General features: G+C 69.8%; 101 protein-coding genes and 1 pseudogene (1 of these 102 only partly in view). 47 read left to right on the top strand and 55 right to left on the bottom strand.

Translation table 11 applies throughout. From position 1 onward, the window contains the following. The 3 genes from ACIBH4_RS27125 to ACIBH4_RS27115 all read right to left on the bottom strand — a co-directional run. A protein-coding gene (locus ACIBH4_RS27125) for a deoxyguanosinetriphosphate triphosphohydrolase (RefSeq protein WP_362501572.1) crosses the window boundary here: on the bottom strand, positions 1 to 726 show its 5' portion. The gene continues 507 nt to the left of window position 1, outside the view; only the first 726 of its 1233 coding nucleotides appear in the window; its start codon is at positions 724 to 726; its stop codon lies beyond the left edge, outside the window. 310 nt (positions 727 to 1036) lie between these two features. Continuing rightward, positions 1037 to 3679 (bottom strand): pyruvate, phosphate dikinase, encoded by a 2643-nt coding sequence (gene ppdK / locus ACIBH4_RS27120; protein ID WP_362501570.1) that lies wholly within the window; start codon positions 3677 to 3679, stop codon positions 1037 to 1039. Positions 3680 to 3925: 246 nt separating this feature from the next. After that, entirely contained in the window at positions 3926 to 4075 is a 150-nt protein-coding gene (locus tag ACIBH4_RS27115; protein WP_362501568.1) for a hypothetical protein, read from the bottom strand. A gap of 26 nt (positions 4076 to 4101) precedes the next feature. Between ACIBH4_RS27115 and tnpA the strand changes: the two are divergent. Further along, positions 4102 to 4362: pseudogene (gene tnpA, locus ACIBH4_RS27110) on the top strand (IS200/IS605 family transposase); the annotation flags it as partial. A gap of 126 nt (positions 4363 to 4488) precedes the next feature. Here tnpA and ACIBH4_RS27105 read toward each other — a convergent pair. The 5 genes from ACIBH4_RS27105 to ACIBH4_RS27085 all read right to left on the bottom strand — a co-directional run bounded on the left by ACIBH4_RS27105 (position 4489) and on the right by ACIBH4_RS27085 (position 8139). Continuing rightward, positions 4489 to 5163 (bottom strand): response regulator transcription factor, encoded by a 675-nt coding sequence (locus ACIBH4_RS27105; protein WP_362768238.1) that lies wholly within the window; start codon positions 5161 to 5163, stop codon positions 4489 to 4491. A 147-nt stretch (positions 5164 to 5310) separates the two neighbouring features. After that, positions 5311 to 5706 carry a hypothetical protein gene (locus ACIBH4_RS27100; RefSeq protein WP_362501564.1) on the bottom strand — a complete coding sequence of 132 codons (396 nt, stop codon included), beginning with the start codon at positions 5704 to 5706 and terminating at the stop codon, positions 5311 to 5313. Further along, positions 5707 to 5835: a hypothetical protein gene (locus ACIBH4_RS27095; protein WP_362501562.1), complete on the bottom strand. Its 129-nt coding sequence runs from the start codon at positions 5833 to 5835 to the stop codon at positions 5707 to 5709. It abuts the gene before it with no gap. A gap of 497 nt (positions 5836 to 6332) precedes the next feature. Then, on the bottom strand, positions 6333 to 7718 hold the full coding sequence (locus tag ACIBH4_RS27090; protein ID WP_362501558.1) for a glycine--tRNA ligase: 1386 nt from the start codon (positions 7716 to 7718) through the stop codon (positions 6333 to 6335). A 142-nt stretch (positions 7719 to 7860) separates the two neighbouring features. Further along, entirely contained in the window at positions 7861 to 8139 is a 279-nt protein-coding gene (locus ACIBH4_RS27085; protein WP_350944492.1) for an antibiotic biosynthesis monooxygenase family protein, read from the bottom strand. Positions 8140 to 8397: 258 nt separating this feature from the next. Here ACIBH4_RS27085 and ACIBH4_RS27080 point away from each other — a divergent pair, with 258 nt between their 5' ends. From ACIBH4_RS27080 to ACIBH4_RS27055, 6 genes are all read left to right on the top strand, one after another. Next, positions 8398 to 8787 (top strand): DUF6703 family protein, encoded by a 390-nt coding sequence (locus ACIBH4_RS27080; protein WP_362501556.1) that lies wholly within the window; start codon positions 8398 to 8400, stop codon positions 8785 to 8787. Positions 8788 to 9321: 534 nt separating this feature from the next. Then, the gene (locus ACIBH4_RS27075; protein ID WP_362501554.1) at positions 9322 to 10128 is read left to right on the top strand and encodes a metal ABC transporter substrate-binding protein; all 807 of its coding nucleotides are present in this window, start codon (positions 9322 to 9324) and stop codon (positions 10126 to 10128) included. A gap of 36 nt (positions 10129 to 10164) precedes the next feature. Then, positions 10165 to 10917: a metal ABC transporter ATP-binding protein gene (locus ACIBH4_RS27070; RefSeq protein ID WP_362502223.1), complete on the top strand. Its 753-nt coding sequence runs from the start codon at positions 10165 to 10167 to the stop codon at positions 10915 to 10917. Then, the gene (locus ACIBH4_RS27065) at positions 10914 to 11747 is read left to right on the top strand and encodes a metal ABC transporter permease (protein WP_362501552.1); all 834 of its coding nucleotides are present in this window, start codon (positions 10914 to 10916) and stop codon (positions 11745 to 11747) included. The genes ACIBH4_RS27070 and ACIBH4_RS27065 overlap by 4 nt, the downstream gene beginning before the upstream one ends. Continuing rightward, complete coding sequence (locus ACIBH4_RS27060; protein WP_362501550.1) at positions 11744 to 12151, top strand: transcriptional repressor; 408 nt, start codon at positions 11744 to 11746, stop codon at positions 12149 to 12151. Before ACIBH4_RS27065 ends, ACIBH4_RS27060 begins: the two co-directional genes overlap by 4 nt. Positions 12152 to 12376: 225 nt before the next feature. Continuing rightward, positions 12377 to 12925, top strand: coding sequence for a CGNR zinc finger domain-containing protein (locus ACIBH4_RS27055; protein WP_362501548.1), 549 nt, complete (start codon positions 12377 to 12379; stop codon positions 12923 to 12925). 91 nt (positions 12926 to 13016) lie between these two features. Here the strand turns inward: ACIBH4_RS27055 and ACIBH4_RS27050 are convergent, their stop codons facing one another. After that, positions 13017 to 13808, bottom strand: coding sequence for an isoprenyl transferase (locus ACIBH4_RS27050; RefSeq protein ID WP_362501546.1), 792 nt, complete (start codon positions 13806 to 13808; stop codon positions 13017 to 13019). Further along, positions 13805 to 14542, bottom strand: a complete 738-nt coding sequence (gene recO, locus ACIBH4_RS27045) for a DNA repair protein RecO (RefSeq protein WP_350944506.1) — start codon at positions 14540 to 14542, stop codon at positions 13805 to 13807. Before recO ends, ACIBH4_RS27050 begins: the two co-directional genes overlap by 4 nt. Before the next feature lie 169 nt (positions 14543 to 14711). Here recO and ACIBH4_RS27040 point away from each other — a divergent pair, with 169 nt between their 5' ends. From ACIBH4_RS27040 to rocD, 5 genes are all read left to right on the top strand, one after another. Further along, positions 14712 to 16286 carry a CDP-alcohol phosphatidyltransferase family protein gene (locus ACIBH4_RS27040; protein WP_362501544.1) on the top strand — a complete coding sequence of 525 codons (1575 nt, stop codon included), beginning with the start codon at positions 14712 to 14714 and terminating at the stop codon, positions 16284 to 16286. Further along, a complete protein-coding gene (locus ACIBH4_RS27035; protein WP_362501542.1) occupies positions 16283 to 16993 on the top strand; it encodes a DUF5941 domain-containing protein in 711 nt (236 codons plus the stop codon). Before ACIBH4_RS27040 ends, ACIBH4_RS27035 begins: the two co-directional genes overlap by 4 nt. Positions 16994 to 17170: 177 nt before the next feature. Beyond that, entirely contained in the window at positions 17171 to 17668 is a 498-nt protein-coding gene (locus ACIBH4_RS27030; protein ID WP_362501540.1) for an Lrp/AsnC family transcriptional regulator, read from the top strand. A 136-nt stretch (positions 17669 to 17804) separates the two neighbouring features. After that, the gene (gene ddaH / locus ACIBH4_RS27025) at positions 17805 to 18611 is read left to right on the top strand and encodes a dimethylargininase (protein WP_362501538.1); all 807 of its coding nucleotides are present in this window, start codon (positions 17805 to 17807) and stop codon (positions 18609 to 18611) included. 59 nt (positions 18612 to 18670) lie between these two features. After that, positions 18671 to 19882, top strand: a complete 1212-nt coding sequence (gene rocD / locus ACIBH4_RS27020; RefSeq protein WP_362502221.1) for an ornithine--oxo-acid transaminase — start codon at positions 18671 to 18673, stop codon at positions 19880 to 19882. Between the two features lie 128 nt (positions 19883 to 20010). Here the strand turns inward: rocD and ACIBH4_RS27015 are convergent, their stop codons facing one another. The 4 genes from ACIBH4_RS27015 to ACIBH4_RS27000 all read right to left on the bottom strand — a co-directional run bounded on the left by ACIBH4_RS27015 (position 20011) and on the right by ACIBH4_RS27000 (position 32898). Then, positions 20011 to 20442 carry a hypothetical protein gene (locus ACIBH4_RS27015; RefSeq protein WP_362501536.1) on the bottom strand — a complete coding sequence of 144 codons (432 nt, stop codon included), beginning with the start codon at positions 20440 to 20442 and terminating at the stop codon, positions 20011 to 20013. Continuing rightward, a complete protein-coding gene (locus tag ACIBH4_RS27010; RefSeq protein WP_362764013.1) occupies positions 20435 to 26716 on the bottom strand; it encodes an RHS repeat-associated core domain-containing protein in 6282 nt (2093 codons plus the stop codon). The genes ACIBH4_RS27015 and ACIBH4_RS27010 overlap by 8 nt, the downstream gene beginning before the upstream one ends. Positions 26717 to 26831: 115 nt before the next feature. After that, positions 26832 to 30917: a LamG-like jellyroll fold domain-containing protein gene (locus tag ACIBH4_RS27005; RefSeq protein WP_362764010.1), complete on the bottom strand. Its 4086-nt coding sequence runs from the start codon at positions 30915 to 30917 to the stop codon at positions 26832 to 26834. Positions 30918 to 31338: 421 nt separating this feature from the next. Continuing rightward, entirely contained in the window at positions 31339 to 32898 is a 1560-nt protein-coding gene (locus ACIBH4_RS27000; protein WP_362501530.1) for an alkaline phosphatase D family protein, read from the bottom strand. Positions 32899 to 33153: 255 nt separating this feature from the next. Here ACIBH4_RS27000 and ACIBH4_RS26995 point away from each other — a divergent pair, with 255 nt between their 5' ends. Further along, positions 33154 to 34446, top strand: a complete 1293-nt coding sequence (locus ACIBH4_RS26995; protein WP_362501528.1) for a Glu/Leu/Phe/Val dehydrogenase — start codon at positions 33154 to 33156, stop codon at positions 34444 to 34446. 190 nt (positions 34447 to 34636) lie between these two features. Here ACIBH4_RS26995 and ACIBH4_RS26990 read toward each other — a convergent pair whose 3' ends face one another. Continuing rightward, entirely contained in the window at positions 34637 to 35581 is a 945-nt protein-coding gene (locus tag ACIBH4_RS26990) for an NAD-dependent epimerase/dehydratase family protein (RefSeq protein ID WP_362501526.1), read from the bottom strand. Positions 35582 to 35702: 121 nt separating this feature from the next. On the opposite strand from ACIBH4_RS26990, the gene ACIBH4_RS26985 reads away from it, so the two are divergent. Then, positions 35703 to 36404, top strand: coding sequence for a TetR/AcrR family transcriptional regulator (locus ACIBH4_RS26985; RefSeq protein WP_362501524.1), 702 nt, complete (start codon positions 35703 to 35705; stop codon positions 36402 to 36404). Between the two features lie 242 nt (positions 36405 to 36646). Here ACIBH4_RS26985 and ACIBH4_RS26980 read toward each other — a convergent pair whose 3' ends face one another. From ACIBH4_RS26980 to leuA, 5 genes are all read right to left on the bottom strand, one after another. Then, positions 36647 to 37198, bottom strand: a complete 552-nt coding sequence (locus ACIBH4_RS26980; RefSeq protein WP_362501522.1) for a hypothetical protein — start codon at positions 37196 to 37198, stop codon at positions 36647 to 36649. 148 nt (positions 37199 to 37346) lie between these two features. Then, the gene (locus ACIBH4_RS26975; RefSeq protein WP_362764007.1) at positions 37347 to 38618 is read right to left on the bottom strand and encodes an FAD-binding protein; all 1272 of its coding nucleotides are present in this window, start codon (positions 38616 to 38618) and stop codon (positions 37347 to 37349) included. 238 nt (positions 38619 to 38856) lie between these two features. Beyond that, positions 38857 to 39243 carry a TraR/DksA C4-type zinc finger protein gene (locus tag ACIBH4_RS26970; RefSeq protein WP_362501518.1) on the bottom strand — a complete coding sequence of 129 codons (387 nt, stop codon included), beginning with the start codon at positions 39241 to 39243 and terminating at the stop codon, positions 38857 to 38859. A 296-nt stretch (positions 39244 to 39539) separates the two neighbouring features. Beyond that, positions 39540 to 40154 carry an SSI family serine proteinase inhibitor gene (locus ACIBH4_RS26965; RefSeq protein ID WP_362501516.1) on the bottom strand — a complete coding sequence of 205 codons (615 nt, stop codon included), beginning with the start codon at positions 40152 to 40154 and terminating at the stop codon, positions 39540 to 39542. A gap of 467 nt (positions 40155 to 40621) precedes the next feature. Next, positions 40622 to 42334 carry a 2-isopropylmalate synthase gene (leuA, locus tag ACIBH4_RS26960; RefSeq protein ID WP_362764004.1) on the bottom strand — a complete coding sequence of 571 codons (1713 nt, stop codon included), beginning with the start codon at positions 42332 to 42334 and terminating at the stop codon, positions 40622 to 40624. 321 nt (positions 42335 to 42655) lie between these two features. Between leuA and ACIBH4_RS26955 the strand changes: the two genes are divergently transcribed. Further along, positions 42656 to 42901, top strand: a complete 246-nt coding sequence (locus tag ACIBH4_RS26955) for a DUF2630 family protein (RefSeq protein WP_362501512.1) — start codon at positions 42656 to 42658, stop codon at positions 42899 to 42901. A 97-nt stretch (positions 42902 to 42998) separates the two neighbouring features. On the opposite strand, the gene ACIBH4_RS26950 is transcribed toward ACIBH4_RS26955, so the two are convergent. The 7 genes from ACIBH4_RS26950 to urtA form a co-directional block, all read right to left on the bottom strand. Then, positions 42999 to 44141 (bottom strand): hypothetical protein, encoded by a 1143-nt coding sequence (locus tag ACIBH4_RS26950; RefSeq protein WP_362501510.1) that lies wholly within the window; start codon positions 44139 to 44141, stop codon positions 42999 to 43001. After that, entirely contained in the window at positions 44138 to 45679 is a 1542-nt protein-coding gene (locus ACIBH4_RS26945; RefSeq protein ID WP_362501508.1) for a transporter substrate-binding domain-containing protein, read from the bottom strand. The genes ACIBH4_RS26950 and ACIBH4_RS26945 overlap by 4 nt, the downstream gene beginning before the upstream one ends. Positions 45680 to 45806: 127 nt before the next feature. Then, positions 45807 to 46496 (bottom strand): urea ABC transporter ATP-binding subunit UrtE, encoded by a 690-nt coding sequence (gene urtE / locus ACIBH4_RS26940; RefSeq protein ID WP_350944538.1) that lies wholly within the window; start codon positions 46494 to 46496, stop codon positions 45807 to 45809. After that, positions 46474 to 47232, bottom strand: coding sequence for an urea ABC transporter ATP-binding protein UrtD (gene urtD / locus ACIBH4_RS26935; protein WP_399173040.1), 759 nt, complete (start codon positions 47230 to 47232; stop codon positions 46474 to 46476). Before urtD ends, urtE begins: the two co-directional genes overlap by 23 nt. Further along, positions 47229 to 48335 (bottom strand): urea ABC transporter permease subunit UrtC, encoded by a 1107-nt coding sequence (gene urtC / locus ACIBH4_RS26930; protein WP_362501506.1) that lies wholly within the window; start codon positions 48333 to 48335, stop codon positions 47229 to 47231. Before urtC ends, urtD begins: the two co-directional genes overlap by 4 nt. Continuing rightward, a complete protein-coding gene (gene urtB, locus ACIBH4_RS26925) occupies positions 48332 to 49198 on the bottom strand; it encodes an urea ABC transporter permease subunit UrtB (RefSeq protein WP_362501504.1) in 867 nt (288 codons plus the stop codon). Before urtB ends, urtC begins: the two co-directional genes overlap by 4 nt. Positions 49199 to 49314: 116 nt before the next feature. After that, a complete protein-coding gene (urtA, locus tag ACIBH4_RS26920) occupies positions 49315 to 50508 on the bottom strand; it encodes an urea ABC transporter substrate-binding protein (RefSeq protein ID WP_362502217.1) in 1194 nt (397 codons plus the stop codon). Positions 50509 to 50887: 379 nt separating this feature from the next. On the opposite strand from urtA, the gene ACIBH4_RS26915 reads away from it, so the two are divergent. The 6 genes from ACIBH4_RS26915 to ACIBH4_RS26890 all read left to right on the top strand — a co-directional run bounded on the left by ACIBH4_RS26915 (position 50888) and on the right by ACIBH4_RS26890 (position 55821). Beyond that, positions 50888 to 51190, top strand: a complete 303-nt coding sequence (locus ACIBH4_RS26915) for an urease subunit gamma (protein WP_350944544.1) — start codon at positions 50888 to 50890, stop codon at positions 51188 to 51190. A 70-nt stretch (positions 51191 to 51260) separates the two neighbouring features. Beyond that, positions 51261 to 51587, top strand: coding sequence for an urease subunit beta (locus ACIBH4_RS26910; protein ID WP_362501366.1), 327 nt, complete (start codon positions 51261 to 51263; stop codon positions 51585 to 51587). Further along, positions 51577 to 53292: an urease subunit alpha gene (locus ACIBH4_RS26905; RefSeq protein WP_362501364.1), complete on the top strand. Its 1716-nt coding sequence runs from the start codon at positions 51577 to 51579 to the stop codon at positions 53290 to 53292. Before ACIBH4_RS26910 ends, ACIBH4_RS26905 begins: the two co-directional genes overlap by 11 nt. A gap of 59 nt (positions 53293 to 53351) precedes the next feature. Then, a complete protein-coding gene (locus ACIBH4_RS26900) occupies positions 53352 to 54278 on the top strand; it encodes an urease accessory UreF family protein (protein ID WP_362501362.1) in 927 nt (308 codons plus the stop codon). 27 nt (positions 54279 to 54305) lie between these two features. Continuing rightward, a complete protein-coding gene (gene ureG, locus ACIBH4_RS26895; RefSeq protein WP_350944549.1) occupies positions 54306 to 54974 on the top strand; it encodes an urease accessory protein UreG in 669 nt (222 codons plus the stop codon). Positions 54975 to 55083: 109 nt separating this feature from the next. Then, positions 55084 to 55821 (top strand): urease accessory protein UreD, encoded by a 738-nt coding sequence (locus ACIBH4_RS26890; protein WP_362501360.1) that lies wholly within the window; start codon positions 55084 to 55086, stop codon positions 55819 to 55821. 46 nt (positions 55822 to 55867) lie between these two features. Here ACIBH4_RS26890 and era read toward each other — a convergent pair whose 3' ends face one another. The 7 genes from era to ACIBH4_RS26855 all read right to left on the bottom strand — a co-directional run bounded on the left by era (position 55868) and on the right by ACIBH4_RS26855 (position 61694). Then, positions 55868 to 56788 carry a GTPase Era gene (era, locus tag ACIBH4_RS26885; RefSeq protein ID WP_362501358.1) on the bottom strand — a complete coding sequence of 307 codons (921 nt, stop codon included), beginning with the start codon at positions 56786 to 56788 and terminating at the stop codon, positions 55868 to 55870. A 17-nt stretch (positions 56789 to 56805) separates the two neighbouring features. After that, positions 56806 to 57159 (bottom strand): cytidine deaminase, encoded by a 354-nt coding sequence (locus tag ACIBH4_RS26880; RefSeq protein WP_362501356.1) that lies wholly within the window; start codon positions 57157 to 57159, stop codon positions 56806 to 56808. 95 nt (positions 57160 to 57254) lie between these two features. Beyond that, positions 57255 to 57824 carry a hypothetical protein gene (locus ACIBH4_RS26875; RefSeq protein ID WP_362501354.1) on the bottom strand — a complete coding sequence of 190 codons (570 nt, stop codon included), beginning with the start codon at positions 57822 to 57824 and terminating at the stop codon, positions 57255 to 57257. 472 nt (positions 57825 to 58296) lie between these two features. Beyond that, positions 58297 to 59598, bottom strand: a complete 1302-nt coding sequence (locus ACIBH4_RS26870; protein WP_362501352.1) for a hemolysin family protein — start codon at positions 59596 to 59598, stop codon at positions 58297 to 58299. Further along, the gene (ybeY, locus tag ACIBH4_RS26865) at positions 59595 to 60077 is read right to left on the bottom strand and encodes an rRNA maturation RNase YbeY (RefSeq protein WP_344742683.1); all 483 of its coding nucleotides are present in this window, start codon (positions 60075 to 60077) and stop codon (positions 59595 to 59597) included. The genes ACIBH4_RS26870 and ybeY overlap by 4 nt, the downstream gene beginning before the upstream one ends. Positions 60078 to 60186: 109 nt before the next feature. Continuing rightward, positions 60187 to 61251, bottom strand: coding sequence for a PhoH family protein (locus ACIBH4_RS26860; RefSeq protein WP_362501349.1), 1065 nt, complete (start codon positions 61249 to 61251; stop codon positions 60187 to 60189). 92 nt (positions 61252 to 61343) lie between these two features. Continuing rightward, complete coding sequence (locus ACIBH4_RS26855; protein ID WP_350944844.1) at positions 61344 to 61694, bottom strand: histidine triad nucleotide-binding protein; 351 nt, start codon at positions 61692 to 61694, stop codon at positions 61344 to 61346. 284 nt (positions 61695 to 61978) lie between these two features. Between ACIBH4_RS26855 and ACIBH4_RS26850 the strand changes: the two genes are divergently transcribed. Further along, positions 61979 to 62458: a SigE family RNA polymerase sigma factor gene (locus tag ACIBH4_RS26850; protein ID WP_043655278.1), complete on the top strand. Its 480-nt coding sequence runs from the start codon at positions 61979 to 61981 to the stop codon at positions 62456 to 62458. Next, positions 62455 to 63156, top strand: a complete 702-nt coding sequence (locus tag ACIBH4_RS26845) for a hypothetical protein (protein WP_362501347.1) — start codon at positions 62455 to 62457, stop codon at positions 63154 to 63156. The genes ACIBH4_RS26850 and ACIBH4_RS26845 overlap by 4 nt, the downstream gene beginning before the upstream one ends. A 123-nt stretch (positions 63157 to 63279) precedes the next feature. Here ACIBH4_RS26845 and ACIBH4_RS26840 read toward each other — a convergent pair whose 3' ends face one another. From ACIBH4_RS26840 to hrcA, 3 genes are all read right to left on the bottom strand, one after another. Then, positions 63280 to 64011 carry a 16S rRNA (uracil(1498)-N(3))-methyltransferase gene (locus tag ACIBH4_RS26840; RefSeq protein ID WP_362501345.1) on the bottom strand — a complete coding sequence of 244 codons (732 nt, stop codon included), beginning with the start codon at positions 64009 to 64011 and terminating at the stop codon, positions 63280 to 63282. A 177-nt stretch (positions 64012 to 64188) separates the two neighbouring features. Further along, the gene (gene dnaJ / locus ACIBH4_RS26835; protein ID WP_350944566.1) at positions 64189 to 65331 is read right to left on the bottom strand and encodes a molecular chaperone DnaJ; all 1143 of its coding nucleotides are present in this window, start codon (positions 65329 to 65331) and stop codon (positions 64189 to 64191) included. A 14-nt stretch (positions 65332 to 65345) separates the two neighbouring features. Further along, positions 65346 to 66359: a heat-inducible transcriptional repressor HrcA gene (gene hrcA / locus ACIBH4_RS26830; RefSeq protein ID WP_362502214.1), complete on the bottom strand. Its 1014-nt coding sequence runs from the start codon at positions 66357 to 66359 to the stop codon at positions 65346 to 65348. A 182-nt stretch (positions 66360 to 66541) separates the two neighbouring features. On the opposite strand from hrcA, the gene ACIBH4_RS26825 reads away from it, so the two are divergent. The 3 genes from ACIBH4_RS26825 to ACIBH4_RS26815 are packed head-to-tail and all read left to right on the top strand — an operon-like array spanning position 66542 to position 68917. Beyond that, positions 66542 to 67351 carry a hypothetical protein gene (locus tag ACIBH4_RS26825; RefSeq protein ID WP_362501343.1) on the top strand — a complete coding sequence of 270 codons (810 nt, stop codon included), beginning with the start codon at positions 66542 to 66544 and terminating at the stop codon, positions 67349 to 67351. A 57-nt stretch (positions 67352 to 67408) separates the two neighbouring features. After that, positions 67409 to 68224, top strand: a complete 816-nt coding sequence (locus ACIBH4_RS26820; RefSeq protein ID WP_362501341.1) for a DUF3097 domain-containing protein — start codon at positions 67409 to 67411, stop codon at positions 68222 to 68224. Between the two features lie 24 nt (positions 68225 to 68248). Further along, on the top strand, positions 68249 to 68917 hold the full coding sequence (locus ACIBH4_RS26815) for a DUF4870 domain-containing protein (protein WP_362501339.1): 669 nt from the start codon (positions 68249 to 68251) through the stop codon (positions 68915 to 68917). A 34-nt stretch (positions 68918 to 68951) separates the two neighbouring features. Here the strand turns inward: ACIBH4_RS26815 and hemW are convergent, their stop codons facing one another. After that, positions 68952 to 70163 carry a radical SAM family heme chaperone HemW gene (gene hemW / locus ACIBH4_RS26810; RefSeq protein ID WP_362501337.1) on the bottom strand — a complete coding sequence of 404 codons (1212 nt, stop codon included), beginning with the start codon at positions 70161 to 70163 and terminating at the stop codon, positions 68952 to 68954. Between the two features lie 646 nt (positions 70164 to 70809). Between hemW and ACIBH4_RS26805 the strand changes: the two genes are divergently transcribed. Then, entirely contained in the window at positions 70810 to 72096 is a 1287-nt protein-coding gene (locus ACIBH4_RS26805) for a glycoside hydrolase family 18 protein (RefSeq protein ID WP_362501335.1), read from the top strand. A gap of 68 nt (positions 72097 to 72164) precedes the next feature. Here ACIBH4_RS26805 and lepA read toward each other — a convergent pair whose 3' ends face one another. After that, entirely contained in the window at positions 72165 to 74036 is a 1872-nt protein-coding gene (gene lepA / locus ACIBH4_RS26800) for a translation elongation factor 4 (protein WP_362501333.1), read from the bottom strand. 41 nt (positions 74037 to 74077) lie between these two features. Between lepA and ACIBH4_RS26795 the strand changes: the two genes are divergently transcribed. Together ACIBH4_RS26795 and rpsT are read left to right on the top strand one after the other, a co-directional pair. Beyond that, positions 74078 to 75079, top strand: coding sequence for a hypothetical protein (locus ACIBH4_RS26795; RefSeq protein ID WP_362501331.1), 1002 nt, complete (start codon positions 74078 to 74080; stop codon positions 75077 to 75079). A 168-nt stretch (positions 75080 to 75247) separates the two neighbouring features. After that, a complete protein-coding gene (rpsT, locus tag ACIBH4_RS26790; RefSeq protein ID WP_362501329.1) occupies positions 75248 to 75520 on the top strand; it encodes a 30S ribosomal protein S20 in 273 nt (90 codons plus the stop codon). 132 nt (positions 75521 to 75652) lie between these two features. Here rpsT and holA read toward each other — a convergent pair whose 3' ends face one another. From holA to hutI, 5 genes are all read right to left on the bottom strand, one after another. After that, on the bottom strand, positions 75653 to 76624 hold the full coding sequence (gene holA, locus ACIBH4_RS26785; protein ID WP_362501327.1) for a DNA polymerase III subunit delta: 972 nt from the start codon (positions 76622 to 76624) through the stop codon (positions 75653 to 75655). A gap of 178 nt (positions 76625 to 76802) precedes the next feature. Continuing rightward, entirely contained in the window at positions 76803 to 79265 is a 2463-nt protein-coding gene (locus tag ACIBH4_RS26780) for a ComEC/Rec2 family competence protein (RefSeq protein ID WP_362501324.1), read from the bottom strand. Between the two features lie 262 nt (positions 79266 to 79527). Continuing rightward, positions 79528 to 80409, bottom strand: coding sequence for a ComEA family DNA-binding protein (locus ACIBH4_RS26775; protein ID WP_362501322.1), 882 nt, complete (start codon positions 80407 to 80409; stop codon positions 79528 to 79530). 295 nt (positions 80410 to 80704) lie between these two features. Beyond that, the gene (locus ACIBH4_RS26770) at positions 80705 to 81565 is read right to left on the bottom strand and encodes a DegV family protein (RefSeq protein ID WP_362501320.1); all 861 of its coding nucleotides are present in this window, start codon (positions 81563 to 81565) and stop codon (positions 80705 to 80707) included. Positions 81566 to 81673: 108 nt separating this feature from the next. Then, a complete protein-coding gene (gene hutI / locus ACIBH4_RS26765; RefSeq protein ID WP_362501318.1) occupies positions 81674 to 82882 on the bottom strand; it encodes an imidazolonepropionase in 1209 nt (402 codons plus the stop codon). 873 nt (positions 82883 to 83755) lie between these two features. Between hutI and ACIBH4_RS26760 the strand changes: the two genes are divergently transcribed. Genes ACIBH4_RS26760 through ACIBH4_RS26735 form a run of 6 tightly spaced genes read left to right on the top strand, consistent with a single transcriptional unit; the run spans position 83756 to position 89671 of the window. Continuing rightward, positions 83756 to 84631, top strand: a complete 876-nt coding sequence (locus tag ACIBH4_RS26760; RefSeq protein ID WP_362501316.1) for an STAS domain-containing protein — start codon at positions 83756 to 83758, stop codon at positions 84629 to 84631. Next, a complete protein-coding gene (locus ACIBH4_RS26755; protein ID WP_362501314.1) occupies positions 84631 to 85011 on the top strand; it encodes an STAS domain-containing protein in 381 nt (126 codons plus the stop codon). The genes ACIBH4_RS26760 and ACIBH4_RS26755 overlap by 1 nt, the downstream gene beginning before the upstream one ends. Continuing rightward, a complete protein-coding gene (locus ACIBH4_RS26750; protein WP_362501312.1) occupies positions 85008 to 85409 on the top strand; it encodes an anti-sigma regulatory factor in 402 nt (133 codons plus the stop codon). Before ACIBH4_RS26755 ends, ACIBH4_RS26750 begins: the two co-directional genes overlap by 4 nt. Next, positions 85397 to 86407 (top strand): ATP-binding protein, encoded by a 1011-nt coding sequence (locus ACIBH4_RS26745; protein WP_362501310.1) that lies wholly within the window; start codon positions 85397 to 85399, stop codon positions 86405 to 86407. The genes ACIBH4_RS26750 and ACIBH4_RS26745 overlap by 13 nt, the downstream gene beginning before the upstream one ends. Continuing rightward, positions 86404 to 88086, top strand: a complete 1683-nt coding sequence (locus tag ACIBH4_RS26740; protein WP_362501308.1) for an ATP-binding protein — start codon at positions 86404 to 86406, stop codon at positions 88084 to 88086. The genes ACIBH4_RS26745 and ACIBH4_RS26740 overlap by 4 nt, the downstream gene beginning before the upstream one ends. Further along, on the top strand, positions 88079 to 89671 hold the full coding sequence (locus ACIBH4_RS26735) for a SpoIIE family protein phosphatase (protein WP_362501306.1): 1593 nt from the start codon (positions 88079 to 88081) through the stop codon (positions 89669 to 89671). The genes ACIBH4_RS26740 and ACIBH4_RS26735 overlap by 8 nt, the downstream gene beginning before the upstream one ends. Positions 89672 to 89749: 78 nt before the next feature. Here the strand turns inward: ACIBH4_RS26735 and hflX are convergent, their stop codons facing one another. Together hflX and ACIBH4_RS26725 are read right to left on the bottom strand one after the other, a co-directional pair. Then, on the bottom strand, positions 89750 to 91120 hold the full coding sequence (gene hflX, locus ACIBH4_RS26730) for a GTPase HflX (protein ID WP_362502212.1): 1371 nt from the start codon (positions 91118 to 91120) through the stop codon (positions 89750 to 89752). A gap of 251 nt (positions 91121 to 91371) precedes the next feature. After that, the gene (locus ACIBH4_RS26725) at positions 91372 to 92052 is read right to left on the bottom strand and encodes a DUF4097 family beta strand repeat-containing protein (protein ID WP_362764001.1); all 681 of its coding nucleotides are present in this window, start codon (positions 92050 to 92052) and stop codon (positions 91372 to 91374) included. A gap of 272 nt (positions 92053 to 92324) precedes the next feature. Between ACIBH4_RS26725 and aceB the strand changes: the two genes are divergently transcribed. The 6 genes from aceB to ACIBH4_RS26695 all read left to right on the top strand — a co-directional run bounded on the left by aceB (position 92325) and on the right by ACIBH4_RS26695 (position 99662). Beyond that, complete coding sequence (gene aceB / locus ACIBH4_RS26720) at positions 92325 to 93911, top strand: malate synthase A (protein ID WP_362763998.1); 1587 nt, start codon at positions 92325 to 92327, stop codon at positions 93909 to 93911. Positions 93912 to 94020: 109 nt separating this feature from the next. Further along, positions 94021 to 94650 carry a DUF1016 N-terminal domain-containing protein gene (locus ACIBH4_RS26715; RefSeq protein ID WP_362501300.1) on the top strand — a complete coding sequence of 210 codons (630 nt, stop codon included), beginning with the start codon at positions 94021 to 94023 and terminating at the stop codon, positions 94648 to 94650. Positions 94651 to 94750: 100 nt separating this feature from the next. Beyond that, the gene (locus tag ACIBH4_RS26710) at positions 94751 to 96208 is read left to right on the top strand and encodes an FAD-linked oxidase C-terminal domain-containing protein (protein WP_362501298.1); all 1458 of its coding nucleotides are present in this window, start codon (positions 94751 to 94753) and stop codon (positions 96206 to 96208) included. A gap of 23 nt (positions 96209 to 96231) precedes the next feature. Further along, complete coding sequence (locus ACIBH4_RS26705) at positions 96232 to 97560, top strand: FAD-binding oxidoreductase (RefSeq protein WP_362763995.1); 1329 nt, start codon at positions 96232 to 96234, stop codon at positions 97558 to 97560. 1 nt (position 97561) lies between these two features. Further along, positions 97562 to 98809: a heterodisulfide reductase-related iron-sulfur binding cluster gene (locus ACIBH4_RS26700; protein WP_362763992.1), complete on the top strand. Its 1248-nt coding sequence runs from the start codon at positions 97562 to 97564 to the stop codon at positions 98807 to 98809. Positions 98810 to 98891: 82 nt separating this feature from the next. Beyond that, positions 98892 to 99662 carry an IclR family transcriptional regulator gene (locus ACIBH4_RS26695; protein WP_362501292.1) on the top strand — a complete coding sequence of 257 codons (771 nt, stop codon included), beginning with the start codon at positions 98892 to 98894 and terminating at the stop codon, positions 99660 to 99662. 162 nt (positions 99663 to 99824) lie between these two features. On the opposite strand, the gene ACIBH4_RS26690 is transcribed toward ACIBH4_RS26695, so the two are convergent. Both ACIBH4_RS26690 and ACIBH4_RS26685 read right to left on the bottom strand, forming a co-directional pair. Next, on the bottom strand, positions 99825 to 100754 hold the full coding sequence (locus ACIBH4_RS26690; protein WP_362501290.1) for a hypothetical protein: 930 nt from the start codon (positions 100752 to 100754) through the stop codon (positions 99825 to 99827). A 141-nt stretch (positions 100755 to 100895) separates the two neighbouring features. Continuing rightward, entirely contained in the window at positions 100896 to 101426 is a 531-nt protein-coding gene (locus ACIBH4_RS26685) for a hypothetical protein (protein ID WP_362501288.1), read from the bottom strand. 94 nt (positions 101427 to 101520) lie between these two features. Here ACIBH4_RS26685 and ACIBH4_RS26680 point away from each other — a divergent pair, with 94 nt between their 5' ends. The 5 genes from ACIBH4_RS26680 (at position 101521) to ACIBH4_RS26660 (ending at position 106448) form a co-directional block, all read left to right on the top strand. Further along, complete coding sequence (locus tag ACIBH4_RS26680) at positions 101521 to 102204, top strand: response regulator transcription factor (RefSeq protein ID WP_362501286.1); 684 nt, start codon at positions 101521 to 101523, stop codon at positions 102202 to 102204. Then, entirely contained in the window at positions 102201 to 103460 is a 1260-nt protein-coding gene (locus tag ACIBH4_RS26675; protein ID WP_362763989.1) for a HAMP domain-containing sensor histidine kinase, read from the top strand. The genes ACIBH4_RS26680 and ACIBH4_RS26675 overlap by 4 nt, the downstream gene beginning before the upstream one ends. 182 nt (positions 103461 to 103642) lie before the next feature. Continuing rightward, positions 103643 to 104257: a TetR family transcriptional regulator gene (locus tag ACIBH4_RS26670; protein WP_362501282.1), complete on the top strand. Its 615-nt coding sequence runs from the start codon at positions 103643 to 103645 to the stop codon at positions 104255 to 104257. A 110-nt stretch (positions 104258 to 104367) separates the two neighbouring features. Then, positions 104368 to 105945, top strand: a complete 1578-nt coding sequence (locus tag ACIBH4_RS26665; RefSeq protein WP_362501280.1) for an MFS transporter — start codon at positions 104368 to 104370, stop codon at positions 105943 to 105945. Positions 105946 to 106061: 116 nt separating this feature from the next. Next, entirely contained in the window at positions 106062 to 106448 is a 387-nt protein-coding gene (locus ACIBH4_RS26660) for a PepSY domain-containing protein (RefSeq protein WP_362763986.1), read from the top strand. Here the strand turns inward: ACIBH4_RS26660 and ACIBH4_RS26655 are convergent, their stop codons facing one another. The 5 genes from ACIBH4_RS26655 to miaA all read right to left on the bottom strand — a co-directional run bounded on the left by ACIBH4_RS26655 (position 106449) and on the right by miaA (position 112787). Beyond that, entirely contained in the window at positions 106449 to 107138 is a 690-nt protein-coding gene (locus ACIBH4_RS26655; RefSeq protein ID WP_362501276.1) for an HNH endonuclease family protein, read from the bottom strand. A gap of 190 nt (positions 107139 to 107328) precedes the next feature. Continuing rightward, entirely contained in the window at positions 107329 to 108087 is a 759-nt protein-coding gene (locus ACIBH4_RS26650) for an SDR family oxidoreductase (RefSeq protein ID WP_362501274.1), read from the bottom strand. 249 nt (positions 108088 to 108336) lie between these two features. After that, complete coding sequence (locus tag ACIBH4_RS26645) at positions 108337 to 110613, bottom strand: tetratricopeptide repeat protein (protein ID WP_362501272.1); 2277 nt, start codon at positions 110611 to 110613, stop codon at positions 108337 to 108339. Positions 110614 to 110962: 349 nt separating this feature from the next. After that, positions 110963 to 111769 carry a diaminopimelate epimerase gene (gene dapF / locus ACIBH4_RS26640; protein WP_362501270.1) on the bottom strand — a complete coding sequence of 269 codons (807 nt, stop codon included), beginning with the start codon at positions 111767 to 111769 and terminating at the stop codon, positions 110963 to 110965. Between the two features lie 112 nt (positions 111770 to 111881). After that, positions 111882 to 112787: a tRNA (adenosine(37)-N6)-dimethylallyltransferase MiaA gene (gene miaA / locus ACIBH4_RS26635; protein WP_362501268.1), complete on the bottom strand. Its 906-nt coding sequence runs from the start codon at positions 112785 to 112787 to the stop codon at positions 111882 to 111884. 73 nt (positions 112788 to 112860) lie between these two features. Between miaA and ACIBH4_RS26630 the strand changes: the two genes are divergently transcribed. Continuing rightward, positions 112861 to 113163 carry an antitoxin gene (locus ACIBH4_RS26630; protein ID WP_362501266.1) on the top strand — a complete coding sequence of 101 codons (303 nt, stop codon included), beginning with the start codon at positions 112861 to 112863 and terminating at the stop codon, positions 113161 to 113163. A 53-nt stretch (positions 113164 to 113216) separates the two neighbouring features. Here ACIBH4_RS26630 and ACIBH4_RS26625 read toward each other — a convergent pair whose 3' ends face one another. After that, the gene (locus ACIBH4_RS26625; RefSeq protein WP_362763983.1) at positions 113217 to 113744 is read right to left on the bottom strand and encodes a methylated-DNA--[protein]-cysteine S-methyltransferase; all 528 of its coding nucleotides are present in this window, start codon (positions 113742 to 113744) and stop codon (positions 113217 to 113219) included. A gap of 88 nt (positions 113745 to 113832) precedes the next feature. Further along, positions 113833 to 114501, bottom strand: coding sequence for a hypothetical protein (locus tag ACIBH4_RS26620; RefSeq protein WP_362501262.1), 669 nt, complete (start codon positions 114499 to 114501; stop codon positions 113833 to 113835). Between the last annotated feature and the right edge of the window lie 136 nt (positions 114502 to 114637).

Raw genomic sequence — 114637 nt, 5'->3', positions numbered from 1 at the left:
CTCGCGGGTGGTCGCGCAGACCTCGCGGCGCTCCGCCGGATCGCGCATCGCCTCCAGCACCACGCCGCCGGAGTGAAGGGCGTCCTCCAGGTCGTGCACGGAGTAGGCGACGTCGTCGGCCCAGTCCATGATCTGCGCCTCGAAACTCACCCGCCCCTCCGGAGCACCCTCCCTGATCCACTCGAAGACCGGCATGTCGTCTTCGTAGGCGCAGTACTTGGCGCTTTTCTCGCGGGTCCACGGGTATTTGACGGCGGCGTCCAGGGAGGCCCTGGTGAGGTTGAGCCCGGCGCTGCGGCCGTCCTCGGTGACGACCTTCGCCTCCAGCCGGGTCAGCAGGCGAAGGCTCTGCGCGTTGCCCTCGAAGCCGCCGCACCCGGCGGCGAGGTCGTTGAGCGCCGTCTCCCCGTTGTGGCCGAACGGCGGGTGGCCGAGGTCGTGGGCGAGGCACGCGGTCTCCACCAGGTCCGGGTCGCGGCCAAGGGTCTCCCCCATCTCACGGCCGATCTGCGCGCACTCCAGGGAGTGGGTAAGCCGGGTGCGGGGGATGTGCTGGCCGCTGCCGAAAGTCTCTCCCGGACCGACGACCTGGGTCTTGGCGGCCAGCCGCCGGAGCCCGGCGCTGTGCAGCACCCGCGCCCGATCGCGCTCGAACGGGCTTCTTTCCGGGTTGCCGGGTGGTTCCGGCACCCACCTGACCTGATCGTGCTCGTCATAACCATGCATAAGTGCACTGATTTTATCCGCGAAAGGCCCCTGCTATGCAGAACGGCGAGAAAACACCAGGTTATCGGGTATGCGCCGCCGTTCCCCGCCCGTTCGCACGCTCCTTCAGGAGCGCTCCCGAAGGAGCGCGACCCGCGTACCGGCACGCGGCCACCGTTCCCGCCCGCCGGGAGCGCGGGCGTGAGGTGTACCGGTCCCCGCGGCCGCCCCGGGTGAGGGTGGGACGGGCCGCGGGGACCGGCTCCGCGGAGAGTCGCCCCGGCGGCGCCGGAGGCGACTTCCCGCGAAGTCAGGGTGCCGACCGCGAGGGTCAGCGGGTGTCGGAGCCCTCGCACACCAGGGTGGCGCGGGCGGCCTCCAGGCGGGCGACCGGGATGCGGAACGGCGAGCAGGACACGTAGTCGAGACCGGCCTGGTGGCAGAAGTGGATCGAGTCCGGGTCGCCGCCGTGCTCGCCGCAGATGCCCAGCTTCAGGTCGGGACGGGTCGCGCGGCCCTGCTCGACGGCGATCTCCACGAGCCTGCCGACGCCGTCGCAGTCCAGGGTCTCGAACGGGGAGACCCCGAAGACGCCCAGCTCCAGATACTTGGAGAAGAAGGCCGCCTCGACGTCGTCCCGGGAGAAGCCCCAGGTCATCTGGGTCAGGTCGTTGGTGCCGAAGGAGAAGAACTCGGCGGCCTCGGCGATCTGCCCGGCGGTGAGCGCCGCGCGGGGCACCTCGATCATCGTGCCGATCAGCGCCTCGACCCCGGCCTCCGCGAGGATCCGCCGCGCCTCGTCCCTCACGTGCTCCAGCTCCTGAACGGCGGCCACCAGCGGGATCATGATCTCCGGGCGGCTGCCCGGCACGGCCTTGGCCGCCGCCGCGATCGCCCGGACCTGCATGGCGAACACGCCGGGGATGACCAGGCCGAGCCGCACGCCGCGCAGGCCCAGCATCGGGTTCTCCTCGTGGAGCCGCTTGAGCGCGGCGAGGAGCTTGCGGTCCTTCTCCTCCACCGCGTCACCGGCGAGGGCGACCCGCACCGACAGTTCGGTGTAGTCGGGCAGGAACTCGTGCAGCGGCGGGTCGATCAGGCGGATCGTGACGGGCATGCCCTCCATCGCCTGGAAGATCTCCGTGAAGTCCGCCCTCTGCAGCGGCTCCAGCGCGGCCAGCGCCCGCTCGCGCTCCTCGTCGGAGACGGCCAGCACCAGGTCCTCGACCAGGGCGCGACGGTCGCCGAGGAACATGTGCTCGGTGCGGCAGAGGCCGATGCCCTGGGCACCGAACCTGCGCGCTCTCGCGGAGTCCTCGCCGGTGTCGGCGTTGGCGCGTACGGCCATCCTGCGTACCTCGTCGGCGTGGGACATGATCCGGTGCACGGCGCGGACGAGCTCGTCGTCCTGGTCACCCGAGCCCTCGAAGTACTCCACGACCGGGGAGGGGACCACGGGCACCTCGCCGAGGTAGACGGCCCCGCTGGTGCCGTCAATGGAGATCACCTCTCCCTCGGAGACCACGAGGCCGGAGGCCGTGGTGAACGCGCGGTCCCTGGCGGAGACCTCCAGCTCCTCGGCGCCGCAGACGCAGGTCCTGCCCATGCCCCTCGCGACCACGGCGGCGTGCGAGGTCTTGCCCCCGCGGCTCGTCAGCACGCCCTGGGCGGCGATCATCCCGGCGAGGTCGTCGGGGTTGGTCTCGCGGCGGACCAGGATGACGGCCTCTCCGCGCCCGGCGAGCTCGACGGCCCTGGCCGTGGAGAAGACGGCCTTGCCGACCGCCGCGCCCGGCGAGGCGTTCATCCCCCTCGCGATCATCTTGGTGCCGGCGTCGTCGGCGAAGCGGGGGAACATGAGCTGGGCGAGCTGCTCGCCGGTCACGCGGGTCACGGCCTCGTCCAGGTCGATGACGCCCTGGTCGACGAGCTGGACGGCGATGCGGAACGCGGCGCCCGGGGTCCGCTTGCCCACGCGGGTCTGGAGCATCCACAGCTTGCCGCGCTCGACCGTGAACTCGATGTCGCACAGGTCGCGGTAGTGGTTCTCCAGCGTCTCCATCGTCCGCATGAGCTCGTCGTAGACGGGCTTGTCGAGGCTCTCCAGCTCCTGCAGCCGCATGGTGTTGCGGATGCCCGCGACCACGTCCTCGCCCTGGGCGTTCTGCAGGTAGTCGCCGTACACGCCCTGCTGGCCGCTGCCGGGGTCGCGGGTGAAGGCCACCCCGGTGCCCGAGTCCATGCCGCAGTTGCCGAAGACCATCGAGCAGACGCTGACCGCCGTTCCCAGGTCGGCGGGGATGCGTTCCTGGCGGCGGTACAGGACCGCGCGGGGGGCGTTCCACGACGCGAACACGGCCTCCACCGCCATGCGCATCTGCAGGTGGGGGTCGGCGGGGAAGTCCTCACCGGTCTTGGCGTAGACGATCTCCTTGTACGTCGCGACCAGGCGCCTGAAGTCGGCCGCCTCCAGCTCCAGGTCGTCGCGGCCGTCCTTGAGCTCTTCCAGGGCGCTGTCGAAGAGTTCGCCGTCGATGCCCTGGACGGTCTTGCCGAACATCTGGATGAGGCGCCGGTAGGAGTCCCAGGCGAAGCGCTCGTTGCCGCCCGCCTGCTTGACCAGTCCGTGAACCGAGTCGTCGTTGAGCCCGATGTTGAGAACGGTCTCCATCATGCCGGGCATGGAGAAGGCGGCCCCCGAACGCACGCTCACCAGGAGCGGGTCGTCGGCCTGGCCGAGGCGGCGGCCCATCGCGGCCTCCAGGGCGGCCAGGTGCGCGGAGACCTCCTCCTGCATCCCTTCGGGAAGGGTCCCGTTCGCGAGGAAGCTCCGGCACGCCTCGGTGGTGATGGTGAAGCCGGGGGGAACCGGCAGCCCGAGGTTGGTCATCTCGGCGAGGTTCGCTCCCTTACCGCCGAGTAGATCCCTGAGATCTTTGTTGCCCTCGGTGAAGTCGTAAACGTACTTCGGCACGGTTGCTCCTTCTGCGACTTCAGAACGATGTCTGGTTCCGCCTCCATCCGGACTCTACCGACGAACAAGGCAACGAAACGGCACCCACCATGTGAAACAGCATTATCGCAGCTCAGAGCACGTGCACCGGTCTAATCCAATTCAAATCACGGCCAAATACGTAAGGATATCGATCACTCGGAGAATTGGTTTATACCAATTGGTATAAACCAATTTTTCCGGCATTCAACCCCGTTCACGATCGGTTCAGCGACCCGTCAGGCCCACTTCCGCGAGAGGGTTCAGGTCGGGGACATCGCCTTCCGCGGGGCCCTCTCCCGACGGGAGCCACAGCACGAACACGCTCCCCTCGCCCAGCCGGGAGAACAGCCGCACGTGCCCGCCGTGCGACTCCACGATCTGGCGGACGATCGCCAGGCCCAGCCCGCTGTAAGGAGTTCAACGGCGGGGGCGATCACGTGCACCTCCTGGTGCACTACCCGCCCAAGGTGCAGCTGTCGAAGCTGGTCAGCAGCCTCAAGGGCGTCTCGGCCCGACTCCTGCGCAAGGAGTACGAGGCGCACGTCCGCCGATACCTGTGGGGCGGACGCTTCTGGTCTGGCTCCTGCTTCGCCGGGTCAGTGGGCGACGCACCGATCAGCGTCCTGCACCATTACATCGAACAGCAGAACCGTCCGGCTTAGAGCACGCTCGGGCCTTGGAAGCCCTCCCGCGCGGGCCTTCACCCCAGGCCTGAAGGCCGGAGCACTGGCCCGCATTTCGGTGGAGCACGGTGAGCCGGAAGCGGATCGTCTGCACGAAGGAGAACCTCACGTGTCCTCCCTCAGCCGGTAGCCCTTGCTGACCACGGTCTCGATCACGGCGTCGGCTCCGAGCTTGCGCCGCAGGTTTCCCACCGTCACCCGTACGGTGTTGGTGAACGGGTCGATGTGCTCGTCCCAGACATGTTCCAAGAGCTCCTCGGCGGAGACGACGTGCCCGGGACGGGTCATCAGATAGTGCAAGACGCCGAACTCCTTGGGGGTGAGTCCCAGCTCGCGTCCGGCCGAGTGAGCCTCCACCCGGGAGGTGTCCAGCCGCAGGGAGCCCACCTGCAGGATCGCCGTCCCGCCGCCGCCGGGCTCCCCACGCAGCAGCGCGCGGACCCGGGCCAGGAGTTCGGGGAAGGCGAACGGCTTGACCAGGTAGTCGTCGGCGCCCTCGCCCAGCCCCCTGCCCCGGTCGTCCAGCCGGTCCCGCGCGGTCACCATGATGATCCGCACGGCCTGGCCCTGGTCGGTGCCGCGCAGCGCCCTGCACACCTCAAAACCGTCCCCTCCGGGCAGGTTGAGGTCGAGAAGGACCAGGTCGTACGAGTTGACCTGGAGCTTCTCCCGCGCCTGGGCCACGTCGCAGGCGACGTCGACCGCGTATCCGGCCCGGACGAGCCCCACCCGCAGGGCGTCGACCAGATCTTCCTCATCTTCGACAACGAGCAGTCGCATGGTACGAACCTAGGTCGTGCGCGGCCGGAAACGCGGATGCCACCGCCATACCGCGCTTCTCTTCCCTCGCATTTCCTTCCTTCCGCTTTCGTCCACCTTTGCTCACCCCGTCACCCCCGGATGATCCGCTCGGCGACCGGTGCCGCATCAGGCCGCCTCTCCCTGCCCGGGGGCGATCCTGGGCATCGGGATCGCCATGACCACCCGGTCCACGATCCGGCGCGGGGGGACGTCGTCGGCCAGCGCGTCGAACGACGGCACCAGCCGATGCGCGATCACGTCGCCGGCCAGGCCCGCGACGTCCTCGGGCAGGACGTAGTCACGCCCGCGCAGCAGCGCCAGCGCGCGGGCCGCGGCCACCAGGCCGAGCGTCGCCCGAGGGCTCGCGCCGTAGGCCAGCAGCGGTGCGACGTCCGCCAGCCCGAACCGCGCTGGCTCCCGGGTCGCGTACACCAGCCGGACCGCGTACTCGGCGAGGGCGTGGTGGACGAAGACGTCGTCCACGGCCTTCTGGAGCTCAAGCAGCCGCTCTGAATCGAGCACCTACCGGGAGACCGGCCGGCCGATGCTCACCTGGCGCTCGGCCATCACCTCGAGCAACGCCCGTCCGAGCACGGTGCTCTCCGACGCCCTGTCCGCTCCGCCGTCCATACCGGACGGGATCTCCCTCACGTGCTCCGCGTACCCGGTCACGGGGCGGTCGCGGAGGTCGAGGCGGGGCAGTCGTCGACGAGCAGCCGCAACTCGACCGCGTCGTGTGTGGGCCGCGGGTCGGCGTGAGCGGCACTTCCGTGAGCAGGAAGACGACCCCGGCGAGGGCCACGACCCCGGGAACGGCTTTCCAGGGTGATGCGTGCGCCATCGTTCTCCCCCTTCATTGAACGAACGATCACCCTGATGTCATCAAAAGGACCCGAAAACCGCCGTAAGCCCGCTTTTTATCTCGTCTTTCGCCCGGCTCACCCTGGGGGAAAGTTCTGCCGGGAGCCGCCGGGGGCGGAGGCGAGCGGGGCGGGGTCGGGCCGTTCGGAGACGAGTGGGAGGAGAAGGGCAGCCGGAGAGCCCTACCGGGAAGCCGCGCGGGGAAAACCGCCCCGCGTGGGAACGACAACGGCCGGCGACCCCGCGGTGGGGGTCGCCGGCCGTGACCGGTCGGGCAGGGCGGACCCTTAGTCGTTGAGGTGCTGACGGAGGTAGGAGTCGACCTGGTCGAGAGCCACGCGCTCCTGGGCCATCGAGTCGCGCTCGCGGATGGTCACCGCCTGGTCGTCGAGGGTGTCGAAGTCGACGGTGATGCAGAACGGCGTGCCGATCTCGTCCTGGCGGCGGTAACGGCGGCCGATCGCGCCCGCGTCGTCGAACTCGACGTTCCACCGGCGGCGGAGCTGGGCCGCCAGGTCCTTGGCCTTGGGCGACAGGTCGGCGTTACGCGACAGCGGAAGCACCGCGACCTTGACCGGCGCGAGCCGGTGGTCGAGGCGCATGACCGTGCGCTTCTCCATGACGCCCTTGGCGTTGGGCGCCTCGTCCTCGGTGTAGGCGTCGATCAGGAAGGTGAGCGTGGCGCGGTCGACACCGGCGGCCGGCTCGATCACGTACGGGACGTAGCGCTCACCGGTGTCCTGCTCGAAGAAGCTCAGGTCGGTGCCGGAGGCCTTGCTGTGCGCGGTCAGGTCGAAGTCGGTGCGGTTGGCGACGCCCTCGAGCTCACCCCACTCGGTGCCGGTGAAGTTGAAGCGATACTCGATGTCGACGGTCCGCTTGGAGTAGTGGGAGAGCTTCTCCTGCGGGTGCTCGTAGATGCGCAGGTTGTCCTTGTTGATACCCAGATCGGTGTACCAGCGGAAGCGCTCGTCGATCCAGTACTGGTGCCACTCCTCGTCGCTGCCCGGCTTGACGAAGAACTCCATCTCCATCTGCTCGAACTCGCGGGTGCGGAAGATGAAGTTGCCCGGGGTGATCTCGTTGCGGAACGACTTGCCGATCTGGCCGATGCCGAACGGGATCTTCCTGCGCGCCGACTGCTGCACGTTGAGGTAGTTGATGAAGATGCCCTGGGCGGTCTCGGGACGCAGGTAGGCGAGGCCCGACTCGTCCTCGACCGCGCCGAGGTAGGTCTTCAGCAGGCCGCTGAACTGCTTCGGCGAGGTGAAGGCGCCCTTGGTACCGCAGTTGGGGCAGGCGATGTCGGCCAGGCCGCCTGCCGGCTGCTTACCGTGCTTCTCGGTGTACGCCTCTTCGAGGTGGTCGGCCCGATAGCGCTTGTGACACGACTGGCACTCGGTCAACGGATCCGTGAAGGTCTCCACGTGACCACTGGCCTGCCACACCTCTCGGGCGAGGATCACCGAGGAGTCGAGGCCGACCACGTCGTCACGCCCCTGCACCACGGTCTTCCACCACTGCCGCTTCACGTTGTTCTTGAGCTCCACGCCCAGCGGACCGTAGTCCCACGACGCGCGCAGGCCGCCGTAGATCTCGCTGGAGGGATACACAAGACCACGTCGTTTGGCGAGGCTGACGATGGTGTCCATGATGTCGGTGCGGCGTGCCATAAGGGAAAATCTCCATCCGGCTGGAGGTCGGCGAGGAATTGATTGAGCCTCCAGCTTAGGGGAGACGGGCTAGCGGGACGTGCGGATAAACCACGCCGCCCGCTTCGAGGCGGCAAAGCCCCCCTGGACGCCGGGCGAAAGGTCAGGGACGCTCGACGTCCTCGAACGCGCTCGGCTCGTTGATCATGAGTGTCATCAGCGGATACATCGCCATCCGCGCCGCACCCAGCGCCCTGCGGTAGAAGCCCGCGCCCTCCCACTCGCTGACCAGCGCCCACAGCTCCGGCTCGTCCACCGACCTCGACACCCGGCCGCTCACGTAGCCCGGCTGCCCGGCCAGGGTGTCGACGATCTCGTGGGCCCGGAGCGTGAACTCCTCGGTCTGGCCAGGCGGCACCGAGTAGCGGATGAGAGCAAGCATCCGCCCAGCATGCCAGAGCCGGTCTCCGGCACGACGGACGCTTCCGGGGGCCGACACGACGAACGGCTCCGAAATCCGAGGTCCGGAGACGGTGGGCGGGTCCGGGGGCCGGGGCGGCCTCGCCGTACTTCCGGTGATCGGGTCCGGGGTCCCGGCATGGCGAGCGGGTCCGGGGTCCGGGCATGCCGGGCGGCTCCGAGGGTTGGGATCCGGGATCCGGGCATGTCGTGGCGGACGTGGTGGCGTTAGGCTCGGCTCGTGGCAGAAAAGCGTGAGGAACGCCCCGCACACCCGCTGGCACAGCCTCGCCCCAGGCAGGGCAGGCGCCCGCTGCCCCCGGGTGAGCAGTTCTTCACGCCGGGGGCGACCGGGCTACGACGGGAGGTCGAGCGGCACAGCGCGGCCCCGCTCGTCTTCCTGTTCCAGCTCCCCCGGTGGATCGTCCCCGTGGTCCTGGTGGCCCTTCTCCTGGCCGGTTTCGCGGTGCCGTCCTTCTGGGGCGGCCTCGCCGTGCTTCCGGTGATCGGGTTCGTCGGCTGGCTCGCCTACATGTCGTGGCCGTCCCTGGGGGCCGGGGGGCGTCTCCTGCGCGTCGCGCTGCTCACCTTCCTGATCCTGCTCGCCGCCGACCGCTTCGGCGTCTTCTGACACCGCCTTCGCTCTTCCAAGGCCCCTGCACGGTTTTCGCCCCCAAGGTCTTTTCAGAGGCTCCGGCAGAACGCGTTCAGGAGAGCCTGGCCGGCACCTCATCGAGATCGTCGCATCCCCAACACGCATCCTCCCCGGCCCGCCGCCCGATTACGGCCGGTCGACGTCCGGCATCGCCACCCGGGTCATCCGGTGCCGGACACGCGGGTCGCCAGGATCGGAAACGGGTTGGGCGACGGAGTCCTCCCCGCCGGCGGCGCCCTACTCGGCGACCGCGCCCCCGAAGCACGTATCGGCGCCCTCTGCGGACTCTTTGGCACTCGATTTTGACAATCGTTTTCATTTGCGCGCATACTAGATGGCATGATGTCCGAGTCCTCCCGACGTATCCGCATACGTAATGTCAGCCTGGCTGCCTCCGCCGCCCTCCTCGCCGCCACCGCCGCCTGCGGCACGGAAGCCGGTCCGGCCAGCGGCTCACCCGGGGGGGCCTCAAGTGATTCCGCGGACGGGAAGCCCACCGTCACCGCGGCCATGTATCCCCTGCAGTGGCTCGCCGAGCGGGTGGGCGGCCCCGACGCGACCGTCACGGGCCTGACCAAACCCGGCGTCGAGCCGCACGACCTGGAGCTGTCCCCGGTGCAGGTGGGCGGGCTGGAGAAGACGGGACTCGTCGTCTACATCAAGGGGATCCAGCCCGCGGTGGACGAGGCCGTCGAACAGCACGCCGCCGACCGGGCCTTCGACGCGGCCACCGCGGTCACCCCCCTTCCCGCGGTCGCGGAGGAGGAACACCACGACGAGGAGGGACACGAGCACGGGGATGTCGACCACGACCCCCATCTCTGGCTCGACCCGGCCCGCTTCGCGACGGTCGCCACCAAGCTCGGCGAGAGACTGGCCGCCGCCGATCCCGCGCACGCGCAGGGCTACCGGGATCGCGCCGCCGCCACCGTCACCGAACTCACCGCCCTGGACCAGGAGCTGGCCAAGGGCCTGGCCACCTGTTCCTCGGACGCGATCGTCACCTCTCACGCCGCATTCAGCTATCTCGCCGACCGCTACAAGCTGCACCAGATCGGTATCAGCGGCCTCGATCCCGACGCCGAGCCCTCTCCCGCCCGCCTCGCCGAAGTGGCAAAAGTGGCCAAGCAGGAGAAAATAACTACGATTTTCACCGAAACCCTCGTCAGCCCGAAGGTCGCGGAGATTCTCGCCCAGGAGGTCGGTGCGAAGACCGCGGTCCTCGACCCGGTGGAAAGCCAGCCGTCGAACGGCGACTACCTGTCCGCCATGCGCCAGAACCTCTCCGTCCTCCAGGAAGCACTCAGCTGCTCGTAAAGGTCACACGTGACATCCAGCAAAACGGTCTTCACCATGAACGGCGGCCAGGTCAACCTGGACCGCCGTCCGGTGCTTCGCGGCATCGACCTGTCCGTCGAGCCCGGTGAGGCGGTGGCGGTGCTCGGTGCGAACGGATCGGGGAAGTCCACCCTCATCCGCGCCCTGCTCGGCCTCGTCCCCCTGTCCGGCGGCGAGACTTTCCTGTACGACAAAGCCCCCGCCCGGTTTCGCGATTGGTGGCGGATCGGCTACGTGCCCCAGCGGCTCTCGGTGGGCGGGGGCGTGCCGACCACGATCCGCGAGGTCGTCGCCTCCGGCAGGATCGCGAGGCAGCGACGCCTGCGTCCGACCGGTGCGGCCGACCGCGAGGCGACCGGCAGGGCCCTGGCGGCCGTCGGAATGGCACACCGCGCCTCCGACCCGGTGCAGGCGCTGTCCGGCGGGCAGCAGCAGCGGGTGCTGATCGCCCGTGCCCTCGCCGGGGAGCCCGACACCTTCGTCATGGACGAGCCCACCGCGGGTGTCGACGCCGAGAGCCAGCAGCTCCTCGCGGAGACCCTGTCCACGCTCGTCGACCAGGGCAAGACGGTCCTGCTGGTCGCGCACGAGCTGGGCCCGCTGGAACCCCTGATCACCCGCGCGGTGGTCCTCAGGGACGGGTACGTGTGCCACGACGGCCCGCCGCCTCGGGCGGTCGGCACGCACGCGCTGCCCGGCCACGACCACGTGCACCCGCACGGCGAGGAGGAGCCCGTGAGCCCGCTCGACTGGAGGCCGATCCCGTGATCGAGCTTCTGCGGTTCGACTTCATGCAGCGGGCACTGATCGCCGCTCTCCTGGTCGGCCTGGCCGCCCCCGCCATCGGCACGTTCATGGTGCAGCGCCGCCTCGCCCTGCTGGGTGACGGCATCGGGCACGTCGCGCTGACCGGTGTGGCCCTGGGCTTCCTGACGGGAACCGCCCCGGTGCTGACGGCCGTGGTGGTCTCGATACTGGGCGCCGTGGCGATCGAGCTGGTTCGCGCGCGCGGCAGGACCAGCGGGGACGTGGCGCTCGCGCTGCTGTTCTACGGCGGTATCGCCGGAGGCGTGCTGCTCATCTCACTGGCTCCCGGTGGCAGCAACGCCACGCTGATGTCCTACCTGTTCGGCTCGATCAGCAGCGTCACCGTCGAGGACGTGTGGGTGATCGGCCTGCTGGCGGTGGCGGTGCTCGGTGTGGTGACCGTCTTCGGGCGGGAGCTCTACGTGCTGTGCCAGGACGAGGAGGTGGCCAAGGCCGGCGGCCTGCCGGTCCGCTTCCTCAGCCTGCTGATCGCCGTGACCGCCGCGCTCACCGTGGTCATCGCCATGCGCGTCGTAGGATTGCTTCTGGTGAGCGCGTTGATGGTGGTGCCGGTGGCGACCAGTCAGCAGCTCACCCGGGGGTTCGTGAGCACGATGCTTCTCTCCATGCTGTTCGGAATGATCTCCACGGTCGGTGGCCTGACCTCCTCCTTCTACGTCGAGGTCCCGCCGGGCGCGATCATCGTCGTCGTCGCTCTCGTGGGGTTCGTCCTCGCCCTCGGGCTCGGTAGATTCGTACGTCGAAGCCGACCTCAGGAGTCCAGCCCATGAGCAACAGGCGTGATGCCGTCCACGCGATCCTCCGGCAGAGCGAGGGTTTCCGCAGCGCGCAGGACGTCTACGCGGAGATGCGCGCGGAAGGCGCAAAGATCGGACTGACCACCGTCTACCGGGCGCTCCAGGCGCTCTCCGACACCGGCCACGTCGACGTGCTGAGAACCGACGACGGCGAGTCGGTGTACCGGGCGTGCGCCAGCGGGGACCACCACCACCACCTGGTCTGCCGCAGGTGCGGCCGTACGGTGGAGGTGGCCGGGCCCGCGGTGGAGCGGTGGGCCGAGGCCATCGGCTCCGAGTACGGTTTCACCGAGATCACCCACACGGTGGAGGTCTTCGGGACCTGCGCCTCCTGCTCCACCGCCGCCAAACCGCTGCGCACGCCGAGCCGCGCCTGAGCGGACGTCCCGGGAGGCCGCGCGTGCGAGAAAAGCGATTCTTAACCTAGCGGACATATCATGCAATAGCAGGACATAGTTGCATACAAAGCCTTATAGTGCGGGGCACGCCACCGCGACGGCCGCGCACGAGAAGGCACCGGAGGTTCACCGGAGAGATACGCTTCCGACACGGCGAGCCGCCGTACGCGCCCTCACGCTGCAATCGCTTATACGGGAGTCAACATGCCATTCGGACATGACATGGTGCACTCACTCGCCACCGCGGTCGACCTGGTCAACACCTCCCCCTCCACCGGAGGCGAAGACACCCTGACCGACCTGCGGAAACTCGGTGACTTCGTGGCACGCTGGGAGGTCAGCGGGATCGGCGAGCTGAACACCGCCGACCTGGCCCAGGTGCGCGCGCTGCGCGAGTCCTTCCACAAGGTCTTCACCGCCCCCGACCAGCCCACCGCGGTCATCCGGCTGAACACCCTGCTGAGCGGGACCCGCATCACCCCGCGCCTGACCGAGCACGACGGCCACCCTCTGCACGTCCACTACTTCGCGCCGGACGCCTCGCTCCACGACCACCTCGCGGCCGACATCGGCGTCGCACTCGCCCACCTGCTCGTCGAGGACGAGTGGGAGCGCCTGCGCACCTGCTCGGCCCCCGACTGCGACCACGTCTTCGTGGACGAGTCACGCAACCGCTCGCGGGTCTACTGCGACAGCCGCACCTGCGGAAACCGGATGCACGTCGCCGCCTACCGCGCACGACGCCGGGCCTGACGGCCGGGGTGCCGGCCCCGCGAGGTCCGAGGCCCGGCCGGGCAGCCCCTGAGCCGGTCCGGCCGGTGCCGCCTCGTCCTGCGGCGCCGCCCTAGGCGTCCCGTGCGGGCGCGACCACGTTCGGCACCGCTCCCCCGTATCTCCTGTCGCGCTTGGCGTACGTCTCGCAGGCCTCCCACAGATCGCGGCGGTCGAAGTCGGGCCAGAGGCGGTTGAGGAAGACCATCTCGGCGTACGCCGTCTGCCAGATCAGGAAGTTGGAGATGCGCTGCTCCCCCGAGGACCGTACGAACAGATCGACGTCGGGAATCTGCGGCTCGTCCAGATAGCGGGCGAAGGTCTCCTCCTTCACCCGGCCCGGCTTGACCCGCCCGTCGGCGATGTCCTGCGCGAGACGCAGGGCGGCGTCCACGATCTCGGCCCGGCCTCCGTAGTTGACGCAGAACTGCAGGGTCAGCGTGGAGTTGTCCTTGGTCATCTCCTCGGCGTCGCGCAACTCCTGGATGACGCTCCTCCACAGCCGTCCGGGACGACCGGCCCAGCGGACCCGCACCCCCATCGCGTGGAGCTGGTCCCTGCGGCGGCGGATGACGTCGCGGTTGAAACCCATCAGGAAGCGGACCTCGTCGGGGGAGCGCTTCCAGTTCTCCGTGGAGAAGGCGTAGGCCGACAGGTAGGGGACGCCGAGCTCGATCGCGCCCTCGATCACGTCGAAGAGCGACGCCTCGCCCGCCTTGTGACCCTCGGTGCGGGGCAGGCCGCGCTGTTTGGCCCACCGTCCGTTGCCGTCCATCACGATCGCCACGTGCCGGGGCACGAGGTCGCGCGGGATCGGGGGCGGGGTGGCACCGGAGGGATGCGGGACGGGTGGGCGGACGTTCACGTGGCGTGCTCCCTTTCTACGTGTCGAAGAGAGCGTATGCCGTGTTCGAGGTGCCACTGGAGGTATGCGGCGACCAGGCCGCTGCACTCGGCGCGGTGCCGGGCGACGGAGGCGTCCGCGGTGGACCAGTCGCCCTTGAGCAGCGCCACCATCAGGGCGAGCGTCTCTCCCTCGGGCACCGCCGCTCCCGCGGGGCGGCAGGCACCGCACACGACGCCGCCCGCCACGATGGCGAAGGCCCGCACCGAGACGGCCTTGCACCGGGCGCAGGCCTCCAGGGCGGGGGCGTAACCGGCCACCGCGAGGGAGCGCAGGAAGTAGGCGTCCAGGACGAGCCTGGCCTCGTGATCACCTGAGCCGAGCGTGCGCAGACCACCGACGAGCAGCAGGAACTGGCGCAGCGCCGGCTCCTTCTCCCCCATGACCAGGCGGTCTGCGGTCTCCAGCATCGCGGTGCCCGCCGTGTAGCGCGGGTAGTCGGAGACGAGCGACTCGCCGTAGGGCCTGATGGTCTCGGCCTGGGTGATCATGTCGAGTGTGCGGCCGGTGTGGAGCTGGAGATCGACGTGGGTGAACGGTTCGAGCCGTCCGCCAAATCGTGATGTTGTCCGCCGGACCCCCTTGGCGACGCCCCGGATCTTGCCCATCCGGCGGGTCAGGACGGTGACGATACGGTCGGCCTCTCCCAGCTTGTGGGTGCGCAGCACGATGCCGTCGTCACGGTACAGACTCACCCGCACAGTGTAGTGGGACGGTCCACTTGGCAGAGGTGGAACCATGATCAAACGACACGGATAGATCACTGGTGCGTGTTGTTCACCTAAAACTCACTAAACTTTGGCCCCTGGCGAAATGCCGCCCCCGGTTACACCGCCTCACACCGTCTCCGCACGAAAGGGTGCCATGCCCCGCGTGGTCCTGCTGGGCTCATCGCCCGGCCCCGATGCCGCTCCCGGCCAGGTGACGCCCGCCGCGTTGCCCCTGCCCGCGCTTCCCGGCTGCCCCACGGTGATCGGCAAGCTGCACGGCCAGCTCGCCTCACTCGACTCCGAGCCGGTGACCATCGTCCGCTCGGGCGACGCCGCCGCCCACCGGGGCTTCCCCGGCAGCCTCGTCGAGACCTCCGACCTCGCCGGTGACCTGCGCGCCGTGGCCGACGCGGTCGAGGACGCCACCGAGAACCTGCTTCTCCTTCCGGCCAACTCGCTGATCCACGACGAGCTGATCTACCAGATCACCAAGTCGAAGCGCGGAGCCCTCGCGCTGATCGTCAAGGAGCCGCGCGAGGAGGACGAGAACGGCGACGTCATCGTGCCCGACGTCCCGATCGAGGAGGCGCTGCCGGAGATCGGCGAGCGGACGCTGGAGGGCCTGCCCGTCAGGGTGCGCGCCCGCAGGTCCCGGGTCATCTCGGTGGGCTCGGCCTTCCACGGGGTGACCAGGCCCAACTCGGTCCTGCTCGGCCCGCTGCACCTGCACCACAAGCACGCGCCCGTCCTCGCGGAGGCCGCCCGCGAGCTGGCCGAGATGGCCCACCTGCTGGGGCCCGAGGACGACCTGGTCCAGCTGCTGGTGCTGGGCCTGGTGCGCAAGGGCGTCTCCGTCGGCATCCGCGGCCGCCGGGACCTGTTCTTCCGCCGGGTGTCCACTCCCGAGCAGGCCGCGGAGGCGCTGGCCGAGATGTCCACGTACAACGAGGACAGGGCACGGCTGGACAACGCGGTGAAGGGCGCCGACGGCTTCTTCACCACGTACTTCGTCAGCACCTACTCCCGGTTCATCGCCCGATGGGCGGCGAGGCGGGGGCTCACCCCCAACCAGGTCACGTTGATCTCCATCGCGCTGGGCGTGGCGGCGGCGCTGTGCTTCGCCACCGGTGAGCGGGCCGGGATGGTCGCGGGCGGCGTGCTGATCTACTTCGCGTTCGTGTTCGACTGCGTGGACGGCCAGGTCGCACGATACGCCCGTAAGTTCGGCGTGCTCGGGGCGTGGCTGGACGCCACGTTCGACCGGTTCAAGGAATATGTGGTCTTCGCGGGCCTGGCGGTCGGCGCTGCGGTCTCCGGGGTGGGCGACGTCTGGACGCTCGCGCTGATCGCACTCGGCATACAGTCCATCAGGCACCTCCTCGACTTCTCCTACGGCGCGGCGAACCGGCGCAAGCCCCCGTCGCCGCTGCCCTCGGTCCCGCTCACGGTGAGCGCCGACACCGGGCTGCGCCAGGCGCTGGAGGAGCGCAAGAACGCGGTGACCGGCGGGATCCGCAGCCTGCTGAAGATGTGGGGCAGGGCCGGCAGATACCGCGCCGTGCACTGGGCCCGCAAGATGATCGTGTTCCCCATCGGCGAGCGCTTCGCCGCCATCGCGATCGTCAGCGCCCTGTTCGACGCCAGGATCACCTTCCTCACCCTGATCATCTGGGGCGGCATCGGCGCCGCCTACTCGCTCACCGGACGCCTGATGAGGTCTCTCGCATGATCACCCAGCCGCAGACCACCCCCGTTCCGGATCCATACGAGGAGCGGCTGCGCGTGCAGACCGCGCGGCTGCTCGCCTACCGCGACGACGGCCCGCTGGTGACGCTGCTCCGCGACAAGGTGGGGCCGGGACTGCCCCCGGTGCCCGCCGCGCTCGCCGCGCTGCTGGCGATCATCGCGATGGCGGTGACCGGGCTGCCGGCGGAGGGGCCGATCCTGCTCGTCCCGGCACTGGTCATGATCGTCCTGGTGCTGCCCACCGCGGCCCGCGACCACCTCGGCAAGCTCGACTGGCTCGCGCCGCCGCTGATCCGGGGGACCGAGTTCCTCACGATCATTCTCGTCGGCCTCGCGGTCGACGCGCCCAAGTGGCTGCTCTACGTGCTGATCTACGTGATCGGCTACCACACCTACGACACGGTGTACCGGACGCGGCAGAGCATCTGGCCCGCCCCCTGGGTGTTCAGGGCCGGGCTCGGCTGGGAGCTCCGGTTGCTGCTCGTCGGCGTCGGCGCCGCGCTGGGCGTGCTGACGTGGGTGCTGGCCGCGCTCACGCTCTACCTCGGCGTGTTGTTCGCGGTGGAGAGCGTGACGAGCTGGGTCGGCCTGGACAAGCAGACGGCGAACGCCGCGCAGGCGAGCGACGACCTGGAGACCTCCCCCGAGGAGGCCCAGGAGCAGGCCACCGGCGAGGCCGACCAGACCTGAGCGGCTCCGACCTGGTCCGACCGGACTTGATCAAGATTGATCAGGGCCGGCCGGGGCTTCACGAACGGCGAACGCCGCCGGACGGATCATCCGTCCGGCGGCGTTCGTGTCTCCGGGGAGCGGGCCACCGGCGCCCGTCGCGAGCCCGCGCCCGTCCGAAGCGGTATACAGGTCTGCGTGGAACTGGACAGGCTGGATCGCGACATCATCGGGGCGCTCGTCGAGGACGCCCGCGCCACGTACGCGGAGATCGGACAGCGGGTCGGCCTGTCGGCGTCGGCGGTGAAACGCCGGGTGGACCGGCTGCGCGAGACCGGCGCCATCACCGGGTTCACCGCCCGGGTGGAGCCCGCAGCGCTCGGTTGGACCACCGAGGCCTACGTGGAGTTGTTCTGCGCGGGCAAGACCTCGCCGTCGGAGATCGGGGTGGCCATCGGCCGCCATCCCGAGGTGGTCTCGGCGTGCACCATCACCGGTGAGGCCGACGCGCTGTTGCACATCAGGGCCACCGACGTGCGGCATGTGGAGAGGGTGATCGAGCGGATCGCCTCCGAGCCGTTCGTGGTGCGGACCAAGAGCTCCATCGTGCTCTCCCGGCTGATCGAGGCACCCCTCGTGACCTCGCGCAGCGAGCCCTTCATCGCCCCGCACAACGAATCGACGTTTCTGCCCTGAACCACGCGGGAAACCCGCGCCAGCGCGCAAAAGCAGGCTCTTGGCCTGCGAGAACGCGCTTCTTAGGCTGATGACGCCGCCATCGGGACCGTGATGGGCGGCTGTCACCACGACCTTTCACACGCGGGGGTTATCCATGACCAGGCACTACCTCATGTGTCGGCCCGACCACTTCGCGGTCGAGTACGCGATCAACCCGTGGATGCACCCCGAGGCCGGGGCCGACCGCGAGGTGGCGATCCGGCAGTGGGAGGCGCTCAAGAGCGCCTACGAGGAGCTCGGGCACCGCGTCAGCCTCATCGACCCGGTGGAGGGTTTGCCGGACATGGTCTTCGCCGCCAACGGCGCGCTGGTCGTGGACGGCCGTGTGTACGGCGCGCGGTTCACCCACCCGCAGCGCGCGGCCGAGGGGCCCGCGTACCTGCGCTGGTTCGTCGACAACGGCTACGAGCGGGTCCGCGAGGCGGCCTTCACCAACGAGGGCGAGGGGGACTTCCTCACGCTCGACCACCTGGTGCTGGCCGGGACCGGGTTCCGTACCGACATCACCGCGCACAAGGAGGCCCAGGAGTTCCTCGGCCGCCCGGTGGTGACGTTGCAGCTGGTGGACCCCCGGTTCTACCATCTGGACACCGCACTCTTCCCACTTAACGGACATAACGTGGCATACTTCCCGGAGGCTTTCTCTCCCGGAAGCCAGGAAGTGCTCCGCACCCTCTTCCCCGAGGCCGTCATCGCGAACGAGGACGACGCGGCCGTGCTGGGCCTCAACGCCGTCAGCGACGGCGTCAACGTGGTGATCAACACCGAGGCCTCCGACCTGCAGCTCGAACTCAAGCGTCGGGGTTTCGAGGTCATCGCGGTGGACCTGTCGGAGCTCCGCAAGGCGGGTGGCGGCCCCAAGTGCTGCACGTTGGAGATCCGGGGAGAGCGCGGGGCATGACAACCACAGACCAGACGTACCGGGTGGACCGGGCATATCGGGGAGGGGCGGATCATCGGATGACCGGCACCGACGACTTCATCGAGCTGAGCGAGCGCCGCAGCGCGCACAACTACCACCCCCTGCCCATCGTGATCCACGAGGCGCGGGGCGCCTGGGTCGTCGACGTGGAGGGCAGGCGGTTCCTCGACTGCCTGTCCGGCTACTCCTCCCTGAACTTCGGACACGGCAACCCGAAGATCATCGCAGCGGCGCAGGAGCAGCTGTCACGGCTCACCCTGACCAGCCGCGCCTTCTTCCACGACCAGTTCGCCTCCTTCGCCGCCGGGCTGGGCGACCTCACCGGCAAGGACATGGTCCTGCCGATGAACACCGGCGCCGAGGCCGTGGAGACCGCGATCAAGGTAGCCCGCAAGTGGGGCTACGAGGTCAAGGGCGTGGCCGCCGAGCAGGCGAACATCATCGTGATGGAGGACAACTTCCACGGCCGGACCACCACGATCGTCGGTTTCTCCACCGACCCCGACGCCCGGGGCGGCTTCGGCCCGTACACCCCCGGCTTCAGGATCGTGAAATACGGCTCCGTCGAGGCCATCCACGAGGCCGTCGACGCCAACACGGTCGCGGTGCTGCTTGAGCCCATCCAGGGCGAGGCCGGGGTGCTGGTACCGCCGGACGGCTACCTCACCCAGGTCCGCGAGCTGTGCACCGCGGAGAACATCCTGATGATCGCCGACGAGATCCAGTCGGGTCTCGGCCGTACCGGCGAGACCTTCGCCTGTGACCACGAGGGCGTCGTCCCCGACATCTACGTGCTGGGCAAGGCCCTGGGCGGCGGCGTCGTCCCGGTCTCGGCGATCACCGCGAACGAGGACGTGCTCGGTGTGATCAGGCCGGGACAGCACGGTTCCACCTTCGGCGGCAACCCGCTCGCCTGCGCGGTCGCGAACGCGGTCGTCGAGATGCTCGGCACCGGCGAGTACCAGGCGCGGGCCAGGGAACTCGGCGAGGTCATGCACGAGAGGCTGCGCGGGCTGATCGGCCACGGTGTGGTCACCGTGCGCGGGCGCGGCCTGTGGGCGGGGGTCGACATCGACCCGTCGCTGGCGAGCGGGCGTGAGGTCTCCAAGGCGCTCATGGCCCACGGTGTGCTGGCCAAGGACACCCACGGCTCGACCATCCGTCTCGCCCCGCCGATCGTCGTCTCCGAGGAGGACCTCCTCTGGGCGGTCGACCAGCTCGGCGCGGCCCTCGCCGAACTGGCGAAGTGAACCACTCCGGCCGAGCCCTCGCATGAAGGAGCCGGTGCGGCTCTCTCGCGTCCTGGACGCGAGAGAGCCGCACCGGCTCCGTCACGTTTCCGTCTCCCGGTGCCCGCTCGGGGCCCGGGAGACGACTCCTACGTCGTCCAGCCGTCGCGGGTGGTCAGGCCCAGCCGTCTGCGCCGTTCCTCCTCCGCCACCAGCCAGGCCGGTCTGGCCTTGGCCGGAGGCCGGTAGAGCCGCTTGACGGCGATCCCGCCGAAGACGAAGGACCCGAGAAAGCCGAGCCCGACGAGCGCGTCGAGGATCTCCTGCCCGGACACCCAGGTGTAGGCCAGCAGCACCGCCCAGAGGGAGAACATGATCGCCCCTGGGAACTGGGCGAAGGGCAGGTTGCGCCACTCCTTCGGCTTGGCCTCGTCGAAGTAGCGCTCGGCCCACGCGCTCTGCGCGTCCGCTCCGCGGAACCGGCGATGGTTGACGAACCCGAGGACCGCCATGAGGGCGGCGGCGAGCACCGCCCACACCGGCGCGTGCGGGTAACCCGTCAGCACGGCTGTCTCATCCAAAGAGTTTGTTCCATCCCTTCTTGATCCCGGAACCGATGGACTTGGCGGTGTTCACCACCGGATCTCGCGCCTTGTCGTAGGCGGCGATGGCGGTGTCACCGACGACTCCGCCGACCATACCTCCGATGTAGGCGCCGGCCGCACCGCAGACCGCCGCGAGGACCACTCCGGGGCTGCACGCCGCGGCCCCGATGGTGGCACCCGCGTAGGCGCCGCCGGCCACCGCGGCGCCGCGGATACCGGCTCGCAGGGCTTTCTCGCCCTTGTTGACGTCCTTTCCCTTGTCGGAGTTCCACTGGGTCAGCGCGCCGTCGGCGAAGGTGGTCACCAGTCCGAACCGGCCCAGGAACTTTCCTGCCTTGGCCAGGCGTCCGCCCCACTTGATGCCGCGCGCCTCGACCCTGACCGACTTGGCGTCGTACCACTTGCGCAGCCCGTTCCAGAACCAGCTGGACTTCCAGTTTCCCTGTGGGTAGCTCGCCGCCTTGAGGGCGTAGATGCCGCCCATCACCCGCCCCTTCTCGGCGACGTTGGTTCCCCAGGTGTTGAGCATGTCGGATGGGCCGCCGAAGCCGTAGGCGAGCCAGCCGAGCGCGGTGAACTTGCGGGGATCGACGCTGCTGAGGGTGTTGGTCTTGACGGTTTTGCCGTAGGAGGTGCTCACGCCGCCGCTCGGCGCCGGGCGGTGCGGCGCACCGCCACCGCCGCCACCGTTGCCGCCGCCGCCCTTGTTGCCGCCGCCGCCACCGCCGTTGAGCAGCGCCGCCAGTGCCCGGATGATCGCCAGCAGGGCGGCGATCCAGCTTCCCCAGAACTTGCCGTCCGGGTCGGTGAAGGTGACCGGGTTGTTGTTCGCGTAGGCGTACCCGTTCATCTGCTGGGGGTCCTGCGGGTCGATGATCGGGTCGACACTGATGAAGCGGCCGGTCGCCGGGTCGTACTCGCGGGCGCCCAGGTGTGTCAGGCCGGTGGAGGAGTCGACGGTGCCGCCGACGAACCCCTTCTCCGAAGGCCATGACCCCGGCGGTGCCCCCCGAAGCTGGCCGAAGGGCTTGAAGCGGCGCTGGGAGACCGCCTGGGTGGCGGCGTTGATCGCGAGCTCACCGGTGCCGTTGTGGTCGTTGGCGACGAAGGTCACCCCCGCCGTGGTCCTGACCGCGACCGCGACCGTGTCATGGACGTAGTACCTGGTCGCGGCGACCTTCGCGGTCGCGGTGTCCAACCGGAGCTCCATGCCCGGCAGGTACAGGGTCGTGGCGGTCGGCTCCCTGCGGATCAGCCGGTTGCCGTCGGCGTCGTAGAGGTAGGAGGTGACCTTGGCCCCGTCGGTGACCTTGCTCAGCCGTCCCTCGACGTCCCAGTCCAGCCTCTGGTCGACGGCGCCGATCTTACGGCTGGTCGTGTTGCCGGTGGCGTCGTAGCCGTAGCTCTCCACGCGAGCACCCGCGCCCCCGGTCTGGGTCACCGAGGCCAGCGCGTGCGGCTGCGGGGAACCCGCGGCCGGGTAGCCGTAGACACGCTGGGTGTCGGCGGTCCCGCCGATGCCGTGCTCGACCTCCTTCGTCCTGTTGCCCGTCGCGTCATAGCCGAACGACTGCCAGTACGGTGCCACCCCTCCGACGAGGTTCACCGCAGGCGTGGTGGCGCAGCTCTGGGTGCCCTGCGTCCACGCCTCGGTCATCCTGCGCAGGTGGTCGTAGGAGAAGCACTGGGTGTCCGTGCCGGACCGGGAGACGTCGGAGACCGCGGTGACGTTGCCCGCCGCGTCGTAGGTGTAGGTGGCGTGGCGGTCCACACCGGCGACGTCCTCACGGTCGACCCGCGCCGACTTCAGCCGCTGTGTGCCGTACTCGTAGGAGTTGGTGAGCCAGACCTTCTTGCCTCCGGTGGAGAGTTCGTACTGCTCGGGTTTGCCGGTGAGGCTGTGGATCGACCTGGTCACGTAGGAGGTGAGACCGGAGGTGGCCGTGGGCCGCCGCAGCTCGTCGTAGGAGTAGACGACGGTCTCGGCCGCCAGGCCGCCCGAGGCGGGGAAGGTGGCGGACTGTACCGTGCCGTCCAGCTTGTAGCGGGTGTCGAACTGGTAGCTGCCCGCCAGTTCCTTCTCGGTTTCCGGGACGGTGATCGTGGTCCGGATCGCCCGGTCCAGGTTGTCGTAGGCGTTGACGGTCGTCGTGTACGCCTGGCCGCCCGCGTTCCTGGTGGAGCTGGAGAGCTGCCCCTTGCGGACCGTGTCGTAGGTCCACGCCGTCAGGACGTTGCCGGTCGCGGACCCCTCACGGACCTCGGTCTTGCGGCCGAGCGCGTCATAGGTGGTGAACAGCTTGGCGCCCCTGGCGTCCTCGGTGGAGGTCACCCGGTCCAGCTCGTCGTAGGTGGACCTGGTCGTGCCCTTGTCCGGGTCGTCCACCCGGATCTCTCTGCCGCGCAGGTCGTAGTGATGGGTCCAGGTGTTGCCCACCGCGTCCTTGACCGTGGCGAGCTTGCCCAGCGGGGTGTAGGTGTAGAGGGTCCGGTCGAAGTCGCCGCTCGGCGAGTCCCCCCGATACTGGCGCAACTCGACGATGTGGTCGCGTGCGTCGGTGAAGGTGGTGACCGGCGTGTCCCCGGTCGGCGGGTCGACCGTGACCCGGCCCCCGGCGTACGAGGTGATCGTGCGCCACTTCTCCTGGGTCTCGCCGTTGCCGACGAGGAACCGCTCGACGGTCACCCGATTGCGGCCGTCGAACTCGAAGACCTTCTGCGACTCGACATTGCCCTCGAAGGCTCCGAAAAGGGTGGTCGAGGGCGCCCCGGTCGAGTAGTACTGCCCGTACTCGCGCGCGACGTTGCCCCGGGAGTCGTAGAGCTTGTCGGAGATCAGCCGCCCGCCGTCCGGTCCCGGGTCCTGGGTCTGACGCAGCCGCAGCCTGCCGTCGTACAACTCGTAGGTGGGCTCGGTCTGGCCGCCCTCGGCGGTCAGCCGTTTCGTGCCGATCGCGATGATCTGACCGTCGGTCACCCGGTAGCTGAACTCCAGGTTCGGTGTCTGCTTGGCCGCCTGGGAGCGGTCTGCCATCCACACCTTGAGCAGGCGGCCCAGCGCGTCGTACTCCAGGTCGGTCCGCTTGCCTCCCGCGTCCACCTTGACCGTCTCGAAGCCGAAGGCCGGGTCGAGTTCCTCGCTCGTGACGTGGGCCGTACCGGGGTCGCCGGGGGTGACCGGTGGCCCGGTGGTCTTCACCAGCGTGGCCAGGCCCGCGGTGTCGGTGTAGGCGACGGTGGTGACGTTGCCCGCGGCGTCCTTGGTGGTGAGTTCACGGCCGTAGGAGTCGTAGGTGGAGATCTCGGTGGGGACGTACGTCGCGGCGGTGCCGTTGTGGCTCGCTATCTTCTCGACCCTGGTGACCTCTCCCCTGTCCGGCGCCGCGCCGAAGGCGCCGTTGTCGTAGAAGGAGCGCCCGTCCTCGATCACGTGTTTGGACCGGTCGGGCGTGACCGAGCAGGCCACCGAGAGGCTCTCCACCCGTGAGGGGAACTTCAGCATCCAGGCGGTCTTGTCCTGCGCGTACGTGGTCCTGACACACCGGTCGTCGGCCGCCGTGGCCAGGTCGCCCTTGTCGTCGACCTGGGTGGCGAGACCCGTGGCCGGGTCGTAGGAGGTCACGATCTCGGTCTCCCGCCACTTCCCTCCGTCCATCGCGGTCCAGGTGTGGCTCTTGGCGACGTCCGTCAGGTTCGCGGTGACCTTCCCCCAGCTCCTGGTACGGCTGGCGGTCTGCTCGCGCCACGGGGTGTTGACCGTCTTGACGGCCACCGCGCCGCCGACCCCCTCGTACTCCGTCCGCTTCAGCTCAAAACCCTGCAGCGCCTCGTGGTCGACGTGCGTTCCGCCCTCGCCGTCGGCGACGGAGACCTTCTTGGTGCCGCCGTCGGCGTCGAGCCGGTCACCGTCCATGCCCCGCAGGAACAGGCGCTCGTTCTGGGAGCGCAGGTCGTTCCAGCCTCCCGTCTTGATCCGCACCCGGCCGTAGCCGCGCCACTGCGACCAGGTCTTGTACTTCTCCTTGGTCATGCCGTCGTCATCGTCGTAGTGCCAGGCGGCGCCGTCGAGGTATTCGTAGGTGGTGAGCATGTCCGGCGCCTTGCCGGTCCTGTCGCTCTGCACGACCTGGGTGACCACGTACTTGTGGAACCAGTCCCGGATCGGGTCGGCGTAGCCGGCCGGTGTCCACTTGACCGGGAAGCAGCGCCGGGTGTTGGTCTCCGGCGTCGGCAGCGAGGACAGTGTGCAGTCGGCGTCTGAGTAGTTGACGTCGATCTGGCCACCGGACTCGTCATAGATCGCCCCGACCCTGTACTTGACGAACGGCGCGATGTCATCGCCCAGTTTGTCGACCCGGTTCGGCAACTGGACGTGGTTGAACGTCACCGGGGGCAGCGTGATGGCCGGGGACGCCGCATGACCGGTGTGCTGGATCGACTTGACCAGCAGGGCCCTGTCGATGTCGGCGTCGCCCCAGTGGTGGTCCAGCTTCCAGGAGTCGACGTCCCGGTAGGCTCCGTCCGCCTTCAGCACCTGGGTGGTGACCTTGGTCAGCCGCTTGCGTGACCAGAAGGTGGGCGCCAGTGTGCCCTTGGTGCCCTTGCACTCGGTGCCGGCGGCGCAGTTCAGGTCCCAGGGCACGTCCGGCCACCTGGTCGGATGGTCACCGATCTTGTCCTCCGCGCAGTCGGCGGCGGTCGCCGACAGGCAGCGCTCCGAGAGGCCGAAGACCACCCTGGCCGACGGCTTCGCCGAGAACAGGGTGGCGGCGCGCTGGCCGTAGTCGATCCGGTCCAGCCAGCCGCCCCGCACGTAGGGGGTGTCGTCGGCGGGCTTGAGGTTGCGGCCGTAGCGGTTGCCCTCCTGCGTGTAGAAGTAGGAGATGGCGTTGCCCCGTGGGTCCACGACGTAGTCGAGGTTCCACCGGTACGCCTGCTGGCACCAGGAGGTGGCGAACGTGGAACCGTGACAGGGCTCGTCGTCGTCGTCGCCGAAGACCGGGTGGGTCCACGTCGACTTCGTCTCCTCCTTGCCGGTGCTCCAGCCGGGCAGGCGGTTCATGCCGAAGAAGTACTGCACGCCCTCGGTGGTGGTCAGCTTCCAGTACTCGCCGTCGTTGTCGCCGTTGGCCTTCCCGGTGTCCTTGACCCGCTCGATACGCGTGCCGTCGTCGTTCTTCATCCGCCAGGTGCCGTCCCCGGCCTGGACCAGCTCGCCGCCCTTGCCGTTCCAGCTGAGCGTGGCGTTGTCGTAGGCCCAGCACTGGTCGCCCGGCGGGGTGCCCCACTGGTCCTTGGGAGCCCCGTCGTCGGCACACGGCTTGTAGCCGCGTTGGATGTAGCCGGGCCAGTAGTCGAATCCCTCTCCCACCCAGGACGGCTGGTTGTTGGTGTTGGACGTGCGGCCGTCCATCGCGCCCGAGGAGTAGCCGATCTCCACCTTGGGCGCGAGCTCACCGGGGACGGGTGGCACTCGCATCGGGTACGACCAGGCGAAGTCGCCCGACTGCTCGGAGACCGCCCAGGTCGACGAGGCCGACAGCGCCGTCGCCTTGTAGTCGCCCTTGTCACTGGACTCCCCCGCCACCGCGGCGAGCACCGTCGCCTGCGGTGCGGCCGTCACCTCGGCCGACAGCGTTCTCGCCTCGGTGTCGTTGCGCGAGGGGACCTCGGTGCCGGTACGGCACCGCGGCACGTCAGGGGTGGTCAGCGCGCAGGCCGGCAGCCGGACCAGGCGCAGCCGGCTGCCGTAGGACCCGCCGAAACCTCCGGCGAACCCGGAGTAGTCCAGCTCGACACCGACCTGGCCGGTCCCGGGACCGCCCACGGTCAGCACGACCCCGTCCACACCGGCGCGCCGAGCCGCCGCCCGTTCCAGGACCTGAACTTTCACCTCTTCCACGGGGGGCGCCGCCCCCCTGGCCCGTGATTGGGGAGCTCGCACCCGGACCGGCAGCTTCCCCGCGCGGACCGCCTCCCCGCTCGCCGGTACCCTCGCCTCGGTCACTCCCGGCTCCGGCCAGCCCACCGGGGCCGGGTCGGGCTCGGCGGCCGCGGGATCGGGCTTGCGCGGCCTCACCGTCTCCGCCCTGCCGGGCACCACGCGCTCGGCGCTCTCGACCTCGGGACGCTCTCCGTCCGGACCGGCCCCGGCGTACGCCGGCGGCGCCACCAGCAGGCCCGCGGCGGTGACCAGTGCCGTGAACACGGCCAGCCAACGCCGGGTACCCGATTCGTACAACCCCTTCATGAAAATCCTCCGCACAGGCGCAGGCCACCGGCCGCCGCACGCGGCGGCCGGGGCACCTCGGGAAATGGGGATGGGAAGGGGATCGCGGGCCGTGGCCCGCGATCCGTTCCTCAGGTCAGGGGCCGGTCTCGGTGTCGAGCTCGTTGCCCGCGGCCAGCATCTGGATCTGCTCCTGTGTGGCGACTCCCTGGAAGGCCCACACGTCGTCGATCACGCCGGGCCAGTACTCGCCCCAGGCGCCGTCGCCCTTGGTCCGGCCGAGCTGCAACCCCTTCGTGGCGTTGAAGCCCAGCACGTTGAACCGCCACGACACCTGCTCCTCGGTCTGTTCCAGCTCCCCGTTGACGTAGAGCCGCATCTCGTCCTGGAGCGCGTCGTAGGCGATCGCCACGTGGTCCCACTCGAAGCCGGACTGGAAGGCCGAGTGCTCCGAGGTGGGGCGGGTGGCTCCGGTGGCGTCGGAGTCCGGCATCTCGATCTGATAGCCGCCCGCGTTGGCCGGGTCCGCCGGATCCGGCCGGTAGCGGAGGGTGAAGGCGCTGTTGACCGCGCCCTCCTGGCTGAAGACCGTCGCCGGGCGGCCGGGACGGCCCGCGCTGGTCACCCAGCCGGCGACGGTGAAGCTGTCGTCCGTGCGCACCACGGGACCGGCGCTGGCCGCGTAGTCGCCGTCACCGTCCAGGACCAGCGCGCCGGGCGGGGTGCCGACCCAGCCCGCGCCCTGGTCGATGCGGGCGTTGCCGTACAGGGTGACGTGCCGGCCCGCGGTGCCGTCGTCGGCCGCGATGGTCAGCGGGGATCCCGAGGCCAGCGTGGCGATCTCGGAGTCGGTGACGACCTGGTCGAAGATCCGCAGGTCGTCGATCTCACCGGGGAAGAACGACCCGGCCGCGCCGTCGTAGGAACCCGCGCCCAGCTGTACCGGTCCGGTGGCGTTCCACGGCGTGGTGAACGCGGTGGTCGAGGCCAGCTTGCCGTTGACGTAGAGCCTGATCTGCTTGGCCGCCGCGTCGTAGGTCCCGGTCAGATGCGTCCAGACCCCGCCCTGCGGCACCGAGGTGGACTGCGCCCGGATGATCGTGGCGGAGGCGTTGTTCGCGCTGAAACGGTTGAAGATCCACCGGTCGTAGGAGGAGGAGTAGTACAGCTCGAATGCCGGTTTCACCGACGCGGTCTGGGTGGCGATGATCCCCGCGTGGGTGGGTTTGGTGGCGGGGAGCCTCGCCCACGCCGACACCGAGAAGCTCTTGGTGGTGTCGAGCACGGCTCCGGTGGTCTTCAGGTAGCCGTTCGTGCCGTTGAGGGTGACGGCCTTGCCGGACTTCCCGGTCGTCCCGAAGGTGACGGTACCGACCTTGCTCGCCGGGTGGACGCCGCCCGCCTCCTCGGCGCGGGTCGCGCCCGCCGCCTCGTCCAGCTTCCAGTACGCCTTGCTCGCCCGGACCGCCGAGGCCGAGTCGTTCAGTTTCCAGCGGGCGTTCACCACCGGGTGCTGGCTGAAGAGGTTGCCGACCTCCTCCGCGGTGACGATCCGGTCGAAGATCCGCAGGTCGTCGATCTCGCCGGGGAAGAACGCGTCCGGGACCGTGCTGTACAGGCTCGCGCCGAGCTGTACCGGTCCGGTGGCGTTCCACGGCGTGGTGAACGCCGTGGTCGAGGCCAGCTTGCCGTTGACGTAGAGCCTGATGTGCTTGGCGACCGAGTCGTACACGCCGACCAGATGCGCCCACTCCCCGCCCTGCGGCGCGGTGGCCCCTATCGCCCGCACGATCGTGGCGCTCGTGCTGTCGGTGCTGAACCTGTTGAAGATCCACCGATCGTAGGAGGAGGAGTAGTACAGCTCGAAGCCCGGTCGCGCCGTGCCCGCCTGGGTGGCGATCACTCCGGCGTGGGTGGGTTTGACCTCGGGAAGCCTCGCCCACGCCGACACCGAGAAACTCGCGGTGGTGTTCACCACCGGAGCCGTGGTCCTGGCGTACCCGGTGGCGCCGTTGAACTGCGCGGCGCTCTTCGAGACGCCGTCCACCCCCAGCGTGACACCGCCGGTGACGGTGGCCGGGAAGGTTCCCCCGACGTCCGTGACCTGAGGGGAGTCGATGGGCTCGTCCAGCGGCCACTCCGCCTTCGCCGGCGCTCCGGTCTTGACCCTGAAGGCGTGGCGGCCGATCTCGCTGACGTTGCCGGCCGCGTCGAAGGCCTGGACCGTGACGTAGTTCAGTCCCGCGTGCTCGGGCGCGATGTCGATCGTCACCGGCCCGCCGTTGGTGGCGGGCTTACGCTCGTTGGCCTGGGTGGGGTTGCCGTTGATCCCGAACCAGTACTTGACGACGTCGCTTGAGGTGGAGGTGGCGGTGAAGCGTCCGTAGCGGCCCACCCCGTCGTACCACGGGTCGAGCTCGTCCTCGGGATCCGATTCGGGGTAGGCGGTCGAGGTCAGCGCGGGGGCGGCCGGCACGCTCTTGTCATAGGTGTAGTAGCAGCCGGTCGCGTCGCCCGCGTAGCTCCACGGACTGTACTGGTAGCCGTCCCAGGTGCGTACGGACCAGGCGATCGTCTTCTTCTCGGGGATCGTCGAGGGCATCTTGACCTGGAACGTCGATCCGGTGGTCTTGGGGCCGATCCTGCCGGAGGTCCATTTCGTCGCGCCGTCCCAGCTGGCCTGGAACTCGGCGTACACCTTCTTGGCGTCGGCGGAGTCGGAGTCGTGCAGCACCGCCGAGAGCGTCGGGGGCACCCGCACCGCCGGGGCCGGGGAGTAGACGCACTTGCCACCCGGGGCCATCGTCAGGTTGGACATCTTCGGCTGGGGCGGCGGGGTGTTGTAGTTGACCCGGAGCCAGGCGTCGTCGGCGAACCGTTTCCACCCCTTCGGGTCGGTCTCGTATCCGGCCCTGAGTCCGAACGTGGTGGTCGACCACTTGCCCGCCGCGGCGTCCTTCACCGCCGCGGTCGCGTTGAACTCCACGTCGCCACCCGGGCAGTCGGAGGACCAGCCCTTCGCCACGTCCCGGGTGGCGAGGTGTTCAAGCCAGTTGTCCTTGGTGGAGTTCCAGGTCGAGCCCTCGACGAACCCCTTGGTCCGCCAGAGCTGCACGGTACGGCCGTCGCAGGAGTAGGACCAGGTCTCCTTGGCGACGAACTCCGCGGAGATGATGTGCTTGCCCGCGTAGGCGCTGGTGGGCATCCGGTAGAAGATGCGCTTCACGTCCGAGGGCGCGCACCTGGCGTCACCCGAGCAGTAGCCCATGCCGGAGTCGGCCTTGCCACTGAACTTGTAGTACGACGTGCTCGGGTAGGTGCGGGAGACGTATCCCCAGGCGGACGCCTTGACCGTCTTCCACACCGGGTCGATGTAGACGGGGAACCGCGTGTCGGGGGCGGTCAGCAGCGTGGCCTCGGGGGTGAGGGTGAGCGAACCGTCCTCGACGGCGGCCCCGACATCGGCCACCTTCGAGGTCGGGGCGGGGCCCCTGGCGAGGTCCTCCTCGGGCTCGGCCGTCGTGCGTCTCGCCGTCTCAGCAGGCGCCGTCTCAGCAGGCGCCGTCTCAGCAGGCGCCGTCTCAGCAGGCGCCGTCTCAGCAGGCGCGCTTCCGGCCTGCGTGCCGGAGTCCCACATGATCGCCGACGGGGCCTCGAAGACCGCGCCCCCTCCCTCGGCGTCGACGGCACGCAGTCGCCCGTCCGGCTCGGCGCGCACCGCCAGCTCGGTTTCGCCCAGGTCGAAGCCGAGCCGGGCGAGGGCTCCGTTCTCCGCCGCCTCCCTGGTCTTCACGACGAGCGTGTGCGCGAACCCGTCGGTGTCGGCCCGAACGACCAGGTCGATGTCCTTGAGCACCGAGCGGTAGACGGCCGAGTCACCCTGCAGTTCCGGTTCCGGCAGCTTTTCCGGCCACTTCAGCGACATCTCCCGGCCGGCGCGCGCCATCCGCACCATGGGCTCGTCCCCTCCACCGGAGAGGGTCAGGTCGACGGTGGAGGCCTTGGGCCCGATGGACCCGTCGGGCCTGCGGATCAGGGTGACGTCCGGCGCCACCCAGGAACTGTCCTGCCGGACCCTGACAGGGCGAAGGTGCTCCACCGCGGTGAAGGAACCGTCGGGATTGGCGAAGACCTCCCTGCTCTCACCTCGCTTGGCGAGGATCTCCGTGCTGCGGCCCGTCTCGCGGGCGATCCTGCCGGCCTGCTCATCCGTCGGAGCCACCGGCTCCGCCGAGGAGGCGACGGCTCTCGGAGCCCCTCCATGAACGTCGATCGCGACTGTTGACCCCGTAGCGATAACCCCGGCGGCCAGTACGGCCGCCAGGCCCCGTAACGTTGACATGCGCCTCACCAGAAAAAGGGATGACGGCAGCACAAAGCTGTGTCACCTGGTAGAAAAGGGGCAAATCAGCGCTGATGATCACCATGTAAAACCGAGTGAAGCTCGATGTCAACGTTTTTTATGATCAAAACGGGCACACCCGTGGCCCCTGGTAAGCGATTTCCGCATCATCCCAGGTGAGCGCGCCTCACAGGCTCCCTGGCGCGCGAGAAGAACGCCGCGGCCCTCCAGCCGGCCTCCAGCCGGAAGATCGCGACGGCCCCCGGCCCTCTTCGGCACACGGGGAACGGAGGGCGCTCCGCTAGCCCTCCTCCAGCTTCACGACGGTGATCTCCGAGACCTCGGTTCCCGTGGCGGTGTCCCAGCGGACCGACGTGGGGGCCGTGTCCAGGGAGAGGGTCGCGACCGCGTTGGAGAACCACGGGCCGTCGGTGATCCGCCACTTGAAGGGCGGCTTGGGAATCCTCGCCGTGCGGGAGAGCGTGCGGCCGATCAGGCTCGCGATGCCGAACTGGGCGACGATGTTGGCCAGGCGGAGGGTGCGGCTCAGCGGGTTGCGGATCGGGGAACAGACCAGCTGGTAGATGGGAAGGTCACGCGCCTTGGCCACGTAGGAGTAGTGCACGTCGCCGGAGAGCATGATCACCGGCTTTCCCAGCCCGGCCAGCAGCTTGGACAGGTCTTCGAACGAGCGGCGGAAGGCCGCCCAGTGCTCCAGGTCGACGGCCTGGCGCAGGGCCTCGGCCCAGCGCGCCACGGTCTTGCCCCAGGCCCCCTGGGCGAGGGCCTCGTTCCAGTTCTGGATGTGGTGGATGCCCGCGGGGAGCAGGAACGGCACCGAGGAGCCGATCACGAAACGCTTCGCGCCCCCCTTGTGCAGCTGCTCGGTGAGCCACTCCCACTCCACCGGGTCGATCATGCGCCGGTCATCGGGGTCGAGCTGGCGGGAGCAGCGGGAGTCGAGCATGATCAGGCGCGTGTCGCCGAGGTCGCGGGCGTAACTCCACCGGCTGTCGGCGGGAACGTCGTAGGCGTGCTCGGCGAAGGCGTCGAGGACCTCGGCGCCGTCCCCCTCGGCCGCGCACACCTTGCTGAGCAGCTCGTCCGAGGCGCGTTCCTCCGGCGACAGGTTACCCAGGTGCTGGTAGACCCAGTAGGCGCCGATCCCGGAGATCACCCGGTGCCGCCACCACGGCACCTCCTCCATCGACGTACGCCAGGAGATGGAGGTGTTGAAGTCGTCGCGCAGGTCGTGGTCATCGAAGATCATCGCGCTGGGCACCGTGGAGAGGAGCCAGCGGATCTCCGGGTCGGTCCACGCCAGGCGGTACAGCTCGGCGTACTCCTCGAAGTCGGCGATCTCCTTCTTCGGCTCGGTGTCCCTGCGGCCCGCGATGAACTCCAGCATCTCCGCGGACGGCTCGTCGGCGTAGACCTGGTCACCGAGCAGCAGCAGCAGGTCGGGCCAGCGCTCGTCGGGCGTCTCGGGCAGCGTGCCACCGTACGCGCGCAGCACGTCCACCCCGTGGGAGATCGTGTACACGAGGTCGTGCGGCACGCTGGTCCGGCACGAGCCGAACATGACGCGATTCGGACCGTCGGGGCCGAGCAGGCGGATGCGGCTCGGCGGCTGACCGATCAGGGGCCACACGGTCTCCCCGCCCAGACGCACCTCGTAGGCGCCTCCACCCTCCACGTCCACGATCGCGTAGTGGTGACCGTGGACGGTGAACGTCCTCGCCTCCGAGCGCACGCCACCGACCTCGACCGTCACCTCGCACGGCTCGCTCGTCTCCATCCACACCGACGCGCTCGTCTCGTCCACATAACGCAACATCGGCCCGACCACAAGTTCCGGCACTTTCATCCCCTCGACTGCACCACGGTAGGAATCCTGACCGGATCCTGGCGAATCTATGTTTTACTCCCAGATTGCCCAGGGGAGCAGGCAGATAACAACACACCTCCTGCTCGCGGGCTCGCGACCGGATCCGCGGATCAGTCATGAGAACGAAACACGGCCCGACCCTGCGGGCAAAAAACCGCGCCTAGTCTGATCGTGACCATGTGCCCCGAGCGGAGCAAGGGCGCTTCGCTCACCGTACGGAGGTATCCCTTGAGAACGCTCACGGTGCCGTCGACGACGCCGGCCGCCACCACTCCCGTCAGTCCCGGCCGACAGGCCCTCGACTCCGCGCTCCTCCAGCTCGACCGGGCCTCGGACCGGCTGAGCCTGGACGACAACCTGCGCACCATGCTCGCCACCCCCCGCCGCTCGCTCACCGTCGCGGTCCCGGTCCGCCGCGAGGACGGCCGGATGGACGTCGTGCAGGGTTTCCGGGTGCAGCACAACACTACCCGCGGCCCGGCGAAGGGAGGCATCCGCTTCCACCCCCGCACCGACGTCCACGAGGTCACCGCCCTGGCCATGGGCATGACGTGGAAGTGCGCGCTGGCCGCCATCCCCTACGGAGGGGCCGAGGGCGGCGTCTCCCTGGACCCGGCCTCGTTGAGCGCCCGCGAGCTGGAACGGGTCACCCGGCGCTACGTCAACGAGGTCCTGCCCATCATCGGTCCCGAGCGGGACATCCCGGCCCCCGACGTCGGCACCGACGAGCGCACCATGGCCTGGATCATGGACACCTACTCGGTGAACGCGGGCTACCCGGTGCCCGGCGTGACGATCGGCGGCCCCGTCTCCCCCGGCGGCGCGCCCGACAGGGCCGGGACCGCGACCTCCCGCGGCGTGCGGATCGCCGCGCTCAGAGCTCTGGGCGGCTCTCCCGAGGGCCGTACCGTCGCGATCCAGGGCTTCGGCAAGGTCGGTGCCCCCGCCGCGCGCTACCTCGCCGACGCGGGCTGCCTCGTGATCGCGGTCTCCGACCGCACCGGGGCCGTGATCGACCGCTCAGGGCTGGACGTCGACGACCTGCGGGCCTGGTCGGAGGAGACCGGCGGGGTACGCGGTTACCGCCGGGCGGACGCGCTGTCGTGGGAGGAACTGCTGGAGCTCGACGTGGACGTGCTCGTCCCCGCCGCCATGCAGGGGGCGATCACCGAGGAGAACGCCACCAGGATCAGGGCCGGCCTGGTCGTGGAGGGCGCCAGCTCCCCCACCACGCCCGGCGCGGACCGCGTCCTCGCCGACGCGGGCGTCACCGTGGTCCCCGACATCCTGGCCAACGCCGGCGGCGTGATCGTCTCCTACCTGGAGTGGCTGCAGGACATGCAGGCGCGTCGCTGGAGCGCGCGCGAGGTCGACGCGAGGCTTCGCGGCATCGTGCAGGACGCGTTCGACACGACCGCGGCGGTCTCCGCCGAGTACGGGATCACCCTGCGCGAGGCCGCCCATGTGATCGCTGTCGGCCGGGTCGCCGACGCCCACCGGGCACGCGCGCCGCACCCCTGAGCCCTGGATCGCGCATCGGCCCGGCCTCGCCGGCACCGGAATTCGAGAGTGTCCACGACACGGACACCCCCGACCTCCCCGTCGCCCGACCTGGCCGCGGCCACTCGAAGAGGGCGCCCATTCCCGTCGCGTACGGGATGCGCCTCCCCGTGACGGGTCGCCGCCCCGTCCCCGCCGCAGGGGATGCGTCTCACGCCGCCACGGCCAGGCGTCCGCGCCACCACGCGAGCGTCGCGGCCAGCGCCTCGTCCATCGGGGTCGGCGCGAGGCCGAAGGCCGCCTGGGAGGCGTCGGAGTCGAGGACGAAGGGACGGACGAACTGGTAACGCAACTCCTCCAGCTCCCTGAGCATCGGTGAGAAGACCCCGCCGGTGCGCAGCATCCAGTGGGGCAGGGCCTTCACCCCCGGGTCGGGGACTCCCGCGAGCGCGCACAGGCGCTCGGCGATCTCGCGCACCGGCATCGGCTCGTTCGTCGGAACGTGCCACGCGCACCCCCAGGCGCGCTCGCCCTCGCCCGCCGCGACCAGGGTCCGCGCGACGTCGGGCACATACGTCCAGCTGTGCGGCTGGTCGGGGTCTCCGGCGAAGCGTACGGTCCTGCCGGCGAGCAGCGCGGGGACGAACCTCTCCCCGAGGTGCGACTGGTCCAGGCAGCCGGGGCCGAAGTAGTCGGATCCGCGCACCTCGGTCACCCTGACCCGGCCCGCCTCGTGCGCGGCCAGGGCGTCCCGCCACACCTTCACCCGGATCGCGCCCTTGACGCTGGGCGGGTCGAGCGGGTCGTCCTCCCTCATCGGCCGGTCGGGCGCCGCGTAGACGTACAGGTTGCCGAGGATGACGTATCCGGCGCCGGTGGTCTCGGCGGCTCCCAGCAGGGACGCGGCGAGCGGCGGCCAGTCGCGCGCCCACTCGTGGTAGCGCGGGTTGACGCAGTTGTAGAGGACGGCGGCGCCCCGGGTCAGGGCGGTCAGCTTCTCGCGGTCGCTCACGTCGGCGGCGACCCTGCGGACGCCGGGCAGGTCGGGGCCCGAGCCCGAGCGGCTGAGGAGGACGACCTCGTGCCCCTGCCCTGTCAGCAGCCTGGCGACCTCGGAGCCGACCTGTCCGGCTCCCGCGATGACGTGCTTGGCCATGATTCCTCTTCCTTTGCGGTGGCTTACCCGTTCCGTTATGAGAGCAATGCTCTCGCTAGAGAGCACTGCTCGTCAAGAGCAGTGCTCTCGTTTTTTGTCGGTGCTCTGATATGGTCGCGACATGAGTTCGAGCCTCACCGCACGCGAGAGGGTCAGGGCCGAGCTGACCCGCGAGATCACCGATGTCGCCCGCAGGCAGCTCGCCGTCGACGGCGCGAGCGGCCTGTCCCTGCGCGCGATCGCCCGCGAGATGGGCATGGCCTCCTCGGCGATCTACCGCTACTTCCCGTCCAGGGACGACCTGCTCACGGCCCTGATCATCGACGGCTACAACGCCGTCGGCGAGGCCGTGGAGAACGCCGACGCGGCCGTCCCACCGGAGGACCACGGGAGGAGGTGGATGGCGGTCTGCCACGCCGTGCGGGACTGGGCGCTCGCCCACCCGCACGAGTACGCCCTGCTGTACGGCTCACCCGTCCCCGGCTACCGCGCCCCCCAGGACACCGTCCCCGCCGCGCTCCGCGACACCGTCGTCTACGGCCGGATCGTCTCCGCCGCCCACCGCGCCGGAGCGCTGAACCCGCCCGACACCTCTCACCCGCCCGTCCCGCCGTCCTTCCACGAGGACGCCGCACGCGTGCGCGAACTGATACCCGACGTCCCCGACGACGTGGTCGTCCGCGGCCTGATCGCCTGGACCGGCCTGTTCGGCTGGATCGGCTTCGAGGTGTTCGGCCAGTTCGACAACGCGATCCTCGACCCCGCCTCCGCCTTCGACCACGCCATGCGCTGCCAGGCCCGCACCCTCGGGCTAGCTGTCTGATACGTCATGAGTTGGCCGGATAATTCACCCACCACAGCACGGCCTCGGCATGCGTGCTGTTTGTCCTTATGTGTCACACCAGGCTGCGGAGAGGTGGTCGATCGCGCCGTACTCGACGTATTCGTCCGGCACGAGTCCCAGGATCTCTCCGGCGTCGGCCAGACGTCCGCCCGGCGATCCACGGCCCCGAGGGGCCGTGGGACGACGGTCTCCGTGAGACCGTGTGAACGGCCGGAAGCCCTCTACCGGGCGAACCTCTTGCGCGCGGCTCCTCGGATGACCTGGCCCGGCCGCTGCTGCTCTCCGTGCAGGGAGGTGAGCACGACGAGCAACCCGGTGACGGCGGGGATGACCCACTGCATGAGACGCAGCTGCTGTTGCGTCTTGGCGACGTCCTCCGGGGTCTCCTTCTCCGGTTTCACGGCACCTTCCACCGGCACGTCGCCCGCGTCCGCGAGTTTGGCACCGAGCACCCCGGTGTAGGCGGTCGCGGCGAGTGCCCCGGCGGTCAGCACGGCCTTGGCCGCGGTGCTCGCCCCCACCCCGCGCTGGTACGCCACGCGCCGCCTGTTGGCGGACAGCAGACCGAGCGAGCCGACGAGAAAGGCGCCGACGCTCGCCGCGCTGACCGGCGCCCACCTGCCCCATCCCGCGTTCGCGACCCGCAGGCGCTCACTCCTGTCGCTCACCACGGCGGTGGCACCGTTGAGGCCGACCGCGCCCATCAACGATCCCCCGAACCAGGCGGCCAGCCCGACATCGTGCATCGCACGCACGACCGTATTGCGTTCCATGCTCTCCCCCTCATCACCAGCGCTGGATTCACGAGCTCTAACGGTGGATATCGCACTGTTATCACTGTGATGGGAGTTGACTACCCTGATCCGGTCGTAAGATCCGCTTGTGAGTTGATGTCCGGATCAAGGTTGAGGCTGGGAACCGTCAGGAAGAGAAGACACGGGCGTCGAGGAACGGGTTACGGAACTTGCCCGTGGGATCGAGGTCGGCGGCCAGGCGCCGGAAGTCCGGGAGCCGGTCGTACAGGGAGTTCAGGCGCTCGGGTCCCATGAGGAAGAGTTTGCCCCAGTGCGGGCGGGCCTCGAAGGGCTCCAGCGACTCCTCGACCACGGCGAGCACCCGGCTCACCGCGGGCCAGTCCTTCTTCCAGGTGAAGTGGACGGCGACGACGTCCTCGCGGTAGGCGGTGCTCAGCCACAGGTCGTCCGCCGCGACGGTGCGGATCTCCGAGATCTGCAGGACGGGGGCGATGACGTCCCTGACCGCGTCCAGCGCGCGGAGCGCGGCGAGGGCGTGGCGGCGTGGCAACAGATACTCCGACTGGAGCTCCTCCCCGCTGCTCGGGGTGAAGTCCAGGCGGAAGTGCGGCAGCCGGTCGTACCAGGGGCCGGGGACGCCCATCTGCGCGGTGCAGTTCACGGCGGAGATCCCCGGCAGCGGGTGCCGGTCGGCCGTGGCCGCCGTGGCGTCCAGCCAGCGCGGCGCCGCCTCCCACGGACCGGACTCCTCCTCGCGGCGCTTCACCCACACCTGGTCGATCCGGGGGCCGCTCCAGCCGGTGAACAGGCTCACGCTGTACGCGGCGGAGAGGACCTCCTCGAAGTGCTCCTCCAGGCGCGCCCACGGCAGGTTCTCGTAGACGTACTGCCGTACCTCGAAGGCCGGGACGACGTCGAGGACGACCCTGGTGACGATGCCCAGTGCGCCGAGGCCGACGACCACCCCGGCGAAGCGGTCGCCGTCCTTCTCGCGGCCGAGGACGGTGATCTCGCCGTCCGCGGTGACGAGTTCGAGGCCGGAGACCGCGGTGGCCAGATTGCCGTTGGCGACGCCGGAACCGTGCGTGGCCGTGGCGCAGGCGCCGGCGACCGAGATGTGCGGCAGGGAGCCGAGGTTGGGCAGCGCGTAGCCCTCGCCGTACAGCCACCGGCTCAGCTCGCCGTAGCGCACCCCGCCACCGACCGTGACCGTGCCCCGCTCCGGGTCGAGTTCGAAGGCGGCGGGCAGGCCCTCCAGCGAGACGAGGTCACCGCCGGGACGGTCGGCGATCTCGTTGAAGGAGTGGCGGGTGCCGAGCGCCCCGATGGCGGCGCTGCTCGCGACCACCTCCTGGAGCTCCTCGACGTCGCCGGGGCGGTGGATCCGCGCGGCGCCGTAGGTGATGTTGCCCGCCCAGTTCAGCAACCCTCTGGTCACGATGTGCCCTCTCCACGCCTCACGCCAGGCCGTACGCGGCGGATGCGCGCCACACGCGGCGATCGTGCCGGAACACGGACTCACTCGGGTGACCGGGCGGGGGCACGGATCGCGGCCGGGCGGTCGTGGTCGTGGCCGTGCGCGAGCACGGCCCATGACCGGTGATCGCGCGAGACGCGACGGCGGGCATTGCCGCCCCCAGGGTAGTTCAGAAATGTCGGTATATCACCGCGGGCCTTCACCGGCCGCGGGCCGCGCACTCGATGCAGGTCCTGGCGATCGGGCGTGCCTTCAGGCGCTCCAGGGCGATGGGGCGCCCGCAGTCGTCGCACACGCCGTAGGTGCCCTGCCGAAGTCGCCCCGCCATCTCGTCGAGATCGTCGAGATGGGCTTGTGCCCTGTCGAGCAGGGCCTGGAGATGGGACCGTTCGAAGGCGATCGTCGCCCCCTCGGGGTCGTGCTCGTCGTCGTTGCTCACCAGCGCCGACGACTCGACGAGGTCGTCCCAGTCACGTGTCAGCGCCGCGATCTGGACCACCGTCCTCTCGCGGTCCTCGGCGAGCAGATCTCGTATCGCCGCCCGCTGGGAGGAGGACAGCACGGTTTTCCTAGGCCGCTCGCCCATCGCCGTCTCACCTCGTTCTGTCGCGGATCCGCTCCTGGCCGTGAGCATCGTCGGCCTGTTTCTTGAGGCCACTGACCTGTGTCTTTCCCTCAGTTCAGGGCGCGCGAGGGGGAACGGCCCGTACGGCGGCGGGGGCACCCTCGCCGCCGTAGGAGCCTTTTACGGGAACGGGAACCGATGATCGGGCCGCCGTTCGATGGCGGGAACGCCCGATCCTCTCCGGCACCCATCAGCGGGCCGTCGCCTGTCCCGGACGCCGCCCCGTGCCCGGAGCGGCGTGTTCCACGGGGCGGGTGTCAGAAGGAGAAGATCGGCCCTGTCGCGGTGCGCAACTCACACTGGTTGCTGAAGGTCCGCTGGTATCTGATGGAGCGGCCGTTCCAGGTACCGGTCGCGGAGACGACGATGGGGTCGTAGTACTGCGGGCAGGCTCTCCACGGCAGCCTGATGCGGGCGGGGTCGCCCTGCGCCCGGAGCAGCAGCGAGCATGCCTGGGTTCCTTCGGGATGCATGCCGTAGAGCGGCGCGCATCCGAGGCGAATAGTCCGCTTCCTGCCTATCCGCGAGACGGTCAGCGTGAGGTGCTTGGCGTACGGGCCTCCGGCCGTCGGCCACGGCGGGGGCACGATGGGCGGCCGGGGCGGCATCGGGACCGGAATCGGCGGAGGCGGGATGGGCTGGCCCCACGGCGGGTGCGGGATCGAAGTGGGCCAGGGCGGCATCGGAACGGGCGGGGTCGCGACGGGCCGCGGCGGCATCGGAACGGGCTTGGGCGGAACCGGGAGCGGATCGGCGATCGACTGGGTCACGGGCGGGTCAGGTATGTGGTTCGGTGGTGACTGCGTGTCCGCGGTGGCGGTACCGCTGAGGATGACGAGCCCGGCGGTGGCCAGGCCGAGAATACATCGCATAGATTCCCCCGATGAATACGAATTTCGCATGTAACCGATAAGTCGTTTTCGGTTGATTCGAGGGGAGCAAGTTGTACCCTGAGCTGCGAAGAGGCTACGTCGATAACGTGGGGATGTCTCGCAGCGACTCGCTCCGGAATGCCATAAATTCACCGGTCGGGGGCGCCTCCGGACGGGGCTGTTCAGGGCAAAGGCCCGCGAGCACATCCGTCGCACGGATTTGTATGAAAAAAGCCGGTTTTGAGGCAGTCGTCGCGGCTGCGGCATCCGCCACCGCCCATGCGACGGACGCCACGGCACCGCCTGCGCCCCTGAGGTCACGAGCGTCTCCGGCACCGGAAGGCGAGCGGAGACGACTCGACCGCGCCCGGGCGGATTTCGCGGTGGGCGCGGTCGGGTGAGCGACGTCGATGCCTTGTGGGCGCCTGTCGAACCTCCTACGGCAGATCGTGCCGTACGGTCCTTCGCTAGCGGCCGGCGCGGTTGACCGCGGAGATGACGGCCTTGAGCGAGGCGGTGGTGGTGTTGGAGTCGATGCCGACACCCCACAGTGTCCGGCCGGCGATCTCGCACTCGATGTAGGAGGCGGCCTTGGCGTCGGTCCCCGCGCTCATGGCGTGCTCGGCGTAGTCGAGGACGCGCACCTGGACGCCGACCCTCGCCAGGGCGTCGCAGAAGGCGGAGATGGGACCGTTGCCGACCCCCTCGACCTCGCGGATCTCACCGTCGAGGCGCAGGTCGGCGCTGATCGCGTCCTTGCCGTCACCCCTGGAGGTGGTGCGGTGGGCCAGCAGGCCCAGACGGCCCCACGGGCTGGCCGGGTTGGGCAGGTATTCGTCGGTGAAGACCTCCCACATCCGCGTGGCGTTCACCTCGCCGCCGACGGTGTCGGTGTGGGCCTGGACCGCGCGGGAGAACTCGATCTGCAGGCGGCGCGGCAGGTCCAGGTGGTGGTCGGCCTTCATGATGTAGGCGACGCCACCCTTGCCGGACTGGCTGTTGACCCGGATGACCGCCTCGTAGGTGCGGCCGATGTCCTTGGGGTCGATCGGCAGGTACGGGACCGCCCAGGTGAACTCCTCGACCGGGACGCCCGCGGCGGCCGCGTCACGCTCCAGGTGCTCGAAGCCCTTCTTGATGGCGTCCTGGTGGGAGCCGGAGAAGGCGGTGTAGACGAGCTCGCCGCCCCACGGGTGGCGCGGGTGGACGGGCAGCTGGGTGCAGTATTCGGTGACCCGGCGGATCTCATCGATGTCGGAGATGTCGACCTCGGGGTCGACGCCCTGCGAGAACAGGTTCATGCCCAGCGTGACCAGGCAGACGTTGCCGGTGCGCTCACCGTTGCCGAACAGGCAGCCCTCGATCCGGTCGGCCCCCGCCATGTAGCCCAGTTCGGCGGCGGCGACGGCGGTGCCGCGGTCGTTGTGAGGGTGCAGGGACAGCACGATCGAGTCGCGGTAGGCGAGATTGCGGTGCATCCACTCGATCTGGTCGGCGTAGACGTTGGGCGTGGCCATCTCGACGGTGGCGGGCAGGTTGATGATGACCTTGCGGTCGGGGGTGGGCTGCCAGACGTCGTTGACGGCGTCGCAGACCTCCACCGCGTACTCCAGCTCGGTGCCGGTGAAGGACTCGGGGGAGTACTGGAAGTAGATCTCCGTGTCGTCCATCTGGGCGGCGAGCTTCTTGCAGAGCTTGGCGCCCTCGACCGCGATCGCGGTGATGCCCTCGCGGTCCTGGCCGAAGACGACCCGCCGCTGGAGGGTGGAGGTGGAGTTGTACAGGTGGATGATCGCCTGCTTGGCCCCGCGCACCGACTCGAAGGTCCGCTCGATCAGCTCGGCCCTCGCCTGGGTGAGGACCTGGATCACCACGTCGTCGGGGATCAGGTCCTCTTCGATGATCTGCCGTACGAAGTCGAAGTCGGTCTGGGAGGCGGCGGGAAAGCCCACCTCGATCTCCTTGTACCCCATCTTCACCAGCAGCTCGAACATCTTGAGCTTGCGGTGGGAGTCCATGGGATCGATCAGTGCCTGGTTGCCGTCACGCAGGTCGACGGCGCACCACCGGGGGGCGCGGTCGATGACCTTGCCGGGCCAGGTGCGGTCGTCCAGCCGGATCGGCGCGAAGGACTCGTAGCGCGTGAAGGGCATGGGACTGGGTTGCTGCTGCGGATACATGCAAGGCTCCTCGACTGGAAAAACAATCGTGGCCGACGCGCATGGCTCGCTCCGCGACGAGGGAGCCGGCCTCTACAGGCCCTCGTCGCGGCAGCTAAGAAGCAGACCGCGCAGCATGCCTAGCACGTTAGCAGACGTCTCAGGATCCCCGTGCCTCGGTCTCACATGGCGGGACTTTAAGGATCTTCGCGGATCCCGTCCGCGTGGGAGGCGCCGCCCGCCATGCCCGCGACGGTCGCCACGAGAGGCCGCCCGATTCCCACGGTGTGACGATCCGCTGATCGGATACAGTCCAGAAGTACTCTGACAGGGGGAACGGCCATGAGGGACGGCGACATCCTCGCCCACATCAACGAGCTGATCGCCGAAGAGCGGGAGCTCCGGGCGAGACTGGGCTCGCACTCGATCTCCTCACACGAGGAGAACAACCGGATCATGCAGTTGGAGGAGGCTCTCGACCAGGCCTGGGACCTGCTCAGGCAGCGCCGGGCGCTCCGCGAGTTCGGCGAGGATCCCGACTCGGCGGGCCCCCGCCCGATCGACGAGGTCGAAGGCTACAGTCAGTGACCGTCCGTCCCGGAAGCCGTCACAGGGAGTGCGTCGGCCACCCCGCGAGCTGACCCGTCGCTCCCGCTCGCCCGCCGCTCCGGCCGCTCCGCCGCACTCACCCGGCGCGCGGCTCGGTCACGGACGGGGACTCGGCGGGAGTCGGAGACTTGGCGGGTATCGGAGACTTCTCCGTACTCGGAGACGGAGCCGGGGACGGATCCGGGGACCGGTCAGAGGACGGCGGGAGCGGGTCGGTCGCCTTCTCCGGACGGCCCTCACAGCGCGAGTCCGCCGAAGTCCGCTGCGAGGCCGGGGCGAGCCAGGAGATCACACTCTGTTCGACGTACCAGCCGTGCAGGTTCACCCACGTCCTGGGCACCTCGCCGGGATCGGGGCAGAGCACCTTGGACTGCAGCCTGTCGTTCTGGATGAACTCCACGGCACCGTCACGCTTGAGGACGGTGGTCATCTGGTCGTCGCTGGCGACCATGTAGCCCACGACCACCTCGGCGGGCCTCTTCGCGGTCGGACTCTCCACGCTGATCTGTATGGCGATCAACGGGAGGATCGGCGCCCTCATCACGACCACGCCGACCAGGAACGGCGTGAACACCGCCATCCCGATCGCGATGCCGTGGGTCAGCACCCTGGCCGGCGCCTCGGGCACGGGACCTGTCAGCAGCGCCGCGAACACCGGGGGAAGCGTGAGAAGGATCGCGGTCGCCACGTCCCGCGCGGTGAACGCCGAGACGATCGCCGGCCACAGCATGACGTACGACAGCACGGCGGCGATCACCGGCAGCGCGTAGCAGAACGTGGTCCGCAGCTCCTCGTGGTCCGGGAACCGTTCGCGCACGGTCAGCCCGAGCAGGGCGAGTGACATCATCGCGAGCGTCGGCAGGAAGCGCAGCTGCCAGGTGCACACGCCCATCGCGACGGCGAGGACCACGACCCAGCCGGGCAGCCGCTGGGCGCTGTGCACCAACCACGAGAAGCGGCCGGTGCTGATCCAGTAGAGGGTGCCGAGAAGCCTGCCCCCGACCACGACGACGGGCAGCACCCACACCGTGGTCAGCAGGACCGCGCTCAGCAGGCCCAGCGGGCTGATGGTCTGCACGAGCAGGAGCAGCGTCTGGGTGTCCTGCCTGCTGGCGTACCACAGCCGCATCACCAGCAGGACGATCGGGAAGACCGGCAGCAGCGTGAGGAACCACTCCTGGTTCCTCGGCGCGTCCCTCAACCGCGCGTTGGGCTTCAAGGCGCGGAGGGGCAATCCCGCACGGGGAGGGTCCGCTCCCAGGGCCAGCGGCGTACGTCCGGGGGAAGCGCGCACGGCTGCTGCGCCTGCGCCACGTCCACCCCCGGGTTGGCCGCCAGCAACGGCCGGATGTGCTTCTCGTACGCCTCCTCCCACATCTTGTTGCCCGGATCGGCGTAGGAGCGGTAGAGCGCGAGGTCGACCAGGGTGCGCAGCGCGCCGTTGGAACCCGCGTTGACCGCCCACATCTCCGTCTTCTCCAGCGCGATGTCGTGGTGGCGCAGCTTCCTTTCCGGCTGTGCGACGAACCCGGCCAGCAGGGCCGCGTCGGTCGTCACCGCCTCGGCCGCCCTGTCGCTCGGCACACCGTCCGCCAGACGGTCCACGCACTTGCTGATCAGGAGCTCGGCGATGGGGTCGACCTTGATCGCCTTCCTCAGCTCGGCCAGGGAGGTCGAGGTGCCGAGTGAGCAGACCTTCCTGCCCTCAAGCTGCCCCAGGGAGGCGACGTTGTCGTCGGGGTAGTCGGCCCTGGTCACCACCGACTGCTCGGTGTAGAGGTAGGGCGTGGAGAAACCGACGGAGGGGTCGGCCTTGCGTTCCGGCGTCACGCTGAAGGTCGCCACCACGAGGTCGACCTTGACGAACGTGCCGTCCGTGTCGCGGGCCTGCATACGCGCCCTGTCCTCGGTCTCGATGGCGAGGAAGTCGACCTGGTCGGGCCGGAACCCCAGATCCGCCGCGATCATGTAGGCGATGTCGATGTCGAAGCCGGTGAAACCGGTCCCGCCCGGCTCCCGCAGGGCGATGCCGGGGGTGTCCTCCTTCACCCCGATCAGAAGCCTGTCCTTGTTGAGGAGTCCAGCCTTCTCCCGCAGCTCGGCCTCGGTGGGAGGCCCGCTCACCCACGCGATGGACACCCCGACCACGACCGCGGCGAGGACCAGCGCGATCCAGGCGGCCAGCCTGAAACGGCGGAAACGGCGCCTGCGGGGCGGGCCCGGCGCTCCGGCCGGGACGATCGGCGGCCCGGACTGGAGGCCCTTGACGTCCGCGTCCTCGAATCGCGAAGCGCGATCGTAGCGGTCGTCGTACCGCCGCTCGCGTCCGTACCCGTCATCGTCCCAGCGGTCACGCGCATACCGGTCGTCAGGCCTCCGGCCGCGCTCATATCGTCCGCCGTCGCGCCGGTCACGTCCGTACCTGTCATCGTCCCAGCGGTCACGGTCATCGCGGTCATCAGGGGCACCGCCCCGCCGGTCACGCTCATACCGATCGTCGCCCCGCCGGTCACGGTCATAGCGGTCATCGCCCCGCTGGTCGCGTCCCTCGTCGCCTCGCGAGCCGGGGACGTCGGCGCCCGGCTCGCCGATCGTCGAGCCGGGCGGCGTCTCGCGCTCGCCGACGGCCGGGCCGCCGGTCTCCCCCGAGCCCGTGGCCGGGCCGCCGCTCTCCCCCGGGGAAGACCGGCCCTGCCTCTCGGGAGGTGAGGGAGCCCCCTCCGGGCCCGTCTCCCCGTCCGCAGGTTCCTTCGCCATGACACCCCCGGACTCCGCTTTTCTGGGCAGATTATGTCGTCGTCACCCGCCGCGGGAGGCCCTTCATCAAGAAGTGATCAAATGGGCCCTTCTTCATATTGGAAGTCCGATTCGGATTTTCTGAGGATCAGACGGCGAGAAGGCGGTGAATTCCCTCCCCGCGCAGTTCCTCGGCCGCCCCCGAGTGGACGACGTGCCCGGCGTCGAGAATGAGGAAACGGTCGGCGAGGCGGAGCGCCAGATCCAGATACTGCTCGACCAGCAGAACCGACAGTCCCGTGGCGTGCAGCCGCTCGATCGCCTCCTCGATCTCGATGACGATCGACGGCTGGATGCCCTCGGTGGGCTCGTCGAGGATGAGCAGCTTGGGACGGGTGACCAGGGCGCGGGCGATGGCGAGCTGCTGCTGCTGCCCGCCGGACAGGAATCCGGCGCGCCGCTTGAGCAGCGGCTTCAGACGCGGGAAGGTCTCCAGCGCCTCCTCCAGCGCCTCCTGCGGCCCCTTGGCGGCCTCCAGCGTGACCTGCAGGTTGCCGAGCACGCTGAGCTGCGGGAACGTCTCGTGACCCTGGGGGACGTACGCCATGCCGAGCCGGACCCGCTCGTGCGGCGGCATGCGGGTCACGTCGCGGCCCTCGAAGGTGACCGATCCCGCGGTGGCGGGCAGCACGCCCATCACCGTGTTGAGCAGGGTGGTCTTGCCGACCCCGTTGCGGCCCATCACGCACATCAGCTGCCCCGGCTCCACCTCCAGGGAGACTCCGAACAGCACCCGGGCCCTGCCGTACCCGGCGTCAAGTTCCTGTACCGACAGCATCGCTGCGCTTCCTTCCGATATAGACCTCCTGCACGCGCGGATCGTCGCGAACCTCGTCGACCGACCCCTCGATCAGCACCTTGCCCTCGTGCAGGACGGTGACCTGCGAGGCGTACCTGCGCAGGAACTCCATGTCATGTTCGATCACGATCACCGTGTGGTCGTTCGCCACGGACGTGAGGAGCTCGCCGGTGCGCTCCCGCTCGTCCTTGGACATACCGGCCACCGGCTCGTCCAGCAGGAGCAGCTTGGGACTCTGGGTGAGCAGCATGCCGATCTCCAGCCACTGCCGCTGACCGTGGGAAAGCACCCCCGCGGGCCGGTCGGCCAGCTCCTTGAGGCCGGTGGTCTCCAGGGCCTCGGCGACGGCGTCCGAGATGCCCCGCCTGCGCCGGGTCAGCGACCAGAGCGGCCTGCGGAAGGACGCGGCCAGGTCGAGGTTCTCCAGGACGGTGAGCTCCTCGAAGACCACCGAGGTCTGGAAGGTCCGTCCGACACCGAGCCGTACGATCTTGTGTTCGCGCTGCCCGACCAGGCTTTGCCCGTCGAAGACGACCTCGCCGGTGGTCGGGCGGGTGAGGCCGGTGATGACGTCGATGAGCGTGGTCTTCCCCGCCCCGTTGGGGCCGATCAGGAAGCGCAGCTCCCCCTTCTCGACCGTGAGGTCGATGCCGTCGATGGCGCGGAAGCCGTCGAAGACCACCGACAGCCCGCGCACCTCGATCATCGGGCTCATCCGACCTCCTCCATGACTCTCACCCCGGGGGCGTCCGCGGGCGGCGGTTCGGGGTCCGTACGACGCCTCGACCTGCGAGCCCAGGCGTCGCGCGCCGACGCCGCCACGCCGAGGATCCCCTTGGGGGCCAGGGTCATGACGAGGATGAACAGCGCGCCCTGCAGGTAGAGCCAGCCGTCGGCGAACTGCTCGCTGAAGGACGTCTTGGCGTACCCCATCACGACCGCGCCGAGGATCGCCCCTGCCAGCGCGAACCTGCCGCCCACCGCGACCGCGACGACGAGTTCCAGGGAGGGGACCACACCCAGCAGGGCAGGCGAGATGATGCCGACCACGGGCACGAACAGGGCCCCCGCGAGCCCGGCCATGCCCGCTGAGAGCGCGAAGGTGACGGTCTTGATCCTGGCGGGGTCGTAGCCGAGGAACCTGACGCGGTCCTCGCCGTCCCTGATCGCGACGAGCAACCGTCCGAAGCGGCTTTTGACCAGCTGGCGGGCACCGAGATAGAGCAGTCCCGTGACGATCGCGACCGCGAAGTACAGCCCGCGCTGGGTGGAGTCGGCCGCCAGGTCCTGGCCGAACAGGTCGTAGAAGTTGGTCAGGCCGTTGGTGCCACCGGTCAGGCCCTGCTGACCGACGAGCAGGATGACGAACGCGGCGGCGAGCGCCTGGGTGAGGATCGCGAAGTAGGCACCGCGCACCCGCTGCCTGAACACCAGCAGGCCGAGCACCGTGGCGATCACCATCGGCCCGACGACGACCATGGCGAGCGCGAACACCGGGTTCGCGAACGGTTTCCACAGGGCGGGCAGCTGCTCGACCCCGCTCCACACCATGAAGTCGGGCAGGTCGCCCTGGGCGTCCACCAGTTTCAGGTGCATCGCCATGGCGTAGCCGCCGAGCCCGAAGAACACGCCCTGGCCCAGGGTGAGCATGCCGCCCTGCCCCCAGGCCAGGCCGATACCCAGGGCGATGATCGCGAAGCAGAGATACTTTGCCAGCAGGCCGAGACGGAAGGGCTCCAGCAGGAGCGGCGCGACCACGAGGGCGAGCACGGCCACCACCGCGAAGACCCCGGGCCCCCTGAGACGTTCGAGATTCATGTCAAAGCCCTCGATCGGAGTACGAACAGGCCCTGGGGCCGGAACTGGAGGAAGGCGATGATCGCGGCGAACACGATCACCTTCGCCAGGCTGGCGTCGCTCCAGAACTCGGCGTAGGAGTTGAGCAGGCCGAGGCCGGCGGCGGCGATGACGGCGCCGCGCAGCTGGCCGAGGCCTCCGGCGACGACCACGAGGAAGGCGTCGACGATGTAGTAGGTGCCGAGGGCGGGTCCGACGGGGCCGATGAGGGTGAGGGCCACCCCGGCGACCCCGGCCAGGCCGGAGCCGATGAAGAAGGTGCGCTGGTCCACGTGGGCGGTGTTGATGCCGCTGACCGCGGCCAGCTGCCGGTTCTGCATCACCGCCTGCATCCGCCGCCCCTGGCCGGTGCGGTTCATGTAGGCCCAGATGCCGACGACGGTGGCGAGGGCGAGGGCGAAGATGAACAGCCGGTTGTAGGGCAGGGACGCGATGCCGCCCTGCAGCCAGGTGGGTGCCTGCACCTGCACGTTGGGCGCCCCGAACAGGTCGCGGGCGAGCTGCTGCAGCACGAGGCTCACGCCCCAGGTGAGCAGCAGGGTGTCGAGCGGGCGGCCGTAGAAGTGACGGATCGCGGTCCGTTCGAGGATGAGCCCCATCAGCCCGGCGACCAGGAAGGCGACGGGCAGGGCGACGATCACGGCCATCCGGCCGGTGAGGTCCTGGAGCAGGTAGGCGGTGTACGCGCCCGCCATGATGAACTCGCCGTGGGCCATGTTGATCACGCCCATCTGGCCGAACGTGAACGTCAGGCCGAGGGCGATGAGGAGCAGTACCGCGCCGATGGACAGGCCGATCGGGAGCTGGTTGAGGAAGGCCTCCACCGAATCCCCTTCCTAGGAGTGTCTGGCTCCGGAGCGGGCCGTGCCGCATTGTGGGTGCGCCACGGTGCTGCCCGTGATCTGGTCACGGCCCGGTCCGGAGCCGGTCTGAGAGGGGGTCAGCCGTTGGCCAGGCCGCTCGCCCAGGGGTAACCCTTGAGGTAGGGGTCGGGCTTGATCGGTTCGCCGGAGTTCCAGACCTCCTTGATGAGACCGTCGGGCTGGATCACCCCGATCCTCGCCGTCTTGTACATGTGCTGGTTCTCGCCGTCGATGGTGACCAGACCCTCGGGACGCTCCAGGGCGATGCCCCCGGCGGCCTTCTTGACTGCTTCGACCTCGACGGTTCCGGCCTTCTTGGCGGCCTCGGCCCACAGGTAGACGGCGTTGTATCCGGCCTCCATCGGGTCGGAGGTCACCTTGTCCGCGCCGTACTTGGCCTTGAACGCGGCGACGAACTTCTCGTTCGCCGGGTTCTCCGTGGTCTGGTAGTAGTTCCAGGCGACGGGGTGGCCGGCGATGTTGTCGACGCCGATGCCCTTGACCTCCTCCTCGGCGACGCTCACCGACAGGACGGGCATCTTCTCGGCGGTGACCCCCGCGCTGTTGAGCTGCTTGAAGAAGGCGACGTTGCTGTCACCGTTGAGGGTGTTGAAGACCGCGTCCGGCTTCGCCTGGACGACCTTGTTGGTCAGCGTGCTGTACTCGGTGTGGCCGAGGGGGGTGTACTCCTCGCCGAGGATCTCCATTCCGTTCGCCGCCGCGTACGCCTTGATGATCTTGTTGGCGGTGCGGGGGAAGACGTAGTCGCTGCCGACCAGGAATATCTTCTTCTTGCCCTGTTCCTTGAGGTAGTCCAGGCCAGGGATGATCTGCTGGTTGGTGGTGGCGCCGGTGTAGAAGATGTAGGGCGAGCTCTCCAGGCCCTCGTACTGGACCGGGTACCACAGCAGGGCCTTGCTCCGCTCGAACACCGGCAGCATCGCCTTGCGGCTGGCGGAGGTCCATCCGCCGAAGGTGGTGGCGACCTTGTCCTGGCGGATGAGCTTGGTGGCCTTCTCCGCGAAGGTGGGCCAGTCGGACGCGCCGTCCTCCACCACGGGGATCAGCTTCTTGCCGAGTACGCCTCCGGCGGCGTTGATCTCCTCGATCGCGAGCAGTTCGGAGTCCCGCACGGTCACCTCGCTGATGGCCATGGTCCCGCTGAGCGAGTGCAGGATGCCGACCTTGATGCCGTCCTCACTACCACCGCCACCGGCACTGGCCGCGTTCTTGTCCGCAGGGGCTTCGCCTCCACATGCGGTCAGTGCCATGGCCAGCGCCACGGCGACGACTCCGGAGCGCCACACTGTGTTCCTCAATGACTTTCCTCCTTGCCGGTACGGCCCCCGCACCGAGCTATCTGCCGTCAAGGTGACTGAGTGAGGTTTCCCGACTAGTTCGCAGTTGTTAATTGCGCTTTACCGGGATTTCACCGCCGTGACAGGACGTGGCGGCGCGGACACCGCGCCATTTTTTATCCTGACAAATCGGCAAATTTCGTGATATCCACTTCGGAACACGTCGGTATACCCGCAGGAAAGGGGGCACCGAGGGCCGCTTCTCCCCCGTTCGTACGATCCGCACCACCTGGAAACCAGCACGACATCGACGTGCAACATCATGGAAACCGCCGGTTCCTATGGTCCGGGAATGCGGCTCACACCACACGAGCAGGAACGCCTGCTCATCCACGTCGCCGCCGGTGTCGCCCGCGACCGCAGGTCACGGGGCCTCCGGCTCAACCACCCCGAGGCCACCGCGATCATCGCGTCCTTCCTCATGGAGGGCGCCAGAGACGGGCGCACCGTCGCCGAGCTGATGGACGCGGGCCGCAAGGTGCTCTCCCGCGACGACGTCATGGAGGGGGTGCCCGAGATGCTGTCGTCGGTCCAGATCGAGGCCACCTTCCCCGACGGCACCAAGCTCGTCACCGTCCACCACCCGATCCCGTGAGCCCCGGCCGATCTCATGAGAGCCCACGACTTTCCGCCGGCCCCTCACATCCCAGGAACGGTGAGCGCCGATGACACCCGGTGAGATCCAGTACGGCGACGCGCCCGTCCCGCTCAACCCGGGCCGCGAGCGCGTCACCGTCCGCGTCGTCAACACCGCCGACCGGCCGATCCAGGTCGGCTCGCACTACCACTTCGCCGCCTGCAATCCCGGCCTGGAGTTCGACCGCGAGGCGGCCTGGGGCACCAGGCTCGACGTCCCCGCCGGCACGGCGGTGCGGTTCGAGCCCGGTGTGGAGCGCGACGTGACCCTCGTACCGATCGGCGGACTGCGGATCGTCCCCGGCCTCCGCCCCGAGTGGGCCGGACCTCTCGACGGGAGCCCCGGTGTTCATTGAACGATCGCGCTACGCCGCGCTCTACGGCCCCACCACCGGCGACCGGGTCAGGCTGGCCGACACCGACCTGTTCATCGAGGTCACCGAGGACCTGTCGATGGGCCCTTCGGGAGCGGGTGACGAGGCCGTCTTCGGCGGCGGCAAGGTCATCAGGGAGTCGATGGGCCAGGCCAGGACCACCAGGGCCGAGGGTTCGCCCGACCTGGTGATCACCGGCGCGGTGATCCTCGACCACTGGGGCGTGGTGAAGGCCGACATCGGGATCGGCGACGGCCGCATCGTCGCGATCGGCAAGGCGGGAAACCCCGACACCATGGACGGCGTCCACCCCGACCTGGTCATCGGCCCCTCGACCGAGATCCTCGCGGGCAACGGGAAGATCCTGACCGCCGGGGCGATCGACTCCCACGTCCACCTGATCTGCCCGCAGATCCTCGACGAGGCCCTCGCCGCGGGGGTGACCACCATCGTGGGCGGCGGCACGGGACCCGCCGAGGGCACCAAGGCCACCACCGTCACCGGCACCTGGTACCTCGCGCGGATGCTGGAGTCGCTCGACTCCTACCCGATCAACGTCGCGCTGCTCGGCAAGGGCAACACGGTCAGCCGCGAAGGGCTGCTCGAACAGCTACGCGCCGGGGCCTCGGGGTTCAAGCTGCACGAGGACTGGGGCACCACCCCCGCCGCGATCGACGCCTGCCTCTCGGTCGCCGACGACACCGGCACCCAGGTCACGATCCACACCGACACCCTCAACGAGGCCGGGTTCGTGGAGTCGACGCTCGCGGCGATCGGCGACCGGATGATCCACGCGTACCACACCGAGGGGGCGGGCGGCGGTCACGCGCCGGACATCATCCGGGTCGCCTCCTACGGCAACATCCTGCCGTCCTCGACGAACCCGACCCGCCCGCACACCGTCAACACGCTCGACGAGCACCTCGACATGCTGATGGTCTGCCACCACCTCAACCCGTCCATCCCCGAGGACCTGGCGTTCGCCGAGTCCCGGATCCGGCCGTCCACGATGGCGGCCGAGGACATCCTGCACGACATGGGCGCGATCTCGATGATCGGCTCGGACTCCCAGGCGATGGGCCGGGTGGGCGAGACGATCATCCGCACCTGGCAGACCGCGCACGTGATGAAGCGCCGCCGGGGCGCGCTTCCCGGTGACGGCCCCGCCGACAACCTCCGCGCCCGGCGCTACGTCGCCAAATACACGATCTGCCCGGCCGTGGCCCACGGCCTGGACGGCGAGGTCGGCTCGGTGGAGGTCGGCAAGCTGGCCGACCTCGTCCTGTGGGACCCGGCCTTCTTCGGCGTCAAACCGGACCTGGTGGTCAAGGGTGGTGTCATCGCGTACGCCCAGATGGGTGACGCCAACGCCTCCATCCCGACCCCGCAGCCGGTCATGCCGCGCCCGATGTTCGGCGCCGCCCCGCTCACCGCCGCCGCCACGTCGGTCCACTTCGTCGCCCCCCTCGCGATCGAGGACGGCCTCGCCGACCGGCTCGCCGTACGCAGGCGCCTGCTGCCTGTCGCCGACGTGCGTCGCAGAGGCAAGGAGAGCATGCCGCTCAACGACGCGATGCCCAGGATCGACGTCCATCCCGACACCTTCGCCGTCAGCGTCGACGGCGAGGTGATCGAACCCGCCCCCGCCGAGACCCTGCCCATGACCCAGCGCTATTTCCTGTTCTGACCAGTTCTTGATCGACCGCCCCGCTGTCCCGTCCAGCCGAAGGTGAGGCCCCGTAGCGCATGAACGCCGCGTTGCTGCTCCTGGCCGACTCCCGGTTGCCCGCCGGGGGTCACGGCCACTCCGGAGGCGCCGAGGAGGCGGTCAGGATCGGTGCGATCCACGACCTTCCCGGCCTCGCCGCCTTCCTGCGGGGCCGCCTCGCCACCGCGGGCCTCGTGACGGCCGCCCTCGCCGCCGCGGCCTGCGAGCTCGGCACGGCCCACTTCTCCGCGAGCCTCTCACCTCCGGCGGGCGGCCCTCCGGTAGAGGTTCCCACGCGGGCGGACGGCCTCCCCCAGACTGACGGCGCCGCTCTCGTGAACGGTCCGGCTCTCACGCCCGAGAACGGCCCCGCTCCCGCGAACGGCTCGTCTCCGGATCCGGAGACGAGCCGTTCGCTCTGGATACGGCTGGACGCGGAGGCCGACGCCAGGATCTCCTCGCCCGCCCAGCGGGAGGCGAGCCGCACGCAGGGCAGGCTGCTGCTGCGTACCTCGCGGAGAATCTGGCCCTCCCCGGTGCTCGACGCGCTGGCCGGGACTGTCACCTCGGGGGTCCATCACCCTCTCGCGCTCGGCGCGGTGGCGGCGGTGGCGGGCTGCTCCCCCGCCGAAGCCGCCCTCGCGGCGGCCTACACCTCCGTCACCGGACCCGCCACGGCGGCGGTACGGCTACTGGGACTCGACCCGGTGGCCGTCCACCGCCTGCTCGCCGAACTCGCTCCGGCCCTGGAAAGGGTCGCGGCCACCGTCCCCATCGGGCAGGCGTCGCGGTCCCGAGAGCCCGAGAAGCCCGGGAAGTCCGGAGAAACCGGAAAGTCCCGGGAGCCCGGGATGTCATGGGAGCCGTGGGAATCGTGGGAGTCACTGCCCGCGCACGCCGCCCCCGCGCTCGACCTGCTCGCCGAACAGCACATCCGCGCAGATCTGAGGCTCTTCGTCTCCTGACGACCATCTGGAAGGACGGTGACCCCCATGGGCGCCAACCACGACGACCACCACCACGCCGCCGACCCTCACGGACGAGCACTGCGTCTGGGCATCGGAGGCCCGGTCGGCAGCGGCAAGACCGCGCTGACCGCGGCCCTGTGCCGGACGCTCGGCCCCTCGATGCGCCTGGGTGTGGTGACCAACGACATCTACACCACCGAGGACGCCGACTTCCTGCGCAGAGCGGGCGTGCTCCATCCTGAGCGGATCGTCGCCGTCCAGACCGGATGCTGCCCGCACACCGCCATCCGCGACGACATCGCGGCCAACCTCGACGCGGTGGAGAGCCTGGAGGAGCGGTTCGGCCCGCTCGATCTGGTGATCGTGGAGAGCGGCGGGGACAACCTCACCGCCACCTTCAGCAGGGGCCTGGCCGACCGGCAGATCTTCGTCCTGGACGTGTCGGGCGGCGACAAGGTCCCGCGCAAGGGAGGCCCCGGCGTGACGACGGCCGACCTGCTCGTGGTCAACAAGACCGACCTGGCACCGATGGTCGGCGCGGACCTCACGGTGATGTCGCGCGACGCGGCGGCCGTACGGGAGGGCAGGCCCGTGCTGTTCACCTCGATCAGGGAGGACCCGAGCGCGCACGCGGTCTCGGAATGGGTCACCGGCCTGGTCTCGTCCTGGGCCCACGAACACTCCGGCGTCTGACCTCATGTCCGTCACCGACTCCGCTCCCGCGCCCGCCGACAACGCCACTGCGCCCGCACGGCCCGCACGATCCCTACGACCCGAGCCTGGGCGGGCCGGGCGGCGGTCGATGAGGGCACGGGCGGAGATCGTCACCCGGCGGGACTCCGGCGGCCGGACCGTCCTGGCCACCATGCGTTCTGGACCGCCGCTCACGGTGCGGGCGACCGCGCCCGGCCGGGTGCACCTGGTGTCCACCGCCGCGGGTCCGCTGGGCGGCGACGACCTCGCCCTCGGCATCGAGGTGGCACCGGGCACCGCGCTTGAGGTGCGGTCGGTCGCGAGCACGCTGGTGCTGCCCGGTTTCACGGGGGCCGAGTCGCTGATGACGATCACGGCCAGGGTCGGCGCGGGCGCCTCGCTGCGGTTCGCGCCGGAACCGACGGTGCTCGCGGCGGGTTGCCTGCACCGCATGGCCGTCCGGCTGGACCTGGCCGAGGACGCGCGGGTGTTCTGGCGCGAGGAGATCGTCTTCGGCCGGTACGGCGAGCGGCCCGGGCGTTGCCACTCGCGCTTCGACGCCGTTCTCGGCGGGGTGCCGCTGCTGCGGCAGGAGTTCGTGGTCGGCGACCCGGAGATAGACGGCAGCTCCGCCGTCTACGGTGACGCCCGCTGCGTGGGCAGCACCCTGATCACCGGACGGGCGCCGGAGACGGTGGTGGGGGACGGCTGGGCCGTCCTTCCGCTCGCCGGCCCGGCCACCCTGGTCTCCGCGCTGGGCCGCGACGCCGTCGAGCTGCGGCGGCGGCTCGGGCACGGCGAGGAGGCGAGCGCCCTCGAGGTGGCGGTGACGGGTCCCGGATCTTAGACGCCCAGGCCGCGGAGCCGCTTCGTGAAGCGCTTCGGTGTCGCCCTCAGTCGTAGAAGCCCAGGCGGCGGAGCTGCTTGGGGTCGCGCTGCCAGTCCTTGGCGACGCTGATGCGCAGGTCGAGGTAGACGCGGGTGCCGAGAAGCGCCTCGATCTGCCCGCGGGCACGGCTGCCGACGTCCTTGAGCCGGGCGCCCTTGTGCCCGATCACGATGGCCTTCTGCGACGGACGCTCGACGAACATGTGCGCGTAGATGTCGAGCAGGTCGTCGCGGCCCTCCCTGGGCATCATCTCGTCGACGACAACCGCGATCGAGTGCGGCAACTCGTCGCGTACGCCCTCCAGGGCCGCCTCGCGGATCAGCTCACCCACCAGCACCTGCTCGGGCTCATCGGTGAGCCGGCCTCCCTCGTACAGCGGCGGGCTCTGTGGGAGGCGCCGGACCAGCACGTCGGCGAGCACGTCGAGCTGCTCGCCCGACTGCGCGGAAACCGGGACGATGTCGTCGAAGTCGGCGAGCTGGGAGATCGCGAGCAGCTGCGCGGCAATCTGCTCGCGGGTCGCCAGGTCGCACTTGGTCACCACGGCGACCACCGGGGTCTTCTTGATGCCCGCGAGCTTCTCCGCGATGAACCGGTCGCCCTTGCCGATGGGGTCGTTGGCGGGCACGCAGAAGCCGATCACGTCGACCTCGGTGAGGGTGGAGAGCACCAGGCTGTCCAGCCGCTCGCCCAGGAGCGTGCGGGGCCGGTGCAGCCCGGGAGTGTCGACGATGATGAGCTGGGAGTCGGGGCGGTGCACGATGCCGCGGATGGCCCGGCGGGTCGTCTGGGGCTTGGAGGAGGTGATCGCCACCTTCGTGCCGACCAACGCGTTCATCAGCGTGGACTTGCCGACGTTGGGCCGGCCGACGAAGCAGGCGAAACCGGCATGGAAATCAGCAGCTGAGGAACTCACGTCAACCATTGTCCCCGATACCGGACTCAGTTCTGACGCGGTGTCCCGTCGGGACCGGCCACGAGCACGGTCCCACCGCCCAGGTCACGGACCGCCCCCGTGTCGGCATCGGAGGGGCCTTCACCCGCCGTGACCAGCGCGGCGGCCTCCAGTGACTCCGCTCCGCTGGAGACGGCCATCGCCACGGCGACCTGGAGCGCGGAGAGGGTCAGTGACGGCAGCGCCACGTTGGTCGCCGAGTAGGTCCTGCCGGTCTCGTCCCGCACGGCGGCCCCCTCCGCGGCGCCGTTGCGGGCACGGGCCGAACGGGCCAGCACGATGATCTTCTTGTCCTCGGGATCGAGGGTCGCGTCACTCACGGCACAAGGGTATTCAGCCATCGCCCCTCACCGCGACCCGGGCTCGCCCCGGCGGGGTTCTCCTGGCGAGCGGCGGCCGCCCCCTGCCGGTGCCCCCGCTCGTACGGCGCCCCCTTTCACGCGCCGGCCTCGTCGACCAGCAGGCGGGCGAGCTGCCCGGTACGCGTGGCGTCGACCTCCCTCACCCCGGCGTGCACCAGCGAGATCAGGGTGTGGCCGCTGAGCGCGAACACCAGGTGGATCTCGTACGGGTATCCGTCCAGCCTGCCGTTCAACCGCCTCGCCCGCACCCCGTCACCGACCCCGCTCAAATCCAGGTCCAGGTCGGAGACCCTGAAGGCGGTGCCGCGACCCGCCGTGGGCGTGCGCACGACAGGGCAGCCGCCCAGCGCCTCGGCGAGCTCACCGAAGTGGAGTGCGGCGTCGTCACCCTCGTAGGAGGCCAGGCCGAACCCGGCCAGCTCCCCGACCCCGTCGCCCTGGTAGGTCACGGCGGCCCGTGCTCCCAGCGCCCGCTTCGGCGGCCTGCCTCCGGCGGCGTCGAGGACGAGCCTGCAGTCCTCGTCGACGGCTTTGAAGGGGGCGTGCCAGCCGGCGCGCGGGCGCGCCGTGAACCCGTCCGGCAGTCCTCGTGCCTCGCCGAGTACCGCCCGCAGTCGGTTCAGCTCTGCGGCGCGGTCCGGCACACCGTCCTTTTCCTCCTCGCCGCACCCGACCAAAACACCCGACAAAAGTCCACACAACGCTACAAAAACGACAAAACTCATCCCCCGTGTCATGACCATTCCCCCGATGTCATGTGCGAGGCGTCCCCGTCCCCACCGACCCGCTTTCTTCCCCATCGGCAAAAGCGGCAATCATTCGATAAACGCCTAAGGGTGCCCTCAACCGCACTTCACGGTCGAGAACACCCTTGTGCGAGTCACGCAGAACAGCCTCGGAGCTCTGCGTGACTCTGTCTCCCCTTGAGGCCGATCCCTCGCACCGCGAACCCCTCCGGGCACCGGGACCTTCCCCACCGACTCCCGCGCGACCGGGTGCCGTGAGAGAAGAGTCGCGCGTCCCGGTTGCGAGAAGCTTGCGAACGGCTTGTAAACGGATAATCCACCCGAGACGCATGGGGCGCCTCCCCGGGCCACCACGGCGGCCCGGGGCCCCTCACTGGTCGGCGGAGGCCGAGACCGAGTCGGGCTCGGCGGGAACGGCCCTGGTGACGAGGACCGTGCCGATCCGGTTACGACGCCCGGCGAGGCTCTCGGCCGTCAGGCTGAGACCCTCCACCACCGCGTGGGAACCGGCGATCGGCACCCGGCCCAGCGCGTGCGCCAGCAGCCCTCCGACGGTCTCGACGTCGTCGACCTCGAGCTCGATGCCGAACAGGTCTTCCAGGTCGCTCACCGGGAGCCTCGCGGTCACCCGGACCGCGCCGCCCTCCAGCGGCTCCACCCTGGGCGCCTCCTGGTCGTACTCGTCGGTGATCTCACCGACGATCTCCTCCAGGATGTCTTCGATGGTGACCAGGCCGGCCGTGCCGCCGTACTCGTCGATGACGATGGCCTGGTGGATCTGGCGGGCCTGCATCTCACGGAGAAGCTGGTCGATCGGCTTGCTCTCCGGCACGTAGGTGGCCGGGCGCATGAGGGACTCCACCGGCTCGGCACGCCCCTCGTCACCGGTGTCCTGCACCCGGCGCGCGATGTCCTTGAGGTAGGCGATGCCGATGACGTCGTCCTCGTTCTCACCGACCACGGGGATCCGCGAGAAACCGCTGCGCAGAGCGAGCGACAGGGCCTGGTTCAGCGTCTTGCCGCGCTCGATGAACACCATGTCGGTGCGGGGCACCATGACCTCACGGGCCAGGGTGTCACCGAGCTCGAAGACCGAGTGGATCATCTCCCGCTCGTCGGGCTCGATCACCCTGCGCTCCTCGGCCAGGTCGACCAGGTCGCGCAGCTCGGCCTCCGAGGTGAAGGGCCCCTCACGGAAGCCCTTGCCGGGCGTCACGGCGTTGCCGAGCAGGATGAGCAGCTTGGGCAGGGGACCGAAGATCCGGGTCAGCCCGTAGACCAGGGGCGCGCTCGCGAGCGCGATCGGCTCCGCGTGCTGACGCCCCAGCGTGCGCGGGGAGACCCCGACGATCACGTAGCTGATGACGATCATGACGACCGCGGCGGCGGCGTAGGCACCGCCCCGGTCACCGAGCCAGTCGATGAAGAGCAGCGTGGCGATCACCGTGGCGACCAGCTCGCAGCTCAACCGGAGCAGGAGCAGCAGGTTCAGGTAGCGCGGCGGGTCGGCGACGATGGCCTGCAGGCGCTCGGCGCCCCGGCGGCCTTCGCGGCAGAACTCCTCCGCGCGAACCCTTGAGATGCGGGTCAGGGCCGTCTCCGCGCTGGCGATCAACCCGCCGACCACGACGAGGACGACGGCCGCGAACAACCACCCGTTGGCGAGGTTCACCGCTGGGGGCGCACCTCCCGCCACGACTCCAGAAGCTCGCCCTGAAGGCCGAACATCTCCTTGTGCTCCTCGGGCTCGGCGTGGTCGTATCCGAGCAGGTGGAGGATGCCGTGCGTGCACAGCAGCTCCAGCTCGGCCTCGGTGCCGTGCCCGGCCTCGGCCCCCTGCTTGGCGGCCACCTGCGGGCAGAGCACCACGTCGCCGAGGAGCGCCGGGTCGGTGGGCGCGTCGCCCTCCTGCCTCGCCCCCGCACCTGGCCCGGGGCGCAACTCGTCCATCGGGAAGGCGAGCACGTCGGTGGGGCCGGGCTCGCCCATCCACTGCTCGTGCAGCACCGACATCGCCTCTTCGTCGACGACCAGGATCGACAGCTCGGCGAGCGGGTTGATGCCCATCCGCTCCAGCACATGCCCCGCGAGCGAGACGATGAGCCCTTCGTCGATCTCGACACCGGACTCGTTGTTGACCTCGACGCTCATCGGGCGCTCCCCGCTCCCCGCTCACCACGCGGCCGGCTCGTGCCCCGCGCCCCGATCGGTTTCCCGCGCCGGAGTCGCTCCACGCTCATCGCTTCTCGACCGGCCGTTCTCATGATCTCCCTCGGGGACGTTTGACCACGCCCTTGATCTGCTCCACCGCGCTGCTCTGGCGCTGCGTCTCGTCGTAGCGTCCGTACGCGTCCACGATGTCTCCCACCAGCTTATGCCGCACCACGTCGGCGCTGGTCAGGCGGCTGAAGTGGATGTCGGAGATGCCGTCGAGGATGTCCTGGACGACCCGGAGGCCGCTCTGCGTGCCGTTCGGCAGGTCGACCTGGGTGACGTCACCGGTGACAACGATCTTCGAGTTGAAGCCCAGCCGCGTCAGGAACATCTTCATCTGCTCCGGCGAGGTGTTCTGCGCCTCGTCCAGGATGATGTAGGCGTCGTTGAGCGTACGGCCGCGCATGTAGGCCAGGGGGGCGACCTCGATCGTGCCCGCGGCCATCAGCCTGGGGATCGAGTCGGGGTCGAGCATGTCGTGCAGCGCGTCGTAGAGCGGGCGCAGATAGGGATCGATCTTCTCGTAGAGCGTGCCTGGCAGGAAGCCCAGCCTCTCGCCCGCCTCGACGGCGGGGCGGGTGAGGATGATCCGGTTGACCTTCTTCTCCTGGAGGGCCTTCACGGCCTTCGCCATGGCGAGGTAGGTCTTGCCCGTACCGGCCGGACCGATGCCGAAGACGACGGTGAACTTGTCGATCGCGTCGACATAACGCTTCTGGTTCACGGTCTTCGGGCGGATGGTCCGGCCCCGCGAGGAGATGATGTCCAGAGAGAGCACCTCGGCGGGCCTGTCGGAGGTCATCCGCAGCATCGCGATGCTGCGCTCGACCGCGTCGGCCGTGAGCTGCGCGCCCCCGCGGACGAGTTCGGACATCTCCTCGAAGAGCCGCACCACGGTGCTGCTCTCCTCGGGGCTGCCGGTGACGGTGATCTCGTTGCCCCGGACGTGGATGTCGGCGCGGAAGGCGCCCTCGATGACGCGCAACAACTCGTCGCGCGAGCCCAGCAGGCTGACCATCGACTGATCGTCCGGAATAACCACCTTCGCCTGGGTCCGGCTGGCACCCCGGGACCTCTGCGGCGTTCTGCTGGAATCGTTTGTCTCGGACATGAGCGGGCCTTACGGCCTGTTCGCCTCCAGATATAGGCGCGGAACTTCAACGCCATGCTATCCGCGATCGTCAAGATCACGCCTACCGGTTTTCAGCCGGGCGGCCACTGCAGGCCCCGCCCGCCGATCACGTGTCCGTGCACGTGGAAGACGGTCTGGCCGGCACCGGGCCCGGTGTTGAACACCAGCCGGTAGCCCGACTCGGCGACCCCCTCCAGCAGGGCGACCTCGTGCGCGGCCTTGATCACCTCGTCGGCCAGGCCGTGGTCGGCCGCGGCGAGGGCCGCCGCGTCCCTGTAATGGTCCTTGGGGATCACCAGCACGTGGGTCGGCGCCTGGGGATTGACATCGCGGAAGGCCAGCGCGCGATCGGTCTCATAGACGATCTCCGCGGGAATCTCCTTGGCCACGATCCTGCAGAACAGGCAGTCGGCTTCGCTCACCATGACAGGCACCATACCGCTGAGGACGTTGTGAATCGGTGATGGTTCCCGTCCGCAAACAAAGATCCGCCCGGATATGGTGGGTGTGCAAAACTTCAACCACGACAGCCCTTTGCGCACAGCAATATATGGCCGCCTGGCGAGGACACGACTGGGTCATGCCCCCTAATGAACCGGAAGAGCGTAAACCCTCTGGGAAGGCCAAGCGTCCCACTGATGTGACCACCGAGACCCTCGTGGCCGACAGGTCGCTCGGGGCGGTGCCCGTCGGATGGGATGCCGACATGGCCGTTACCGCGCTCTACAGCGCGCACTATCGGTCTCTTGTCCGTCTCGCCGTCTTGCTCGTCCGCGATATGGCAACCGCGGAGGAGGTCGTGCAGGACGCGTTCGTCGCCATCCATGGCGCCTGGCGCCGACTGCGCGACACCGACAAGGCACTGGCCTACCTGCGACAGTCGGTCGTCAACCGATCACGTTCGGTGCTTCGGCATCGGGCGGTCGTCGAGAAGTACGCGCCCAAGGGCATGCCCGACGCGCCGAGCGCCGAGAACGGCGCGATCGGCGAGTTCGAGCGTTCCGCCGTCATCGAAGCGCTGCGCGGGTTGCCCGCACGCCAGCGGGAGGCCCTGGTCCTGCGTTACTACGGAGACCTGTCCGAGGCGCAGATCGCCCACGCGATGGGCATCAGCAAAGGCGCGGTCAAGAGCCACACGGCTCGTGGCATGGCCGCCCTACGAACCTCACTGGAGCAACTGTCATGACCGACTCCCCGGATGAGTACGGCGAGCTGCTTCGCCGCGCGCTCAGCGCGGAGGCGAACTCGGTCGTTCCCTCCCCGGACGGGCTGGAGATAATCCGCGGCCGCATCGAGCGGCGGGGGCTCCGCGGGCTGATGTGGTGGCGTGCCGGAGCCTCCGTCGCCGGTGCGGTCCTCGTCGCGGCGACCGTCGTCATGGTGGTTCCCCAGTTCCGCGAACAGGTGATCCCCCAAGTGAGCACCGAAGGGGTCAAATACGCCGAGTCGACTCCTCCCGTCGACGGGTCCGCCACCTCTCGCCCCCCTGCGGCCTCCTCGCAGCCACCGTCCGCCCACGCCCCGCTTCCCACTCTCGGCAGGTCGGGCGACCCCGACGCCACCATGCTCCCGCCGACGCCCACACCGTCCAGGAGCGCGGCCTCCAGCACCCGGCCGTCCAGGACCGGCTCCGCGCCGACGCCCCGGCCGGCACCGACGCCGACGCCCACCTGCCCCACTCCCCCCGACAGCCCTGACGTCGAGCCCAGCGGAATCATCAGCAAGTGCGAGGAGATCGAGGCGACCCCGACGCCGTCGCGATCGAGGCCACCGGCCCCCTCGGAGAGCCCGTGCTCGCCCGACGAGTGCGCCCCCTCGGGCGACGTGTCGCCCCCCATGCCGACGGAGGCGAACACTTTGGCTCCGGCCCCCATCCAGAACTAGCGCGGTAACCGGTCACGGCGAGCCCTGACCGGTTCTTTGTCTCACGGCTCCCGAGACCTCACGGCGCGGATCCCCCGGGACCCGTGGCCGCCGTGGGGTCGACCGCGCGCCGGCAGGGGCGCCCTACCAGCGGCCACTGCGCGTCTGGAGCACCGCCGCCGCGACGACCCCGGCCGTCGAGGTGCGCAGCACCGTCGGCCCGAGCAGCGCAGGCACCGCCTTGGCCTCGCGGAACGCGGCGATCTCCTCCGCCGACACCCCGCCCTCGGGTCCGACCACCACGACGATGTCGCCCCCCGCGGGGAGAGGCAGGCCGGACAGCGGAGAGGCGGCCTCCTCGTGCAGCACGACGCCCAACGCCGCCGCCGAAAGCAGGCCGGCCACCTTCGCGGTGGACGCGAGCTCCGTCACCTCCGGCAGGTGAAAGCGGCGCGACTGCTTGCCCGCCTCGCGCGCCGTGGAGCGCCAGCGGGCCAGCGCCTTGGCCGCCCGCTCGCCCTTCCACTGGGTGACGCACCTCGCCGCGGCCCAGGGGACGATCACGTCGACCCCCGCCTCGGTCATCATCTCCACGGCCAGCTCGCCCCGGTCGCCCTTGGGCAGGCCCTGGACCACGACCAGGCGCGGCGACGGCACGGGCACCTCGTGGCGGCGCAGCACCTCGACCCGGAGCGAGTCTCTGCTCGCCTCGGTCACCACACACTCGGCGACGGAGCCCGCCCCGTCGGTCAGGTCGAGCCGCTCACCCGCCCGCAGCCGCCGTACGGCCGCCGCGTGGCGTCCTTCGGGACCGCCGAAGACGAACTCCGGCCTGGCCAGGTCGGCCGGGTCCGCCAGGAAGACCGGAACGGTCATGGGCCGTCTGGGCGGACCGCGCCGAGGTGTCCCCGACAACGTGACCGGGATGAGGCCTCGGGACGGACCCGACGCCCCGGCCGGGAGCCTGCCGCGAAGACACGACCGGGCAGGGTGCGGGCCGGACCGTGACGACGCGACCGGGAGCGGAGCGGAGCGGCGGCCGTTGAACCCTGGTCAGCGGCCATTGAAAGCGTCCCGCAGGCGGGAGAAGAAGCTCTGCTGCCCGGGGGCGAACTTACCGGGCGGGCGCTCCTCACCGCGGAGCCTGGCGAGCTCCTTCAGGAGCGCCTCCTGCTCCGCGTCGAGGCGGGCGGGGGTCTCCACGTTCACATGGATCAGCAGGTCGCCTCGGCCCGTCTCGTTCAGCCGTTGCACGCCCCGCCCGTAGAGGGGAATCGTCTGCCCGGACTGCGTGCCGGGACGGATGTCGAGCTCCTCGGCGCCGTCGAGCGTCTCCATGGTCAGGATGGTGCCGAGCGCGGCCGCGGTCATCGGGATCTGCACGGTGCAGTGCAGGTCGTCGCCGCGCCTCTCGAAGATCTCGTGGGGACGCTCGACGATCTCCAGGAACAGGTCTCCGGGCGGACCCCCGCCCGGGCCGATCTCGCCTTCGCCGGCGAGCTGGATGTGGGTGCCGTCCTCGACGCCGGCCGGGATGCGGACCTTGATGGTCCGCCGGGTGCGGACCCGGCCGTCACCCGAGCACTCCTGGCAGGGGTTGCGGATGATCGATCCGAAGCCGCCGCACTGGGGGCAGGGGCGGGAGGTCATGACCTGGCCGAGGAAGGACCGGGTGACCTGGGACACCTCTCCCCGGCCATGACACATGTCACAGGTGTCGGGGTGGGTGCCGGCCGCGGCCCCTGAGCCCGTGCAGACCTCACAGACCACGGCGGTGTCGACGACCAGCTCGCGGGTGGTGCCGAAGCCCGACTCGCGCAGGTCGAGCTCGACCCTGATGGTCGCGTTGCGCCCGCGGCGGGCACGGGAGCGGGGGCCTCGGCCACCGCCTCCACCGGCCGCGCCGAAGAAGGCGTCCATGATGTCGCTGAACGGGAAGCCGGCGCCGAAGCCTCCGGCGCCCGCACCGCCGCCCGCGGCGAACGGGTCGGCACCCATGTCGTACATCTGCCGCTTGCCGGAGTCGGACAGGACCTCGTAGGCCTGCGTGATCTCCTTGAAGCGCTCCTGAGTCTCAGGATCGGGGTTGACGTCGGGATGCAACTCGCGTGCCAGGCGGCGGTACGCCTTCTTGATCTCTTCCGCACTGGCGTCACGGCGCACCCCGAGGGTGCCGTAGTAGTCGCTCTTAGCCACTTTTCGTTGACCTCTTATGATGCAGCCAGAATCTGGCTGACGTAGCGTGCCACCGCGCGCACCGCGCCCATCGTGACCGGGTAGTCCATTCGCGTCGGGCCCAGCACACCGAGCCGGGCGAGTTGCTTGTCCCCGGAACCGTATCCAGCGGCGACGATGGATGTGCCCTGGAGTCCGGTGTAGGGGTTCTCCGAGCCGATCCGCACGGTCAGCGCGGAAAGGTCCGAGGTCTCACCGAGCAGTCGCATGAGCACGACCTGCTCTTCCAGGGCCTCCAGCACGTCGCGGAGCCCGACGGTGAAGTCGGCTCCCGCGAGGTTGGCGGCCCCGGCAAAAACGATCTTCTCATCATGCCTGTCCACCAGGGACTCAAGCAGTACGGACAGGATAGTGGCCGCGAGCGGCCGATCCTCCGCGGGCAACCGTTCCGGCAGATCGGCGACCCTGTCGGGAACGCTGGTGAGCCCGCATCCGTCGAGGGAGGCGTTGAGCATCGCGCGCAGGTGTGCCACGCGCTGCTCGTCGATGACGTCGGGCACCTCGATCACGCGCTGCTCGACCCTGCCGGTGTTGGTGATCAGCACGAACATCAGCCGGCGCTCGCTCAGCGGCACCAGCTCGACGTGCCTGACCGTCGAGTGGGTCAGCGTCGGATACTGCACCACGGCGACCTGCCGGGTGAGCTGGGCCAGCAGCCGCACCGTCCGCATGACGACGTCGTCGATGTCCACGGCGCCCGCGAGGAAACTCTCGATGGCCTTGCGTTCCGCGCTCGACAGGGGTTTCACCTGCGAGAGCCTGTCGACGAAGAGCCGGTAGCCCTTGTCGGTGGGCACCCGGCCGGCGCTGGTGTGGGGTTGGGCGATGTAGCCCTGCTCCTCCAGCATCGCCATGTCGTTACGGATCGTCGCCGGGGACACCCCCAGGTTGTGCCGGTCCGCGAGAGCCTTCGACCCCACCGGTTCGTTGGTGGACACGTAGTCCTCGACGATGGCGCGGAGCACGGCGAGCTTGCGGTCGTCGACCAACGTGGTCACCTCCCTGCCTGCGTTCAGAGGGAAACACGAGGCTTGGCACTCTGTGTTCCCGAGTGCCAAGTGTACGGCCCCCGCACGGAAGGCGCGATAAGCGAAAGCGGTGAATGATGACGGCAAGCCTTTGTCAAGTCAACTGCTATCGCGATCCAAGCAGTACCCACCACAATTTGCACATGTCCAACGATTTCGGTTCTTATCCGGGCGACGCCTCCCGCGGCCCCGGTCACGGCGGCCCTCAGCAGCCGTATGGCCAGCAGTACGGCCAGCAGCAGCCCGGCCAGCAGTACGGCCAGCAGCCGTCCGGCCAGCAGTACGGCCAGCAGTACGGCCAGCAGCCCCCCTCGTACGGTTACGCGCCTCCCGGTTACGGCGCCCCGCAGGGACCACCGCCCAGCGGAAAGATCAAGCCTGGTATCGGGTGGATCGTCGGAGTCTGGCTGCTCGCCCTGGTCAGCATCATCGTCGGCATCGGCGGCTTCGCCGGTGGCATCCTCGGCGCGGTCACCGACGCGGCCCCGACGCGGACGTTCGCCCCCGGCGAGACCGCGACGGTCGCGCTCGACCCGGCGGACAAGCCGGCGATCTACGTCGCCACCGGCGGGCCCACCAAGTTCGAGTGCACGCTCACCGGCGGTACGAGCACGCCTCGCCTGCAGAAGCCGGACGTCCAGCAGACCGTCGCGGGATCCGACGGCGTCACCTGGGAGATGGGCCTGCGGGTCGGCGTGGACCAGGCGGGCGACTACCAGGTCCAGTGCTCCGCCGACCCCGCCGACGGCACGACCTTCGGCGTGGGCAGGGAGTTGTCCGCCGACTCGCTGGTGGGCGGGGTGGCCGCCCTGTTCTTGATCCCCGGCATCGGGATCCTGCTCGCCATCGTCGTGACGATCGTCGTGCTGGTGAAGCGGAGCGGTGCCCGCAAGCGCCAGGCCGCCGCATCGTCGATGGGACAGTGGGGACAGCCGGGACCCTACGGCAGGTGACCCCGGTGTTTGCTAGCGTCCCACCTGATCCCCGGCGAGAGAGGGTGGCGGTCGGTGATGTACGAGCGTGACGTTCTGGCGGGAGACTGGCGGCGCCCGCGCAGGGGGACGATCCCCCAGGTGCCCGCGGAGCCCGACCTGGTCGTCGAGGACGCCGACGGCGGCTTCTGCGGCGCCGTGGTGGCCTGCGACAAAGAGTCCGTCACCCTGGAGGACCGCTTCGGGCGGCGGCGGGTCTTCCCGCTGGAGCCGGCGGCCTTCCTTCTGGAGGGCAAGGTCGTGACGCTCGTACGGCCCGCCGCCGCGCCGCGCGGCCCGAGGCGGAGCGCGTCGGGTTCCATCGCGGTCGAGGGCCTGCGGGCCCAGGTCGCGAAGGAGAGCCGGATCTACGTGGAGGGCGTGCACGACGCCGCGCTCGTGGAAAAGGTCTGGGGGCACGACCTGCGGGTCGAGGGCGTGGTCGTGGAGTATCTGGAGGGGGTCGACCACCTGCCCTCGATCGTCGAGGAGTTCGGCCCGGGGCCGGGGCGACGGCTGGGTGTGCTCGTCGACCACCTCGTCCCCGGTTCCAAGGAGAGCCGGATCGCCGCGCGGATCTCCTCACCGCACGTACTGATCGTCGGGCACCCGTTCGTGGATGTCTGGCAGGCGGTCAGACCGCACGTGCTCAGGATCCCCTCCTGGCCGTCGGTGCCCCGCGGGGTGCCCTGGAAGGAGGGTGTCATCGCCGCCCTGGGCTGGAATGTGGAGCCCGCCGACGCATGGCGCCGCATTCTCGGATCGGTCACGACATATGCCGATCTGGAGCCAGAGCTCCTCGGCCCCGTCGAGGAGCTGATCGACTTCGTGACGGTTCCGGACGAGGACGGATAGGCCGTCGACCCATCAGGAGGGGACATGAGCGAGAACCCCGAAGGCCCACCGGCCGACGACCCGACGCGGCGGGTCGGCAAGCCCCCGCCAGACCACTCCTGGCCGGGGCAGAGCACCCCACCCCCGGGCCGGGGACACGTTCCGCCGGACCAGGGATACGGACCTGGTGGCCAGGGTCACCCCCCGCAGGGCCAGGAATACGGATCCCACGGGCAACCGGACCAGCGCTACGGGGGCTACCCGCCGCCCACCTCCCCGTACACCCCCGACGACTACCAGGGTGGTTACCAGCACGGATACCCCGAATACGGGGCGTACGGCCCCCCGCCGAGATACGGCTACCAGGCGCCCCCTGGGACGTACGGCCCGCGACCGGGCAGCGACGACACCACCATGGCGATGCTCGCCCACCTGCTGGGCCTGCTCACCTCCTTCGTCGGGCCGCTGGTGCTCTATCTGGCGAAGAAGGACGAGTCGCCCTACGCGCGCGACCAGGCCGCAGAGGCGCTCAACTTCCAGCTCACGGTGCTGATCGCCTACGCCGTCTGCTGGGTCCTGGCGTTCGTGTTCATCGGTTTCCTGCTGATGTTCTTCCTCTGGGTCGGATCGATCGTCATGGCGATCGTCGCCGCGCTGGCGGCCTACCGGGGAGAGGCCTACCGCTATCCGATAAACATCCGCTTCGTCGGCTGACCCGTCCGGCGGACCGGCCGGTGCCCCGGAGCTCTCAGGTGAGATCGCGGACCAGGGCGTCCGCCAGGAGGCGACCGCGCAGGGTGAGCACCGCGCGGCCCGCCTTGAACGGCTCCACCTCCAGCAGGCCGTCGGCGAGCGCGCGGGCGACCACGGGCGGGCGTTCCAGCTCGCCGAGCGGGAAACCCCGGGCGAGCCGCAGCTCCAGCATCAGCCGCTCCACCGCCCTGTCCCGAGGGCCCAGCACCTCGCGCGCGTGCGCGGGCGAGATGCCCTCGGCCAGACGCCGGGCGTAGGCGGCGGGGTGCTTCACGTTCCACCAGCGGGTGCCGCCGACGTGGCTGTGCGCCCCGGGACCGACGCCCCACCAGTCGCCGCCGGTCCAGTAGAGCAGATTGTGCCGGCAGCGCCCGGCCTCCGAGGTCGCCCAGTTGGACACCTCGTACCACTCGAACCCCGCCTCGGCCAGCATGGCGTCGGCGATCAGGTAACGGTCGGCGGCCACGTCGTCGTCGGGCATCGGGAGCTCGCCGCGCCTGATCCTGGCGGCCAGCTTCGTCCCGTCCTCGACGATCAGCGAGTACGCGGAGACGTGGTCCGGCCCCGCCTCGATCGCCGCGGCCAGCGACGCGCGCCAGTCGTCGTCGCTCTCCCCCGGCGTGCTGTAGATCAGGTCGAGGTTGACGTGGTCGAACCCCGCCTCCCTCGCCTCCCGTACGGCCCGCGCGGGGCGGCCCGGGGTGTGGCGGCGGTCCAGCACCTGGAGCACGTGCTCGCGGGCGCTCTGCATCCCGAAGCTCATCCGGTTGAACCCGCCCGCGCGCAACTCCGCCAGGTAGGCGGGATCCACCGACTCGGGGTTGGCCTCGGTGCTCACCTCGGCGCCGGGGGCGAGCCCGAACTCCTCCTCGATCGCCTTCAGGATCCGTACCAGATCCCCGGCGGGGAGCAGGGTGGGGGTTCCCCCGCCGAAGAACACGGTCTCGACCGGGAGACGCGCGGCGCCGAGGTTGGCCCGCGCCCGCCGCACCTCCTCGACGGCGGTGTCCGCGTAGTCCTTCTGCGAGGCGCCGGGGCCGAGCTCGGACGCCGTGTAGGTGTTGAAGTCGCAGTAACCGCACCGGGTCACGCAGAAGGGGACGTGGACGTAGAAGCCGAAGGGCCGCTCGCCGAGTCCGGCGAGCGCGCTCTTCGGGAGCTCACCGGAGGCGGGTACGGGATCCCCGTCGGGAAGTGTGGATGGCACGCCCCAAGTCTGCCGCTTCCCCCACGATGCCCGGTACGCCGAAGATCCGACGCTCAGGGACACCGAACGGCTCGAAGCCGAGCCGCCGGCTTCGAGCCTCGGCCCTGCCTATCGACCGGAGTCGCCGCCGTCGGCGAGAACCGTGGCCGGCGCGACCGGGGGCCAGACCTTGCGGTCCTCGCGAGGCGACCGGGCACGGCCCCTTGGAGCCGGGTCGTCCGGCACGGGCGGTTGAGGGCACTCGTCCGGCGGAAGATGCTGTTGCCAGTCGGCGGGATCCTGTCGCCACTCTTCGGGCGGGATCCTGCTCCCTCCCGGAGGGACGCCCCCCGAAGGCCGCACCGATGGGGTCTGAGCCGATGGAGCCTGGAGCGCCGGGAACCCGGCCGGCGAGGACCGGCTCACCGAGGGCAGGCCCCCCGTGGACGCCCCACACCCGGGACATCGCGACAGCCCGCGCACAGGGGTGCCACATCGGTTGCAGAACGCCTGCTGCTCCATGCCTTACCAAGGTAGTCGAAGCATCCCGCCGCCCACCGGTCAAAACGCCGATGGCCGTTGACGGCCAGATCGCGCAGGTCTACGATCCGGGAAAACTTAAAGGAAAGTTTCCTATAAGTTACTATTCCAAGCAGTGGAGAAGCCCGTGCAGAGACTCCTCCGTAAAGTGATCGCGACAGCCCTCGCCGCGGGTCTCGCGGCGGTGGCCGCGCCGGCCCCCGCCCAGGCCCTGGGGTCCCAGGGACCCCAGGGGCACGGTGACCGCTACAAGCGGGTCGCCTACTTCGTCCAGTGGGGCATCTACGGTCGCAACTACCACGTCAAGGACATGGACACCAGCGGCGCCGCGGCCAAACTGACCCACATCAACTACGCCTTCGGCTTCGTCAACGCCGAGGGCTCCTGCTACTCCCCCGACCCGTGGGCCGACTGGCAGCGCCCGGTGCCCGCCGAGCAGAGCGTGGACGGCGTCGCCGACGTCGAGGGGCAGGCGCTGAACGGCAACCTGAACCAGCTGAAGAAGCTCAAGGCCAAGCACCCCGGTCTCAAGGCGCTGATCTCCCTCGGCGGCTGGACCGGCTCGAAGTACTTCTCCGACGCGGTGCTGACCCCCCAGGGCCGCGCCAAGCTGGCCTCCTCCTGCATCGACCTGTGGCTGAAGGGCAACCTGCCCGGCACCGCCCCCGGCACCGGGGCCGGGGTGTTCGACGGCATCGACCTCGACTGGGAGTGGCCCGGCTCCTCAGGGGAGGTCGGCAACATCATCCGCCCCGAGGACAAGCGGAACTTCACCCTGTTCGTCGCCGAGATCCGCCGCCAGATGAACCAGTTCGACCAGCGCACCGAGCTGACCGCCTTCCTGCCCGCCGCCGCCGCGAAGATCGACGCGGGCTTCGAGGTCCGCGACGTCTTCAAGCAGCTCACCTTCGCCACCATCCAGGGCTATGACCTGCACGGCTCGTGGGAGACCGTCACCGGCCACAACGGCAACCTGTTCAACGACCGGCGCGACCCCCACCCGGTGAAGTACAGCGTGGACCAGACCGTCCGCGACTACCTCACGCGCGGCGCACCCGCCAAGAAGCTCGTGGTGGGCGTACCGGCGTACGGCCAGGGCTGGACCGGCGTCACCGGCGGGAAGAACGGCCTGTACGGCACCGCCACCGGCCCCGCTCCCGCCACCTACGCCGCGGGGAGCGAGGACTACAAGATCCTCGTGAAGAAGCCCGGCAAGCGCTACCGCGACCTGCTGACCGGGACCGTGTGGCTCTACGACGGCAACGAGTTCTGGTCCTACGACGACCCGGCCACGCTGCTGCAGAAGGCGGCCTACATCCGCCTGAAGGGCCTCGGCGGCTCGATGATGTGGTCCATCGACCAGGACGACACCCGGGCGTCGCTCACCTCGGCGCTCTACAGCGTCCTGCGCTGAGCGATCCCCCTTATACCGGGCGAGGCCGCAGGATCTGGATCACCAGCGGCCTCGCCCGCACGTTTCAGCTATTTCTTGGCCTTGTCCGTGGAGGACTCGGTGGACAGCGCGGCGACGAACGCCTCCTGGGGCACCTCGACACGGCCGACCATCTTCATCCGCTTCTTGCCCTCCTTCTGCTTCTCCAGCAGCTTGCGCTTTCTGGAGATGTCGCCGCCGTAGCACTTGGCGAGGACGTCCTTGCGGATGGCGCGGATGTTCTCACGGGCGATGACCCGGGCGCCGATCGCCGCCTGGATCGGCACCTCGAACTGCTGCCTGGGGATGAGCTCGCGCAGCTTCTTGGCCATCTCGACCCCGTAGGCGTACGACTTCTCCCGGTGGACGATGGCGCTGAAGGCGTCCACGGCCTCGCCCTGGAGCAGGATGTCGACCTTGACCAGGTCCGACTCCTGCTCGCCGGAGGGCTCGTAGTCCAGCGAGGCGTAACCGCGCGTACGGGACTTGAGCTGGTCGAAGAAGTCGAAGATGATCTCACCGAGCGGCATGGTGTAGCGGATCTCGACGCGGTCCTCGGACAGGTAGTCCATGCCCTGCAGGCTGCCCCGGCGGTTCTGACAGAGCTCCATGATCGCGCCGATGAACTCCGAGGGGACGAGCACGGTCGTCTTGACCATCGGCTCGAAGACCTTCTCCACCTTGCCGGTGGGGAACTCCGAGGGGTTGGTGACGACGACCTCCTTGCCGTCCTCCATGATCACTCGATAGACCACGTTGGGCGCGGTCGAGATGAGCGAGAGGTTGAACTCGCGCTCCAGCCGCTCGCGGACGATCTCCATGTGGAGCAGGCCGAGGAAGCCGCAGCGGAATCCGAAGCCAAGCGCCGCGGAGGTCTCCGGCTCGTAGTCCAGGGCGGCGTCGTTGAGCTGGAGCTTGTCCAGGGCCTCGCGCAGGTCGGGGTAGTCGTCCCCGTCGATCGGATAGAGACCCGAGAAGACCATGGGCTTGGGGTGCTCGTAACCACTGAGCGCCTGGAGGGCCGGACGCGTCACGGAGGTCACCGTGTCGCCGACCCGCGACTGGCGGACGTCCTTCACCCCGGTGATCAGGTAACCCACCTCTCCGACGCCCAGCCCCTTGTCGGCGATCTTCGGCTCGGGCGAGATGACACCGATCTCCAGCGTCTCGTGCGCCGCGGTGGTGGACATCATCAGGATGCGCTCACGCTTTCCCAGGTGGCCGTCCATCACCCGGACGTACGTGATCACACCGCGGTAGGTGTCGTACACCGAGTCGAAGATCAGCGCGCGGGCGGGCGCGTCGGCGTCACCGACCGGGGCCGGGACGTTCGAGACCACGTGGTCCAGCAGCTCGCGGACGCCGACGCCGGTCTTGCCGGAGACCCTCAGCACGTCCTCCGGCTCGCAGCCGATGAGGTGGGCGATCTCCGCGGCGTACTTCTCCGGCTGGGCGGCGGGCAGGTCGATCTTGTTGAGCACCGGGATGATCGTCATGTCGTTGTTCATCGCCAGGTAGAGATTGGCCAGCGTCTGCGCCTCGATGCCCTGCGCGGCGTCGACCAGCAGGATCGCGCCCTCGCACGCCTGGAGCGACCGGGAGACCTCGTAGGTGAAGTCGACGTGCCCGGGCGTGTCGATCATGTTGAGGACGTAGTCGGTGTCACCGACCTGCCAGGGAAGCCTGACCGCCTGCGACTTGATCGTGATGCCGCGCTCGCGCTCGATGTCCATGCGGTCGAGATACTGGGCACGCATGGAACGGTCGTCGACCACTCCGGTGATCTGCAGCATGCGATCGGCGAGCGTCGACTTGCCATGGTCGATATGCGCGATGATGCAGAAGTTGCGGAGCACAGCGGGGTCGGTCTGGCCAGGCTGAATGCGCACCGGGATCCGTTTCAACAGATTGATGACGATCATACGGCTGGCATGCCAGCCGTCTTCCATGGTGACATGTCCGGGTGATTGCCCGGACCAGAGCACGGCGCGGCCTGCGGTTCCTCGCTACGGTGGCGGCCCTGCTCCTCGCGCTTCCAGGGGTGGCCGTGGCCATCCTCACCCTGCAGTTTACCGGGACACCCGCCCCATGGGCGAAGACGACCGGCCACGACGCCCTGTGGCTGGGCCACGCGTGGGTCGACGGCCGTAAGACGGCCGACGACGTGCGGACCCTCGCCGCCCGGCTGCGAAAGACCGGGATCAAGGATGTGTACGTCCACTCCGGCCCGTTCGACTCGGACGGGACACTACCCGCCGGCGCGTATCCGAAGGCGGCCGACTTCCTGAAGTGGTGGCGCGAGGAGCTCCCCAGGGTCAGGGTGTCCGCCTGGCTCGGCCAGAAGGTCGACGGCGTTCTGGATCTCGACGACGCGGCCTCCAGGCAGCGCGTGCTGGAGGGTGCCCGTGCGATCACGGCGCTCGGTTTCGACGGCATCCACTACAACTTCGAGCCGATCGGCGACGGCGACACCGACTTCCTCGACCTGCTCACCCAGACCCGCGCGATCGTGGGCGACGGCCTGCTCTCCACCTCGACCCCGCAGATCGAGCCGTTCCCGCTCGTCCGGCCTGCCGTCCGCGCCGCCATCGGCCACGACAAGTACTGGTCGCCCGCCTACCTCCGCGAGGTCGCGAAGCTCACCGACCAGGTGGCGATCATGACCTACGACTCCTACCTCCCCTTCCCCACCGTCTACGGCGGCTACGTCGTACGACAGACCTCGCTCGCGCTGGAGATCGTCCCCGAGGAGAAGACGGTGCTGATCGGCGCCCCGGCCTATCACGACCACGGCGTCTTCTGGGCAGACGAGGCCGAGAGCGTCGAGAAGGCGGCGAGGGGCGCCCGGCTGGCGCTGACCTCGTACGGCAAGCCGCGCGAGCGGTTCGGCCTGGCGCTCTACGTCGACTTCGCCGCCACCAAGGAGGACTGGGCGGAGTACGAGAAGTTCTGGTTCAAGCCATGAGGATTCCGGCCCGAGCCATCGGGACCACACGCTAGACTGATCAGGCATCCCTCTGCCCGGCCTGTCGATTTGAGTGTCGACCACGGCAGTTGGTAGCCTAGTCAACTGCGTGTGGCGCGCCCTCTCTGCCCGCGCGCCCCATCCAACGACATTCACCGAGGCTTCTTCGTGGCGAACATCAAGTCCCAGATCAAGCGCAACCGGCAGAACGAGAAGGCCCGGCTGCGCAACAAGGCTGTCAAGTCTTCCCTGAAGACGGCCATCCGCAAGTTCCGCGAGGCCGCTGACCAGGGTAACGTCGAAGAGGCTGTCGCGCTGCAGCGCGCCGCCTCCCGCCAGCTGGACAAGGCTGCCAGCAAGGGCGTGATCCACAAGAACCAGGCCGCCAACCGCAAGTCGGCGATCGCCCAGCGCACCGCCGCCCTGTCGGCCGCCAAGTAGTCCCAGGTTCCGCGAACGCCGCATCCCAAAGGGGTGCGGCGTTCCTGCGTCTCACGTCGCCCCGGCGGCTTCATGTTCTCGCGTCGCCGCTTCCCGGCGGCCCCGTGAGGGGCTCCTCTCGTCCGTATCCGCCTAACGCCCCGTGCGACTGGCGACCACGGTCTGGACCATGTGCTCCAGCGCGTACGCGGGGTCGGCCCCGCCGCCCTTCACCTGCGCGTCGGCTGCGGCGGCCGCCTGGATGGCACGGGCGAGCCCTTCGGGCCCCCAGCCGTTCAGCTGCCGCTGGACCCGGTCGATCTTCCAGGGCGGCATGCCGAGATGGCTGGCGAGCTGACCGCCCCGGAGGTTGCGGGGAGCGCCTCCCACCTTGGCCAGCGAGCGCAGGCCCCCGGCGAGCGCGCTCACCAGCAGGACGGGGGCCGTACCCGTCGAGAGCGCCCAGCGCAGCTGCTCCAGGGCGTCGCCCAGCCGCCCCTCGACCGCCGAGTCCGCCACGGTGAAACCGCTCACCTCGGCCCTGCCCCGGTGGTAGCGCGCGACGGCGGCCTCGTCGATCGTCTTTCCGGGGGTGTCGAAGGCGAGCTGGCTGCACGCGGCGGCCAGCTCGCGCAGGTCGTTGCCCACGGCGTCGAGGAGGGCGGAGGCGGCGTCGGCCCCGATGGTGCGCCCGGCCCGCTTCAGCTCCGCCTTGACGAACGCGAGACGCTCGGCCGGTTTGGTCACCTTGGTGACGGAGACCACCTGGGCACCGGCCTTCTTGACCCCGTCGACCAGGGCCTTGCCCTTCACGCCTCCCGGGTGGACGAGGACGAGCACGGTCTCGTCCGCCGGGTGTGCCGCGTAGGAGACGACCTCGGCGATGACGTCCTTGCCGAGGTCCTGGGCCGAGCGGACGACCACCACGGACCTTTCGCCGAACAGCGAGGGCGACGTCATGCGGGTGAGCTCCCCGAGCTCCATCTTCGAGCCGGGGAGGTCGTGCACCTCGGCGGTCGGATCGGCCGCCTTCGCCGCCGAGGTCACCTCGCTCACCGCGCGGTCGGCCAGGAGTTCCTCGTCGCCGAGGATCAGGATCACGGGTGCCGGATCGATTGCCGCCATGTCGAGCAGCATGCCACGTCCCGGTGACCGGATGTGCCGTCGGCAAGCCGTTGGCAATCGAAATGCAGGTGCCACCAGGCACCCTGGGAAACACCAGAGGAGGTGAGAACCATGACAAACTCCACCATTCGCCGTCACGCCTGCCCTCGCTGCGGAACATCCCTCGACGAGGGCCCGATCATGTACCGTTGCGCGCGCTGCAGCCGGTCGGTCTACGCCGCCGATGTGGACACCGAGTTCCGCCGCCGGGCCGAAAACGGGAACTGACCCGCACCGGCGTGACCGGACCCGGAAGCCTGCCTACCTCGGTCCGGATGCCCCGAGCCGCCCGCAAACGAGTCTCCGCCCCCCTCGCGATGACGGCCAGGGCTCCCTCGCGGACCACCACGGCGAGGTCTCCCGACAGATCCGTTCGGTAGACGCGGGCGCCGAGTCGGCGCAGCGCGTTCAGGGTCGACGGGGCGGGGTGGCCGTAGCCGTTGTCCGCCCCCACGCTGATCAGGGCGGCGCGGACACCGGATGCGGCGAGGAAGCCCGGGTCGTGCCTGCCCGATCCGTGGTGCGGAACCTTGAGGATCTCGGCGGACGGCAGGCCCCGCCGGAGCAACTCCGCCTGGGCCTCGGTCTCGATGTCGCCGCTGAGCAGGGCCGCCCCCGCGGCCCAGCGGACGTGCACCACGACGCTGGCGTTGTTGACGGCCGCCCCCTCCCCCGCGCCGGGCGGGGGCGCCTCGGCCGCCGGGCCGATGACGGTGAGTTCAGAAGGCCCGAAACGCCAGCTCACACCGGGCCTCGCCGCCCACTCGACCACGTGGCGACGGGCGAGGGCGTCGCTCAGCCTCCTCCCCTCGTGCCCTCCGGCATCGTGCGGGGTCACCACCGCCGCCCCCACGACGCGTCCGCGAAAGACCCCGTCGAGCCCTCCCACATGGTCGAGATGTGGATGGGTGAGAATGACCAGCGGCACCTCTTTGATCCCCATGGAGCGCAGGCAGCGGTCCACCCGCACCGGGTCGGGGCCCGCGTCCACCACCACGGCCCGCCCCGGTCCCGCCGCGACGAGCAACGCGTCTCCCTGACCGACGTCACAGGCCAGGAGTAACCATCCGCGAGGCGGCCAGCGTGCCACGATCGGCGCGGCCACCGTCACGGCGAGAATCAGCCCGGCCAGAGCCGCGAGGGTGATCAGGCGTGACCGCCGGTGTCGCAGCACCAGCACCGCGAGCGGGACGGCAGCCGCCAGCAGGAGCAGCCCGGTGACGCCGCCCGGCCACGGGATCACGCCCAGCGGGAGGCCGGCGGCGTGCGCGGCCACCTCGATGATCCATCCGGTGGCCAGCCCCGCCGGCCGGACCAGCAACTGGGCGAGCCCCATGTGCAGAGGGGCGATCAAGGCCACCGCGAAGCCGAGCAGAGTGGCGGGGGCGACGGCCGGTCCCGCGAGCAGGTTGGCGGGAATCGCCACCGGTGCGAGCTGCCCCGACATCAGGACCAGGACGGGGGTCACAGCGGCCTGAGCCGCGGCGGCCACCGCGGTCGCCTCCGCGAGCCATCGGGGCATGCGGGCCGAGAGTCGGTCGCGCCAGCCAGGAGCGAGGACCAGGATGCCCGCGGTGGCCGCGACCGACAGGGCGAAACCGTAGGAACGCGCGAGGCCGGGAACGAAGAAGATCAACCCCAGGACCGTCACCGACAGGGCGGCGACACCGTCACGCGAGCGGCCCGCGCCGAGGGCGAGGGCGGCGACTCCGCCCATCAGGAGTGCCCTGAGCACGCTCGGCGAGGGCCGGGCGACGACCGCGAAGGCGACCATGGCCGACATCGCCAACACCGCCCGCGCCGCGAGGGGCAGCCCGGCCATTCTGGCCAGCGCGACCGCCGCCCCCGCCACGACGGCGAGGTTCGCGCCGGAGACCGCGAGCAGATGGCTGAGGCCTGCCGCCTTGAAGTCGGCCTTGACCTGCTCGTCCATCCGGGACACGTCACCGACCACCAGGCCGGGCAGCAGTCCGCGCTGCGCCGGAGGCAACACGTCGGCCGCCTCCCGCAACCCCGACCTGAGCGCCCCGGCCGCGCGCTGCTCCCAGGAGGGCCCGCTCAACACTCGCGGTGCCCCTCTGACCAGCACCACCGCCGCGAGCAACTCTCCGGGGTCGGCCCGGCCGAAGCGACCGGTGACCTCCACTCGCTGGCTGGGCAGCAGGGAGCGCCACTCGGCGCCCGAGACGAACAGCACCACCGGAGCCCGCAGCACCACCCTGCCCGTTCCCGTACCGACCGACTCGACCCGGGCAGGCACCACGAAGCTCTCCCGGAGGAAAGGCCCTCCTCTCCTGCCCGTCTCCCGCGGGTCGTCGGTCACCACCACCTCTGCCATCGCCAGGGCGTTTCTTCCCGCGAGCTCGGCGATCGGTCCCGTACCGACCGCGTGCACCCGGAAGGCCACCGATCCCGCCACCGCGGCCGCGCACCCAAGGACCGCGATCATCACGTTTCGCCGACCCGCCACTCCCGGTGGCCGGGGCAGGACGGCCACCGCCAGGGCACCTGCTGCCATGAGACCGGCCGTCACGGCACCGGTCACAGCTGAGCAGCCCAGCAGGACGAGGGCGGTGATCCATGAGGCCGCCGCCGGCAGCACCAGCTGAGCGTCATGCGCGCGCCTCCTCTTGCCGGAACCGTCCAGGCTTTCCGGCCCGCCCGAGCCGGCCGAACCGCCCGTACCTCGCGAATGACCGGAGTCGGCGGACCATCGGGGACCACCGGACCCGATGGTCCCCGATGGTCCACGCGATCCCCTGAGACTCCGAAGACCGGCGACATCGCGGCGAGCCGGGCCATCGGAGCCGCCGGCCGTGATGACCGTGGCGAACCGTGTCACGACCGCCCTCACCGCCGGCGCGTCAGACACGGACCTTGTCGCGCATCTCGGCGTACTTACGGTCGCCTATCCCGCTCACGTCGCGAAGCTCCTCGACGGTACGGAAACCACCGTGGGCGTCGCGATATTCGGCGATGCGCCGGGCGAGCACCTCACCAACGCCCGGTAACCGCTCAAGCTGCTCGGGGGTGGCCGTGTTGAGGTCGACGACGGCGGTGGCGGGATCCACGGGGTTCACCGGGTTGGGCGCCGCCCCGACGACGGCAGCGCCGGAGGGGCCGACGACGATCTGTTCGCCGTCGACGAGCCTGCGCGCGAGGTTGAGGGATCCCGTGGTGGCCGCCCCACGGATGCCCCCGGCCTTCTTGACCGCGTCGGCGACTCGGGAACCGTCCGGCAACGTGATCACTCCGGGACGCCGGACCTTACCCGTCACGTGAACGGTGAGTTCGGTGAGCGGCGCGGACTGCCGGCGTGGAGCGGTGGCGGGCGCCGACAACGGTGGCCCGGAGACCGGCACGGGTGGTGCCAAGGGCTCAGGCTCCGGTTGGGACCGCCAGGCGTAGACACCTCCCGTGACGAGGGCGATCAGGGCGACGAGAAGCAGGAGACGCAGCCCCGGACGACCGGGAACGAGCGCGGGACTCTGGATGGCCACGACCTTGCGAAGCGCCTCGAAGGACGGGGGGATCGGCGCCGAACGCAAGCGCGAGGCGGGGCTGTCGTGAACGACATCCTCTACTCCGTCATGAACGCCGGGCCGCGCGTGCCTGCCCCGGCGCGGTATGCCGCCCGGGCGGCGTGGCGAGAGCAAGGGGTCGGGGACGGATGATTCGCGCCCTGTCAGGATCCTCAGCCGCGACTCGGCTTGGAACCGCTCGATGTTCTGGCCTGTGGTCCGCACCCGCAGGACGTTACGGTGGCGGCGGCGAGCTAACTTCCACCGAATCTGGTTCTGGGGATAACCGGAAGATCGCGTGACGGAGGGTGTGGACGCCGGTCATCTGATCGGCGTGTGAGACACCAAAGGCCCGAAGATCTGCGGGCACAGAGACCTGCGGGCACAGAGACCTGCAGGCGCGGACATCGGTGGGCGTCCGGTGTCGTCCCCGTCACGACTCAGGAGACGTCAGGCTCAGGAGACGTCAGGCTCAGGAGACGTCAGGCTCAGGAGACGTCAGGCTCAGGAGACGTCAGGCTCAGGAGACGTCAGGCTCAGGAGAGGAGACGGTGATGCCGAGCATGCCGGGGCCGACATGGGCGCCGATGACCGAACCGACCTCGACGACGATGACCTCGGTGAGTGCGGAAATACGTCCCTGCAGGCGTGCGGCCAGGGCTTCCGCACGGGACCGTGCGCCGAGATGCTGGACGGCGATCTCCACCGGGCCCGTGCCCGCGGCCTCGACCGCGAGGTCTTCGAGGCGGGAGATGGCACGGCTCGCCGTACGGACCTTCTCCAGGGGGACGATCATCCCGTCGGATATGTGCAGGATCGGTTTGATCATCAGCGCCGAGCCGAGGAGGGTCTCCGCGGCGCCGATCCGGCCTCCCCTGCGGAGATGCTCCAGGGTGTCGACGTAGAAGAGGCTGCGGACCGACTCCGCCCGGCGGCGGGCGACGTCCGCCACCTCTGTCCGGGGCGCGCCCTGCGCGGCGGCGCTCGCGGCCGCGAGGACGGGGAATCCGAGACCCATGGCGATGGACCTGCTGTCGACGACGTCGACGGGAACGGGGGAGTCCTCGGCTCCCGCGCGGGCGGCCTCGACCGTACCGGACAACTCCGCCGACAGGTGGACGGAGACGATACCGCTCGCGCCTCGGGCCGCCGCTTCGCGGTAGACATCGGTGAAACGTCGCGGGGCGGGCCTGGAGGTCGTCACCCGGCCTCGTTCCCTCAGCACGTCCTCCCTGCCCGCGCCGTCGGTCCACGCCACGTCGTCGAACGACCTGCCGCCGACGACCACCTGGAGGGGCACCACGACGACTCCCAGGCTGGAGACCTCCTCCTGCGGGAGGTAGGCGGTGGAGTCCGTGATGACGGCGACCGGTGCGGGCATGTCCAGAGGCTACGTGGAGGAGATCACGCGAAGGAGACGGGGGCGACGTCAAGGAGGGATCCGGCGGGTGAGGGTTTCGGGTGCGGACCCGCCGGAGGAGGGAGGGCTCTACTGGACGGGGGTGCCGCCGCGCCAGACCCGGCGAGGCTTGAGGCCGAAGGACCAGGCGAAGGCGCCCTCGTGGTCGGCGTCCCACTGGACGATGTCGGCCAGGCGGCCGGGAGCGAGGACGCCGCGGTCGGGAGCGCCGAGGACCGTGGCGCCGCCGAGGGTGGCGGCTCGGAGGGCGTCGCCGACACTCATGCCGAAGGCCGCGACGGCGAGGCTGATGACCAGGGACATCGAGGTGATGCCGCAGTGGCCCGGATTGTGGTCACTGCCGAGAGCCACGGTGACCCCCTGGGCGAGCATCCGGCGGACCGGGGGCAGGCTGCCACGCTGGAGGGCGGTCCCGGGGCAGACCACGGCGGGGACACCGTAGCGGGCCAGGATCGCGATGTCCTCGTCGGTGGTGTGGTGGAGCAGGTCGGCGGAGGCGCAACCGAGTTCGGCGGCGAGCTGAACGGCGCCGCGTCGGCTGTAGGCGCCGGCGTGCACGCGCGGCAGCAGGCCGACGTTGCGCCCGGAGGCGAGGACCCAGCGGGCCTCCTCCGCGGTGAAGTGGCCCTCGTCGCAGTAGACGTCGACACCGTCGGCTCCCGCCGCGGCGGCGTCGGCGCACCAGGAGCCCACCGCCTCGACATAGTCGCGCTGGCGGCCGAAGTATTCGGGCGGGACGACGTGCGCGGCCATGAAGGTCACGTGGACCCGCGGCATCATCGGCTCTTTCTCCAGCTCGCGCAGGAGCCGCACGTCGGCCAGCTCACCGTCACGGGTGAGGTGATAGCCGGTCTTGGCCTCGATGGTGGTGGTGCCGCTGAGCAGCCATTCGCGGAGTCGCTCACGGACGCCGTTGCAGAGCGTCCAAGGGTCGGTGCCTCGGGTGACCGTCACGGTGGAGCCGATGCCGCCGCCCGCCGCGGTGATCGCGGAGGGGGTGGAACCGCTGGAGCGCATCGCCATCTCGGCGTAGCGGTTTCCCGCGTAGACCGGGTGGGTGTGCGCGTCGATCAGGCCGGGGGTGACCAGCGTGCCGCCCAGGTTCTCGACGTGGTCGACGTCGACGATGTCGTCGACGACACCGGGCACGCTCTGCGGAAGATCCGCGGCGCGACCGACCCAGGCGATCCGGTCGTTGTGGACGAGGATCGCCGCGTTGCTGAACACGTCGTTTCCGGTCCAGAGCCGGCCGATGTTGGTCAGGAGGCGGACCGTCATCGCATCACCGCCTTGTGTTCAGGGGAAGACACCTGAAGGAGCACCGCACCCGGACAGGGCGGGCCGCTCCGCGCGGCGCCGAGCACCGCACCCTTCGAGCCCGCTGTGAGTCCGGACGGCATCGGGGGTCTCCTGCTCTCATCCGCGTGTCTGTTGTGCGGCGACAGTATCGCCGGGATCATGATCGGGCGATTTCAGTTCAGTTACGTTATTTCACAAGTCGGCCCGCTGTACAGGCTAATTGGGAAGAACGCCGCCCCTCCGCGACCGCACCTCACCCGCCGGCTCGACGGTCACGCGTGGCGTCGAACAACTTTCCACAGCTCAGACTACTTCTTCATCGCTCGTAACAGTAGTCACCAGAGCAACTTGCGTCATAACATCTCGCTAGATTTGCCTTATGGTAGCAATCTAAACCTTGGGCGACCACTGCAACTTTTGAGGCTTTTGCACGTTTTCTCACTCTTACAGTGCAGCCACCACAGGCCATCGGAAGCAAGCTCAGCCATTGAAACGCGGTTCGCCGCCACTCTAGGCTGGAATTCGGAAGACTCAAAACGTGCCCTTCCGGCGACCCGCCCCACCTGCCCGCGGGCCGGCACCGCGGGTGTGACGGCGAGCCCACGGTCACCCGCGATCTCCACGATGCCCCCGCCTCCAACGCTCCCGGTGGGCGCGCGCCCCTGCCCTCGATGGGCACGCGCCACGGGATAACGCCAGAGGACCTCGTGATGCGATACGGCGCACAGGCCGTCCAACCTGGTCACTCTCCCCCGAAGATCTGACCACAAGCGGCCCACCAACCCCCCAAAAAAGGTCGTAAGCAGGACGTTCCATGTAGCCTTTCGTGCGAGTTGTCTTCAGGTCGTACGCATGGGAGTTGCCTTGTCCGTCCACGCGGACGCCGGTCGGCGTCGCATCGAAGATCTTTTTCAGGAGCACGAGGCACGCATCTTCAAGCGCTGGCTTGAGATCGCCCGTTCACCCATCGGCGACCAGGGAGAAAGCGGAAAGCTCGCCGACCAGTTGCGCGAGCTCTACCAGGCGCTGCGCCAATCCTTCGAAGACTCCGGCGATCTCAGCGACCTGCGCGGCCTGCTCTCCGAACTCTCCCGGGACCGTGCCCGCCAGGGGTTCACCCCCACCGAGACCGCGACCTTGGTCTTCGGTCTGAAGGAGGCCCTCTACGAGATCGTCGAGGAGGACGGCTCCCCCGAGGCCATCCGCGGTTTCATCTGGTTCTCCCGGGTCATCGACGAACTCGGGCTTTTCACCATGGAGAGCTACGCGGCGGCCAGAGAGAAGATCATCATTGATCAGGCGGAGCAGCTGCTGGAGCTGTCCACCCCGGTGGTCAAGCTCTGGGAGGGCATCGTCGCGGTGCCGCTGGTCGGCACGCTCGACTCCGCCAGGACCCAGGTCGTGATGGAGAAGCTGCTCCAGACGCTCGTCGACACCGGCTCCGAGCACGCGGTCATCGACATCACGGGGGTTCCCGCCGTCGACACCGAGGTCGCCCAGCACCTGCTCAAGACCGTGGTGGCGGCCCGGCTGATGGGCGCCGAGTGCGTGATCTCCGGTATCCGTCCTCAGATCGCCCACACCATCGTCACCCTGGGCATCGAGTTCGGCGACATCGTGACCAAGGCCACCCTCGCCGACGCGCTGGCCCACACGCTGCGGGCGAGCGGGGTCAAATTCGTCAAGGGCGGGGCGTCCCGCATCGCCGTGCGGACGGTGGAGGGCTGATGGATCGCGTTCCCATCCTCAAGCTCGGTGACATCCTGATCGTCTCCATCCAGATCGACCTGCAGGACATGAGCGTGCTCGCCCTACAGGAGGACCTGTCGGAGAAGGTCGTCGAGACCGGTGCACGAGGGGTGATCATCGATATCACCGCCGTGGAGATCGTCGACTCCTTCATCGGCCGGATGCTGGCCACCATCGCGGCGATCTCCCGCATGCTCGACGCCGAGACGATCGTCGTCGGCATGCGACCTGCGGTGGCGATCACCCTCGTCGAGCTCGGCCTCTCCCTCGGCGGCGTACGCACGGCGCTCAACCTCGAGAAGGGCGTCGCGTTGCTGAACCAGATCGAAGAGTCCCAGCACTCCGAGGCCTACCGGTGACGACCGCGAAGGAACTGCCCATAAATGTCAACGGCGACGTCGTGCTGGTCCGCCAGCACGTCAGGACCGTCGCGGTGGACGTGGGCCTCTCCTTGATCGACCAGACCAAGGTGGTGACCGCGGCCAGTGAGCTGGCCCGCAACGCCCTGGTCTACGCGGGAGGCGGGCAGGTACGGGTCGAGGTCGTCCACAAGGGTATGCGGCGAGGCCTGCGAATGGTCTTCAGTGACAACGGTCCCGGCATCCCGGACATCGAGCAGGCACTGACCGACGGGTGGACCACCGGCGGAGGCCTGGGGCTCGGCCTCAGCGGTTCGCGTCGCCTGGTCGACGAGTTCGACCTCGAATCGACTCCCGGTGAGGGAACGCTGATCACGGTGACGAAATGGGCGCGCTGATCCATTCCCAGCGTGACACCTGGGTGAGGGCCGAGGACGCCAGTGCGATCGGCGCCCTCCGCCGTACCGCCGTGACACTCGCCGAGGCGAGGGGATTCAGCGAGGAGGACAGCGGACGGGTCGCCGTCGCGGTGAGCGAGGCCGCCTCGAACCTGGTCAAGCACGCGACCGACGGGGTCATGCTGATTCGCCCCCATCTGGAGCTGGACTCGGCGGTGGAGGTCCTCGCGATCGACCGGGGGCCGGGAATGCGGGACGTCTCCCGCGCCCTGCGCGACGGCTACTCCACCACCGGCACGCTCGGCATCGGCCTGGGCGGCATCGCCAGGATGGCGAGTGGATACGAGGTTCACTCCATGCCCGGCCGGGGCACCGTGCTCGGTATGTACTTCGTCGCGCAGGGCGCCCCGCGGCCCCGGTGCCGGGTGAGCGGCCTCACCCGCCCGATCGGCGACGAGACCGTCTGCGGCGACGCGTTCGTGATCACCGACGAGGGCGCCGTGTCGACCGTGATGCTCTGTGACGGCCTCGGCCACGGCCCCGCGGCCGCCCATGCCTCCCAGGAGGCGGTGCGACTGTTCCTGCGGCACGCCGATCTCGCCCCGGTCACCGCCCTGGAGCGCATCCACGCCGGTCTCGGCCACACCAGGGGCGGTGCGGTCGCCGTGGCCCGTGTCGACGGCGCCGCGGGCACGGTGAGCTTCGCCGGCCTCGGCAACGTCTCCGCGTGGATCGTCCACAACGACGGCCGCCAGGGGATGATCTCGATTCCCGGCATCGCCGGTCACAAGGCCAGGACCCTGCGCCAGTACGAGTACGCCCTGCCGCCGCACGGCGTCGTCCTGCTCCACTCCGACGGTCTGTCCGAGCGGTGGAACATCACCTCCTATCCCGGTCTCGTCACACGCCTCCCCTCCGTCGTCGCCGGCACGCTGCTGCGCGAGGCCGGGACCCGCAGGGACGACGCCTGTGTGGTCGCCGTCAGGCCGGGCACATGACCGGGGACGAGCTGATCCAGATCCATATCCGGGACGACCAGGACGTCTTCGCCATGCGCAAGCTGGGCCGCGAGGTGGCGGAGAGCGTCGGACTGGAGCCCCAGGACCAGATCCGGGTGGCCACCGCACTGAGCGAGATCGGCAGGGAACTCGTGGAGGCGGGAAGCGACGCCTTCGTCGCCTTCCGGCTGGAGCGGGAGAACGCCCTGCTCGTCGCGGTCGACTTCTCGAAGACCGACTTCCACCCTTCGGACGGCGTGACGCTGGCGGGGCGTCTCGTCGACCTCATCGAGCTCGATACCTCCGAGGGAAGAATAAGCATGGTCAAACGGCTCCCGAAGGGCCACAGACCGAGACCTTCGGCGGAGGAGATCCGCGCCAGGCTCGCCGCGGCGGCGCCCACCACGGCCCTCGACGAGCTGCGCAGGCAGAATCGCGAACTCGCCGAGACCCTGGAGGAGGTCCTGCAGCTCAACACCGAACTGCAGGAGACCAACCAGGGAGTGCTCGCCCTCTACAACCAGCTGTCGGAGGAGCTTGAGGAGACCAACCGCGGCGTCGTGGCGCTCTACGCCGAGCTGGACGAGAAGTCCGCGCAGCTCCGGACGGCGAGCGACGCGAAGAACAGGTTCTGGGCCACCGTCAGCCACGAGCTGCGCACCCCCCTCAACTCGATCATCGGCCTGGTCCGCCTCCTGGTGGGACCCGGCGGGGAGCCCCTCGCCGACGAGCAGCTCCATCAGATCAACCTCATCGGCTCCTCCGCGGAGACGCTCCTGTCGCTGGTGAGCGAGTTGCTCGACATGGCGAAGGCCGAGGCGGGCAGGCTCGACCCTCAGCCCTCCATGGTCGACCTGATGGCTCTGGCCGAACGGCTGCGCATGACGCTGCACCCCACCACCGGCCACGACGGGGTGAGGCTCACCGTGGAGGTCTCGCAGGCACCGGTGGAGATGCTGGTGGACGAGGTGATGCTCACCCGGATCCTGCGCAACCTGCTCACCAACGGGCTGAAGTTCACCGAGCACGGCGAGGTCAAGCTGGAGGCGAGGCTCGACGAGACCGCCCAGGATCTGGTCTTCACCGTGACCGACACGGGGATAGGCGTGCCCGAGGAGCATCTGGAGCGCGTCTTCGAGGAGTTCTTCCAGGTTCCCGGGCCGATCCAGGTGCGAAGCAAGGGGACCGGGCTCGGCCTGCCGTACGCACGCCGGCTGGCCGAGGCACTGGGCGGCGGCCTGCACCTGACCAGCGTCGCGGGCTCCGGCACCACGGCCACCCTGAGGCTGCCCTACCGGCACGACGGGGCCCCCGTGGTCGGCCGGTTGCTCGTCGTGGACGACGACGAGGAGTTCCGCGCCGTCGTGCGCCGGATGCTCTCCGGATTCGCCGCCCACATCGACGAGGCCTCCGACGGCCTGAGGGCACTGGAGATGATGGAGGAGAACCCGCCCGACATCGCCTTGGTGGATCTGCTGATGCCCCGGCTCGACGGCACCGCGCTGATGCTGCGGATGTCCAACGACGAGCGGCTGCGCCAGGTACCGGTGATCGTCGTGACCGTCGCCACGGCGCACCAGGTGCCCGACCGGGCGCACATGGTGATCCCCAAGCACGGCCTCCGCCGCGACACTCTGCTGGAGGCGATCGAAAGCGCCCTGGGACACGTCGATGACTAGGAAAACCGCGAGGAACGAGGCGACCGTACTGGTCGTGGACGACACCCCGACCAAGCTGTACATCCTGTCGAGCTGGCTGCGGCGCTCGGGACACCAGGTCGTGCAGGCCACCGGCGGCATGGAGGCACTCGCCAAGGTGAGGGAGCTCCGCCCCGACCTCGTCGTTTTGGACGTACGGCTGCCCGACATCAGCGGCTACGAGGTCTGCGAGCAGATCAAGGCGGACCCGGCGACGTCCTCCATCCCGGTCATCCAGATCTCCGGGGCCGCGATCACCCCCGCCGACCGGGCCCAGGGGCTCGAACGCGGGGCGGACGCCTACCTGGCGGAGCCGGTCGAGCCGGACGAGTTCGCCGCGACGGTCGAGGCCACGCTGCGCTACTACCGTGCCCGGCAGCGGGCCGAGCTGATGGCCGGACGACTCGCCGCCCTCACCGAGGTCACGCTCTCGATGAACTCCGCCGAGACGTTCGACGAGCTCCTCGCCACGGCCGTCGAGGGAACCTCACGGATCCTGGGGCGGCACGCGGGCGCGCTCGCCCTGCCCCCCGACGGCCGGACCCGCAGGTTCGCCGCGATTCCTTCGGAGAACGTCGCCCAGGCCAAGGTCGCGGCGCCGGACACCCTGCCCAGACTGAGCGCGATGTCCCTGGGTGCTTCCGCGGGCACCCAGGTCCTCACGGTGCCGGCCGCCAAGTGGATGGAGCTGATGCCCGACGCGACACTCGACGGTGACGTCTCGGCGGTGATCTGCCGCACCAAGCTGGGCAGGCCCCCCGTCTATCTCGGGGTGGTGGAGACGCCGCCGCTCGACCCCGACGAGTCCAACGTGCTGCGCCAGCTCGGCCAGGCCCTCGCCCTCGCCGTGGACGCGCTGCGGGCGTACGCCGAGGAGCACGCGATCGCCCTCACCCTGCAGCGCAGCCTGCTGCCGGCGCGGATCCCCGAGATCCCCGGAGTCGCGATCAGCTGGCGGTATCAGCCCGCGGTCGACAACGTCGAGGTCGGCGGCGACTTCTACGAGGTCCTGCGGATGGACCACCGGGTGCTCATCGCCATCGGCGACGTCCAGGGGCACTCGCTGCTCGCCGCCACCGTCATGGCGGAGTTGCGCCACGCGCTGCGTGCCTCCGTCATCGACGCCCAGGATATCGGCGCGTCGATGGCGCTGCTCAACAACGTGCTGCGGCGCTACCACCCCGGCATGACCGCCACCGTGGCCCTGTTCCTGATCGATCCTGTGACCGGGGAGATGGAGATCTCGAACGCGGGGCACATCCCGCCTCTCGTCATCGCGGACGGCCATGCGCGCTACCACGCTCTGGGCAACCTCCTGCTGGGGGTGGCCGAGGAAACCTACCGGGTCGACCGGGTGAACGTCCCCGAGGGAGCCTCGGTGCTGCTGTTCACCGACGGGCTCATCGAGGACCGCGACAAGCTGCTCGACGAGAGCCTGGAGATCGTACGGCACCTGGCGGAGAGCCTGGAGGGAGACCAGGAGGCCTTCTGCGACCGGCTGATCGAGCGGTTCGGCGCCAGGGAGGACGACGTGGCGCTGGTGATGTTCCGGCGCGAGAAGCGCTGAACGACGTCCGGGAGGCGTCGGACGCGCTCGGATGCGCCGTACCGCCTCCAAGAGGACGGTACGGCGCGTCTTGGCGGGTCAGACCGCGGTCTCGACCGGTTTGGCGGTCTTCTCCAGCTCGGCGAAGAGGCCGGGCAGGACCCTGGCGTGCAGCACCGTGCCGTCTCCGGTGTGCTCGACGCCGAGGACCTCGCCCTCCTTGTGCGCCCTGGAGATCAGGTCACCGCGCTCGTACGGCACGAGAAGCCTGACCTCCTGGTCGAAGCGGGGCAGCTCCCGCTCGATCACGGCCCTCAGCTCGTCGAGTCCGGCGCCGGTGCGGGCCGAGACCACGACGGTGTGCTTCTCCTTCGCGGTCAGCTGGGCCAGCACCACCGGGTCGGCGGCGTCGGCCTTGTTCACGACCACGATCTCCGGGATGTCGCGGGCGCCCTCGATGTCGCCGATCACCTCACGTACCGCGGCGAGCTGCGACTCGGGGTCGGGGTGCGAGCCGTCGACCACGTGCAGGATCAGGTCGGCGTCGCCGACCTCCTCAAGCGTGGAGCGGAACGCCTCGACGAGCTGGTGCGGCAGGTGCCGGACGAATCCGACGGTGTCGGCGAGCGTGAACAGGCGTCCGTCGGGCGTGTGCGCCTTGCGGACCGTCGGATCGAGCGTGGCGAACAGGGCGTCCTCGACCAGCACCCCCGCGCCGGTCAGCCGGTTCAGCAGCGAGGACTTGCCCGCGTTGGTGTATCCGGCGATGGCCACGGCGGGAACCTCGCGCTGCAGGCGCCGCGAGCGCTTGGTCACGCGGGCGGTGGTCATCTCGCCGATCTGGCGGCGCAGCTTGGCCATCCGCTCACGGATCCGGCGGCGGTCCAGCTCGATCTTGGTCTCACCGGGCCCACGGCCTCCCATGCCGACGCCGCCCGCGGCGCGACCGCCGACCTGGCGTGACAGGTTTCCACCCCAGCCTCGCAGGCGCGGCAGCAGGTAGTTGAGCTGCGCGAGCTCGACCTGCGCCTTGCCCTCGCGGCTCTTGGCGTGCTGGGCGAAGATGTCGAGGATCAACATGGTCCGGTCGATGACCTTGACCTTGACGATCTCCTCAAGCTGGCGGAGCTGGCCGGGGCTCAGCTCTCCGTCGCAGACCACGGTGTCGGCACCGGTGGCGGAGACGATGTCGGCAAGCTCCTGCGCCTTGCCGGAGCCGATGTAGGTCGCGGTGTCGGGCTTCTGCCTGCGCTGGATCAGACCTTCCAGGACCTCCGAGCCCGCGGTCTCGGCGAGGAGCTTCAGCTCAAGGAGGGAGTTTTCCGCGTCGGTCGACGTACCGGAGGTCCAGACGCCGACGAGGACGACCCGCTCAAGCCGCAGCTGGCGGTATTCGACCTCGGTGACGTCTTCCAGCTCAGTGGAGAGGCCCGCCACCCGGCGGAGTGCCTGGCGCTCGGCCAGATCCATCTCGCCGTTGTCGAGCAGGTCGTCGAATCGGTCGATGTCCAGCGGCTCACGAGTGTCTATGTCGTCGCTCCATTCAGATGGTTGGTGCGTGTGCGTTCTTCTCACAGGAGAGAACGCCCCAACACCCCGGGTCTCTTCCCCTCGATGGTGCCACGGGAACCTCTGGCCATCACCTGGTTATCACCGCCTCGTCCCGGCGTGCCGCGAACGCCCCCTGGTCGGGGCCCCGGGAACGGCTCAAAGGCGCGGCCTCAGGGAAGCCGGACCGAGGCGTCGCCCGAGCCGGTCCGCAGCGTGACCTTGCGGGGCGAGGAGGGGTCCCTGACCACCTCCACGGTCTCCTGCCCCGAACCGGTGTCGGTGGTGACGTCGTAGCCGCCCTTGGGAAGGTAGGCGACGATGTCGCCGGAGCCGGTCTCGATCCGCACATCCTCGGGCGTGGCGGAGAACCTCGCCTCGACGTCGCCGGAGCCGGTGTCGGCGACGAACCGCTTGGAGGTCAGGTCACCGCCCTCGATCTCGCCGGAGCCGCTCGTGGCGTTCACCTCCCCGGTGAGCCCGCGCATCGTGATGGTGCCCGAGCCGGTGTCGAGTTTGGCCGTGAGGCCCCGCGGGATCTCGACCTTGTAGTCGACCGAGCAGTTCCTGCGGCATTCGTAGCGCAGGGTGAGCGTGCCGCTGTCCACCGGGTGCCGGAGGGTGGGCTTGTCGCCACGCCAGTGGATGGTCTCGGTCACCCGGACGGCCTCCCGGTCCGACTCGGTGACCACGATGTCGCCGGAGCCGGTGGCGACGTCCAGGGCCTTCAGCTCGCCGGTGACGTCGTAGGAGACGACCTCCTGCTGCCGGTCGCGGAAGTCGAGTGCGCCGCATCCCGAGAGCACGAACACCGTCCCCAGGATCGCCCCTGCGACGACCATGTTCTTCTTCATGTGCCCAATCCTCGACTTCCCGGGAAACCTTCGCTTCCCAACCAACGTGCGACGGGTCCGTCCTTCCCTCTGCCGACCTGCCGACCTGCCGACCTGCCGAGGGCGCTGACCCAACTCTGTCCGAACACGCCTGCCAGATCATCGGGGAACGCCCGGATCGACCCCTGAGGGGGACCCTGCCTTTGACCGGTGACCGGCCCTGAAGTAGCGTCTATTCCACAATTCAGAATTACTTTTCCACCATGTGGAAATCTGCGAGGAAAAGAGGACCCATGGACGGCGTTGAGATCGGCGGCCCCCTCCAGGACCGCTTCGAGGAGATCCTCACGCCGGAGGCACTGGCCTTCCTGGCCACCCTCCAGCGCGAGTTCGACGGCCGGCGTCTGGAGCTGCTGGAGGCCCGCCAGGCCCGCCAGGCGGAGCTGTCGGCGGGCGGCACCCTCGACTTCCTGCCCGAGACCCGGCACGTGCGTGAGTCCGAGTGGCACGTCGCCCCGCCCGCCCCCGGCCTGGTGGACCGCCGCGTGGAGATCACCGGTCCCGTCGACCGGAAGATGACGATCAACGCGCTGAACTCCGGCGCCAAGGTCTGGCTCGCGGACTTCGAGGACGCCAACGCTCCCACCTGGGAGAACACCATCAACGGCCAGCTCAACCTGCGCGACGCGCTCGATCGGACCCTCGACTTCTCCGCCGGGGAGAAGAGCTACGCCCTCAAGCCTGACACCGAGCTCGCCACCATCGTGGTCCGGCCCCGCGGGTGGCACCTGAACGAGAAGCACCTCACCTGTGACGGCAGGCCGTTCTCCGCCTCCCTCGTCGACTTCGGCCTCTACTTCTTCCACTCGGCGCAGCGGCAGATGGCCAAGGGCAAGGGTCCGTACTTCTACCTGCCGAAGATCGAGTCACACCTGGAGGCCCGCCTCTGGAACGACGTCTTCGTCAGGGCCCAGGAGCTGCTCGACATCCCCCGGGGCACGATCCGGGCGACGGTGCTCATCGAGACCTATCCTGCCGCGTTCGAGATGGACGAGATCCTCTACGAGCTCCGCGACCACTCCGCGGGGCTCAACGCCGGCCGCTGGGACTACCTCTTCAGCGTGATCAAGAAGTTCCGCACCCGCGGCCGCGAGTTCCTGCTGCCCGAGCGCAACGCCGTGACGATGACCGCTCCGTTCATGCGCGCCTACACCGAGTTGCTGGTCCGCACCTGCCACCGGCGCGGGGCCCACGCCATCGGCGGGATGGCCGCGTTCATCCCCTCCCGCCGCGACCCCGAGGTCAACAAGGTCGCCCTGGAGAAGGTCACCGCCGACAAGACCCGCGAGTCCGGCGACGGTTTCGACGGCTCCTGGGTGGCGCACCCCGACCTCGTGCCGATCTGCCGCGACGTCTTCGACGCCGTCCTGGAGGACCGGCCGAACCAGCTCCACCGCCTGCGCGAGGACGTCTCCGTCTCCGCCGCCGACCTGCTGGCGGTCTCCAAGACCCCCGGCGACATCACCGAGGCGGGGCTGCGCAACAACGTGGACGTGGCGCTGCGCTACCTGGCCGCCTGGATGGGAGGGCTGGGTGCGGTGGCGATCCACAACCTGATGGAGGACGCGGCGACCGCCGAGATCTCCCGTTCCCAGATCTGGCAGTGGATCCACAACGGCATCGAGCTCGCCGACACCGGCGCCGTGGTGACCAGGGAGCTGGTCGAGAGGATCATCGACGAGGAACTCGCCAAGATCAAGGCGGAGCCCGGCTACGACGAGGCCCTCTACGGTCAGGCCACCGCCCTGTTCAAGGAGGTCGCCCTCGACGACGACTTCGCGGAGTTCCTTACTCTCCCGGCCTATGCGCGTATGCCGTGACATGACCAGCCCGACAGTGCGGAATCCTCATCCCCCGGCGGGGATTCCTCACTCCGGGCGGTCACCGTGGGCGGATGCGGACGCCGGACTCAGTGGATACTTTGCGTGCATGAGCGATGACAGGAACGGTGAAGGAGCCGATCAGGGCGAGTACGCGGCGCTACTCGACGCCGTCAAGCGCGAAATCATCGGCAGCAGGGGACGGGTGGCGCTGCTCACCACCGACACCGAGCTGATCCGGCAGTACTGGCGGATCGGCCGCCACATCCTCGATCGGCAGCCGGACGACGACTGGGGCAGGAAGGCGGTGCCCCGGCTCTCGACCGACCTGCGCGGCGCGTTCCCCGAGGCGATGGGATACTCGCGGACCAACCTCCTCTACATGAGGGCCTTCGCGGCCGCCTGGCCGGACTCCATCCCGCGGACGGCGCGGCCGATCCCCTGGGGCCACCACATCGTCCTGCTCGACATGCTCGACAACAGGGCGACCAGGGAGTTCTACGCGCGCAAGACCGCGGACGAGGGGTGGGCGAGGGGCGTCCTGATCACGATGATCAAAGGACGGCTCCACCTGCGCGTCCGTCACTCCCCGCCCGGCCTCGTCCGTACGCCGCCCTCCCCCGACCGCCGTACCCCGCAGCGGGCACCCGGAGAACCCTGCTTCTCCGGCCTCGTGGACGACGGCCCCAGACACGGCAGGAACGCCGGCGCCGCCGCGCTGAGTGAGAATTCGAGATGAGGACGACAAGGACGGCGTCCTCGATCGGCCGATGGAGGCCGGCGAGCACCGGCGACAGCGCCGGGACGTCGGGCACGCCGGAGGAGCCGGAGGAGGAGCGATGTCGACGAAGACCCTGGACGAGCCGGCCCGCAGGTTCGAGGAACTCCTCGGACCCGGGTCGGTCATCACCGATCCCGTGCGGCTGCGCACCTACGAGTGCGACGGGCTGACCCACCACCGGGTCACCCCCGGAGTCGTGGTGCTGCCTTCGAGCGCCGAGCAGGTCGCGGCCGTGGTGAGGATCTGCAACGAGTACGACCTGCCGTTCGTGGCCAGGGGCGCCGGGACCGGACTGTCGGGCGGTGCCCTGCCACGGGCCGACGGGGTGCTGGTCGTGACCTCGAAGATGCGGCGGATCCTCTCCGTCGACCTGCCGAACCGGAGGGCGACCGTGGAGCCTGGGGTCACCAACCTGGCGATCACCGAGGCCGTCCGCGACCTGGGCCGCTACTACGCGCCCGACCCCTCCAGCCAGCAGGTCTGCACGATCGGCGGCAACGTGGCCGAGAACTCCGGCGGCGCCCACTGCCTGAAGTACGGCTTCACCGTCAATCACGTGGTCGGCCTGGAGATCGTCACCCCCGACGGTGACATCGTCGAACTGTCGGACACCGATCCCGGATACGACCTGCTGGGCGCGTTCATCGGCTCCGAGGGCACGCTCGGTATCGCGACCAAGATCGTCGTACGGCTGAGCAGGCTGCCGGAGGCCGTGACGACGCTGCTCGCGGCGTTCGAGGACATCGAGCGGGGCGGGCAGGCGGTGTCGGCGATCATCGGCGGAGGCATCGTGCCCGCCGCGATCGAGATGATGGACGCCCTCGCCGTCGAGGCGGCCGAGGCGGCCGTGGCGTGCGCCTACCCGGAGGGCGCGGGGGCGGTGCTCATCGTGGAGCTGGACGGCCCCGCGGAGGAGGTCGCGCACCAGTTCGGCGAGGTGACGCGGCTTTGCCGGGAGAGCGGCGCGTTCGAGATACGGGTCGCCGACGATCCGGCGGAGCGGGCCGCGATCTGGCGGGGCCGCAAGTCGGCGTTCGCCGCGGTGGGCCGGATCAGCCCCGCCTACATCGTCCAGGACGGTGTCGTCCCCCGGACCGCGCTGGGCGGGGTGCTGGCGAGCATCGACGCCCTCTCCCGCGAGTACGGCATCAGGGTGGCGAACGTCTTCCACGCCGGTGACGGCAACCTGCACCCGCTGGTGCTGTTCGACGACGCCGAGCCGGGTGCGGAGGAGAGGGCGGAGATCGTGTCGGGGAGGATTCTCGACCTGTGCATCGAGCACGGCGGTTCCATCACCGGCGAACATGGCGTCGGCGTGGACAAGTCCCGATATATGCCGAAAATGTTCTCTGACGACGATCTCAACACCATGCAGCTGGTGCGCTGCGCCTTCGACCCCCGCGGCCTGTCGAACCCGGGAAAGATCTTCCCGACCCCCCGGCTGTGCGGCGAGGTCCCGGGGGTCCGCAAGGGCGCGCACCCGCTGGTCGAGTCGGGACAGGCGGAGCACTTCTGATGGGAGCACCGCTGGAGGCACCCTTGAAGGCACAGAAGGCACAAAAGGCCCTGAAAGCACAGAAAGCGCTGCGCGCGACGGGCGTGACGATCCGGGAGGCGACCTCCGACGACGCGGTGGGCGGGGTCGCGCCCCGCTGGGTGGCCCTGCCGGAGAACACCGGGGAGGTCGCCGCGCTGATGCGCGTCTCGGCCGCGCACGACCTGGCCGTGGTCCCGGTGGGAGACGGCACCAAGCTCGGCTGGGGCAATCCCCCCGAACGGTGCGACCTGCTGATCGACACCTGCTGCCTGCTCCTCGGGGACGGATCCGCGGTCGAGCACTCCTCGGGCGATCTCGTGACGCGGGTCGGCGCTGGACTCCCCCTCAACGTCCTCAACGCCACGCTCTCGCGATCGCGGCAGGAACTCGCCCTGGACACGCCCCTGGGCGCCGGCACGGTCGGCGGGACGCTCGCCACCGCGGTCGCCGGCCCCCGCAGGTTCCGCTACGGCACCGCCCGCGACCTGCTGATCGGTATCACGGTCGTGCTGGCCGACGGCACGATCGCCACCTCGGGCGGCAACGTCGTCAAGAACGTCGCAGGCTATGACCTGGGCAAGCTCTTCACCGGCTCCTACGGCACGCTCGGCGTCATCACCGAGGCCACCTTCCGCCTCCACCCGATCCCCGCCGCCCGCCGGTGGGTCACCGTGGACCTGCCCGTCGGCGGACCGGATTCCGCCGGTTCCCCCGCGAGGGACGCACTGAACGGACTGGGCGCACTGAACGGACTGGGCGCACTGGACGCACTGGTCGCCGAGCTCGCGGCCTCGCAGGCCGAGCCGAGCGCCGTCGAACTGGAGTGGCCGGGCCTCACCGGCAAAGCCACCGTCTCCGCGCTCGTCGAGGGAGAGGCGGCCGATGTCCGCGCGGAGGCCGTGCGCACCTCGATGGACGAGTACGGGAGGGCGCGGATCACCGCCGAGGCGCCCGCCTGGTGGTCGGTGCCGCCCGGCGAGGAGGTTCTGCTGGAACTGCGGGTCCCGCCCGCCGCGGCCTGCCCGGCGCTACGTGCGGTCGCCGCACGCGGGCTGCCCGCTCGCGTACGCGGGTCGGTGGCCTCCGCGGTCCTGCTGGCCGCCCTGCCGGAGGACGTCGGCGAGGCGGAGTTCTCCGGGTTCGTGACGGGCGTGCGCGACGACCTGCGGCGGCTCGGCGGCGCGCTCACGGTGCTCGCCGTGCCTCCCGCTCTCGCCCGCGGGATCGATCGCTGGGGTCCCTCTGGCGCCCTGCCTCTGATGCGGCGGGTCAAGGAACGGTTCGACCCCGGCCGGAGGATGTCCCCCGGCCGGTTCGCGGGAGGGATCTGACGTGGACCCTGAGCTGATCAACGACTGCGTGCACTGCGGGTTCTGCCTGCCCTCGTGCCCGACGTACGTCCTGTGGGGCGAGGAGATGGACTCCCCGCGCGGCCGGATCCACCTGATGAAACAGCACGTCGAGGGCACACCGATCACGCCCGAGATGGCCGGGCACTTCGACGCGTGCCTGGGGTGCATGGCGTGCGTACCCGCCTGCCCGTCCGGGGTGAGGTACGACCGGCTGATCGAGCAGACCCGGGCCGAGGTGGAGCGGGTGCATGTGAGAGAGCCTGACGACAGGGCGCTGCGGGCGCTGGTCTTCCAGCTGTTCCCCTATCCCCGGCGGCTGCGGGCGATGCGGCTGCCGCTGCGGCTCAGCGCCGGGCTGCGCCGCGCGGTCGCGCCGAGGCTGGAGCGGATCAACCCGTCCCTGGCGGCGATGGCCGACCTCGCTCCCCCGGCCGCCGACAGGACGCGGCTGCCGCGCAGGATCGCGGCGCGGGGCCCGCGCAGGGCCACGGTCGGGATGCTCACCGGCTGCGTGCAGGGGGAGTTCTTCCCCCAGGTCAACGAGGCCACGGCCAGGGTGCTCGCGATGGAGGGCTGCGACGTGGTGATCCCGCCCTCGCAGGGCTGCTGCGGGGCGTTGTCGCTGCACTCGGGCCAGGAGAGGCAGGCCCTGCGGTTCGCGAAGCGGACGATCACCACCTTCGAGCGGGCGGGCGTCGACACGATCGTCGTCAACGCCGCCGGATGCGGGTCGACGATGAAGGACTACGCGGAGATCCTTGAGGGCGAGGGCGGCGAGTGGGTCGAAAGGGCACGGGCGATCAGGACCGTCGATCTGGCGGAGTATCTCGTCGCGCTCGGCCCGGCGGCCGAGCGTCACCCGCTGCCGCTCACCGTGGCCTACCACGACGCCTGTCACCTCGCCCACGCCCAGGGGGTACGGTCCCAGCCCCGCGAGCTCCTGGGCGGCATACCCGGCCTGGAGCTGAGGGAGATCGCCGAGTCGGCGATCTGCTGCGGCTCGGCGGGAACCTACAACCTGTTCCAGCCCGCGACCGCGAAGGACCTCGGTGACCGCAAGGCGGAACGGGTGCTCGCCACCGGCGCCGACCTGCTGGTCTCGGCCAACCCGGGCTGCACCATGCAGATCGCCTCGGCGATCCGCCGCCGGGGCACCGAACCCATCCCCGTGGCGCACACCGCGCAGGTTCTCGACGCCTCGCTGCGCGGACTCGCGAGGGTGCCGTGAGGGCGGACGGGGGTCCCGTGAGTGGCCCGTCCCGCCGATACGGGGCGCGCCAAGGTCCGGGACCGTCCCGTGAGGAGGGTGCATGAGCGCGGTGCAGTCGGTCGACCGGGCGCTGGACGTGCTGGAGGCCCTGGCCGAGCGGGGCGGGGAGGCCGGCCTCTCGGAGATCGCGGCGAGGACCGGCCTGCCGTACGGGACGATCCACCGGCTGCTGCGCACGCTGCTCGCCCGGGGCTACGTGCGCCAGGAGTCCGACCGTCGCTACGCCCTCGGGGGCGCTCTGGTGCGGCTCGGCGGGGTGGCCGAGCGCATGGTGGGCGTGTGGTCGCAACCGTACCTGACGAGGCTCGTCGAGCTGTCGGGTGAGACGGCCAATCTGGCGGTGCTCGAGGGTGACTTCGTGGTCTACGTCGCCCAGGTGCCCTCGCCGAGGCGGTTGCGGATGTTCGCGGAGGTCGGCAGGCGGGTGCTGCCGCACAGCACTGCCGTGGGGAAGGTCCTGATGGCCGACAGGGCGGACAGCGAGGTGGCGTCGCTGGTCGAGCGGACCGGTATGCCCCGCAGGACCGCCAACACGATCACCGACCTGCCCGGGATGCTCGCCGAGCTGGAGCGGGTGCGAGAACACGGGTACGCGATGGACCTGGGCGAGGAGGAACTGGGCGTGCACTGCCTGGCGGTGGGCGTACGGGACGGGGCGCGGACGATCGCCGCGCTGTCGGTGTCCGGGCCGGCCGAGCGCATCGCCGCGCTCGACCGGCGGGACCTCGCCGAGGGCATGCGCAGGATCGCGCACGACTTCGGCGCCGAGCTGGGCCCGATCACGCCCGACGGAGCCGAGCGCGTCTCGTGAGCCGATCGCCGCCCTGGTAGGGGGCGGCGTGAGCCGGCCGCGGGACCACCGAAGACGGCCACCGCTCCGCTCGCCCGGCGGCGGGGGCGAGGGAGCGTGAGGCGACCGCGGGATCACCGGGGCCGGACGAGGGTCCCGGGGGCCGGAGGTTGGGTGCCGGGGTCAGCGTCCGGGAGGGGTGATGTTGAGGTTGCTGCCCTGCGGCACCGGAACCACGCTCACCTGCCCCTTCTGGATGGCCTGCCACAGCACGGCACCCTCAGGACCGAGGACCTTGACCAGGTCCTTGATCGATTCGATCTCGGTGCGGACCTTGGCGTTGCGCTGGGTCTGCGCGACGTTCTCCGCCTTCGCCGCCTGCTCGGCGGCCAGGGCGGAGACCAGGGCCTCCGGCGGCTCGGGCTTCTGGATGGTCAGGACGATGTCACCGCACTGCCCGCTGCCCGCGTAGTTCTGGTTGCAGAAGTAGTCGCCCCCGGACGTCTCCTTGATGAACTCCCTGGCGAGCTGGCCGACCCGCGTCTCCCACGCCTGCTTCACCTTCGGGTCGTTGAACAGCCCTCGCCACTCGAACTCCTGCGAGGCGGCGTCCAGCGCGCGGTCCAGCGGCACGCGCATGTAGATGTTGAGCATCCGCCGCCAGCCGCCGGACGACTCGCCCTCCTCGTAGTAGGCGCGGAACTTCAGACCGATCTTCTCGTGGAACTGCTGGAGCGTTTTGCAGTCGGTGTTCAGCGTGAACGTCGCCACCCCGGAAACCGTCATCTCCACGTTGTCCTTGGAGACCACCGACAGCGGCTTGGCCTCGGCGTCGTCCGCCCCGGAGAAGTCGAAGGTCCGCTGGCCGAACGGATAGGAGTATCCCTTGTCGCCGGGGCCGAGAAGCGTGGCACCGCTGGAAGGGTTGATGCACTTCTCGAACTTGATGGCCTCCAGGACACCGCCCGCGTAGTGCAGGACCACCTCGTCGGGCTGGGTGCTCACCCGCGAGCACGCGCTGAGCGCGAACCCGGAGACCACCAGCAGGACCACCGCGAGGAGAAACCCCTTCAACAGCAGCCGTCTGCCGCCACCGGCCTTCTGAGCGCTCATCGTCTCTCCCTTTCGCACCCGTTTCGTGAAGGCGGATCCTAGTGGCGGCCGATCACGGGCAGCGGGGCGGGCGGTTACCGACGCCCAAAGGAGACATATCCACTTATGGAACCCGACAGTGGTAAGAGGTGAGAGCCCGGGTCAGCTGTGCAGGCGGTGGACGGGTGATCCGTCGGCCGCGCAGCGGACCTCGACCTTGACCTCGTCCTCCTCGGACTCGAACTCGACGCGGGCCCGGTCGGCGGGTCCGCGCTCGACGTCGTCGGCCTGGAAGCCCTGGGCCGGGCTCCACGACCGCAGGGTGACGAGGCCCCCCTCGCACCGGGCGATCACCCTGCCGCCCTTCGTGATGATCAGCCGGCTCTCGCCGGGCTCCGCGCCGGGCGTGGCGGTGGTGGCGGCGGTGGGCTCGGGGGTGGCCTCACCGGGCTCCCCGGCACTCTCGGAAGGGGCACTCTCCGAGGGAGCATTCTCAGCGGGAGCGGTGGGCGGGGCACTGGGAAGAGACGAGGCGAGGGCGAGCGCCTCATCGACCTCGGCGGCGGAGAGCGGCCGGAGACCGGTGTCCGTCAGCGGCTCGCTGAGACGATCGATCACCGCCACACCCGCTCCGATCGCGAGAAGCCCGGTGATCAGCCATCCGGCCACGACCAGGGGAAGACGCTTGCGCATGTCCCTCACTGTGCCACCTGAAACGATAAGACAACGCTAAGGAGCGGCTAACCCGCTTTTGACGCGGTGCGGGAGAAGGCTAACGTGGCGGCAAATGTCGAATGTGCTGCTCATCGAGGACGACGCCGCGATCCGCACCTCCCTCACCCGGGGCCTGCGCGATCGCGGCCACGCCGTGTCGTCCGCCCCCGCCGCTCTCGAAGGCCTGCGGCTGGCCGTCGAGGAACACCCCGACCTGGTCGTCCTCGACCTCGGCCTGCCCGACATGGACGGACTTGACCTGCTGCGGATGCTGCGCGCGGTGAGCCGGGTCCCGGTGATCGTGGCGACCGCGCGAGACGGCGACGCGGAGATGGTCAGGCTGCTGGACGCGGGTGCCGACGACTACGTGGTCAAGCCGTTCAGCGCGGCCCAGCTCGACGCGCGGATCCGGGCCGTGCTCCGGCGGGTGGCGGGCGAGAGCCGCGCCGACAGCGCGGTCACCGTCGGTGGCCTGCGCATCGACCCCCGTACCCGGGAGGCGACCCTGGACGGGACGCCGCTGGATCTGAGTCCTCGCGAGTTCGACCTGCTGCACTACCTGGCGGCCAGGCCCGGCGAGGTGGTCACCAAGCGGGAACTGCTCACCCACGTCTGGCAGATCCCCTACGGCGGAGCCGACAAGACGGTCGACGTCCACCTCTCCTGGCTCCGCCGCAAGCTGGGCGAGACATCCCAGGAGCCCCGCTACCTGCAGACCGTCCGGGGTGTCGGTGTGCGACTGGCCGCCCCGGCATGAGGCGCTGGCTGACCCTGCTGGTCGCGGCGACCACCTCCCTCGTACTGATCGCCCTGCTGGTCCCGCTCGCCCTGCTGGTCCGCACGGTCGCGGTGAGCGGAGCGGTCAGCGAGGCCGAGAGCGAGGCCGAGTCGGTGGCGGTCGTGGTCGGCGCGGTGGACACCGAGACCCTGCGGCTCACCGCGGAACAGGCCAGGCATCCGGTGACGGTCTTCCTTCCCGGCGGGGAGGTGATCGGCGATCCCGCCCCGCGCTCCACCGCCGTGGAACTGGCCTCCCGCGGCCGCAGCGTCACCGCCGCCGCGCCCGGCGGGCGGGAGATCCTGGTCGCGGTCCAGGGGGCGCCCGGGGGTACGGCGGTGGTCCGGGTCTTCCTGGACGACGCCGACCTGACCAGGGGCGTGCCCCAGGTCTGGGCCGGGCTGGCGGCGCTCGGCCTGGCCCTGGTCGGACTGGGCGTGCTGGTCGGCGACCGGCTGGCCCGCGCGGTGATCAGGCCGATCACCGCGCTGGCGAAGGTGTCGCACCGGCTCGCGGCGGGCGACCTGTCCGCCAGGACGGTGCCCGACGGCCCTCCCGAGGTGCACGCGGTCGGTCTCGCCCTCAACCACCTGGCCGAGCGCATCACCGGCCTGCTCGCAGAAGAGCGGGAGAGCGCCGCCGACCTGTCCCACCGGCTGCGCACCCCGCTCACCGGGCTGAGGCTGGAGGCGGAGTCACTGGCCGATCCCGAGGAGTCGGCCAGGATCGAGGCGAGGGTGGACGCCCTGGAACGCGCCGTCACCTCGGTGATCACCGAGGCGAGGCGGCGGGTGCGTGAGCGGGCCGAGTGCGACGCGGCGGCGGTGACCGAGGCGCGGGTCGCGTTCTGGTCGGTGCTCGCCGAGGACCAGTCACGAAGCTTCACCCTGGATCTCGCTCCGGGACCACTGCCGGTGGGGGTCGCCGCGGACGACCTGGCCGCCTGTGTGGACGCCCTGCTCGGCAACGTGTTCGCGCACACCCCGGAGGGGGTCTCGTTCTCCGTACGGCTGGAGGCGACCGGCGACGGCGCCCTGCTGACCGTCGCCGACGCGGGTCCCGGCTTCGCCACGCCTGATCCGCTGCAGCGTGGCGAGAGCGGAGCCGGATCGACCGGTCTCGGCCTCGACATCGCCCGCCGCACGGCGGAGTCGGCGGGTGGCTCGCTGTCCCTGCGCACCTCCCCCTCCGGCGGGGCGAGCGTGATCCTGTTCCTGCCCGCCGTCACGTCCTGACCCCGGGGGCCCTTGCGGTCGGGCAGGAACGAGCCGGGCGCGGACGCGGTGGCCACTGACGTCACCGAACCGATGAGAAGGACCCCCGCGAGGCCCCGGCGTGCTCGTCCCAGTTGTGATCTGTCGCACTTCATATAATGAAATGTTGCACAATCTGAAAGTTCCTCCCTACTGTTGACGCTGTGACCAGTGTGGAGAGTGCGGACGAGCTCGGCCGGAGAGATCGAAAGAAGCTCGAGACCCGCGCGGCGCTGGAGCACGCCGCCCTGACGCTGGTGGCCGAACGTGGCCTGGCGGGTGTCACGGTGGAGGACATCGCCACAGCGGTGGACCTCTCCTCACGCACGTTCTTCAACTACTTCCCGTCCAAGGAGGACGCGCTTGTCGGAGCGAGCCCGGCGTCCGTCGCCGAGCTGCGCGAGAGGCTGGAGGCCGTACCGGTCGAGGTGCCGGTCCTGGAGGCGCTGCGTCTGATGTCGCGGGTCGAGGCCGAACACGTCCAGCAGCGGCGCGAGCAGTGGTTGCTGCGACTGAAGGTGTTCGAGCAGAACCCGTCACTGCTGCCGCGCCTGGTCGCCAACGGCACCGAGACCGAGCGCGCCGTGTCCGCCGTCGTCGCACGCAGAATCGGCGTCGAACCGGGTACGAGCGGCTATCCCGAGCTGGCCACCGCGGTGGCCATGGCGGCCTTCCGTGCGGCGATGATGCGCTGGAGCGCCGCGGACGGCCGCCCGGCGCTGGCCGACCTGGTCGACGAGGCCTTCTCCCAGCTCGCCGCCGGCCTGCCCAATCCGTGACCGCCCCGGTCACCGTTCTCCTTCGATCACCCCCCGAACACGTTCCCGTTCGGCCGGCGTCCGCGCGAATCACGCGGAGCGCCGGTCCCCGCCCGAGAAATCGAGGAAAGATGACATCCACCAGCGCGCAGCCCGAGGCCGTGGCCGCGGCGCCCACCTCCAGGAGAAAGGTCCTGCAGGCGCTGTCGGGGCTGATGGTGGGCATGTTCGTGTCCATCCTGGCCTCGACCGTCGTGGCCAACGCGCTGCCCCGCATCATCACCGACCTGCAGGGCACGCAGACCGTCTACACCTGGATCGTCACCTCGGAGCTGCTGGCCATGACGGCCACGGTGCCGCTCTGGGGCAAGATGGCCGACCTCTACAACAAGAAGCTGCTGATCCAGCTCTCACTGGGACTGTTCGTGGTGGGCTCGCTGATCGCGGGCCTCACGCCGAACGTGGAGATCCTCATCGTCAGCCGCGTCGTGCAGGGCATCGGCGCCGGTGGCATGACCGCGCTCGCGATGATCGTGATGGCGGCCATGATCCCGCCGCGTGAGCTCGGCCGCTACGCCGGCATCTTCGGCGCCGTGTTCGGCGTCGGCACCGTGGCGGGCCCGCTCATCGGCGGCGTGCTCGTGGACACCTCCTGGCTCGGCTGGCGCTGGTGCTTCCTCATCGGCGTGCCGTTCACGATCCTGGCCATCGTCCTGCTGCAGCGCACGCTCGACCTGCCGGTGGTGCGCAGGGACGTCAAGGTCGACTACCTGGGCGCCCTGCTGATCACGCTGGGTGTGTCCATGCTGCTGATCTGGTCGTCCCTGGCGGGCAGCCAGTTCGAGTGGGGCTCCTGGTGGACCTTCGCCCTCGTGAGCGGCGCCCTGCTCATCCTCGCGCTGGCCATCTGGGTGGAGTCGCGGGCGGCCGAGCCGATCATTCCCTTGACCATTTTCAGGAACCGCACCGTCACCCTCGCCACCGTGGCGAGCGTGCTGGTCGGCGTGGCCATGTTCGGCGGCACGGTCTTCCTGTCGCAGTACTTCCAGGTGGCGCTCGGCAAGTCGCCGACGGTCGCCGGCCTGCTGAGCCTGCCGATGGTGTTCGGCCTGCTCGTCTCCTCCACCGTGGCCGGCCAGCTCATCACCAAGTGGGGCCGTTGGAAGGGCTTCCTGGTGGCCGGCAGCGTCGTCATGCTCGCCGGGATGGGCCTGCTCAGCACCATCGACGGTCAGACCGGCACGGTGCTGCTCGGGATTTACATGGCGGTGCTCGGCATCGGTGTCGGCATGCTCATGCAGAACCTGGTCCTCGCCGCCCAGAACGACGTACCCGCCCACGACCTGGGGGTCACCACCTCGGTGCTGACCTTCTTCCGCAGCATGGGCGGCGCCGTCGGCGTCAGCGCCCTGGGCGCGGTGCTGGCCAACCGGATCACCACGCTCATGACGGAAAGGCTCGGCCCGATGGCCGCCGGCGGCGCGGGTGGCGAGAGTGGCGCCGTACCCGACATCTCCAAGCTGCCCGCTCCCGTCGTCCGCATCGTCCAGGACGTGTACGCGACGGCCACCGCCGAACTGTTCCTCATCGGCGTGCCGCTCACCGCGCTCGCGCTGGTGGCGGTCCTGTTCATCAAGGAGAAGCCGCTCAACACGCTGTCGGGCGAGGAGCGGCTGGCCCGGGAGCAGGCCTCGGCCGCCGGTCACTGAGCGGGCCGCCGGAAGTGGCGCCGGGGAGCACTCCGGAATCCGGTGGCGAGCCGTACTCACCGTCGGTTAACGATCTCTTAGCGTGCCCCTAGCAAAGTCTCCGCAAATCTTGACCCATGACACGAATCACCAGAATCACCGTCGGAGCCCTCGCAACCGCCGCCCTCCTCACCGGTGGAGGCGGCATCGCCCTCGCCGCGCACCAGACGGACGGTGCGGCGATCACCGCCACCGCGGCCACGACCGGCACGACCGGCGTGACCGCGGCCGGCACCACGGGTACCGCACCCGTCACCACCTCGGCGTACATCTCCTCCGGCAAGGCCGTGAAGATCGCCAAGAAGCGTGTCCCCGGCGCGCGCGTGAGCAAGGTCGAGCGCGAGTGGGAGCACGGTCAGCGCGCCTGGAAGGTCGAGCTGCACAAGGGAGCCTGGGAGTACGACGTCTACGTGTCCGCGAAGACCGGAAAGATCATCAAGTTGAAGCGCGACTACGACGACTGATCAACAGGATTTGAGAACTTCCTCCATGGCGTCCTTCTCCCCGGACGTCACCCACATCTCGTACTTGACCTTCACCTTGATCTGACGTTCCACATAGGGGCACCGGTAGGCGCGGCTCGGCGGCAGCCAGGTCGCCGCGTCTCCGGCGCCCTTCTGGCTGTTCAGCGGCCCGTCCACCGCCAGCAGGTTCAGCGGGTCGTTGGCGAGTTCCTTCCGCTTGGAAACGGGCCACTGCTGGGCGCCCTTCTGCCAGGCGTCGGCGAGCGCGATCACATGGTCGATCTGCACCGCCATGCTGGTCCGTGTCCCGCGCTCGAACTTGATGGTCTTGCCGCTGTAGGGGTCCTCAAGAATTCCGGACTGCACGATGCAGCCCTCCTCGCCCTTCTTGAAGACCTCCTCCTTGAGGTCGCGAATGAGAATGTCGTTGCGGGTGTCACAGCCGTTCTTGTCGACGTCCGACCACGCGGGACCGAACTTGTCGCGGTTGAATCCCGTCATCGGGGCGCGCCCCTTGACCTCAAGTTTCCTCAGGTCCTTGAGCGCCTCGGAGGCGGAGTTCTTGTCCCCGGAAGCCCCTCCCGAGGACCGCGTCCCCTCGTCCACGCCTCCGTCGGGAAACGGGCCGCAGCCCGCCACCGTGAACGCGATCGTCGCGACGACCACGCCTCGTACCAGTGCCGTCCGCACCCTGCCACCTCTCACGTGCTCACCAACTGAAGCGGCAAATTACCTCAGATGCCGCCCTCAATCTTAAAAGCCTTAAGCAGTCTTTGGGAGAACGAGAGAATTTCTGACCCATCAATCCATGCCTTACCAGCATCTTTCTCACTCGATCCGGACAAAAGCCACCATGGGCACTCCACTCGGAGCAGCCGGATCAGGTGATCAGGATCCCGCCGTCGACAGGGATCACCGCACCGGTGACGTACGAGGCGGCGTCCGAGGCGAGGAAGATCGCGGCGGCGACGAGCTCGGCCGGGTCGCCCGCACGCTTCATCAGCACCCGCTGGTCAAGCTGCCTGGCCAGATAACCCTCGGCGTACTGCTCGGTCATCTCCGAGGCGAAGAACCCCGGCTCGACGCAGTTGACCCGGATGCCGCGCCGCCCCGTCCACTGCTGGGCGAGATCGCGCGTGAGGCCGACGACCCCCGCCTTGGAGGCGCTGTAGGCGGCCTGCGGCAGGCCGGCGGTCGTCTCGCCCAGGATGCTCCCGATGTTGACGATCGAGGAGCCGGGCCTCATCACCCTGGCACAGGCCTGCGCCATCCAGTAGGTGCCGTGCAGGTTGATGTCCACGACCTGCCGGAACTGCTCGGGCGTCTCCTTCAACGCCGGGACCGCCGAGCCCACGCCCGCGTTGTTGATCAGGATGTCCACCGCGCCGAGTTCGGCCACCGCCGTCTCGGCCAGTGCCCGGCAGTCCTCCGGCCTGGTCACGTCGGTGGCGAGAGCCACACACCGCCTGCCGGTCTCCTCGACCAGTGCGCGGGTCTCCTCAAGGCGGTCCTTCCTACGGGCACCGATCACGATGTCCGCGCCCGCCTCGGCCAGACCTCTCGCGAACGCGACACCCAGCCCCGAGGACGCGCCGGTGACGATCGCGACCTTGCCGTCCAGCCGGAATCGTTCCAGCATCCCGGTCCTCCCTCATTCACCCAATGTGCCGAATGAGATTCTAGTGACCGTGCCGGAAACCGCCCGCGAGGGGTCGGCCCACTCGCGGGCGACGCGGTGTCCCGTGATCGCCGGTGATCCTGGCGGGTCACCGGCGATACGGACTCCGAGTGGGTCACGGATGACCGCGACCCTCCCCTCCGGAGGCGCCACACCTCCCGAAGAGCAGGCGGCGCCACGGACCGCCAGGCACGGCCGTGGCGAGCCGTCCTACAGGCCGTACTCCTTGGTGATCCGCTCGTGCCGTTCCACCTCGACGTCGACGGCCTTGGCCAGGTCGAGCCAGGCCAGCGGGTGCACCCAGCGCTCGGTGGCGTCGTCCAGAAGCGCGTCGAGCTCGACCGGGCTGACATCCGGCGGGACCGCGATCCAGCCGAACACGCCGGGCAGCGGCTCGCCCGAGGTCGGGTGGGTCACGGTGTAGTTGTCGTCGCTGTAGACCCACATCGGCCAGCCGCGCTCGACCATGACGTCGTTGAACTCCGTCCAGTCGGCCTGGCTGGGAGCGGCGCCGTCGAAGAACCAGCTGGTGTAGCCACCCGGACGGAGCATGCTGACCGCGGCGAAGGGCGGGACGAAGCTCTCCTGCTCCTCGGCGCTCTCCGGGATCGGCTCAAGCAACTGCGGCTCGAAGACGACCAGGTCACCGGCGTTGTACTCCATACCGGGAGGCTGGGGGATGGCCAGACGCGCCGTCGCGGGGCCGGTGCGCACGCTCAGGACCTGGCGCTGGCTGCCGTCGGGGGCGGGAAGGATGATGCGCACCAGGCCCATCTCCTCCTCGATCGGCCCCTCGGTCGACTGCAGCGGCATCCCGATCTTGGCGGTGCCCAGACGGACGGTCTCCCAGTCCTCCGCGGCCGTCGCCATGACGATCATTCGCCAGACGTCCTGCTGCTCGATCTCCTCCGAGTCGAGGAGATCACGCAGAATGCCGGCGCCCTTGGCGTTGTCGTCGAGCTGCTGCGCCGCGGCCGACCACAGGCGGACCGCCTCGATGCCGCCGCCCGCGGCGACCGCCGCCTCGCCCTCGGCCGCTGCCTGCTCCCAGCGCTCCCGCGAGGTGTACAGGCGCCCCAGGGCGAGGTGGCGCTGCGCGGCGGGCAGCCGCTCCGCGACCTGCTCCAGGCGCTCGTCCTGACGTGCCTCGATCAGCAGGCCGCTGAGGTACGACGCGTCCTGCGGGTCGGCGGTCTCGATGTCACCTGACTCGACCAGCATGGTCCAGTAGATGTCGGCGCCCTTGGCCGGGTAGCCGAGGAAACCCAGCGTGGTGGTGTGGCGCCGGGTGGCCTCCACGTCACGGCCGGACAGCGGGGCCAGCCAGCCCACCCAGCGCTCCGGGTCGGCGTTGAAGCCGTCGGCGGCGTCGAAGTAGCCGACCAGCTCGTCCGTGGGACCCGGCGCAGGAAGCGCGGTGGCCTTATCCGCGGCGGCGCGCAGCTCGGTGATCCGCTCGGCGACGTCACCGGGGCTCCTGAGCTCCCCTGCCGCGGACTCCGCCAGGTCGGCCAGGAGCCGCGCCTGCCAGATTCCCTGGCGCGCGACCGCCAGGTGCCCCGCGACGAGCGCCAGCTCGACCCGGGCGCGGTAGCCGCCCATCATCGCGAAGTAGTCGATCCACTGCTTGAGCACCCGGCCCAGCTGCCAGGTGTTGGTGATCTGAGCCGCTCCGGTGAGCGCGTGGATGGCGTGCGACCACTCGACCCAGACGCGAGGGTGATCGCCGACCACGTCGAGGTCGGGCAGGGCGTCGACGGACTCCTGCACCCGGCCGAGGGTGGCGAGCACGAGTGAGCGGAGCACTCCCTCGCGGTGCTCCTTGGCCACCGGGTCGTCGGGCTTGAACCCGGCCGCGGCGTCGAGCGCGGTGAGCGCGTCCTCGGCGCGTCCGGCGGCGAGCAGCGCGCGGGCCGAGGCGGCCCCCAGCTCCCAGCTCGCCTCACGGTCCGCACCGCCGAGCGCCGCCACCGCGGTCTCCGCGTGGGAGACGGCCTCGTCGACGCGCCCCGCGTCGACGAGCGCCGCGACGTACTGTTCGGCGACGGAGGCGAAGGCCAGCGAGCCGGGCTCGACGTCCAGGGCCGAGAGCGCGGCCAGCCGCTCGGCGGCGTAACCGGGACCGTCCGCGTTCGCCTGCGCGATGGCCAGCGCCACGACGGCACCGGGCACGGCCGGGCACTCGCGGACGTCCTCCCGCTTGGTGAACTCCACCAGCGTCTCGGCGTCGGCGATCGCGACCGTCCCCTGCGCGCGGTCGCCGACGCGGCCGATCAGGTGCCAGTAGCGGGCGTAGAACTCCAGCCAGGGCAGTCGCAGGTTCTCCGCCTGCTGCGCGATGGCGGGCGCGAGCACGTCGAGCTGCCCGTACCGACCTTCCAACGCCTGCGCGGGCACATCTCCGATCGCCATAGCCAGACCGGTGTTGCCCGCCTCATGCAGTTGCCGCTGGGTGTCGCCCACCCAGGCCCAGATGTCCACGTCCATGGGACGTCAGTCTGCCAGGTCGGGGAGCATGCCCCAAACGGCTTGGCGATCCCGTGCACCTCCGAGGCCTCACCGTATGGCCCCGCACGTGCGGGTGAGCGTGTCCCCGCCGGACACGAGGCCCACGGCGACGCCACGGGGGTCACGAAAGATTCACCCTCGCGCCCCGGAGCGTGACCTCGGCGGACACGACGCGCCCGCGCGACACCGCGGGCGGCGGAAGCGTCGACGTCATGTGCACCGCTCGGAACGTGACCGGGACACGCACCACTCGGAACGCGACCACACCGGACACGGCCGAGGAAACGTGCCGTTCAGAGCGCGACCACACCGGAGGCGCGCACACCGCTCAGAGCGTGACCACACCGGAGGCGACCAGGACGGCGGGACCCGCCAGATAACTGGTGTGTTCGTCGAGAGTGACGGTGACCGTGCCTCCGAGCACCTCCACCGCCCAGGTGCCGCTGGTCTCACCGGTCAGCCGCGCGGCCGCCACCGCAGAGGCGACGGCGCCGGTGCCGCAGGACCTCGTCTCACCCGAACCGCGCTCGAAGACCCGCATGACGACCCGGCGCGGGCCCACCGGATTGAGCAGCTCGATGTTGACCCCTCCGGGGAACGTCTCGGGGTCGAACGCGGGCTGGTGACTCAGGTCGAGCTGGGCCACCGGGTCGCCGATGACGCAGGCCAGGTGGGGGTTGCCCATGTCGACGTGGAGACCCTCGTACTCGTGGCCCGCGACGGTCGTGCGACTCGAACCCAGCACCCGAGGCGGGCCCATCTCGACGGTCACGTCACCCGTCTCCGCCAGCCGCACCCGCTTGACACCCGCCCTGGTCGCGACACCGAACTCCCCCGGCGCGGCGAGTCCCGCGTCGACCAGGTAGCGGGCGAAGACCCGCACTCCGTTGCCGCACATCTCGGCGACGCCGCCGTCGGCGTTGCGGTAGTCCATGAACCACTCGGCCTCGCCCGCCTGGTCGGACACCTCCGGGCTGAGCTTCGTCCGCGTCACGCGCAGCACGCCGTCCGCACCGATCCCCGCGCGCCGGTCGCACACCGCCGCCACGGTCGTCGCGGACAACTCCAGCTCACCGTCCGGGTCGGGGAGGATGACGAAGTCGTTCTCGGTGCCGTGTCCCTTCACGAATCGCATCTACCAACCCTATCCGGGCACGCTTCCGCCCTCACCACTCCTGCCGGTCGCACGCGCCCCCGCCCGCGCCGCCCGCGCCGTCCCGCCGCATCCCGGCCGGTCCGGGGAGCGGTCAGCCGTGAATCGCGGCGAGCGCGCGCCCCAGAAGGTCAGGCTCCTGCTGGGGCAGCCAGATCACGCGAGGATCGCGGCGGAACCACGACTCCTGACGTCGGACGAACCTCCGCGTCGCCCGTACCGTCTCCTGCTTCGCCTCCTCCTCGGTGCACTCCCCGCCGAGGAAGCGCAGCACCTGCGCGTACCCGAGGGCGCGACTCGCCGTACGGCCTCCGGCGAGCCCGCGCGCGGCCAACTCCCTGACCTCGTCCACCAGCCCGGCCCGCCACATGTGGTCGACCCGCGCCTCGACCCGGGCGTCCAGCGTCGCCCTGGGCACCTCCACCCCCAGCTGGACGCTCTCGTAGACGGCGTCGTACGACGGCATCGTGGCCGAGAACGGCCGCCCGGAGATCTCGATGACCTCCAGGGCGCGGACGATCCTGCGCCCGTTGCCGGGGAGGATGGTCTCGGCGGCCTTCGGGTCGCGCTCGCGGAGCCGCTCGTACAGCGGGCCGGGGCCTCGCAGGTCGAGTTCGGCCTCCAGCCGGGCGCGGACCTCCGGATCGGTACCGGGGAACTCCAGGTCGTCCAGGGCGGCCCGCACGTACAGCCCTGATCCGCCCACCAGAATGGGCACGACCTCCTTCGCCCGCAGGTCGTCGATGAGCGGCCGGACCAGCGACTGGTACTCGGCCACGCTCGCGGTCGTGGTCACGTCCCAGATGTCCAGCAGGTGGTGGGGCACTCCCCTGCGCTCCGCCACGGACAGTTTCGCCGTTCCGATGTCCATTCCTTGGTAAAGCTGCATGGAGTCGGTGTTGATCACTTCGCCCCCCAGTTCGAGGGCGAGATCCACGGCCAGGTCGGACTTTCCGGCCGCGGTCGGGCCGACGACGGCGATGACGGGTAGCTGAGGCACGAGGTAAGTCTGCCAACTCCCCGGGTATGGATGAGAGGCGATGTGTCCTCGCATCGGAATTGGGGGATTCACCATGTCGATCCTCGACAAGGTCAAGCACATGCTGGGTGGCGGCGCCAAGACCGAAGAACTCGCCAAAAAGGGCATCGACAAGGCGGAACGGTTCGCCAAGAAGAAGCTGGGGCCGAAGCACGCCCAGCAGGTCGACACCGCCGCGCGGAAGGCCAGGAAGATGGCTGACAAGATCGACGAGCCGGGCCGCACCACGCCGCCGGGTACGACGCCCGCGCCCGGACGCACCACACCTTCCGGGCCTTCCGGGCGGGACGACACCGCGTCCGGTCCCGGCACAACGCCACCGCCCTCAGGGCCCTAGACGAGCCACAGACGATCCGTCGACAATTTACCGTGGCCGACTCCGGTCCCCGGTCAGTCCCAGTCGAGCATCGGCTGCAGGTAGCCCTCCAGGGTCAGCAGCCAGCGCTTCGACTCCACGCCGTCGCCACCGCTGAACCCGCCGAGCCCGTTGCCCGCGATCACCCGATGGCACGGCACGATGACGGGGATCGGGTTGGCTCCCATGATCGACCCGATGGCCCGCGCGGGAACACCCGTCCCGCTGCGGGCCGCCAGCTCCCCGTAGGTCACCGCCTTGCCGTACGGGACCGTCTCGTACAGTGTGCCGAGCACCCTGCGCTGCACCGGCGAGGTCAGCCGCCAGTCCAGCGGCACCCCGAAGACCTTCAGCCTGCCCGCGTAGTAGTCGCCCAGCTCACCGAGCACAGCCGCCGTCACGCCGGGATCGTCCGTCTCCTCCAACCCCAGCCGTTCGAGCAGGCGTGCTCTGAACCGGGACGGATCCTCCCAGCCGACACTCACCACGCCGTCCTCGGTCACGGCGACGGCCATGTCCCCCAGCCGCGTCGGAACGCTCCCGAACGCCACGGTCCCCGCCATCGGCCTCGTCTCCCCTTCGCGAGATCGTCGTCCCCGACGCCCCTGGCGCCGTCCTCGTCCGCCACGGTATAGCCACTTCCCCGCGGGATCACTCCGTCCAGCGGGCGACGAAATAGCCGACGCCGTAGGGCGCGTCGTCGTAGAGGATCTCGCCGCGCATGGCGCCTCGGCACCCGCCGAGAACCTGCAGGGCCGCGCGGCCCGCGACCCACAGCCCGGCGGCCTCGCCGGGGTCGAGCACCGGGATCTCGGCGCGGGCGAGTGCCTCGACGATCGCCCGGTTGTACGGTTTCGCGCGGGGGTCCAGATATCCGGGGGACTTCTCGGTGAGGCAGGCCGAACCGTCGGCCATGACGAGCATCGCCACGCGACCGGCCGTGGCCGCCAGCCGCTCTCCCAGGGTCGCGCACTCCCCGGGAGGCGCGTCGAAGGAGATCGCGTGGATTCCCGAGACGGTCAGGCGCTCCGCGTCGAGGAGCAGGCGTCCGATCGTCAGGGACAGCGGCAGGACAGGCTCCCCCTCGCCGCCTCGGACGTCGACGCCCCAGGGCGCGAGGCTTCCCGCCGCGTCCGCGCCGTACGTCGCGGTTCGGTCGGCGCCTCCCACCACCACGATCTCGTCGGCTCCCGCGCCGCGCAACGCCCCGATCGCGACCGCGCAGGCCGCCCTGAGGTCGTCGAGCTCCGAGGCCGCGGCCCCGGCCAGCTCGGGGACCAGCAGCGGGGGATGCGGGCACACGGCCGCGGCGACAAGCACCTCGCCAGACTAACGGAGCCCTCCCCCGGCGACGGTCTCGCGGTCTCGCGGTCTCGCGGTCTCGCGGTCTCGCGGTCTCGCGGTCTCGCGGTCTCGCGGTCTCGCGGTCTCGCGGTCTCGCGGTCTCGCGGTCTCG

The sequence above is a fragment of the Streptosporangium sp. NPDC050284 genome (assembly GCF_044459525.1).
Lineage (GTDB): Bacteria > Actinomycetota > Actinomycetes > Streptosporangiales > Streptosporangiaceae > Streptosporangium.
The sequence above is the reverse complement of the archived record's forward strand: the minus strand, read 5'-3'. Positions and strand labels throughout refer to the sequence as shown.

What these genes read in the sequence shown, in the direction of transcription:
- ACIBH4_RS27085 (WP_350944492.1), bottom strand. Translation starts at nt 8,139, where the DNA reads ATGCTTGCTCTCATCCGCTACTCGGTGCCGCCTGGCCAGACCGAGGAG.
- ACIBH4_RS27060 (WP_362501550.1), top strand. Translation starts at nt 11,744, where the DNA reads ATGAGCAACAGGCGTGATGCCGTCCACGCGATCCTCCGGCAGAGCGAG.
- ACIBH4_RS27035 (WP_362501542.1), top strand. Translation starts at nt 16,283, where the DNA reads ATGATCACCCAGCCGCAGACCACCCCCGTTCCGGATCCATACGAGGAG.
- ACIBH4_RS27055 (WP_362501548.1), top strand. Translation starts at nt 12,377, where the DNA reads ATGCCATTCGGACATGACATGGTGCACTCACTCGCCACCGCGGTCGAC.
- ACIBH4_RS26980 (WP_362501522.1), bottom strand. Translation starts at nt 37,198, where the DNA reads ATGGAACGCAATACGGTCGTGCGTGCGATGCACGATGTCGGGCTGGCC.
- ACIBH4_RS27075 (WP_362501554.1), top strand. Translation starts at nt 9,322, where the DNA reads ATGTATCCCCTGCAGTGGCTCGCCGAGCGGGTGGGCGGCCCCGACGCG.
- era (WP_362501358.1), bottom strand. Translation starts at nt 56,788, where the DNA reads ATGGTTGACGTGAGTTCCTCAGCTGCTGATTTCCATGCCGGTTTCGCC.
- ACIBH4_RS26645 (WP_362501272.1), bottom strand. Translation starts at nt 110,613, where the DNA reads ATGGACGTGGACATCTGGGCCTGGGTGGGCGACACCCAGCGGCAACTG.
- ACIBH4_RS26625 (WP_362763983.1), bottom strand. Translation starts at nt 113,744, where the DNA reads ATGGCGGGGACCGTGGCGTTCGGGAGCGTTCCGACGCGGCTGGGGGAC.
- ACIBH4_RS26815 (WP_362501339.1), top strand. Translation starts at nt 68,249, where the DNA reads ATGAGCGAGAACCCCGAAGGCCCACCGGCCGACGACCCGACGCGGCGG.
- ACIBH4_RS26660 (WP_362763986.1), top strand. Translation starts at nt 106,062, where the DNA reads ATGACACGAATCACCAGAATCACCGTCGGAGCCCTCGCAACCGCCGCC.
- ACIBH4_RS26685 (WP_362501288.1), bottom strand. Translation starts at nt 101,426, where the DNA reads ATGCGCAAGCGTCTTCCCCTGGTCGTGGCCGGATGGCTGATCACCGGG.
- ACIBH4_RS26840 (WP_362501345.1), bottom strand. Translation starts at nt 64,011, where the DNA reads ATGACCGTTCCGGTCTTCCTGGCGGACCCGGCCGACCTGGCCAGGCCG.
- ACIBH4_RS26770 (WP_362501320.1), bottom strand. Translation starts at nt 81,565, where the DNA reads ATGCCCGCACCGGTCGCCGTCATCACGGACTCCACCGCCTACCTCCCG.
- ACIBH4_RS26665 (WP_362501280.1), top strand. Translation starts at nt 104,368, where the DNA reads ATGACATCCACCAGCGCGCAGCCCGAGGCCGTGGCCGCGGCGCCCACC.
- ACIBH4_RS26860 (WP_362501349.1), bottom strand. Translation starts at nt 61,251, where the DNA reads ATGTCCGAGACAAACGATTCCAGCAGAACGCCGCAGAGGTCCCGGGGT.
- ACIBH4_RS26880 (WP_362501356.1), bottom strand. Translation starts at nt 57,159, where the DNA reads ATGGCTGAATACCCTTGTGCCGTGAGTGACGCGACCCTCGATCCCGAG.
- ACIBH4_RS26890 (WP_362501360.1), top strand. Translation starts at nt 55,084, where the DNA reads ATGAGGGCACGGGCGGAGATCGTCACCCGGCGGGACTCCGGCGGCCGG.
- ACIBH4_RS26915 (WP_350944544.1), top strand. Translation starts at nt 50,888, where the DNA reads ATGCGGCTCACACCACACGAGCAGGAACGCCTGCTCATCCACGTCGCC.
- ACIBH4_RS26825 (WP_362501343.1), top strand. Translation starts at nt 66,542, where the DNA reads ATGTCCAACGATTTCGGTTCTTATCCGGGCGACGCCTCCCGCGGCCCC.
- ACIBH4_RS26955 (WP_362501512.1), top strand. Translation starts at nt 42,656, where the DNA reads ATGAGGGACGGCGACATCCTCGCCCACATCAACGAGCTGATCGCCGAA.
- rocD (WP_362502221.1), top strand. Translation starts at nt 18,671, where the DNA reads ATGACCGGCACCGACGACTTCATCGAGCTGAGCGAGCGCCGCAGCGCG.
- ACIBH4_RS27010 (WP_362764013.1), bottom strand. Translation starts at nt 26,716, where the DNA reads ATGAAGGGGTTGTACGAATCGGGTACCCGGCGTTGGCTGGCCGTGTTC.
- ACIBH4_RS26710 (WP_362501298.1), top strand. Translation starts at nt 94,751, where the DNA reads ATGTCGACGAAGACCCTGGACGAGCCGGCCCGCAGGTTCGAGGAACTC.
- ACIBH4_RS27040 (WP_362501544.1), top strand. Translation starts at nt 14,712, where the DNA reads ATGCCCCGCGTGGTCCTGCTGGGCTCATCGCCCGGCCCCGATGCCGCT.
- ACIBH4_RS26630 (WP_362501266.1), top strand. Translation starts at nt 112,861, where the DNA reads ATGTCGATCCTCGACAAGGTCAAGCACATGCTGGGTGGCGGCGCCAAG.
- holA (WP_362501327.1), bottom strand. Translation starts at nt 76,624, where the DNA reads ATGGCGGCAATCGATCCGGCACCCGTGATCCTGATCCTCGGCGACGAG.
- hflX (WP_362502212.1), bottom strand. Translation starts at nt 91,120, where the DNA reads ATGGATCTGGCCGAGCGCCAGGCACTCCGCCGGGTGGCGGGCCTCTCC.
- ACIBH4_RS26745 (WP_362501310.1), top strand. Translation starts at nt 85,397, where the DNA reads ATGGGCGCGCTGATCCATTCCCAGCGTGACACCTGGGTGAGGGCCGAG.
- ybeY (WP_344742683.1), bottom strand. Translation starts at nt 60,077, where the DNA reads ATGAGCGTCGAGGTCAACAACGAGTCCGGTGTCGAGATCGACGAAGGG.
- ACIBH4_RS26845 (WP_362501347.1), top strand. Translation starts at nt 62,455, where the DNA reads ATGACCGACTCCCCGGATGAGTACGGCGAGCTGCTTCGCCGCGCGCTC.
- ureG (WP_350944549.1), top strand. Translation starts at nt 54,306, where the DNA reads ATGGGCGCCAACCACGACGACCACCACCACGCCGCCGACCCTCACGGA.
- ACIBH4_RS26900 (WP_362501362.1), top strand. Translation starts at nt 53,352, where the DNA reads ATGAACGCCGCGTTGCTGCTCCTGGCCGACTCCCGGTTGCCCGCCGGG.
- urtD (WP_399173040.1), bottom strand. Translation starts at nt 47,232, where the DNA reads ATGAGCCCGATGATCGAGGTGCGCGGGCTGTCGGTGGTCTTCGACGGC.
- aceB (WP_362763998.1), top strand. Translation starts at nt 92,325, where the DNA reads ATGGACGGCGTTGAGATCGGCGGCCCCCTCCAGGACCGCTTCGAGGAG.
- ACIBH4_RS26850 (WP_043655278.1), top strand. Translation starts at nt 61,979, where the DNA reads ATGGCCGTTACCGCGCTCTACAGCGCGCACTATCGGTCTCTTGTCCGT.
- ACIBH4_RS26715 (WP_362501300.1), top strand. Translation starts at nt 94,021, where the DNA reads ATGAGCGATGACAGGAACGGTGAAGGAGCCGATCAGGGCGAGTACGCG.
- ACIBH4_RS26675 (WP_362763989.1), top strand. Translation starts at nt 102,201, where the DNA reads ATGAGGCGCTGGCTGACCCTGCTGGTCGCGGCGACCACCTCCCTCGTA.
- ACIBH4_RS27070 (WP_362502223.1), top strand. Translation starts at nt 10,165, where the DNA reads ATGAACGGCGGCCAGGTCAACCTGGACCGCCGTCCGGTGCTTCGCGGC.
- urtA (WP_362502217.1), bottom strand. Translation starts at nt 50,508, where the DNA reads ATGGCACTGACCGCATGTGGAGGCGAAGCCCCTGCGGACAAGAACGCG.
- ACIBH4_RS26735 (WP_362501306.1), top strand. Translation starts at nt 88,079, where the DNA reads ATGACTAGGAAAACCGCGAGGAACGAGGCGACCGTACTGGTCGTGGAC.
- ACIBH4_RS26990 (WP_362501526.1), bottom strand. Translation starts at nt 35,581, where the DNA reads ATGGCCAAGCACGTCATCGCGGGAGCCGGACAGGTCGGCTCCGAGGTC.
- ACIBH4_RS27105 (WP_362768238.1), bottom strand. Translation starts at nt 5,163, where the DNA reads ATGCGACTGCTCGTTGTCGAAGATGAGGAAGATCTGGTCGACGCCCTG.
- ACIBH4_RS27090 (WP_362501558.1), bottom strand. Translation starts at nt 7,718, where the DNA reads ATGGCACGCCGCACCGACATCATGGACACCATCGTCAGCCTCGCCAAA.
- ACIBH4_RS26985 (WP_362501524.1), top strand. Translation starts at nt 35,703, where the DNA reads ATGAGTTCGAGCCTCACCGCACGCGAGAGGGTCAGGGCCGAGCTGACC.
- ACIBH4_RS26970 (WP_362501518.1), bottom strand. Translation starts at nt 39,243, where the DNA reads ATGGGCGAGCGGCCTAGGAAAACCGTGCTGTCCTCCTCCCAGCGGGCG.
- ACIBH4_RS26690 (WP_362501290.1), bottom strand. Translation starts at nt 100,754, where the DNA reads ATGAGCGCTCAGAAGGCCGGTGGCGGCAGACGGCTGCTGTTGAAGGGG.
- ACIBH4_RS26740 (WP_362501308.1), top strand. Translation starts at nt 86,404, where the DNA reads ATGACCGGGGACGAGCTGATCCAGATCCATATCCGGGACGACCAGGAC.
- leuA (WP_362764004.1), bottom strand. Translation starts at nt 42,334, where the DNA reads ATGTATCCGCAGCAGCAACCCAGTCCCATGCCCTTCACGCGCTACGAG.
- ACIBH4_RS26650 (WP_362501274.1), bottom strand. Translation starts at nt 108,087, where the DNA reads ATGCTGGAACGATTCCGGCTGGACGGCAAGGTCGCGATCGTCACCGGC.
- ddaH (WP_362501538.1), top strand. Translation starts at nt 17,805, where the DNA reads ATGACCAGGCACTACCTCATGTGTCGGCCCGACCACTTCGCGGTCGAG.
- lepA (WP_362501333.1), bottom strand. Translation starts at nt 74,036, where the DNA reads ATGATCGTCATCAATCTGTTGAAACGGATCCCGGTGCGCATTCAGCCT.
- ACIBH4_RS26760 (WP_362501316.1), top strand. Translation starts at nt 83,756, where the DNA reads ATGGGAGTTGCCTTGTCCGTCCACGCGGACGCCGGTCGGCGTCGCATC.
- urtE (WP_350944538.1), bottom strand. Translation starts at nt 46,496, where the DNA reads ATGCTGTCGGTACAGGAACTTGACGCCGGGTACGGCAGGGCCCGGGTG.
- ACIBH4_RS26725 (WP_362764001.1), bottom strand. Translation starts at nt 92,052, where the DNA reads ATGAAGAAGAACATGGTCGTCGCAGGGGCGATCCTGGGGACGGTGTTC.
- ACIBH4_RS26755 (WP_362501314.1), top strand. Translation starts at nt 84,631, where the DNA reads ATGGATCGCGTTCCCATCCTCAAGCTCGGTGACATCCTGATCGTCTCC.
- ACIBH4_RS26945 (WP_362501508.1), bottom strand. Translation starts at nt 45,679, where the DNA reads ATGGCGAAGGAACCTGCGGACGGGGAGACGGGCCCGGAGGGGGCTCCC.
- dapF (WP_362501270.1), bottom strand. Translation starts at nt 111,769, where the DNA reads ATGCGATTCGTGAAGGGACACGGCACCGAGAACGACTTCGTCATCCTC.
- urtC (WP_362501506.1), bottom strand. Translation starts at nt 48,335, where the DNA reads ATGAATCTCGAACGTCTCAGGGGGCCCGGGGTCTTCGCGGTGGTGGCC.
- hutI (WP_362501318.1), bottom strand. Translation starts at nt 82,882, where the DNA reads ATGACGGTCCGCCTCCTGACCAACATCGGCCGGCTCTGGACCGGAAAC.
- ACIBH4_RS26910 (WP_362501366.1), top strand. Translation starts at nt 51,261, where the DNA reads ATGACACCCGGTGAGATCCAGTACGGCGACGCGCCCGTCCCGCTCAAC.
- ACIBH4_RS26695 (WP_362501292.1), top strand. Translation starts at nt 98,892, where the DNA reads ATGAGCGCGGTGCAGTCGGTCGACCGGGCGCTGGACGTGCTGGAGGCC.
- ACIBH4_RS26820 (WP_362501341.1), top strand. Translation starts at nt 67,409, where the DNA reads ATGTACGAGCGTGACGTTCTGGCGGGAGACTGGCGGCGCCCGCGCAGG.
- ACIBH4_RS26680 (WP_362501286.1), top strand. Translation starts at nt 101,521, where the DNA reads ATGTCGAATGTGCTGCTCATCGAGGACGACGCCGCGATCCGCACCTCC.
- ACIBH4_RS26965 (WP_362501516.1), bottom strand. Translation starts at nt 40,154, where the DNA reads ATGCGATGTATTCTCGGCCTGGCCACCGCCGGGCTCGTCATCCTCAGC.